At 69.4% G+C, this 105,107-nt stretch carries 104 protein-coding genes and 2 pseudogenes (1 of these 106 running past the window's edge); 46 read left to right on the forward strand and 60 right to left on the reverse strand.

What is annotated here, in order from left to right; genetic code table 11:
- Both uvrA and L107_RS08610 read left to right on the forward strand, forming a co-directional pair.
- A protein-coding gene (gene uvrA / locus L107_RS08605) for an excinuclease ABC subunit UvrA (RefSeq protein WP_236550588.1) crosses the window boundary here: on the forward strand, positions 1-67 show its end. 2,960 nt of this gene lie to the left of the window's left edge; 67 of the gene's 3,027 nt are visible here — the last part of the coding sequence; its start codon lies beyond the left edge, outside the window; it ends in the stop codon at positions 65-67.
- Between the two features lie 3 nt (positions 68-70).
- A complete protein-coding gene (locus L107_RS08610; RefSeq protein ID WP_159817895.1) occupies positions 71-541 on the forward strand; it encodes a TerB family tellurite resistance protein in 471 nt (156 codons plus the stop codon).
- A 4-nt stretch (positions 542-545) separates the two neighbouring features.
- On the opposite strand, the gene L107_RS08615 is transcribed toward L107_RS08610, so the two are convergent.
- Positions 546-1,475 carry an LCP family protein gene (locus tag L107_RS08615; RefSeq protein WP_236550589.1) on the reverse strand — a complete coding sequence of 310 codons (930 nt, stop codon included), beginning with the start codon at positions 1,473-1,475 and terminating at the stop codon, positions 546-548.
- Positions 1,476-1,610: 135 nt separating this feature from the next.
- A complete protein-coding gene (purT, locus tag L107_RS08620; protein WP_159817899.1) occupies positions 1,611-2,822 on the reverse strand; it encodes a formate-dependent phosphoribosylglycinamide formyltransferase in 1,212 nt (403 codons plus the stop codon).
- Positions 2,823-2,887: 65 nt separating this feature from the next.
- Here purT and L107_RS08625 point away from each other — a divergent pair, with 65 nt between their 5' ends.
- Positions 2,888-3,109 (forward strand): 5'-phosphoribosylglycinamide transformylase, encoded by a 222-nt coding sequence (locus L107_RS08625; RefSeq protein WP_370515449.1) that lies wholly within the window; start codon positions 2,888-2,890, stop codon positions 3,107-3,109.
- A gap of 12 nt (positions 3,110-3,121) precedes the next feature.
- Here the strand turns inward: L107_RS08625 and L107_RS08630 are convergent, their stop codons facing one another.
- The 3 genes from L107_RS08630 to L107_RS08640 are packed head-to-tail and all read right to left on the reverse strand — an operon-like array spanning position 3,122 to position 4,793.
- Positions 3,122-3,370: a hypothetical protein gene (locus L107_RS08630; protein ID WP_159817901.1), complete on the reverse strand. Its 249-nt coding sequence runs from the start codon at positions 3,368-3,370 to the stop codon at positions 3,122-3,124.
- Between the two features lie 60 nt (positions 3,371-3,430).
- Positions 3,431-4,507, reverse strand: coding sequence for a phospho-N-acetylmuramoyl-pentapeptide-transferase (mraY, locus tag L107_RS08635; protein WP_159817903.1), 1,077 nt, complete (start codon positions 4,505-4,507; stop codon positions 3,431-3,433).
- Between the two features lie 34 nt (positions 4,508-4,541).
- Entirely contained in the window at positions 4,542-4,793 is a 252-nt protein-coding gene (locus L107_RS08640) for a DUF3134 family protein (RefSeq protein WP_159817905.1), read from the reverse strand.
- Positions 4,794-4,846: 53 nt separating this feature from the next.
- On the opposite strand from L107_RS08640, the gene L107_RS08645 reads away from it, so the two are divergent.
- Positions 4,847-5,059: a hypothetical protein gene (locus L107_RS08645; RefSeq protein WP_159817907.1), complete on the forward strand. Its 213-nt coding sequence runs from the start codon at positions 4,847-4,849 to the stop codon at positions 5,057-5,059.
- A gap of 45 nt (positions 5,060-5,104) precedes the next feature.
- A complete protein-coding gene (locus L107_RS08650) occupies positions 5,105-6,361 on the forward strand; it encodes an argininosuccinate synthase (RefSeq protein WP_159817909.1) in 1,257 nt (418 codons plus the stop codon).
- On the opposite strand, the gene L107_RS08655 is transcribed toward L107_RS08650, so the two are convergent.
- The 4 genes from L107_RS08655 to L107_RS08670 form a co-directional block, all read right to left on the reverse strand.
- Positions 6,324-6,977 carry a hypothetical protein gene (locus tag L107_RS08655; RefSeq protein ID WP_159817911.1) on the reverse strand — a complete coding sequence of 218 codons (654 nt, stop codon included), beginning with the start codon at positions 6,975-6,977 and terminating at the stop codon, positions 6,324-6,326. The two genes, L107_RS08650 and L107_RS08655, sit on opposite strands and share 38 nt — an antisense overlap.
- 192 nt (positions 6,978-7,169) lie before the next feature.
- Positions 7,170-7,532 (reverse strand): 30S ribosomal protein S6, encoded by a 363-nt coding sequence (gene rpsF, locus L107_RS08660; protein WP_015109956.1) that lies wholly within the window; start codon positions 7,530-7,532, stop codon positions 7,170-7,172.
- Positions 7,533-7,625: 93 nt separating this feature from the next.
- Positions 7,626-8,093: a Tic20 family protein gene (locus L107_RS08665; protein ID WP_159817913.1), complete on the reverse strand. Its 468-nt coding sequence runs from the start codon at positions 8,091-8,093 to the stop codon at positions 7,626-7,628.
- Positions 8,094-8,128: 35 nt separating this feature from the next.
- Positions 8,129-9,043, reverse strand: a complete 915-nt coding sequence (locus L107_RS08670; RefSeq protein WP_159817915.1) for a shikimate dehydrogenase — start codon at positions 9,041-9,043, stop codon at positions 8,129-8,131.
- A gap of 176 nt (positions 9,044-9,219) precedes the next feature.
- Here L107_RS08670 and dnaK point away from each other — a divergent pair, with 176 nt between their 5' ends.
- On the forward strand, positions 9,220-11,124 hold the full coding sequence (dnaK, locus tag L107_RS08675) for a molecular chaperone DnaK (protein ID WP_159817917.1): 1,905 nt from the start codon (positions 9,220-9,222) through the stop codon (positions 11,122-11,124).
- Between the two features lie 75 nt (positions 11,125-11,199).
- Here dnaK and L107_RS08680 read toward each other — a convergent pair whose 3' ends face one another.
- Together L107_RS08680 and psbQ are read right to left on the reverse strand one after the other, a co-directional pair.
- On the reverse strand, positions 11,200-12,303 hold the full coding sequence (locus L107_RS08680; RefSeq protein WP_159817919.1) for an FAD-binding oxidoreductase: 1,104 nt from the start codon (positions 12,301-12,303) through the stop codon (positions 11,200-11,202).
- A gap of 184 nt (positions 12,304-12,487) precedes the next feature.
- Positions 12,488-12,943, reverse strand: a pseudogene (gene psbQ / locus L107_RS08685) (photosystem II protein PsbQ); the annotation flags it as partial.
- 124 nt (positions 12,944-13,067) lie between these two features.
- On the opposite strand from psbQ, the gene purU reads away from it, so the two are divergent.
- Entirely contained in the window at positions 13,068-13,922 is an 855-nt protein-coding gene (gene purU / locus L107_RS08690) for a formyltetrahydrofolate deformylase (protein WP_159817923.1), read from the forward strand.
- 49 nt (positions 13,923-13,971) lie between these two features.
- Positions 13,972-15,252, forward strand: coding sequence for an O-antigen ligase (locus L107_RS08695; RefSeq protein WP_159817925.1), 1,281 nt, complete (start codon positions 13,972-13,974; stop codon positions 15,250-15,252).
- Here the strand turns inward: L107_RS08695 and L107_RS08700 are convergent.
- Complete coding sequence (locus tag L107_RS08700) at positions 15,179-16,819, reverse strand: radical SAM protein (RefSeq protein WP_370515453.1); 1,641 nt, start codon at positions 16,817-16,819, stop codon at positions 15,179-15,181. The genes L107_RS08695 and L107_RS08700 overlap by 74 nt on opposite strands.
- A gap of 121 nt (positions 16,820-16,940) precedes the next feature.
- Between L107_RS08700 and L107_RS08705 the strand changes: the two genes are divergently transcribed.
- The 7 genes from L107_RS08705 to L107_RS08730 all read left to right on the forward strand — a co-directional run bounded on the left by L107_RS08705 (position 16,941) and on the right by L107_RS08730 (position 20,894).
- Positions 16,941-18,029, forward strand: coding sequence for a calcium/sodium antiporter (locus L107_RS08705; protein WP_159817927.1), 1,089 nt, complete (start codon positions 16,941-16,943; stop codon positions 18,027-18,029).
- Between the two features lie 157 nt (positions 18,030-18,186).
- Positions 18,187-18,351: a hypothetical protein gene (locus L107_RS16645; protein WP_236550590.1), complete on the forward strand. Its 165-nt coding sequence runs from the start codon at positions 18,187-18,189 to the stop codon at positions 18,349-18,351.
- A complete protein-coding gene (locus L107_RS16650; protein ID WP_236550591.1) occupies positions 18,344-18,538 on the forward strand; it encodes a hypothetical protein in 195 nt (64 codons plus the stop codon). The genes L107_RS16645 and L107_RS16650 overlap by 8 nt, the downstream gene beginning before the upstream one ends.
- A 143-nt stretch (positions 18,539-18,681) precedes the next feature.
- Complete coding sequence (locus L107_RS08715) at positions 18,682-19,005, forward strand: type II toxin-antitoxin system RelE/ParE family toxin (RefSeq protein ID WP_236550592.1); 324 nt, start codon at positions 18,682-18,684, stop codon at positions 19,003-19,005.
- Entirely contained in the window at positions 19,005-19,313 is a 309-nt protein-coding gene (locus tag L107_RS08720) for an addiction module antidote protein (RefSeq protein ID WP_159817929.1), read from the forward strand. The genes L107_RS08715 and L107_RS08720 overlap by 1 nt, the downstream gene beginning before the upstream one ends.
- 330 nt (positions 19,314-19,643) lie before the next feature.
- Complete coding sequence (locus tag L107_RS08725) at positions 19,644-20,321, forward strand: hypothetical protein (RefSeq protein WP_159817931.1); 678 nt, start codon at positions 19,644-19,646, stop codon at positions 20,319-20,321.
- 303 nt (positions 20,322-20,624) lie between these two features.
- Positions 20,625-20,894, forward strand: coding sequence for a hypothetical protein (locus L107_RS08730; RefSeq protein ID WP_159817933.1), 270 nt, complete (start codon positions 20,625-20,627; stop codon positions 20,892-20,894).
- Positions 20,895-20,900: 6 nt separating this feature from the next.
- On the opposite strand, the gene L107_RS08735 is transcribed toward L107_RS08730, so the two are convergent.
- Positions 20,901-21,842 carry a LysR family transcriptional regulator gene (locus L107_RS08735; protein ID WP_236550593.1) on the reverse strand — a complete coding sequence of 314 codons (942 nt, stop codon included), beginning with the start codon at positions 21,840-21,842 and terminating at the stop codon, positions 20,901-20,903.
- A 107-nt stretch (positions 21,843-21,949) separates the two neighbouring features.
- Here L107_RS08735 and L107_RS08740 point away from each other — a divergent pair, with 107 nt between their 5' ends.
- Positions 21,950-22,693, forward strand: a complete 744-nt coding sequence (locus L107_RS08740; protein ID WP_159817937.1) for an SDR family oxidoreductase — start codon at positions 21,950-21,952, stop codon at positions 22,691-22,693.
- Between the two features lie 122 nt (positions 22,694-22,815).
- Here L107_RS08740 and acnB read toward each other — a convergent pair whose 3' ends face one another.
- Complete coding sequence (gene acnB, locus L107_RS08745) at positions 22,816-25,458, reverse strand: bifunctional aconitate hydratase 2/2-methylisocitrate dehydratase (RefSeq protein ID WP_159817939.1); 2,643 nt, start codon at positions 25,456-25,458, stop codon at positions 22,816-22,818.
- Positions 25,459-25,622: 164 nt separating this feature from the next.
- On the opposite strand from acnB, the gene L107_RS08750 reads away from it, so the two are divergent.
- Both L107_RS08750 and L107_RS08755 read left to right on the forward strand, forming a co-directional pair.
- On the forward strand, positions 25,623-26,696 hold the full coding sequence (locus L107_RS08750; protein WP_159817941.1) for a 3-deoxy-7-phosphoheptulonate synthase: 1,074 nt from the start codon (positions 25,623-25,625) through the stop codon (positions 26,694-26,696).
- A 147-nt stretch (positions 26,697-26,843) separates the two neighbouring features.
- Positions 26,844-27,200, forward strand: a complete 357-nt coding sequence (locus L107_RS08755; protein WP_159817943.1) for a hypothetical protein — start codon at positions 26,844-26,846, stop codon at positions 27,198-27,200.
- A 16-nt stretch (positions 27,201-27,216) separates the two neighbouring features.
- On the opposite strand, the gene L107_RS08760 is transcribed toward L107_RS08755, so the two are convergent.
- The 7 genes from L107_RS08760 to L107_RS08790 all read right to left on the reverse strand — a co-directional run bounded on the left by L107_RS08760 (position 27,217) and on the right by L107_RS08790 (position 36,364).
- A complete protein-coding gene (locus L107_RS08760; protein WP_159817945.1) occupies positions 27,217-28,680 on the reverse strand; it encodes a mechanosensitive ion channel family protein in 1,464 nt (487 codons plus the stop codon).
- Positions 28,680-29,351, reverse strand: a complete 672-nt coding sequence (locus L107_RS08765) for a diacylglycerol/polyprenol kinase family protein (protein ID WP_159817947.1) — start codon at positions 29,349-29,351, stop codon at positions 28,680-28,682. The genes L107_RS08760 and L107_RS08765 overlap by 1 nt, the downstream gene beginning before the upstream one ends.
- A 20-nt stretch (positions 29,352-29,371) precedes the next feature.
- Positions 29,372-30,397, reverse strand: coding sequence for a sigma-70 family RNA polymerase sigma factor (locus L107_RS08770; protein ID WP_159817949.1), 1,026 nt, complete (start codon positions 30,395-30,397; stop codon positions 29,372-29,374).
- 118 nt (positions 30,398-30,515) lie between these two features.
- The gene (gene ppk1 / locus L107_RS08775) at positions 30,516-32,657 is read right to left on the reverse strand and encodes a polyphosphate kinase 1 (RefSeq protein WP_236550595.1); all 2,142 of its coding nucleotides are present in this window, start codon (positions 32,655-32,657) and stop codon (positions 30,516-30,518) included.
- Positions 32,658-32,712: 55 nt separating this feature from the next.
- On the reverse strand, positions 32,713-33,960 hold the full coding sequence (locus L107_RS08780) for an MFS transporter (RefSeq protein WP_159817953.1): 1,248 nt from the start codon (positions 33,958-33,960) through the stop codon (positions 32,713-32,715).
- Between the two features lie 41 nt (positions 33,961-34,001).
- The gene (locus tag L107_RS08785; protein WP_159817955.1) at positions 34,002-35,306 is read right to left on the reverse strand and encodes a glycosyltransferase family 4 protein; all 1,305 of its coding nucleotides are present in this window, start codon (positions 35,304-35,306) and stop codon (positions 34,002-34,004) included.
- A gap of 65 nt (positions 35,307-35,371) precedes the next feature.
- Complete coding sequence (locus tag L107_RS08790) at positions 35,372-36,364, reverse strand: glycosyltransferase family 2 protein (RefSeq protein ID WP_159817957.1); 993 nt, start codon at positions 36,362-36,364, stop codon at positions 35,372-35,374.
- A gap of 102 nt (positions 36,365-36,466) precedes the next feature.
- Here L107_RS08790 and L107_RS08795 point away from each other — a divergent pair, with 102 nt between their 5' ends.
- Together L107_RS08795 and L107_RS08800 are read left to right on the forward strand one after the other, a co-directional pair.
- Positions 36,467-37,114 carry a succinate dehydrogenase gene (locus tag L107_RS08795; RefSeq protein WP_159817959.1) on the forward strand — a complete coding sequence of 216 codons (648 nt, stop codon included), beginning with the start codon at positions 36,467-36,469 and terminating at the stop codon, positions 37,112-37,114.
- Positions 37,111-39,033 (forward strand): fumarate reductase/succinate dehydrogenase flavoprotein subunit, encoded by a 1,923-nt coding sequence (locus tag L107_RS08800; RefSeq protein ID WP_236550596.1) that lies wholly within the window; start codon positions 37,111-37,113, stop codon positions 39,031-39,033. The genes L107_RS08795 and L107_RS08800 overlap by 4 nt, the downstream gene beginning before the upstream one ends.
- On the opposite strand, the gene L107_RS08805 is transcribed toward L107_RS08800, so the two are convergent.
- Positions 38,990-40,765 (reverse strand): bifunctional diguanylate cyclase/phosphodiesterase, encoded by a 1,776-nt coding sequence (locus L107_RS08805; RefSeq protein WP_159817961.1) that lies wholly within the window; start codon positions 40,763-40,765, stop codon positions 38,990-38,992. The genes L107_RS08800 and L107_RS08805 overlap by 44 nt on opposite strands.
- Positions 40,766-41,012: 247 nt before the next feature.
- Here L107_RS08805 and L107_RS08810 point away from each other — a divergent pair, with 247 nt between their 5' ends.
- Positions 41,013-41,756, forward strand: coding sequence for a succinate dehydrogenase/fumarate reductase iron-sulfur subunit (locus tag L107_RS08810; protein ID WP_159817963.1), 744 nt, complete (start codon positions 41,013-41,015; stop codon positions 41,754-41,756).
- Positions 41,757-41,760: 4 nt separating this feature from the next.
- Here the strand turns inward: L107_RS08810 and L107_RS08815 are convergent, their stop codons facing one another.
- From L107_RS08815 to L107_RS08825, 3 genes are all read right to left on the reverse strand, one after another.
- Complete coding sequence (locus tag L107_RS08815; protein ID WP_159817965.1) at positions 41,761-42,852, reverse strand: acetate/propionate family kinase; 1,092 nt, start codon at positions 42,850-42,852, stop codon at positions 41,761-41,763.
- The gene (locus L107_RS08820; RefSeq protein ID WP_201295843.1) at positions 42,849-45,281 is read right to left on the reverse strand and encodes a phosphoketolase; all 2,433 of its coding nucleotides are present in this window, start codon (positions 45,279-45,281) and stop codon (positions 42,849-42,851) included. The genes L107_RS08815 and L107_RS08820 overlap by 4 nt, the downstream gene beginning before the upstream one ends.
- Before the next feature lie 110 nt (positions 45,282-45,391).
- On the reverse strand, positions 45,392-46,012 hold the full coding sequence (locus tag L107_RS08825) for a histidine phosphatase family protein (RefSeq protein ID WP_159817967.1): 621 nt from the start codon (positions 46,010-46,012) through the stop codon (positions 45,392-45,394).
- Between the two features lie 223 nt (positions 46,013-46,235).
- On the opposite strand from L107_RS08825, the gene L107_RS08830 reads away from it, so the two are divergent.
- Positions 46,236-48,317: a nitrate reductase gene (locus L107_RS08830; protein WP_236550608.1), complete on the forward strand. Its 2,082-nt coding sequence runs from the start codon at positions 46,236-46,238 to the stop codon at positions 48,315-48,317.
- 30 nt (positions 48,318-48,347) lie between these two features.
- Here L107_RS08830 and L107_RS08835 read toward each other — a convergent pair whose 3' ends face one another.
- From L107_RS08835 to L107_RS08855, 5 genes are all read right to left on the reverse strand, one after another.
- Positions 48,348-49,181, reverse strand: coding sequence for an ABC transporter ATP-binding protein (locus L107_RS08835; protein WP_159817971.1), 834 nt, complete (start codon positions 49,179-49,181; stop codon positions 48,348-48,350).
- Between the two features lie 39 nt (positions 49,182-49,220).
- Complete coding sequence (locus tag L107_RS08840; RefSeq protein WP_159817973.1) at positions 49,221-51,263, reverse strand: nitrate ABC transporter ATP-binding protein; 2,043 nt, start codon at positions 51,261-51,263, stop codon at positions 49,221-49,223.
- A 2-nt stretch (positions 51,264-51,265) separates the two neighbouring features.
- Positions 51,266-52,099 carry a nitrate ABC transporter permease gene (gene ntrB / locus L107_RS08845; RefSeq protein WP_159817975.1) on the reverse strand — a complete coding sequence of 278 codons (834 nt, stop codon included), beginning with the start codon at positions 52,097-52,099 and terminating at the stop codon, positions 51,266-51,268.
- 52 nt (positions 52,100-52,151) lie between these two features.
- Positions 52,152-53,465: a CmpA/NrtA family ABC transporter substrate-binding protein gene (locus L107_RS08850; protein ID WP_159817977.1), complete on the reverse strand. Its 1,314-nt coding sequence runs from the start codon at positions 53,463-53,465 to the stop codon at positions 52,152-52,154.
- Between the two features lie 208 nt (positions 53,466-53,673).
- Positions 53,674-54,828, reverse strand: coding sequence for an anthranilate phosphoribosyltransferase (locus L107_RS08855; RefSeq protein WP_201295844.1), 1,155 nt, complete (start codon positions 54,826-54,828; stop codon positions 53,674-53,676).
- Between the two features lie 242 nt (positions 54,829-55,070).
- Between L107_RS08855 and L107_RS08860 the strand changes: the two genes are divergently transcribed.
- Genes L107_RS08860 through L107_RS08870 form a run of 3 tightly spaced genes read left to right on the forward strand, consistent with a single transcriptional unit; the run spans position 55,071 to position 57,939 of the window.
- Positions 55,071-56,690 carry a ferredoxin--nitrite reductase gene (locus tag L107_RS08860; RefSeq protein ID WP_236550597.1) on the forward strand — a complete coding sequence of 540 codons (1,620 nt, stop codon included), beginning with the start codon at positions 55,071-55,073 and terminating at the stop codon, positions 56,688-56,690.
- A 7-nt stretch (positions 56,691-56,697) separates the two neighbouring features.
- Positions 56,698-57,390, forward strand: a complete 693-nt coding sequence (locus L107_RS08865; RefSeq protein WP_159817981.1) for a hypothetical protein — start codon at positions 56,698-56,700, stop codon at positions 57,388-57,390.
- Positions 57,391-57,420: 30 nt separating this feature from the next.
- On the forward strand, positions 57,421-57,939 hold the full coding sequence (locus L107_RS08870; protein WP_159817983.1) for a universal stress protein: 519 nt from the start codon (positions 57,421-57,423) through the stop codon (positions 57,937-57,939).
- On the opposite strand, the gene L107_RS08875 is transcribed toward L107_RS08870, so the two are convergent.
- The 6 genes from L107_RS08875 to L107_RS08900 all read right to left on the reverse strand — a co-directional run bounded on the left by L107_RS08875 (position 57,900) and on the right by L107_RS08900 (position 62,803).
- Complete coding sequence (locus L107_RS08875; protein ID WP_159817985.1) at positions 57,900-59,507, reverse strand: glycine betaine ABC transporter substrate-binding protein; 1,608 nt, start codon at positions 59,505-59,507, stop codon at positions 57,900-57,902. The genes L107_RS08870 and L107_RS08875 overlap by 40 nt on opposite strands.
- A complete protein-coding gene (locus L107_RS08880; protein ID WP_159817987.1) occupies positions 59,504-60,877 on the reverse strand; it encodes an APC family permease in 1,374 nt (457 codons plus the stop codon). Before L107_RS08880 ends, L107_RS08875 begins: the two co-directional genes overlap by 4 nt.
- A 23-nt stretch (positions 60,878-60,900) precedes the next feature.
- Positions 60,901-61,062, reverse strand: a complete 162-nt coding sequence (locus L107_RS08885) for a hypothetical protein (RefSeq protein WP_015109999.1) — start codon at positions 61,060-61,062, stop codon at positions 60,901-60,903.
- A gap of 68 nt (positions 61,063-61,130) precedes the next feature.
- Positions 61,131-62,024: an oxygenase MpaB family protein gene (locus L107_RS08890; RefSeq protein ID WP_236550598.1), complete on the reverse strand. Its 894-nt coding sequence runs from the start codon at positions 62,022-62,024 to the stop codon at positions 61,131-61,133.
- A gap of 8 nt (positions 62,025-62,032) precedes the next feature.
- A complete protein-coding gene (locus L107_RS08895) occupies positions 62,033-62,578 on the reverse strand; it encodes a DUF924 family protein (RefSeq protein ID WP_159817989.1) in 546 nt (181 codons plus the stop codon).
- A gap of 3 nt (positions 62,579-62,581) precedes the next feature.
- Entirely contained in the window at positions 62,582-62,803 is a 222-nt protein-coding gene (locus L107_RS08900; RefSeq protein WP_159817991.1) for an amino acid transport protein, read from the reverse strand.
- A 63-nt stretch (positions 62,804-62,866) separates the two neighbouring features.
- Between L107_RS08900 and L107_RS08905 the strand changes: the two genes are divergently transcribed.
- Positions 62,867-63,625, forward strand: coding sequence for a type 1 glutamine amidotransferase (locus tag L107_RS08905; protein ID WP_159817993.1), 759 nt, complete (start codon positions 62,867-62,869; stop codon positions 63,623-63,625).
- A gap of 15 nt (positions 63,626-63,640) precedes the next feature.
- Here L107_RS08905 and L107_RS08910 read toward each other — a convergent pair whose 3' ends face one another.
- Positions 63,641-64,756 carry an anthranilate phosphoribosyltransferase gene (locus L107_RS08910; RefSeq protein ID WP_159817995.1) on the reverse strand — a complete coding sequence of 372 codons (1,116 nt, stop codon included), beginning with the start codon at positions 64,754-64,756 and terminating at the stop codon, positions 63,641-63,643.
- A 40-nt stretch (positions 64,757-64,796) separates the two neighbouring features.
- Between L107_RS08910 and L107_RS08915 the strand changes: the two genes are divergently transcribed.
- The 4 genes from L107_RS08915 to L107_RS08930 are packed head-to-tail and all read left to right on the forward strand — an operon-like array spanning position 64,797 to position 68,100.
- Entirely contained in the window at positions 64,797-65,459 is a 663-nt protein-coding gene (locus tag L107_RS08915) for a CbiX/SirB N-terminal domain-containing protein (RefSeq protein WP_159817997.1), read from the forward strand.
- Between the two features lie 7 nt (positions 65,460-65,466).
- Positions 65,467-66,276 carry a uroporphyrinogen-III C-methyltransferase gene (cobA, locus tag L107_RS08920; protein WP_159817999.1) on the forward strand — a complete coding sequence of 270 codons (810 nt, stop codon included), beginning with the start codon at positions 65,467-65,469 and terminating at the stop codon, positions 66,274-66,276.
- A gap of 59 nt (positions 66,277-66,335) precedes the next feature.
- Positions 66,336-66,851 carry a cyclic pyranopterin monophosphate synthase MoaC gene (gene moaC, locus L107_RS08925; protein WP_159818001.1) on the forward strand — a complete coding sequence of 172 codons (516 nt, stop codon included), beginning with the start codon at positions 66,336-66,338 and terminating at the stop codon, positions 66,849-66,851.
- Positions 66,844-68,100, forward strand: a complete 1,257-nt coding sequence (locus L107_RS08930; protein WP_159818003.1) for a molybdopterin molybdotransferase MoeA — start codon at positions 66,844-66,846, stop codon at positions 68,098-68,100. Before moaC ends, L107_RS08930 begins: the two co-directional genes overlap by 8 nt.
- A gap of 1 nt (position 68,101) precedes the next feature.
- Here L107_RS08930 and L107_RS08935 read toward each other — a convergent pair whose 3' ends face one another.
- From L107_RS08935 to L107_RS08950, 4 genes are read right to left on the reverse strand one after another with little or no spacing between them, the layout of a single operon-like run.
- Positions 68,102-68,683 (reverse strand): pyridoxamine 5'-phosphate oxidase family protein, encoded by a 582-nt coding sequence (locus tag L107_RS08935; RefSeq protein ID WP_159818005.1) that lies wholly within the window; start codon positions 68,681-68,683, stop codon positions 68,102-68,104.
- 42 nt (positions 68,684-68,725) lie between these two features.
- Positions 68,726-69,211: a molybdenum cofactor biosynthesis protein MoaE gene (locus tag L107_RS08940; protein WP_159818007.1), complete on the reverse strand. Its 486-nt coding sequence runs from the start codon at positions 69,209-69,211 to the stop codon at positions 68,726-68,728.
- Positions 69,212-69,214: 3 nt separating this feature from the next.
- Positions 69,215-69,502 (reverse strand): MoaD/ThiS family protein, encoded by a 288-nt coding sequence (locus L107_RS08945; RefSeq protein WP_159818009.1) that lies wholly within the window; start codon positions 69,500-69,502, stop codon positions 69,215-69,217.
- A 49-nt stretch (positions 69,503-69,551) separates the two neighbouring features.
- Complete coding sequence (locus L107_RS08950; protein WP_159818011.1) at positions 69,552-72,761, reverse strand: GGDEF domain-containing protein; 3,210 nt, start codon at positions 72,759-72,761, stop codon at positions 69,552-69,554.
- 390 nt (positions 72,762-73,151) lie between these two features.
- On the opposite strand from L107_RS08950, the gene L107_RS08955 reads away from it, so the two are divergent.
- The gene (locus L107_RS08955) at positions 73,152-74,228 is read left to right on the forward strand and encodes an NAD(P)/FAD-dependent oxidoreductase (RefSeq protein WP_159818013.1); all 1,077 of its coding nucleotides are present in this window, start codon (positions 73,152-73,154) and stop codon (positions 74,226-74,228) included.
- Positions 74,225-75,415, forward strand: coding sequence for a pyridoxal phosphate-dependent aminotransferase (locus L107_RS08960; protein ID WP_159818015.1), 1,191 nt, complete (start codon positions 74,225-74,227; stop codon positions 75,413-75,415). Before L107_RS08955 ends, L107_RS08960 begins: the two co-directional genes overlap by 4 nt.
- A gap of 15 nt (positions 75,416-75,430) precedes the next feature.
- On the opposite strand, the gene L107_RS08965 is transcribed toward L107_RS08960, so the two are convergent.
- Entirely contained in the window at positions 75,431-76,285 is an 855-nt protein-coding gene (locus L107_RS08965; RefSeq protein ID WP_159818017.1) for an MOSC domain-containing protein, read from the reverse strand.
- An 80-nt stretch (positions 76,286-76,365) separates the two neighbouring features.
- On the opposite strand from L107_RS08965, the gene L107_RS08970 reads away from it, so the two are divergent.
- Positions 76,366-76,809, forward strand: a complete 444-nt coding sequence (locus tag L107_RS08970; RefSeq protein WP_159818019.1) for a hypothetical protein — start codon at positions 76,366-76,368, stop codon at positions 76,807-76,809.
- Positions 76,810-76,834: 25 nt separating this feature from the next.
- Here L107_RS08970 and L107_RS08975 read toward each other — a convergent pair whose 3' ends face one another.
- From L107_RS08975 to L107_RS08985, 3 genes are all read right to left on the reverse strand, one after another.
- The gene (locus L107_RS08975; RefSeq protein WP_159818021.1) at positions 76,835-77,020 is read right to left on the reverse strand and encodes a hypothetical protein; all 186 of its coding nucleotides are present in this window, start codon (positions 77,018-77,020) and stop codon (positions 76,835-76,837) included.
- A gap of 20 nt (positions 77,021-77,040) precedes the next feature.
- On the reverse strand, positions 77,041-78,063 hold the full coding sequence (locus tag L107_RS08980; protein WP_159818023.1) for a restriction endonuclease: 1,023 nt from the start codon (positions 78,061-78,063) through the stop codon (positions 77,041-77,043).
- A 184-nt stretch (positions 78,064-78,247) separates the two neighbouring features.
- Positions 78,248-78,679, reverse strand: coding sequence for an NUDIX hydrolase (locus L107_RS08985; RefSeq protein WP_159818025.1), 432 nt, complete (start codon positions 78,677-78,679; stop codon positions 78,248-78,250).
- A 123-nt stretch (positions 78,680-78,802) separates the two neighbouring features.
- Between L107_RS08985 and L107_RS08990 the strand changes: the two genes are divergently transcribed.
- Positions 78,803-79,627, forward strand: a complete 825-nt coding sequence (locus L107_RS08990) for a GGDEF domain-containing protein (protein ID WP_159818027.1) — start codon at positions 78,803-78,805, stop codon at positions 79,625-79,627.
- Here L107_RS08990 and L107_RS08995 read toward each other — a convergent pair.
- A complete protein-coding gene (locus L107_RS08995; RefSeq protein ID WP_236550599.1) occupies positions 79,579-81,003 on the reverse strand; it encodes a glutamine synthetase in 1,425 nt (474 codons plus the stop codon). The two genes, L107_RS08990 and L107_RS08995, sit on opposite strands and share 49 nt — an antisense overlap.
- 50 nt (positions 81,004-81,053) lie before the next feature.
- Between L107_RS08995 and L107_RS09000 the strand changes: the two genes are divergently transcribed.
- Genes L107_RS09000 through L107_RS09010 form a run of 3 tightly spaced genes read left to right on the forward strand, consistent with a single transcriptional unit; the run spans position 81,054 to position 82,346 of the window.
- On the forward strand, positions 81,054-81,680 hold the full coding sequence (locus L107_RS09000) for a cysteine hydrolase family protein (protein WP_159818029.1): 627 nt from the start codon (positions 81,054-81,056) through the stop codon (positions 81,678-81,680).
- Between the two features lie 20 nt (positions 81,681-81,700).
- Complete coding sequence (locus L107_RS09005) at positions 81,701-81,928, forward strand: type II toxin-antitoxin system Phd/YefM family antitoxin (RefSeq protein WP_159818031.1); 228 nt, start codon at positions 81,701-81,703, stop codon at positions 81,926-81,928.
- 10 nt (positions 81,929-81,938) lie between these two features.
- Positions 81,939-82,346: a type II toxin-antitoxin system VapC family toxin gene (locus L107_RS09010; RefSeq protein WP_236550600.1), complete on the forward strand. Its 408-nt coding sequence runs from the start codon at positions 81,939-81,941 to the stop codon at positions 82,344-82,346.
- Positions 82,347-82,353: 7 nt separating this feature from the next.
- On the opposite strand, the gene L107_RS09015 is transcribed toward L107_RS09010, so the two are convergent.
- The 6 genes from L107_RS09015 to L107_RS16805 all read right to left on the reverse strand — a co-directional run bounded on the left by L107_RS09015 (position 82,354) and on the right by L107_RS16805 (position 86,046).
- Complete coding sequence (locus L107_RS09015) at positions 82,354-82,713, reverse strand: hypothetical protein (RefSeq protein ID WP_159818033.1); 360 nt, start codon at positions 82,711-82,713, stop codon at positions 82,354-82,356.
- A gap of 167 nt (positions 82,714-82,880) precedes the next feature.
- Positions 82,881-83,591 (reverse strand): response regulator transcription factor, encoded by a 711-nt coding sequence (locus L107_RS09020; RefSeq protein ID WP_159818035.1) that lies wholly within the window; start codon positions 83,589-83,591, stop codon positions 82,881-82,883.
- Between the two features lie 51 nt (positions 83,592-83,642).
- Positions 83,643-84,803, reverse strand: a complete 1,161-nt coding sequence (locus tag L107_RS09025) for a Fic family protein (protein ID WP_159818037.1) — start codon at positions 84,801-84,803, stop codon at positions 83,643-83,645.
- 112 nt (positions 84,804-84,915) lie between these two features.
- Entirely contained in the window at positions 84,916-85,344 is a 429-nt protein-coding gene (locus L107_RS09030; protein WP_159818039.1) for a type II toxin-antitoxin system VapC family toxin, read from the reverse strand.
- Positions 85,344-85,592 (reverse strand): type II toxin-antitoxin system Phd/YefM family antitoxin, encoded by a 249-nt coding sequence (locus L107_RS09035; RefSeq protein ID WP_236550601.1) that lies wholly within the window; start codon positions 85,590-85,592, stop codon positions 85,344-85,346. The genes L107_RS09030 and L107_RS09035 overlap by 1 nt, the downstream gene beginning before the upstream one ends.
- A gap of 157 nt (positions 85,593-85,749) precedes the next feature.
- Positions 85,750-86,046: a Fic family protein gene (locus L107_RS16805; RefSeq protein WP_159818142.1), complete on the reverse strand. Its 297-nt coding sequence runs from the start codon at positions 86,044-86,046 to the stop codon at positions 85,750-85,752.
- A 1,192-nt stretch (positions 86,047-87,238) separates the two neighbouring features.
- Between L107_RS16805 and L107_RS09045 the strand changes: the two genes are divergently transcribed.
- Positions 87,239-88,219, forward strand: coding sequence for an IS5 family transposase (locus tag L107_RS09045; RefSeq protein WP_159818041.1), 981 nt, complete (start codon positions 87,239-87,241; stop codon positions 88,217-88,219).
- Between the two features lie 268 nt (positions 88,220-88,487).
- Here L107_RS09045 and L107_RS09050 read toward each other — a convergent pair whose 3' ends face one another.
- From L107_RS09050 to L107_RS09080, 7 genes are all read right to left on the reverse strand, one after another.
- The gene (locus L107_RS09050) at positions 88,488-89,321 is read right to left on the reverse strand and encodes a M28 family peptidase (protein WP_159818043.1); all 834 of its coding nucleotides are present in this window, start codon (positions 89,319-89,321) and stop codon (positions 88,488-88,490) included.
- A gap of 57 nt (positions 89,322-89,378) precedes the next feature.
- Positions 89,379-89,519: a hypothetical protein gene (locus tag L107_RS09055; protein WP_159818045.1), complete on the reverse strand. Its 141-nt coding sequence runs from the start codon at positions 89,517-89,519 to the stop codon at positions 89,379-89,381.
- Between the two features lie 70 nt (positions 89,520-89,589).
- Positions 89,590-90,459: a hypothetical protein gene (locus L107_RS09060; protein ID WP_159818047.1), complete on the reverse strand. Its 870-nt coding sequence runs from the start codon at positions 90,457-90,459 to the stop codon at positions 89,590-89,592.
- A 7-nt stretch (positions 90,460-90,466) separates the two neighbouring features.
- Entirely contained in the window at positions 90,467-90,877 is a 411-nt protein-coding gene (locus L107_RS09065) for a hypothetical protein (RefSeq protein WP_159818049.1), read from the reverse strand.
- 53 nt (positions 90,878-90,930) lie between these two features.
- On the reverse strand, positions 90,931-91,245 hold the full coding sequence (locus L107_RS09070; protein WP_159818051.1) for a hypothetical protein: 315 nt from the start codon (positions 91,243-91,245) through the stop codon (positions 90,931-90,933).
- A 72-nt stretch (positions 91,246-91,317) separates the two neighbouring features.
- Positions 91,318-91,668 carry a hypothetical protein gene (locus L107_RS09075; protein ID WP_159818053.1) on the reverse strand — a complete coding sequence of 117 codons (351 nt, stop codon included), beginning with the start codon at positions 91,666-91,668 and terminating at the stop codon, positions 91,318-91,320.
- 93 nt (positions 91,669-91,761) lie between these two features.
- Entirely contained in the window at positions 91,762-95,667 is a 3,906-nt protein-coding gene (locus L107_RS09080; protein ID WP_236550603.1) for a CHAT domain-containing protein, read from the reverse strand.
- A 186-nt stretch (positions 95,668-95,853) separates the two neighbouring features.
- Between L107_RS09080 and L107_RS09085 the strand changes: the two genes are divergently transcribed.
- The 8 genes from L107_RS09085 to L107_RS09120 all read left to right on the forward strand — a co-directional run bounded on the left by L107_RS09085 (position 95,854) and on the right by L107_RS09120 (position 103,696).
- On the forward strand, positions 95,854-97,134 hold the full coding sequence (locus L107_RS09085; RefSeq protein WP_159818056.1) for a hypothetical protein: 1,281 nt from the start codon (positions 95,854-95,856) through the stop codon (positions 97,132-97,134).
- Between the two features lie 32 nt (positions 97,135-97,166).
- Positions 97,167-98,174 (forward strand): hypothetical protein, encoded by a 1,008-nt coding sequence (locus tag L107_RS09090; RefSeq protein WP_159818058.1) that lies wholly within the window; start codon positions 97,167-97,169, stop codon positions 98,172-98,174.
- Complete coding sequence (locus L107_RS09095) at positions 98,171-100,309, forward strand: CHAT domain-containing protein (protein WP_159818060.1); 2,139 nt, start codon at positions 98,171-98,173, stop codon at positions 100,307-100,309. The genes L107_RS09090 and L107_RS09095 overlap by 4 nt, the downstream gene beginning before the upstream one ends.
- A 232-nt stretch (positions 100,310-100,541) precedes the next feature.
- Positions 100,542-101,024, forward strand: coding sequence for a hypothetical protein (locus tag L107_RS09100; RefSeq protein WP_159818062.1), 483 nt, complete (start codon positions 100,542-100,544; stop codon positions 101,022-101,024).
- A gap of 106 nt (positions 101,025-101,130) precedes the next feature.
- Positions 101,131-102,120 carry a hypothetical protein gene (locus tag L107_RS09105; protein ID WP_159818064.1) on the forward strand — a complete coding sequence of 330 codons (990 nt, stop codon included), beginning with the start codon at positions 101,131-101,133 and terminating at the stop codon, positions 102,118-102,120.
- A gap of 70 nt (positions 102,121-102,190) precedes the next feature.
- Positions 102,191-102,367 carry a hypothetical protein gene (locus L107_RS09110; protein ID WP_159818066.1) on the forward strand — a complete coding sequence of 59 codons (177 nt, stop codon included), beginning with the start codon at positions 102,191-102,193 and terminating at the stop codon, positions 102,365-102,367.
- 421 nt (positions 102,368-102,788) lie between these two features.
- Complete coding sequence (locus tag L107_RS09115; protein WP_159818067.1) at positions 102,789-103,463, forward strand: hypothetical protein; 675 nt, start codon at positions 102,789-102,791, stop codon at positions 103,461-103,463.
- On the forward strand, positions 103,436-103,696 hold the full coding sequence (locus L107_RS09120) for a hypothetical protein (RefSeq protein ID WP_159818069.1): 261 nt from the start codon (positions 103,436-103,438) through the stop codon (positions 103,694-103,696). The genes L107_RS09115 and L107_RS09120 overlap by 28 nt, the downstream gene beginning before the upstream one ends.
- 270 nt (positions 103,697-103,966) lie before the next feature.
- Here L107_RS09120 and L107_RS09125 read toward each other — a convergent pair.
- Positions 103,967-105,107, reverse strand: a pseudogene (locus tag L107_RS09125) (IS5 family transposase); the annotation flags it as partial.

A 105,107-nucleotide genomic window follows, 5' to 3' on the forward strand; every position in this document is an offset into this window, starting at 1 on the left:
CAGCCACACCGGCCGCTACCTGCGCCACGTGCTGGAGCAGCATCCCCCCATCCCCCTCGCGGCCTGACCCATGGCTGAACTCACCCCCACCCAGGCGGCCCTGCTGCGCATCGTCTGCACCGTCGCCTGGGCCGACGGCGAATGCTCCAAGCCGGAGCGGGAGCTGCTGGCCGAACAGGTGGCCAGCCAGCTGCACGGCGGCAGTCCCGACAGCCTCGGCGATGCGCAGCTGGAGGCCTTCCTGGCCGAGCGGCTGCCGGTCTCCGGCCTGGACGACCTGGTCGCCCAGCTCCCGGGCTCCGACGACCGCCAGCTGGCCCTGAAGCTCAGCTACATGATGGTGCGGGTGGGCCGGCGCTCACCGGCGGAACCCAGCATCAACGCCCAGGAGCGGGTGGCCTACCGCCACCTGGTGGAGCTGCTGGGTCTGGAAGACGCCAGGATCCAGGAGATCGAGTGGGCGGCGGAGGCCGCCCTGCCGAAACAGGAGGGGCTGGCCCAGCTGCTGGCCGAGCTCACCGCCGGCTGGCGCACCCCCTGAGGCCTCAGGGCAGCGGCTCCTCGCCGCTGCCGCTGGGGTAGGCCTGGTTGCTGTCGGGCATCCAGTAGCTGAGGTCGTTGTGCCAGTAGAGCCGGCCGGGCACCCGCTGGGTGCTCAGCTTCGTCTTGCCGAGGGCGGACATCAGCTGGGTCATCTCGATCGGCGAGAGGTCGGTGACCATGTCGGTGCCGGCGATCTCCAGCAGGGCCGGCAGCTTCGCGATCGTGGCCGGCTGGGCCAGCTTGCTGAACACCTGGGCCATCACCAGCCGCTGGCGTTCCATCCGGCCCAGGTCGCCCCGCTCGTCGTGACGGAAGCGCAGGAACCCCTCCAGTTCCTTGCCCTTCAGCAGCTGCCTGCCGGGGTAGAGGTCGATGTAGAGGCCCTGGGCGTTGTCGACGTAGTACATGCGCTTGGGCACATCCACCTCGACGCCTCCGAGGGCTTCGGCCAGCTTGTTGACGGCGTCCAGGTTCACCTTGAGGTAGCGCTCCACCGGGGTGCCCAGCAGGGTGCCCACTTCCGCCTTGGCGGTCTGGATGCCGCCGAGGGCGAACAGGGAGTTGGCCTTCACCACCCCCAGCTGGGGCGATTCGATGAAGGTGTCCCGCGGCACCTGGGTGATGTGGGTGATGTCGCCATCGAGCCGCACGGTGAACATCACGTCGGTGTTTTCACCGACGGCGTCGCGGCCGAGCACGAGGATCGGCCGGTTGTCGATCGTGAGGGGATTCAGCACCGCGCCGATGCCGCGGGAACTGGGAATCAGGCCCGCCAGGAAGGGGGCGATCCGGGCCGGCAGGGGGCCCGCCACCAAGGCTCCGACGGCGACACCGATGCCGAAGGTGACCAGGGGCCGGCGGCGGGACCGCTGCGGGGCCGGGGGCCGCTGCTTCGGATCGGGCCTGGCGCCGGTTTTCTCCGGCAGCGCCACCGCCCCGAGTTCCCGCTTCTGCCGCGTCTTCCGGGAGCGAGAGAGCCTCGAGGGGGAATGGGCCTGAGTCATTGTGCTACCCGCAGGGGCGCACCATAGGCGCCGAAGCGGCGAAAAACCAGTGGTGGCGACGGTTTATCGGCTGGTCTGCACCTGCACACGGGCCGCAGCCCCGTCGGCGCGCCGGCGGGCGTCCGCCTCATCGTCGCCGCGGGCCAGGGCCACCCCCAGGCGCCGCCAGGGCCGGGCCTCCGGTTTGCCGAAGATCAGCACCTGGGTGTCCGGCACCGCCAGGGCCTGCTCCAGCCCCCGGTAGGTGGGGCTGCCGGCACCCGGCGGGACATCCGCTCCGGCCAGGATCACCCGGGAGGCCGCCGCTCCGAGGCTGCGGATCTCCGGGATCGGCAGCCCCAGCACGGCCCGCAGGTGCAGCTCGAATTCGCTCAGGTTCTGGCCCACCAGCGTCACCAGGCCGGTGTCGTGGGGCCGCGGCGACAGCTCGGAGAACACCACCTCCTCCTCCTCGCTGCCGGGCTCGCCGCAGAGGAAGAACTCCACCCCGAACAGGCCGGCGCCGCCCAGGTCGTCGGTGACGGCCTTCGCCATCGCCTGGGCCGCCGCCAGCTGCTCCTCCCCCAGCCGGGCCGGTTGCCAGCTGCACTGGTAGTCACCCCGTTCCTGGATGTGGCCGATCGGCGGGCAGAACAGGGTGGGCCCCTGCCACTGGCGCACGGTCAGCAGGGTGATCTCGAGGCCGAAGCGCAGGAACTCCTCCACGATCACCCGCGCCCCCTCCCCGCGGGCCCCGGCCATCGCTGCTTCCCAGGCGGCTTCGATCCCCTCGGGGCCGTGCACCACGCTCTGCCCCTTGCCCGAGGAGCTCATCACCGGCTTCACCACCACCGGCCAGCCCAGCGGCGGCGCCGCCGCCGCCAGTTCATCGGCGCTTTCGGCGTAGGCGAAGCGGGCGGTGCGCAGCCCCAGCCCGCCGGCGGCCAGGTCCCGGATGCGGTCGCGATTCATCGTCACCGCCGTGGCCCGGGCGGTGGGAATCACGGTGAGACCCTCCGCCTCCAGTTCGGCCAGGGCATCCACCGCCAGGGCCTCGATCTCCGGAATCACCACGTCGGGCCGATGGCGCCGCACCACCGCCTTGAGGGCCTCGGGGTCGGCCATGGCCACCACCTCGCTCACCTGCGCCACCGCCATGGCGGGGGCACCGGCGTAGCGGTCGACGGCGATGACGCGGCAGCCGAGTCGCTGGGCGGCGATGGCCACCTCCTTGCCCAGTTCACCGCTGCCCAGCAGCATCACCGTCCGCGGGAAGGGGGAAGGGCCTGGTGCCATGGCTGGGGGGTGTGCGGATCAGGCGATCCTGACGCGGCACCTGCCCCTTCCCCTAACCTGCCGCGATGCCCGCGGCTCTCCCCTTGCTCCCCCAGAGCTTCGGCCCCCTGGCCTCCAGCAGCCTGGCCCCCCGAATCCTCGCCTTCAGCACCGCCGGTGACGCGGCCAACGGGCTGCTGCCCTTCGGCTGGAGCGTCACCGACTTCCAGACCTGGACGCTGGTCTACCTCGGGGTGTCGTCCCTGGCGTTCGTGCTGGTGTGGCTGGTGGGATACCTGCGCCGCTGAGGGGCCCCGCCCTCAGGCACCGGGCTCGTCCAGCAGGGTGAGCTGGCTTTCGGCCGATTCCTCGCTCACGAAGCCGTAGGCGCCGAACACCGCCGGATCGGGGTGGGTGATGCGCTGCCCCTCCGGATGGCGCTCCACCTTGAAGCCCTCATCGGCCATGCGGCGCATCAGGGCGGCCGCCTCCTCGAAGCGCGCCGCCATCGCCTCCAGGCTGGCGCAGTCGGCGGTGAGGCCCGTTTCCTTCCAGGTGAAAAACGCCATGGCCGGGGATGCGACGGAGGGGCGGGGAATCGCCGGGATCGGCGACAGGACAGCGGCTGCTCAGGGCAGCAGCACCAGCCCCACCAGCACCAGTATCAGGCTGGCGCCCCAGAGACCGAGCACCACCTGCTGCTCCGGCAGTCCCCCGAGTTCGAAGTGGTGGTGCAGCGGCGCCATGCGGAACAGGCGGCGCCCCTGGCCGTCGGGTCCCTTGGTGGCCTTGAACACCCCCACCTGCAGGATCACCGAGAGGGATTCGGCCAGGAACACCCCGCCCATCAGCAGCAGGGGCCAGAGGCTGTCGGTGAGCAGCGCCACCGAGGAGAGGGCCGCCCCCATGGCCAGGGAGCCGGTGTCGCCCATGAACACCCGCGCCGGATGGCGGTTCTGGCTGAGGAAGCCGAGCCAGCAGCCCGCCATGGCGGTGCAGAAGGCGGCCAGCACCGGATCGCCCCCGTGCCCCCGCAGCATCAGCTGCAGTCCCATGCCGGTGAACACCACGGCGCCGCAGCCGGCGGCCAGGCCGTCGAGCCCGTCGGTGAGGTTGGTGGCGTTGCTCTCGGCCAGGAACACGAACAGGGCCAGGGGCCAGATCAGCAGGCCGAGGGTCAGCACCCGGCCGAAGGGCAGCCCCAGATCCCCCGGCACCCCACCCCCCAGCCAGCCACCCTGGTGGGCCCAGACCAGGAAGCCGACGGCGGCCAGGGCCTGCAGCAGCAGCTTGCCCCGGGGGCTCAGGCCCGTGTTGGTGCGTCGGGTGAGGCTGCGCCAGTCGTCGACGGCGCCGATCGCCATGTAGGCCAGGGTGACCGCCGCCACCGCCAGCGGGCGGGGATCCTCCGGGCTGATCAGCCCCCCCACCAGCACCCCCACGGGCACCACCAGCAGGCCCCCCATGGTGGGGGTGCCCGCCTTGCTGTGGTGGGCCTGGGGCCCCTCATCGCGGATCACCTGGCCGAGCTTCAGGGCCCGCAGCCGCGGCACCCCGAGGGCCGCCACACCGGCGCTGACCAGGGCCGCCACCACCAGCGGCAGGGTCAGCATGGAATTGGCCACCAGGGCATCGCTGGCCAGGCAGGCGCCCAGCAGGATCAGGGCGAGCAGGGCCGCAGGCAGGCGGCCGTCGCGGGAGGCCATCGGAAACGCTGCAGGGTGGAGCCGGCGCGGGCCGTCAGTCCTCCCAGTCTTCCTCCGAGGGCTCGTCGGCCGGGTTGTAATCCTCCTTCTCGCCCATCAGCGCCGACAGCTCCTCCTCCTCCACCGTGCTCACATCGGTGCTGGCGGTCTCCTCGTCGGCGACCAGGCGGCCGCTGGCCTCCAGCAGGCTCAGCAGGTCGGGCTCATCCCGCAGCGGCAGCACCGGCGCCGGCTCGTTGCGCCCGTAGCGGGTCAGGGAGGGGTTGATGGTGTCGAGAATGCTCATGCCGTCAGGCTGGGTCGTCAAGGACCGACTCACCACTCTATCGCGCCGCCCCCATGACCCCGTCCAAGTTCCTGGAGGTGGGCCGGCTCTGGTCGGCGGCCCTCCTGCTCAGCACCCTGCTGGCCGCCGCCGGCCTGCGCTGGCCCCGGCCCCTGCCGGTCCAGCCGGCGCTGGTGGCCGCCCTGGTGCTGGGGCCGCCGCTGCTGCTGGCCCTGGTGGTGCTGCTGCGCTGGCGGCTGCCGCCGGCGGACCAGGGGGGAGAATGACCCCCAGGCGCCAGAATCGGGCGCCACAGCGCAGGAGCGGCACGGATGGCGACGTTGGGGCAGCAGGGGGCGGGCGCTGAATCGCCCGTGGGCACGCCGCGTGCCGAGCGGGTGGTGCTCGCCTATTCCGGTGGTGTCGACACCAGCGTCTGCATCCCCTACCTGATGCGCGAGTGGGGCGTGAAGGAGGTGATCACCTTCGCCGCCGACCTCGGCCAGGGGGATGAGCTCGAGCCGATCCGTCTCAAGGCCCTCGCCGCGGGCGCCAGCCAGTCGTTGGTGGACGATCTGATCGAGCCGTTCATCCGCGAGTTCGCCTTCCCGGCCATCCGCGCCAATGCCCTCTATGAGGGGCGCTACCCCCTCTCCACGGCCCTGGCCCGGCCCCTGATCGCCCGCCGCCTCGTCGAGGTGGCCCGCGAGGTGGGGGCCGACGCGGTGGCCCACGGCTGCACCGGCAAGGGCAACGACCAGGTGCGCTTCGACGTCGCCATCGGCGCCCTGGCCCCGGACCTCAAGGTGCTGGCCCCGGCCCGGGAGTGGGGCATGAGCCGGGAGGAGACGATCGCCTACGGCGAGCGCTGCGACATCCCGGCGCCGGTGAGCAAGAAGTCCCCCTACTCGATCGACCTCAACCTGCTGGGCCGCAGCATCGAGGCCGGCCCCCTGGAGGATCCGATGGTGGAGCCGCCGGAGGAGGTCTTCGCCATGACCCGGTCGGTGGCGGACGCCCCGGCCGAGGGGCAGGTGGTGGAGATCGCCTTCGAGCAGGGCAATCCGGTGGCCATCGACGGCGAGCGCCTCGATCCGGTCGCCCTCATCCGCCGGGCCAATGCCCTGGCGGGGGCCCATGGTTTCGGCCGCCTCGACATGATCGAGAACCGGGTGGTGGGCATCAAGAGCCGGGAGATCTACGAGACCCCGGGTCTGCTGCTGCTGATCCGGGCCCACCAGGAGCTGGAGAGCCTCACCCTGGCCGCCGACGTGCTGCGCTACAAGCGCCAGATCGAGATGAGCTGGGCGGATCTGGTGTACCAGGGCCTCTGGTTCGGGCCCCTGAAGGACGCCCTCGACGGCTTCCTCGACCGCACCCAGGCCACGGTCAACGGCCTGGTGCGGATCCGCCTGCAGAAGGGCAGCGCCACGGTGGTGGGACGCTCCAGCGCCAGCGACAGCCTCTACGTCCCCGACATGGCCACCTACGGCGCCGAGGACCTCTTCGACCACCGGGCCGCCGAGGGATTCATCTACGTCTGGGGGATGCCTACGCGGTTATGGGCCGCCCGTCGTCGTGGCGACTGATCTTCTGGGGCGCCCCTTCACCGCCGCGTCCCTCCCGATCCGAGCGGCTGGCGGCGTCCGGGCCCCCCAGCCGCAGGGCCCGCTTCAGGGCCTGGCCCCAGCCCTGCTTCCGGGCCACGGTGGGCACCAGCAGGGGCTGGGGGCGGCCTGATCCGGGGGGCGGCCCGTCGGCCGCGGCGGGGTTGAGGCTGTAGAGCCGATCCCGCAGGGCCTGGTTGTCGGCGAGCAGGTGCTTCTGGTGCTCCATCACCGTGGCCAGCCGCTGCTGGAACTTGCGCTCGAAGATCTCCGGCAGGTCCTCCAGCATTTCGTGCAGGGCCTTGAGCTCATCGCGGGCGGCGGCCAGCTCCATCTCCAGCTGCTGGGCGTCGGGGCCGGTGGTGGTGATGGCCAGGCTGGTGGGGCTGGCCGTGGTGGGGCCAGGGACGGCCGTCGCCGCTGCTCCCGGCGCAGCCGCGGCCCCAGGGGGGGCGGACGCCAGCGCATGGCCCAGGTCGTCAGCGACGGCCTCGTCGACGATGGGGGCCGGATCGTGGGAGGCGGGGACCTCCCCGAAACTGAAGCTGGTGGGCGGTGGCACCGAAACGGGGGCCACCGGCTGGCCGGGCGTCAGCACGGAGGCAGCCGGTGGCGGTGGACTGGAGGGCCAGGTGGAAGGGGGGAAGGCCGGCTGGGCCGGCAGCCCCCGTGACGCCGGTCTGCCTTCCGGGCCGGCCTCATCGCCGTCCGTGGACCTGTCCGTCGCCGTCATCGCCTAGCACCCATTGGGCGGACTGTAGGCCCAGTGATCCAGGGAGAACAAGCCGGTTCAGGCCGTCGCCGCTTCGGTGGGGGCCACCTCGACCGCCGCGCCGGGGACGCTGCGGGGCGGGGGCATGGGACCGTCCTGGATCACGGTGAGATAGCGGATCACGTCCTCGGAGAGACGCATGGCCCGCTCCAGCACGGCCACCTGCTGGCCGTCGCCGCTGTGGTTGAGCTGCACGTAGATACCTTCCCGATGCTTGGCGATCGGGTAGGCCAAGCGGCGCTTGCCGCGCATCTGGGTGTCGAGCACTTCGGCGCCGGCCTCGACGACGATGTCGCGGTACTTGGCGACGTGGGTCTCCACTTCCTCCTCCGGGATGTCCGGCCGGAGGATGTACATCGTTTCGTAATAGGGCTGCGTCATGGTCGCCTGGGGAGGGGCTGATGGGCACCGGGGCCCGTCAGCGACGGATTCCAGACCCTATCGCAGCGCCGTGGCCCCCGTCAGCGGAGCTGTTCAGTAGAGCTGCATCCGCACCGCCTCGGAGACGGTGGGAATGTCGGCCTCCTTGCCCCGCAGGCTCTGGACCACGGAGAACAGCACCAGCAGCACCGTGCCCAGGAAGATCGTGTTCGACAGGGTGCGGACGGCGAAGCCGGCGCCGAGGGGTGCCAGCACCGTGTCGAAGGCCAGGCTGAGCAGCACCAGCACGATGTCGATCAGGATCGCCTGCAGCACGTTGAAGCGGATCGGGTAGGGCACCCGGGGGTTGCGCACCACCAGCAGGAACAGCAGCAGGAACAGCACCAGGCCGCCGAAGGGAATGACCTGCTCCAGGAACACCAGGGGCAGGGCCGGCAGCGCCAGCCACTGCAGCAGCGGGAACATGTCGAACAGGGCCTGCCCGAAGCGCAGGGCATCGCTCAGGGGCAGCAGGTAGGCCAGGGCTCCCAGCAGCCGCTGCCAGATCGGGGGACCTTCCATGGGGCGCTGGCTCGGGGGCGGACGGTTCCCGCAGGCTAGGGGGGCCCCAGCCGGGCCAGGGCGGCCTCCCGCATGGCGATCACCGGCACGTCCGGCCGGCCGCTCCAGAGCCGCAGGGAGGCGGCCCCCTGCTGCACCAGCATCTCCAGGCCGTCGATGGTGCGGCAGCCCCGGGCCCCGGCCAGCCGCAGCAGGACCGTGGGCCGGGGTGTGTAGATCAGGTCGTAGACCGTGGCGGCCGGCCGCAGCAGGGCCACCTGCTCCGGGGTCAGGGGCGAGCGGCCCGCCGCCGCCGGATCCCCGCCGGAGGCCATGCCCACCGGGCTGGTGTTCACCACCAGGTCGGCGCCCGCCAGCGCCGCGGCCAGGGGATCCGGCTGACCTGCCGCCCCGGCTTCCCAGGCCAGGGGCTCCAGGCCGGGGGCCCAGTCGGCGCAGGAGGCGAGGAATCGCGCCAGGCGGCGGCCGTCGCGGCCCGCCACCCGGATGCGCTCCAGGCCCAGCTCCACCAGACCCGCCACCACCGCCCGGGCGCTGCCGCCGCAGCCCAGCACCAGGGCCTCGCGGGCGGCCAGGGACCGCAGCGGCGCCAGGAACCCCTCCACATCGGTGTTGGCACCCAGCCAGCCGCCGCCCTCCCGTCGCACCAGGGTGTTCACCGCCTCCAGCCGCCGCGCCAGGGGCGTCAGCTCCTGCGCCAGCGCGGCCGCGGCCTGCTTGTGGGGCAGGGTGACGTTGAGACCGCGGCAGTCGATCGCCTCCAGGCCCTGCAGCACCACGGTCAGGTCCGCCGCCGCCACCGGCAGGGCCAGGTAGGCCCAGTCGAGGCCCAGGGCGGCGAGGGCGGCGTTGTGCATCGCCGGCGAGAGGGAGTGGCGCACCGGATCCCCCAGCACCCCCGCCAGGGCGGTGCCACCACCGATCACCGGTGCTGCCTGTGGGGTCGCCATGGGCTCGGGGGAGCAGCTGCCGCCCGACCGTAGATCCCCCGGATCCCAGGCTCCGACAGGCCCAGACCCGCCCCCCGGTACGGCACCGGTTCGGGAACCACCCCTCGCCTGGGTGAACCCCGGATGCGGAAGATGGCTCCAGTCAGACATTCATCCACACCAGGAGGTGGTCATCCATGGGCAAGGTCGTCGGTATTGACCTCGGCACCACGAACAGCTGCGTCGCCGTGATGGAGGGCGGCAAGCCCACGGTGATCGCCAACGCCGAGGGCTTCCGCACGACGCCGTCGGTGGTGGCCTACACGAAGAACCAGGACAAGCTGGTCGGACAGATCGCCAAGCGCCAGGCGGTCATGAATCCGGAGAACACGTTCTATTCCGTCAAGCGCTTCATCGGCCGCCGGGTCGATGAGGTAAACGAGGAGTCGAAGGAAGTCAGCTACGGCGTCGAGAAGGCCGGCTCCAACGTCAAGATCAAGTGCCCAGTGCTCAGCAAGCAGTTCGCCCCCGAGGAGATCTCGGCCGAAGTGCTGCGCAAGCTGGCCGAGGACGCCGGCAAGTACCTGGGTGAAACCGTCACCCAGGCGGTGATCACCGTTCCGGCGTACTTCAACGACTCCCAGCGCCAGGCCACCAAGGACGCCGGCAAGATCGCCGGCCTCGAGGTGCTGCGCATCATCAACGAGCCCACCGCGGCCGCCCTGGCCTACGGCCTGGATCGCAAGAGCAACGAGCGCATCCTCGTCTTCGACCTCGGCGGCGGCACCTTCGACGTCTCCGTGCTGGAAGTGGGCGACGGTGTCTTCGAGGTGCTCTCCACCAGCGGTGACACCCACCTCGGCGGCGACGACTTCGACAAGGTGATCGTCGATCACCTGGCCGACAGCTTCAAGGCCAACGAGGGCATCGACCTGCGCCAGGACAAGCAGGCCCTGCAGCGCCTCACCGAGGCGGCCGAGAAGGCCAAGATCGAACTCTCCAGCGCCACCCAGGCCGAGATCAATCTGCCCTTCATCACCGCCACCCCCGAGGGCCCCAAGCACCTCGACCTCACCCTCACCCGGGCCAGGTTCGAGGAGCTGGCCTCCAAGCTGATCGACCGCTGCCGGGTGCCGGTGGAGCAGGCTCTCAAGGACGCCAAGCTCTCCACCAGCGAGCTCGACGAGATCGTCATGGTGGGCGGCTCCACCCGCATCCCCGCCGTGCTGGAGCTGGTCAAGCGGATCACCGGCAAGACCCCCAACCAGACCGTCAACCCCGATGAGGTGGTGGCCGTGGGTGCCGCCATCCAGGGCGGTGTGCTGGCCGGCGAGGTCAAGGACATCCTGCTGCTCGATGTCACCCCGCTTTCCCTGGGCGTGGAAACCCTCGGCGGCGTGATGACCAAGATGATCACCCGCAACACCACCATCCCCACCAAGAAGTCGGAGGTGTACTCCACCGCCGTCGACGGCCAGACGAACGTGGAGATCCACGTGCTGCAGGGCGAGCGGGAGATGGCCTCCGACAACAAGTCGCTGGGCACCTTCCGCCTCGACGGCATCCCCCCGGCCCCCCGTGGCGTGCCCCAGATCGAGGTCACCTTCGACATCGACGCCAACGGCATCCTCAGCGTCACCGCCAAGGACAAGGGCAGCGGCAAGGAGCAGAGCATCTCGATCACCGGCGCCTCCACCCTCAGCGACAACGAAGTCGACAAGATGGTGAAGGACGCGGAGGCCAACGCCGCCGCCGACAAGGAGAAGCGGGAGAAGATCGATCTGAGGAACCAGGCCGAGACCCTCATCTACCAGTCCGAGAAGCAGCTGGGCGAACTTGGCGACAAGGTGGCCGCCGAGGACAAGGCCAAGGTGGAGGGCTTCGCCAAGGACCTCAAGGAGGCCCTCGAGAAGGACGATTCCCCGGCCATCAAGGCCAGCCTCGAGGAACTCCAGAAAGCCCTCTATGCCGCCGGTGCCTCCGTGTACCAGCAGGCCGGCGCCGAGGGTGCCGCCGCCGGCGCCGCCCCCGGTGGCAATGGCAACGGCACCGCTTCGGCCGCCGATGACGTCATCGACGCCGAGTTCACCGAGAGCAAGTGATCCAACGGCCGAGTGCCGCCGATCCCACCACGGCCCCCCGCACCAGGGGGGCTTTTTTCATGGCTGCCGCCCCGTTCAGGCGCCGGAGGGGCGGGCCTCGATCTGGCCGGCCACCCAGGCGGCGCTGGCGGGGGCCAGCAGGATGCCGTTGCGGTAGTGGCCGCTCGCCATCAGCAGTCCCGGTGCCGGCTGCTCCAGCAGGGGGGCCGGCCGGCCGAGGGGGCGGGGGCGCAGGCCCTGCCAGCGGCGCACCACCCGCGCCTGCCGCAGCCACGCCGGTGCCGCCCCGCCCAGGTCCCGCAGCCCGCTGAGCTGGTCCGGGTCGGCCTCGCGGCCCGGCTCCAGGGTCGCCCCCAGCCACAGGCGCCGGCCCCCCTCCAGGTCGGGACGGGGCACCAGGTTGATGCCCCGCCACACCACCGCCCCGGGCCAGTGGGTCGGCAGAGGCCTGTCCAGCTCCAACTCCAGGGCCTGGCCCAGCACCGGCTCCAGCACCCAGGGGCCACCATCCCCGCCGGTCTCCACCCCCGCGGTCACCCCCGCCGCGGCCTCCAGCAGCCTGCCGCTGGCGTTGCCCGCCGCCAGCACCACCCACGCCGCCCGCTCCACGCCGCCACCGGCCAGCTCCACCCGCCAGCCGCCCCCTTCGGGCCGCAGGGCCACGGCCGTCTCCGTCCGCAGGGTCAGGCCCCGTTCGCGGCCGTCCGCCGCCAGGGCGGCCAGGGCCGATCCGGGATCGAGCTGGCCGTCGCGGCCGGAGTGGAGCCCGGCCAGCGTCGGCTGGGGCAGGCCGGGTTCGAGCTGATCCAGCCGCCGCCGGTCCCAGGGCTCCAGGGGCAGGCCCAGGGCCCGCTTGCGGGCCCCCAGTGCCGCGAGCCGTTCCTCCTCGGCCCCATCGGCCGCCAGCAGCAGCACCCCGGAGCGGTAGGGGATCGGATGGCCCCGCCGGGCCAGCTCGTGGCGCCACCGGCTCCAGAGCTCGAGGCTGCGCTGCCGCAGCTCCCAGGCCCGGCCCCGGTCGCGGTGGAAGCTGTCGGCCATCAGCACCCCGAGGGCGGCCAGGCTGCCGCTGCGCCCGGGGCCTTCGCCCCGGCCGGCGCCATCAAGCAGCAGCACCGTGTGGCCACGGCCCTGGAGCCACCAGGCGCAGGCCAGTCCCACGATCCCCCCTCCGACCACGATGACGGAGGTGCCGGAAGCGGCCGACGGGGACCCTGCCGCCTCAGGAGGGGTTGCGGGGCCCGTGGGGGGCGGATCAGGCGTCGTCGCCGCTGGCGACGGGCTGGGGCGCGGGGGTGGTGGGGGACGGGGCCGGCGGCACGGCGTTGGAGACCTTGGCTTCGGCGGCGAAGGTCTCGGCCAAGGCGATGGCCTCGGCGGGGATCACCTCGGCATAGGAGCTGAAGCCGGTGGCCACCTTGATGTAGTCCTTGCGCAGGTTCTCACCGTCCTGCAGACGGGCGGCCTCATCGAGCTTGGCCAGGGACGCCTTCAGCTTGGTGGCCCGCTTGGTCGCCTCGGCCCGGTCGGCCGGCAGCAGGCGCTGGTTGATGTAGAGCATCTGACGGCCCAGATCCTGCATCGGACCGTGGATCAGGTTGCGGGTGAACACCCAGTTGCGGTCGTTGACCAGGTCGGCCAGTTCCGGCAGGCGCTCCTTCGCGGCCAGGAACCCTTCGGCCTGGCGGGCGATCAGGGTCATGTCCTCCGGGCTGATCGTCGGCGGCTTGCGGGTCTGGTCGCCCGAGCAGGCCACCAGGGAAACGCTGAGCACCAGGGCCACGGCGAGCAGGCTGAGGCGGCGCAGGACACCCATCAGGGAGAGGGGCGCAGGGATCGACGCGACGGCCATGGGACGGTGCAGTGACGTGGCTGGCGCCGTGACTTTACCGGCCCGACTGCGCCACGATGCAGCTTCCGACCGATCCGTTCCGGATTCATTGATGCGTTGCCCCACGGCGATCCTGCAGCTGATCTGCCCCGATCGGCCAGGGCTGGTGAGCGAACTTTCGGGCTGGGTGGCCGCCAACGGCGGCAACATCCTCCATGCCGACCACCACACCGATGCGGGGGCGGGGCTGTTCCTGAGCCGGATCGAATGGGCCCTGGAGGGGTTCGGCCTGCCCCGTGAGGCGATCGTTCCCGCCGTCGCGGCCCTGGCGGGGCGCCTCAGTGGCGAGGGCCAGGTGCATTTCTCCGATGCCCTGCCCCGGGTGGCGATCTTCGTCAGCCGCCAGGACCACTGCCTGGTGGACCTGCTCTGGCGCACCCGCTCCGGGGAGCTGCCGATGCAGGTGCCCCTGGTGATCTCCAACCACCCCGACCTGGAGGCGCTGGCGGACGATTTCGGCGCCCGCTTCGTGCATCTGCCGGTCACGGCGGCCACCAGGGCGGAGGTGGAGCAGGCCCAGCTGGCCCTGCTGGAGGAGGAGCGGATCGAGCTGGTGGTGCTGGCCAAGTACATGCAGGTGCTCAGCCCCGCGTTCCTGGACCGCTTCTCCCAGGTGATCAACATCCACCACTCCTTCCTGCCGGCCTTCCAGGGGGCCCAGCCCTACCACCGGGCGTGGGAGCGGGGGGTCAAGCTGATCGGCGCCACCGCCCACTTCGTCACCGAGGAGCTGGACGGGGGGCCGATCATCGAGCAGGCCACCATGCACGTGGGCCATCGCGACGAGGTGGAGGACCTGATCCGCAAGGGGCGCGACACCGAACGGCTGGCCCTGGCCCGGGCGGTGCGCCTGTTTCTGCGCCGCCAGGTGATGGTCTACCGGGGCCGGACCGCCGTGTTTGATTGACCCTTGCCCCGGGACCCGCCGCCGGTCCTTTGCTGCCGCCGCCGCTCCGGTGATCCGTTTTTCCGCCCTCGACGAGCGCCTGATGGCGCCCAAGCCGGCCGCCGCCACGCCCCTGGGCTGGCGCTGCTTCCAGCTGGGGATGGTCCTGCTGGCCAGCAGCGCCTTCCTGGCCGGTCTGGCCCTGCTGCTGGCCCTGATCCTGGGCAGCCGCGGTCGCCGCCCGGTCCTGGCCGACCGGGCCAACGTGGTGCTGCTGGCGGCGGCGGTGCTGATGGTGCTGGGCTGCTTCCGGGCCGCCAGCAATGACCTGGCCTGGCTGGGGCTGGGCAACTGGCTGCCCTTCTTCTGGGGCTTCTGGGGCTTCCAGGTGTATCTCGGCACCCCCGCCGCCCGCCGCCGGGTGGCCCTGGCCCTGGTGGCCGGTACGGTGCCGGTGATCCTCACCGGCCTGGGCCAGATCTGGTGGGGCTGGAGCGGCCCGTTCCAGGCGCTGGGCGGCCTGATCATCTGGCACATCAAGGCCGGCGGCAACCCGCCGGAGCGGCTGGCCGGCCTGTTCGACTACGCCAACATCGCCGGGGCCTGGCTGGTGCTGGCCTGGCCCTTCACCCTGGCGGCGCTGATGGAGGGGGGCCTGAGCTGGCGGCGCCGGGGGGTGGTGCTGGCGATCGCCGCCGGCCTGGTGGCGGCCGTGTTCCTCACCGATTCCCGCAATGCCTGGGGGGCCCTGATGCTGGCGGTGCCCGTGGTGGCCGGGCCCGGCAGCTGGCTGTGGCTGCTGCCGGTGCTGCTGGTGGTGCTGGCGGTGATCGGCCTCTCCACCCTGCCCTGGGTGCCGGCGGCCCCGCAGGAGCTGGCCCGGCAGCTGGTGCCCGAGGCGATCTGGGGCCGGCTGATCGATCTTGACCACGGCGGCCAGCGGCCGCTGGCGATCACCCGCCTGGCCCAGTGGCAGGTGGCCCTGGGGCTCATCGCCGAACGGCCCTGGCTGGGCTGGGGGGCCGCCGCCTTCAGCATCATCTACCCGATGCGCACCGGCTTCTGGCACGGCCACCCCCACAACCTGCCGATCGATCTGGCGATGAGCCACGGGGTGCCGGTCGCCGTCCTGGTGGTGGGCCTGGTGCTGTGGCTGCTGGGTCGCGCCGGCTGGCTGGGCATGGCCGGCGGCACCCTGTTCGACCGGGCCTGGTGGGCCGCGGCCCTGGTGCTGGTGGCCCTGCACGCCACCGACATCCCCCTCTATGACAGCCGCGTCAATGTGGCGGGCTGGGTGCTGCTGGCGGGTCTGCGCTGCTACCGCCGGCCAGCGCCTCCTGCCGATGCCTGAGCAGGGTGGCGGGCGGCAGGGGACCCTCCAGGTGGTTCCAGGGCAGCACCCGCTGCTCGTCCCAGTTGGCATGGATCACCTCTTCCCAGGGGGGCGGCGCCGGCAGGGGCACGGGCAGATCGGCGGGGGCCGTCGCCTCCCCGGCCCGCACCGCCCGGTAGGCCCTCTTCCAGCCGCCCTGGCTGTCGTGGCGGCCGCGGGCCGCGGCGATCACGGGGGCCAGGCGCCGGTCGCTGCGGGAGAGCAGGGCCTGGATGATGCTCCAGCCGTAGCTCTCGGGTCGCAGTTCGATGCCCTTGGGCTGCAGGCGCCGGGCCAGCCGCTGCAGGCGCTTCTCCGCCTCCGGGCGGACTCCTTCCCACTGGAAGGGGGTGTGGGCCTTGGGCACGAAGGTGCTCACCCCGAGGCTGAGCCGCAGGCCCGGGGTGGCCTTCCTGAGGGCCAGCAGCAGGTCGGCGGTGGCGTCGATGTCGGCCTCCTCCTCGCTCGGCAGGCCCGCCATGCCGTAGAGCTTCAGGCCGCTGAGGCCCCCTTCCTTCGCGTAGCGGGCCGCCGCGAAGATCTCCTCGCCGCTCAGCTTCTTGTTCACCACACGCCGCATGCGCTCGCTGCCGCTCTCGATCGCGATCGTGAGTGACTTGCTGCCCCGCCGGGCCAGGATCCGCCCCAGCTGGGGGGTCACCGTGGCGGCCCGCACCGAGCTGACGCTGACCCGGGTGCCCTCGAATCGGTCCTGATCCAGCCAGCTCAGCAGGTCGGCGAACTGGGGGTGCTGGGTCACCGAGGCCCCCAGCAGGCCGAGGCGCTGGGTCACCGCCAGGCCCGTCTCCACCGCCGGGATCAGCCCATCATCGAGGGAGGCGGTGCGGAACGGCAGGGTCATGTAGCTGGCCAGGCAGAAGCGGCACAGCTCCGGGCAGCTGCGGGCCACCTCCACCATGTGGATCGAGGGCCAGGCCGCCTCCGGCGTGATCACCGTGGAATGGCTGAGGGTGTTGCCGCGCCAGGTCTGCTTGGTGATGGTGGCCGGCACCTCGGCGGCGGTGGGCTCCACACCGAGCAGGGCGCCATCGCTGTCGTAGCGGGGGGCATACAGGGATGGCACGTAGACCCCGGGAACCCGGGCCAGCCGCCGCAGGCGTTCGGGCCGGGGCAGGGCGCGGGCCGCCTGGAGGGCGTCGATGAAGGCGGGCAGCAGCAGCTCGCCGTCCCCCAGCAGCACCACGTCAAAGAAGGGGGCCAGGGGTTCGGGGTTGGCGGTGAGCACCGGGCCACCGCCGAACACGATCGGGTCGTCCTCCCCCCGCTGGTGACTCCACAGGGGGATACCCTGCCGCTCCAGCAGGTCGAGCAGCACCGGTCCGTCCAGCTCCCAGCTGAGCGAGAGGCCGAACAGGTCGCAATGGCGGTGCGGCGGGTCCCCCCGGTCGGTGAACAGCCGGCGCACGTCGAGGTCGCCGCGGCGCGCCAGGCTGGCCCACACCACCTGGTAGCCCAGGCTGGTGATCCCCACCGAATAGCTGCTCGGGAAGGCCAGCACCGTGCGCAGGGCATCGGCGGCCGGCACGGCGGGTTTGAACAGCAGCGTTTCCTGGTTCAGGGGGGCGGCGGGACGGGGAGGTCCAGCGTGTCACTTCCGGTGGCGCGGTGGGGTCTCCCTAAGATCGAGCGCCTGACGATGGACCTCCATGCCCACGCTGCCCAGTTTCGTCGAGATCATCCTCGGGATCCTGGTGCTGTTCGGCGGCGGGGAACTGTTCGTGGCCGGTGCGGTGGCCCTGTCCCTGCTGCTGGGCATCCCCCAGCTGGTGATCGGCCTGACGGTGGTGTCCCTCGGCACCAGCGCCCCGGAACTGTTCGTGAGTCTGATCTCCACTCTCCAGGGGGATGCGGACCTGGCGGTCAGCAACGTGGTGGGCAGCAACATCTTCAACATCCTGGTGGTGCTTGGCGCCAGCGCGGCCATCGTTCCCTTGCGCGTCAGGAGCCGTCTGGTGCGGCGGGACGTGCCCTTGCTGCTGGGCATCTCCATGGCCGTCTGGGGCATGGCCTCGGGGGGCCGACTCACCTGGCAGGCGGGGGTGGCGCTGCTGTTCGCGATGGTGGCCAATCTCGTCTGGGAGATCCGCACCGCCTCGGAGGATTCCGAGGACGACGACAACGAAGCGGAACGGGCCACCCCGCTGGTGGCCGCCCTGAAGCTTGCCGCTGGCCTGGCCCTGCTGGTGCTCGGCTCCCAGCTGCTGGTGCGGGGGGCCACCACGGCCGCCGTGGCCCTGGGGGTGAGCCAGACGGTGATCGGCCTGACGATCGTGGCGGCCGGCACCTCCATGCCCGAGCTGGTCACCTCCGTGGTGGCCGCCTATCGGGGCAAGGCCGACCTGGCTATCGGCAATGTGGTGGGCAGCAACCTGCTCAACCAGGTGGTGATCCTGGGCCTCTGTGCCGTGGTGTCCGGCGGTAAGGGGCTGGCGGTGGACCCGGTGATGATCAGCCGCGACCTGCCGATCATGGTGGCCAGCACCCTGGCCTGCCTGCCGATCTTCTGGTCCAACGGTGTGATCAGCCGCCTCGAGGGCTGGCTGCTGCTGGGCCTCTACGGGCTCTATCTGGTGGAGCAGGTCCTGGCCGCCGTCGCCGGCGGCGAGATCGTCGACAACACCTACCGGTTCGTGGTGCTGGTGGCGGTGCTGCCGCTGCTGATGGTGTTCCTGGTCTGGCAGGTGCTGCGCTGGAGGCAGCAGCGCAAGCTCCTGGCCGTTCAAGGCGGCGAATAGGAGGACGGCAGGCCTGGCTTGGTGTGAGTCGCGCCGATAGGCCCTTGGGTTCAGCGGCGGTCGCGTTTTGCCATGGTCTCCCCCTCCGCACCCCCGTTCGTGCCTCCTCCGATTCCCTGGCCAAGCCCTCGCACGCCTCTGTGCCGACGCCGAGCGATTGGGTGGCGCCCGCTGGCACGTGTTCGGCGATGTGGCCCGCGAGGGGAAGGTGCTGCCGGCTGAGGACTCGGCCCTGCTGCTGTCGATCGTGCGCCGCCATCTGCGTACGTTGCGGATCGGGCTGGATCGTGCTGAGCAATCGTCGACCGCCTCGGGTGCATGAACTGAGCGACCTGGCCTCTGTGGCGGGTCAGCCCCTGGAGCCCCCGCTTGAGGCGTTGCAGGAGTTCGCTGGGGTGGTCTGCTACGAGGAAGGGCCCTTCCCCCAGCCGACGGTGCGATCGGAGTTGCCGGCGCTGCTGGAGGCCGGACTGGAACGCTGCGAGCGGGCCGTGGCGGGGTTGGGTTGAACGGCCAAGTCCGCGGGCGCCGGGGATTTTGCGCATCGAGCGAGGGTGACGCTGGGTGAAGCTTCGTGCTGGGTTTTTCCGTAAGACCCGGCTCCCATGCGGTGGGATTGGGTCCAACCAGTCATTGGTTGGGGTGTCTGCGGATGGCCTGGTTGGGCCAGCGCGGGTTCAGGATGTTTCTCCGGGTCTGCCTAAGTCGATGGGTTGCGGGTCTCCGTGACCTGAGAGCCCGGGCGAAGGTTCTGGCCAGGATCGAGCGCCTCATCGGCGGCAATCCTGGCGACGTCAAGCCCATTGGGGCCGGTGTGTCGGAGTTTCGGATCAACTACGGCCCTGGATACAGGGTCTACTACCTGCAGAGGGGAACCGAGTTGATCATCCTTTTGGCTGGCGGAGACAAGAGCTCACAAGCCGAGGACATTGATGAGGCCCTTCTGTTGGCAGCCAACCTGCCGGATGAGACCTGATGAAACTCACCACCACCCCTTACGATGTTGCCGAGCATCTCCGAACACCTGAGGAGATGGCGGCCTACCTGGAAGCCTGCATCGAGGAGGCGGATGGAGATGCTGCTTTCATTGCCAAGGCCCTGGGCGCCATTGCTCGGGCCCAGGGGATGACCCAGGTGGCAAGAGACTCAGGATTATCCAGGGAGAGTCTCTATGAGGCCTTGTCTGGAGAGCGCAGTCCGAGCTTTGATACCATCCTGAAGGTGATCACCGCCCTGGGTCTGAAGTTGAGCGCGAGTGTGAGAAGCGAGGCTGAGGTGACTTGAACTTTGCAGATGAGGCGTAGGTTGGCCAATGGTGCCTGTGGTGATCCGACACCTTCGAACAAGCCCCTTGAGTGCACAGGCCACCACGAGTTCACTTCTGGCACCAGATGCTCTTGGCCTGCCACTCAGGGGCAGCATTGGCTCAAGAGCTCACTCCACTCTTCTCAACAACTCGGCACTGGCCGCCCAGTTCTTCCATCGGCGGTCAGAATTTTTCCCTAGATCAGGCGACGTAAGGTATGCATTGGCCCTGAGAAAAGACCGATGTGTGCTCCCCTCCCCTTAGCTGCCGCTGGCCTTCTGGCTATCAGCTTCCCGGCAGGGGTTGCCGTGGCTCAGAGCGCGATCGAGGGTCAGAGGGTCACGTTTCGAGCCGGAGCTGATGCCACCCTGCTGAAGGGCCAGCTCAAGGGCGACCAGACCATCGATTACGTTCTCCGGGCCGGCGCCGGTCAGACCCTGACCGTGGAACTCAAGGGTTCCAACCCGCAGAGCGACTTCAACGTGATGGCGGCCGGGACCGACACCGCCCTGTTCATCGGCAGCAGCTCCGGCCATCGCTTCCGGGGCCTCCTGCCCAGCGATGGCGATGTGAGGCTGAGGGTGTATCTCATGCGGCCGGCGGCGCGCCGCAATGAATCCAGTAGCTACAGCCTCAAGGTGGGGATCACTGGAGCTCCCCTCGCCCCGGTTGCCGCGTCCCGCGACGCCCTGATCCCAGGCACGCCGTACCACGCCTCTGCGGAGGTTCCCTGTGGCTCCGGGAGTAGCGTCAAGGCCACCAGGTGCAAGGCCTCCGTGATCCGCCGGGCCAACAACAGCGCCACGGTGGTGGTCACCAACCCCGAGGGCCAGAAGCGCCAGTTCCTGTTCGTGAAGGGCAAGGCTGTCGCTTCCGATCAGCCTGAGAGGCTCACGGTGCAGCGGCGCGGCGATGGGTCGGTGCTGCTGCTTGGCGAGAACGTCGAGCGCTACGAGATTGTCGACGCCCTGGTGGTGGGGGGATGAGGCTCCAGCTCCTGGTCAGGGATTGCGCGCCCTACACCTCCGCCAGCACCACCACCACGCTCACCACACGGCCAGAGTCCTCGTAGCCATCGATCTGTCGAAGTTGAGGCAGCGGTAGAGCCGGTGGGAGCGGGGATCGATCCAGGCCGTGGCGTTCTCCAGGTACTCGGCCGGCCCGGGATGCGGCCCAGCAGGGCGCACATCTTCGGCTGCAGTTCGCCGAAAGATCAACACTCCTGGGAGAGTTCAGTCGTGGAGGGTGCTGAAGGACCCAGGCGTACCGGAGGGTCCCAGCCCCACTCCATGAAACCCTCCGAGAACATCGGCCTGCTGGGGCAGGATTGGGCGATCTCCGCTGTCCAGCCCATGGCGGTGTTCTCCGTGGCCGGTGTTCGTGCCGTGATCCCTCTGGACGGGGAGGACACCGCTCACAAGGCCACCGTGATGGAGGCCGCCCTTCCGCTTGGGTCAATTGAACTGGCATGCCACAGAAGAGACCCGTTGAGTGGAAAAGTCGAAAAGATCCCCCCATCAAGAGTGGCAGTCAGGGAGTGCCACCCGACGGCAGTGTGATGCAGTTCAGTCCTTGGAGGGGGAATAACCTGTGTCCGTACATGTCCAGACCTGTTGAGCCATTGCTTTGATTGCGTCGCGCAACCAGCGATTGGCTTCATCTTGATCACTTAATGTGCTCCATAGCATGGAAACCATCCACGGCTTTGTTCTGACTGGCAGCTCAAAAACCGATAAATTGCAGATAGCTGCTAAACGAAGGGCAATACGGTGTGGAAGTGCTGCGACCAAATCGCTCGATGCGATCGCAAATGGCAGCACCATCATATGCGGAGTTGTGAAGGCAATCTTGCGTTCTAAATCTTTCTCATTCAATGCTATGTCGATGGCACCAGTTGAGTCTCTGCGTAAAGTTGTGAGCGCGTGGGAGAGCTGGGCAAAGACTTCTAAACTCATCATTCCTTGCTGAAGGGCAGGATGCCCTTGACGGGCGACTCCCACAAAACGTTCTTCAAAGATAGGTTCCCATTTTGTTTTTCGCGGCGGATCGGGGAAAACACCCACCGCCACATCAATCTTTCCTTGCTCCAGTAGATCTCCAACGCTGTCCTTCTCAAACCCAATCATCTGAAAGTTAATGGAGGGAGCCGCTTTCTGTCTCAACTCCAGTAGCTGTGGCACCAGGACAAAGCTGGTGTAGTCCGAACTGCCGATGGCAAAGGTGCGCTCGCTCGATGCTGGCTCGAAAGTCTGGCTGGCGCTGATGGTCTGGCGAATCTGCTGCAAAGCTGCCAGAAGGCCTGGTGCGATGGCTTGGGCTTTGAGCGTTGGCTGCATCTGCCGTCCCAGCCGCACAAACAACTCATCCTGAAACAATAGACGCAGACGACTGAGTGCTGCACTCATCGCAGGCTGGCCAATCTGAAGCTGCTCCGCAGCTTTCGTTACGCTGCGCTGCTCAAGTAGGGCTTCAAAGGCAACCAATAGATTCAAGTCAATCGCCGCCAAGCTTATCGATTTCATTGATAGTCTTTATCGAAAAGATTGACGTGGTAAAATGGAAGGCGCTTGTTAGGTTTGCTGGGCATCCATGCCACTCAAGGGATCTGACGGCCATGACGCAGAAAGTTGCTGTAATCACGGGGAGTCACAAGGGCTTGGGTTACGCGATCGCTCGCAAGCTAGCGCAAGTCGAGAACATTCAAGTTGTCGTCACGAGTCGACGGGAGCAGGATGGGATCTACGCTCGACAGAGGCTAGCGTCTGAACATAATCAGGTGGACTTTCACTCTCTGGATGTCACCAGTGATGCCAGTGTGCAACAGTTCGTCGCCTGGATACAGCAAACCTATGGCAGGGTCGATATTCTAGTTAACAATGCAGGCGTTAATCCCTCCATGCAGCCCGAGGAGGCCAGCCTGCTTACTGTGAAGATGGAAACGATGCTGGATACATTGACAACCAATGTCTTGGCAGTGGCGCGTGTCACCCAGGCATTACTGCCATTGATGAAAGCGCAAGCCTATGGGCGGATCGTCAATGTGTCTACGGAGATGGCATCCCTCGCGTCCATGGAGAGTGACTTCTATCCATTGGCTCCTTCCTATCGCCTTTCCAAAGCTGGGCTGAACGCTCTGACAGTGCTTTGGGCAAAGGAGCTCCACGGCACCAATATCCTGGTGAATGCTTACTCCCCTGGCTGGATGCAGACTGACATGGGTGGCCCCGGCGCTCCCTTCACGGCCGATGAGGGTGCGGAAGTCGCCGTCTATCTGGCCACCCTTCCGGAGGGCGGCCCTCAGGGCAAGTTCTTTGCGGAAATGCGTAAGTTCGGAGGCCCGATCGCGCTCACCTGGTAAGCGGTCGCCTCCACAAACAGTGTTCCAGCCCGATGGAAGCCATGGATTGATCGGATCTCTGCAAGCCCGCTTCGGCTCCAGCCGGCCCGCCAGCCATCGGCTGCAGGGCCGGCCTTACACCCTTACACCTCCGCCAGCACCTTCTGCTCCTCCTCCACGCTCACCACGCGGCCGGCATCCTCGAAGCCATCGATCTGGTCGAAGTTGAGGTAGCGGTAGAGCTGGTCGGAGAGGGGATCGATCTTGGCCGCGGCGATCTCCAGGTACTCGGCCGGGCTGGGGATGCGGCCCAGCAGGGCGCACACCGCCGCCAGTTCGGCGCTGCCCAGGTACACCTGGGCGCCGTTGCCGAGGCGGTTGTTGAAGTTGCGGGTGCTGGTGGAGAACACGGTCGTGTTGTCCTCCACCCGGGCCTGGTTGCCCATGCACAGGGAGCAGCCGGGCAGCTCCATGCGGGCGCCGGCGGTCTCGAACTTGGCGGTGTAGCCCTCGGCCCGCAGCATCTCGTCGTCCATGCGGGTGGGGGGACACACCCACAGCCGGGCGGCGCTGGTGCCGGCCCCGTCCAGCACCGTGGCGGCGGCGCGGTAGTGGCCGATGTTGGTCATGCAGGAGCCGATGAACACCTCGTCGATCCGGTCGCCGGCCACCTCGCTCAGCAGCTTGACGTTGTCGGGATCGTTGGGGCAGGCCAGGATCGGTTCGGTCAGCTCGTCCAGGTTGATGTCGATCACCGCCGCGTACTCGGCATCGGCGTCGGCCTCCATCAGCACCGGATCGGCCAGCCAGGCCTCCATCGCCCTGATCCGCCGCGCCAGGGTGCGGGCATCGCTGTAGCCCCGGGCGATCATGTTGCGCATCAGTGCCACATTGCTGCGCAGGTATTCGCTCACCGTCTCGACACTCAGCTTGATCGTGCTGCCGGCGCAGGAGCGCTCGGCGGTGGCGTCCGTCAGTTCAAACGCCTGCTCCAGCTTCAGGTCGGGGAGCCCCTCGATCTCCATGATCCGGCCGCTGAAGATGTTCTTCTTGCCGGCCTTCTCCACCGTCAGCAGGCCCTGCTGGATGGCCACGTAGGGAATGGCATTCACCACGTCCCGAAGGGTGACGCCCGGCTGCAGGGAGCCGCTGAAGCGCACCAGCACCGATTCCGGCATGTCGAGCGGCATGGCGCCGATGGCGGCCGCGAAGGCCACCAGGCCCGAGCCGGCCGGGAAGGAGATCCCCAGCGGGAAGCGGGTGTGGCTGTCACCGCCGGTGCCCACCGTGTCCGGCAGCAGCAGGCGGTTGAGCCAGCTGTGGATGATGCCGTCGCCGGGCCGCAGGGCGACGCCGCCCCGGGAGCTGATGAAGTCCGGCAGCTCGGCGTGGGTCTTGAGATCCACCGGCTTGGGGTAGGCGGCGGTGTGGCAGAAGCTCTGCATCACCAGATCGGCGGAGAAGCCCAGGCAGGCCAGCTCCTTCATCTCGTCGCGGGTCATCGGTCCGGTGGTGTCCTGGCTGCCGACGCTGGTCATCAGCGGCTCGCAGCTGGTGCCCGGGCGCACGCCCGCCAGGCCGCAGGCCTTGCCCACCATCTTCTGGGCCAGGGTGAAGCCCTTGCCCGTGTCGGCCGGGGCCACCGGCCGGATGAAGGCCTCCGAGGGGGGCAGGCCCAGCTGCAGCCGCACCTTGTCGGTGAGGGAGCGGCCGATCAGCAGGGGGATGCGGCCACCGGCGCGCACCTCGTCGGCGATGGTGCTGGGCTTGAGCTCGAAGCGGGCCAGCACCTCCCCGGCCCCCGGTTCGCCGGCGGCCCGCTCGATCGTGCCGGCGTGGGGCCGGATCGTGATCACATCACCGCTGTTGAGGGCGCTGACGTCGCACTCGATCGGCAGGGCGCCGGAATCCTCGGCGGTGTTGAAGAAGATCGGCGCGATCTTGCCCCCGAGCACCACCCCGCCGCTGCGCTTGTTGGGCACGTGGGGGATGTCGGTGCCGATGTGCCAGAGCACCGAGTTGATCGCCGATTTGCGGGAACTGCCCGTGCCCACCACATCGCCCACGTAGGCCAGCGGATGGCCCTTCGCCTTCAGCTCGGCGATCAGGCCGAGCCCTTCGGGCATCCGCGTCTCCAGCATCGCCATCGCGTGCAGGGGGATGTCGGGGCGGGTGGTGGCGTGGGTGGCCGGCGACAGGTCGTCGGTGTTGGTTTCCCCGGGCACCTTGAACACCGTGACGGTGATCGCCTCCGGCAGGGGCGGCCGGGCGTGGAACCACTCCGCCGCCGCCCAGCTGTCCACCACCCGGCGGGCCAGGGGGTTGGTCTCGGCCAGCTCCAGCACGTCGTGGAAGGCGTCGTACACCAGCAGGGTGCGGCTCAGCCCCCGGGCGGCCTCCTCGGCGACGTCCGCCTGCGGGCAGGAGAGCAGCTCGATCAGGGCGCCGACGTTGTAGCCGCCGATCATGGTGGCCAGCAGGCGCGTGGCCTCCAGGGGGCTCACCAGGGGGCTCGTGGCCGTTCCCTTGGCGATCCCGCTCAGCCAGCCGGCCTTCACGTAGGCGGCCTCATCCACCCCCGGCGGAATCCGTTCGCTCAGCAGGTGCAGCAGAAAGGCTTCCTCACCGGCGGGCGGCTGCTCCAGCAGCTCGGTGAGGGCCTGGGCCTGGGGGGCCGTGAGCGGCAGGGGCGGCACGCCCAGGGCTTCGCGGGCCGCGGCGGCCTCGCGGTAGCCGGGCAGCAGGTCGGCCGGGGTCAGGGGAGCGGGGCTGGGGGAGATGGACATATGGACGGATGACCGGGTCGGACCCCCGGTTGGCATGGGCATGGGTTCCATTGTTCTTCCCCGCGGGTCCGCCCTCTGGTGACGACGGCTGCAGAAGTCGGCGCTGGCTTCGGTGCCGCCAGTTCGTAGGCTGGGGGGTCTGACCATTCCCCGCCGTCGGCCGCATGATCCCCACCTCCGATCTCCATGTGGTGGAAACCCGGCCGCTGGTGCCGCCGGCGGTGCTGCACCGGGAGCTGCCCCTCTCCGAGCAGGCGGCCCGCACCGTGCAGCAGGCCCGGGAGCGGATCAAGGCCATCCTGCACGCCGGCGACCAGCGGCTGCTGGTGATCGTCGGCCCCTGCTCGGTCCACGACGTGGCCGCCGCCCGGGAGTACGCCGAGGCGATCGCCCAGGCCCAGCGTCGCCACCGGGACGAGCTGGAGATCGTGATGCGGGTCTACTTCGAGAAGCCCCGCACCACCGTGGGCTGGAAGGGGATGATCAATGATCCCCACCTCGACGGCAGCTACGACATCAACACCGGCCTGCGCCGGGCCCGTTCCCTGCTGCTGCACCTGGCGGAGCTGGGCCTGCCGGCGGCCACCGAGGTGCTCGATCCGGTGGTGCCCCAGTACCTCGCCGACCTGATCAGCTGGACCGCCATCGGCGCCCGCACCACCGAGAGCCAGACCCACCGGGAAATGGCCTCGGGCCTGTCGATGCCGATCGGCTTCAAGAACGGCACCGACGGCAGCGCCGCCACCGCCATCAATGCCATGGAGGCGGCCGCCCGGCCCCACCATTTCCTGGGCATCAACAAGGAGGGCCAGGCCGCCATCGTCTCCACCACCGGCAACCCGGACGGCCACCTGGTGCTGCGGGGGGGCAAGAGCGGCCCGAATTTCCACGCCGAGGCTGTGGAGGCCGCCGCCGCCCTGCTGGCCCGGGACGGCCTGCCGGCCCGGCTGATGGTGGACTGCAGCCATGGCAACTCCAACAAGGACTACCGCCGCCAGGGGGAGGTGCTGCGCAGCGTGGCTGAGCAGGTGCGGGGCGGTTCCGTCCACGTGATGGGGGTGATGCTGGAGAGCCATCTGGTGGAAGGAAATCAGAAGATTTCCGCCGACCTGGCCTCACTCACCTATGGCCAGAGCATCACCGATGCCTGCATCGATCTGGCCACCACCCTGGATCTGCTCGTCGAGCTGGCGGAGGCCGTGCGCCAGGCCCAGGCCCGGAGTCTGGCCCTCGCCTGAGGGGCTGCGGAGATCTCCAGAGCACCGCAATCAGCACTCCGAGGGTGAGAGTGCTGATCCCATCTTCTGCAACAGAGTGTTCCTGGTGAACAGCTGACTGGCGTGCCCTGGGTACGTTTGGCATCAGCAAGATCGTGGTGGTCGCCGATGACCTATCTCCTGCAGTTCTGCGGGTTGTCCGACCCCTTGCAGCTCTTCTATCTCGAACAGAAATCGGCCGCCGCCCCCGCCGGTGGCACCGCGGCCCCCGGCCCGATCTACGGCGGCTTCCGCCCCTTCCAGCTCGACGACCTGCTGGGCTGGGCCCTCGACACGGCCCGGGGCCGCTGCTGGGACGGTGAGGCCATCCAGCGCCTGGTGATCGATGTCTGGATGGAGCGGGCCGATGTGATCCGCCAGTGGCAGCTGCGGCTGCGGGAGGAGCCGGCCGAACGGGTGCTGGTGGCCGGCATCGGCACCCAGCGCGACTGGGAGCTCCGCTGCGAGCAGCTCCTGCGGGCCTGAGCTGCTGGGGCGCCCCTCAGTCGCCCTCGAGGCCGAACAGCTGCCGCATCCTCTCCAGGATCGAGGTCTGGCGGCGGGCCGCATCCGGCGAGGAGAGTTTCTCCAGTTCGGAGCGCCGCTGGCCCACGATCGCCGCCAGCGCCTCCAGCACCCCGGCATCGTCCTCCACCAGGGGCATGAAGTCGTCCCGCTCCACCTCCAGCAGCACGCATTCGCCCCGCGAGCGCACCGTGGCCGTGCGGGGTTCCCCGGTGCAGACGGTCATCTCCCCGAAGATCTGATCCCGGCCCAGCACGGCCACCGAACGCCCCAGGGCTGAGCCGTCGGCCTTGAACACCTCCACCTCACCCTCCACCACCTGGAACAGGGCCTCCCCCTCCTCCCCCTCGGCCACGATCGTCTCGCCGGAGCCGAAGCGCAGGCAGCGCACCGAGCCGGCCAGCCGATCCACCTGCTCGGGATCCAGCTGGGCGAACAGCCAGCTGCGTCGCAGCAACTGCGCCGTCAGGGAGGCATCCACGCCGGTGGGGTGGGCCGGATCCCGCCGGGGCTGGCGCCGCTTCAGCTCCCGCACCGGATAGGGCAGCTCCCAGCCCTGCCGCTCCAGGGCATACCAGATCTGCTCCAGCAGCTCGCTGCGCAGCCGCAGCCGGTCCCCCTCCGACGGCCCCCGCTGGGCGGCCTGCAGCTCGTAGCGGATGCGGGAGTCCTCGTAGGCGAGGACCAGCACCTCCGGCGGTGGATCGTTCAGCACCAGGGGGTTCTCCGCCATCACCCGCTCCAGCAGCTGGCGGGCCCGGGCCGGCGGGATCTCGTAGCCCAGGGCGATCTCGAAGCGGTTGCCCACCGGTTCGTGCTGGCTGAAGCGCCGCATCGGGTTGTCCGCCACCGTGTTGTTGGGCAGGTTCACGGTCGAGCCGTCCTTGCGGCGCAGGCGGGTGCTCATCAGGTGCAGGGACTCCACCGTGCCGCTCTCGTCGCCGACGCTGATCCAGTCCCCCTCCCGGAAGGGGGGATCCACCTGCAGCTCGATGCCGGCGAACAGATCCTTGAGGGTCTCCTGGGCCGCCAGGCCGATCACGGCGGTGAGCACCGCCGAGGTGGTCACCAGGCCCACCAGGTTGAGGTTGGCCAGGCGCTGCAGCACCAGCACCGTCGCCAGGGCCGAGAGGCCCAGCATCAGCAGGTCGCGCAGGATCTTGGCGGTGGGTCGCCACCAGCCCAGGGCCTCCGGGCATTCCAGGACCAGCCAGCTCCCCAGGGCGATCAGGGCGTAGGCGATGGCCAGCTCGTCCACGGCGCCGAGCCAGGGCACACCGGCCGGCCGGCTGGTGCCGCCGATCCCGCACCACAGCAGCACCGCCACCAGCGGCAGCAGCAGGGGCGGCGACGGCAGGTGGAGGCGGCGGCTGGCCAGCCGCAGGGCCAGCAGGACCGCCGCCAGGGCCAGGCCGACCAGGATCCGCTCGATCGGTCCCATCAGCTCAGCACCCGCCACAGCCCGGCCACCGCCAGGGGCACGCTGATGTTGTCGATGCCCAGCAGGGCCCACTGCTCCAGCCCCGTCGCCACCAGGGCGATCAGGGCGATCGCGGCCGGCGCCGGACCACCGCCCAGGAGGCCCAGGGTCAGCAGCACCGCCAGGCTGGCGATCCCCATGGCGGCCGTGCCGGCCAGGGAACGCCGCTCGCCGAACACCGTCCAGCTCGGTGACGGGATCAGCGGGCCCAGCAGGCCGGCCAGGCCGTCGCCGAACGCCATCACCAGCACGCCCGCCGCCACCGTGTCGGGGTGGGCGGGCCACCAGAGCCACAGCAGCAGGGTGATCGAGGCGCCGTAGGCGACCGTGCCGTAGCTGCGGCGCTCCACGTCCTCGATCGCCGGCAGCACCCGCACCCGGTGGTTGAGGGCGGCCAGCAGGGTGATGGCGGCGGCGGCGGGCACCGCGATCAGCCGCTCGACGCCGAAGGCCCAGGCGATCAGCACCACCGGCCCGGCCCCGATGTGCATCAGCTTGCGGCTCCATTCCCGCTGGTCGGGCCAGCGGCGGCGCACCAGCAGCGATCCGGCGCTGAGCAGGGCCAGCCAGGCGGCCACGGCCAGCACGCCGGTCAGTCGGCCCAGGTCGTCATGCTCCGGTGGAAGGGCCAACGCCAGCGGGGTTGCTCGGGTCAGGCGGCCTGGTGAAGGTTGCTCATCAGGCGCAGCTTCATGATCGCCTTGGCCTCCAGCTGCCGCACCCGTTCACGGGAGACGTTGATCTGACGGCCGATCTCGGCGAGGGTGAGCGGTTCGGCACCCTCGAGCCCGAAGCGCAGCCGCAGGATCTTCTGCTCCCGTTCGTTCAGCTGGGAGAGCCAGGCGCCCAGGTGCTCCTTCTGCAGATGGCGGTCCATCGAGTCGAAGTGCTCGTTGCTGGCCGGATCCGCGATCAGCTCGCCCAGGGTGCTGCGGTCCTCCTCCCCGCGGGCGTGGGCGTCGAGGGAGGCGCAGGGGGCGCTCTGGGTCATCAGTTCCTCGAGCTCCTCCGGCTGCATGCCCATGGCATGGGCCAGCTCGAGCCGGTTGGGCTGGCGCCCGAGCCGGTGGGAGAGCTCGCGGGTGATGCGCCGCATCTTCGAGAGCTTCTCGCTGATGTGAATCGGCAGGCGAATCGTGCGGGCGCTGTTATCGATGGCGCGCGTCATTCCCTGGCGGATCCACCAGTAGGCGTAGGTGGAGAACTTGTAGCCCATGGCGGGGTCGAATTTGTCGACGGCCCGCTCCAGGCCGATCGCCCCTTCCTGCACCAGATCGAGCAGTTCGAGGCCCTGGTTCTGATACTTCTTGGCGACGCTCACCACCAGCCGCAGATTGGCGGCCATCATGCGATCGCGGGCCCGCTGGGCCATGCGCAGCTGGCGCCTCTGGCGGGCCGTGAGTTCCCCCTCGACGAGGGACAGCAACGTCTTGCCGGCCTGGACGTGATGGGCGAGTTCGATCTCCTCAGCCGGTGTGAGAAGCGGCACACGGCCGATGGTGCTGAGATACCAACCAATGGAGTCGGCGCTGATGCGCCCCCCTTGGCGGGCCGTCGTCTTGGCTGTGGCTGTCGGCTTGGAACTGACTGAACCGCCGCTGGGTCTGGTCCTGCTGGACGAAGACCCATCCGCACTGCTTTTCAGCAGCGAGAGGGCGGAATGCAGAGGTGTCCCCATCACCCCAGGCTCCCGAATGAATTTGGGCGGAATGTAGCACCGCGGGAAGGTTGAAGCCCTGATCAGGGGGTCAGATTGTATGTACGTTGGCTGAAAAATGTTGCGTATGTCGTGATGGCTACGCTTTGGCCTCCGAAACAAGGCCGCCCCGCCAGCGTTCCATCAGCAGCTTCTGGGTCAGTTTCGGCTCGCCGGAGTGCTGACGCTGTGCAAAGTGTCCATCACTGTGCATGTGCCAGGCGCCCGTATCGGTCAGGTAAAGCTCAAGCAAGGCCTCGATCTGCTGCTGGAGACGCGGGTCCTCGATCGGCGCCACCGCCTCCACCCGTCGATCCAGGTTGCGGGGCATCCAGTCGGCGCTGCCGAAGAACATCTCCGGCTGGCCGCCGTTGGCGAACCAGAACAGCCGCGAATGCTCCAGGAAGCGACCGATGACACTCACCACCGTGATGCCCTCGCTGACCCCCTCCACCCCCGGCCGGAGGCAGCACATGCCGCGGATGATCAGTTCGATCCGCACCCCGGCGGCCGAGGCTTCGTAGAGCAGGGCGATGATCGCCGGATCGACCAGGGCATTCATCTTGGCCTTGATGTGGCCGCTGCGACCTGCCTTGGCGTGTTCGATCTCCCGCCGGATCAACCCCTCCATTCCCTTGCGCAGGGTGACGGGCGCCACCAGCAACTTGCGGAAGCTCTGCTGCTTGGAGAATCCGGTCAGGTAGTTGAACAGTTCCACCAGGTCCTGGCCGAAGTCCTCCCGGGCCGTCAGCAATCCGATGTCGGTGTAGAGCGAGGAGGTCTTGGAGTTGTAGTTGCCGGTGCCGATGTGCACGTAGCTCCGCAGCGCCCCCTTCTCCCGCCGTACCACCAGCAGCACCTTCGTGTGGGTCTTGAGTCCCAGCACCCCGTACACCACATGCACCCCGGAGCGCTCCAGCTGGCGGGCCCACTGAATGTTGTTGTCCTCGTCGAAACGGGCCTTGAGCTCCACCAGCGCCATCACCTGCTTGCCGTTCTCGGCGGCGCGGATCAGGGAGGCCACCACCGGCGAATCCTTCGACGTGCGGTAGAGGGTCATCTTGATGGCCAGCACCGAGGCATCGGCGGCGGCCTGGCTGAGGAATTCCTCCACGGAGGTGGAGAACAGGTCGAAGGGATGGTGCAGCAGCACATCGCCGCGCCGCAGCACCGAGAAGATGCTCTCGAACTCCTCCTGCTTGATCGAGCCGTCCTCCAGCTGGCTGCGCTGGGCCCGCACCAGGGCCGGCGCCGTGCGTCCCTTGTGGGGGGCGTCCCGCAGCTGGCTGAGGGGGATCGCCATCAGGCTCATCAGGTCGTCGAGGCCGAGGGGACCGTTGGTGCGGTACACGTCCTCCGGTTCCACGTCGGTGCCCTCCATCAGCAGGTGCACCACCTCCTCGGGCATCTCGTCGGCCACCTCCACCCGCACCACCTCGCCGCCCACCCGGCGCTTGCGCAGACCCTCCTGCAGGGCCTCCATCAGGTCGTCCGCCTCCAGATCCCGCAGCTCCAGGTCGGCGTCCCGGGTGATCCGGAAGAAGTAGTGCCCCTCGATGGTCATGCCCGGGAACAGCCAGCGCAGGTTGAAGGCCACCAGCTGCTCGAGCGGAACCGCCGTGTAGCCAGGGGTGGGCACGACGCCGCTCAGCTCGGTGGGGATCGGCACGAAGCGCGGCAGGATCTTCTGGGGCACCTTCACCCGGGCGAACTGCTGCCGGCCCGTGTCCGGGTCGCGGATCAGGGCCGCCACGTTGAGGCTCAGGTTGCTCAGGAACGGGAAGGGGTGGGCCGGGTCCACCGCCAGGGGGGTGAGCACCGGAAAGATCGCCCTGCGGAAGTAGTCATCGGCCCAGGTCTTCTGGGCCTCGTTGAGCCGCAGGTAGTCGAGCAGCTGGACCCCGTACTCGGCCAGATGGGTCTTGAGGGAGTGACGGTAATGCTGCTGCTGCATCTCCAGCAACGGCCGCAGCTTCTTCTGGATCGCCTCCAGCTGTTCCTGGGGCGTCAGGCCGTCGTCGCTGCGGCTGGTGACCCCCGCTTCCAGCTGGGACTTCAGGGATGCCACCCGCACCATGAAGAACTCGTCGAGGTTGTTGCTGAAGATGGCGCTGAACTTGGCCTGCTCCAGCAGCGGTGTGTGCTCATCCAGCGCCAGGGCCAGCACCCGGTGGTTGAAGTCGATCCAACTCAGCTCGCGGTTGATGTAGAGATCGGGAGCGACGACCGGCTGCGACGACATACGGCGGGGCTCCGCGGGCATGAGAAACGGCAACGTAGCAATGGCGCTCCCGCCCTCAGGGTGTCGCCTCTGCTTGACGGTGGGTGCCCGCCGCCACAAGCCACACCACCACGGCCATCAGGACGATCCCCAGCCAGAACGGACTGCGGCGGCCGATGGTCTCGTAGGCCAGGCCCGCCAGGGGCGGGCCGAGGAAGCTGGCCAGGCTCTGCAGGCCCTGCAGGCTGCCCAGGGCGGCGCCCTGGCCGCTGTCGGCGAGGCGCCGTGACACCAGGCTGCGCAGGCTGGGGGTCACCAGGCCGGTGCCCAGGGCCAGGATCGCCACCGCCGTGAACACCAGGGGCACGGCGTTGCCCCGATCCGCCAGGGGCACCAGCAGGAAGCCGGCCATGACGCAGCCCAGGCCGATCTGGGTGAGGCGCCACTCCCCCAGCCGCTGCACCAGCGGACCGATCAGGCCCCCCTGCACCACCGTGGCCACCACCCCGACCACCAGGAAGGCGCCGGCCGAGAGGCCCGGGCCCCAGCCGAAGGCCTGCTTGAAGTACAGCACCAGCAGGGCGGTGAAGCCGCTGAAGCCCAGGAAGAACAGGAAGAAGGCGGCGCAGAGGCGGCGCACCCGCGGATCGGCGAACACCCGCTGCAGCTGGCCGAAGGGCTGCAGCTCCCAGACCCTGGGCAGGGGCAGCCGCGCCTGGGGCGGATGGGTTTCCGGCAGCAGGGTCACCACCACCACCAGGTTCAGCGCGGCGAACCCCACGGCGAGCAGCAGCGGCAGGCTGACGTTGATGCGACCCAGCAGTCCGCCCAGGGCCGGCCCGAGGATGAACCCCAGCCCGAAGGCCACGCCGATCAGGCCGAAGGCCCGGGCCCGCCGTTCCGGCGTCGAGATGTCGGCCAGCACCGCCGCGGCGGTGGCGGCGGTGCCGCCGCTCACCCCGTCGATCAGGCGGGCGGCGAACAGCAGGGCCAGGGGCAGGCCGGCGGCGGCCGCCGCCGGCCAGACCCGGCCCCAGGGCAGGATCACGGTGAGGGCGAACAGGCCCAGGCCCAGCACCGAGCCGGCGACGCAGGCCGTGATCACCGGCTTGCGGCCGTAGCGGTCGCTGAGGGCCCCGATCAGGGGGGTGAAGGTGAACTGGGCGATGGCGTAGCTGCCCGCCAGCAGGCCGAGGGTGCGGCCGTCGGTGGTGAAGTCCGCCAGCAGGAACGGCAGCAACGGGAAGACGATGCTCTCCCCCAGCCGGTCGTTCAGCAGCGTCAGGAAGGCGCAGAGGAGGGTGGAGGGGCGCGACAGTCGCACGGCCGGGAGCCGGGGATCCCTGGCACCCTCCCATGGCGGGGTCACCCGCCCCGTCGGCGGCCCAGGACCCCCCGGATCCGATGCTTGGCCCTGGCCACGGCCGTGCGCAGAGCCTGCCGCAGGGCGGCGGAGCGGGATCGGGGGGCCCGGTACTCCCGATGGAAGGAGGACGGGATCCCCCGCAGGCCCTCGATCCGGCGGCAGGGGACCGGGTAGGGGCTCGACGGGGCGGCCCCGCCCTGCTGATCGAGGTCCTCCAGCAGCCGGCGCCACTGCCGGTAGCTGGCGTCGGCGTCGTAGCGGCTGCTGACGAGCTCCCTGGCCGCCGTCGAGCAGCGCCGCCAGAGGGCGGGATCGTCGGCCAGCCGCAGCAGGGCGGCGGCGGCCTCGTCGGGATCCTCCGACACCAGCAGGCCGGTGCGTCCGTCCTCGACCAGCTCGGGGATGCCGCTGGGGATGCGGCGCACCACGGGCACCACCCCGGCCGCCATCGCCTCCAGCAGGGCGATCGGCAGCCCCTCGAAGTCGGACATCAGCAGGATGGCCTGGGCGTCCAGGAGCCGGGCCTTCACCTCCCCGGGGGGGAGCGATCCGCTGAAGTCGATCGCACCGGCGAGGCCGGCCTCGGCCACCTGCCGTTCGCAGTCCGGGCGGGCATAGCCGTCGCCGATCAGGGTGGCGCGGAGGGCGCCGTGGGAACGGCAGGCTCGGATCAGGGCCTGGATCACCAGGGAGGCCCGTTTCTGGTGCTCCCAGATCCGGCCGCTGAACACCACCCGGAACGGATCGGCGCGGAACTCCGTCGCCGCCTCCGGCACTTGGACGCCGTAGGGAATCACCTGCGCCGGCCGATCGATGCCCCGGGCGGTGCACGCCTCGTGGATGTGGCGCGAGACGCAGACGAGGACACTTCCCTGGCGGGCGCCCCCGAAGGCCCCGACGGTCGCCCAGTAGTCGGGATCGTCCGAATGCAGGGTGAGGGCCCAGGGCAGCCCCCGCCGGCCGGCCTGGGCCGCCGCGGCGTAGTGGGCCGGCTTGCACTGGGGCAGGAACACCGTGGGCCGCCAGTGGTTGAGGAAGGCCAGGGTGTCCCGGGCGTCCGCCGCCAGGCTGGCCCGCCTAGGGGTGGCGAACACCGCGATCCCCTCACGCCGGAGGGACGCGAACAGCGGCGGTTCGTCCTCCCCCGCAGCGGGTCCTTCGCGGCCCCCCGCGCCGGGTGCGACCACGAAATGGATGGCGACGCTGACGCCATCGGCCGCCAGTCGTCGGGCCAGTCCCAGCACCCAGGTGGTGACGCCGCTGATGTCATCCGCCTGGCTGTAGTGGGCAAAGGCGACGCGCAATGACCACCCTGAACTGCCGGGCCAACGATAGTCGCGGCCACCGGGTCGGCCCTGGCCCGGGCGTTTCAGCCGCTGGGCCAGCCCAGGTAGCGGCGGCGCAGCTGCGGGGATTGCAGCAGCCGCGCGTACAGCCCCAGGCGCAGGGGGCCGTGCAGGATGCGGATCAGCAGCTTCTCGGCCAGCGATGGCCGGTAGCGCCAGAGGTATTCGTAGAGAATCCAGTCCCAGCCGCCGCTGGTGGCGACGGCATGCCAGCGCCAGGCCGGCTTCGGCCGGGTGATCCGCAGCACCGAGGCGATGGCGGAGGAGTATTCCGCGAAGCGGAGCCGTTCCCGGCGGCGGCTGACGGTGCTGCGGGTGGTCTGGTCGTGGCAGCGGAAGCCGGAGAGGGCGTCGGCGTCGAAGGCCACGGTGCCACCCATCCGCATCAGGTAGTGGCTCCAGAACAGCCAGTCGCCGGTGCAGCGCCGGCCGGCGGTCAGCGGCCCCAGGGCCTGGAGGGTCGCGGGATCGGGCCTGCGGAACACCACGCCGCTGGCATTGGCGATGACGTTGCCCCGGTCCATGTAGGTGCGACACAGCTGCGACCCTTCGAGGGTGAAGGAGTGCTGCCAGCGCTCGGGGTCGAAGTGATCCGGCCAGAAGCTCTGGTCGGCGATCGGATCGCCTGCGGCATCAATCGTGGTGGTGCGGCAGTAGGCCAGCACGCTGCCGTCCTCGAGGTGGCGCACCATCCGTTCCAGGAACAGCGGCGAGCAGGTGTCATCCGATTCGGCGATCCAGATGTAGCGGCCCGTGGCCATGGCCATGCCGTTCAGCCACTGCGCGCAGGGCTGGCCTGAGTTGACCGCATTGCAGACCAGCCGGTGGGGATGGGCCCGCAGCCGCTCCCGGATCACCGCGAGGGAATCGTCGCTGGAGGCGTCATCGAGAACGATCAGCTCGAAGTCCTGAAACGTCTGGTCGAGGATCGATCGCAGCCGCTCGCCGAGGAAGGCCCGGTGGTTGAAGTTGGGTACGATGACGCTGACGAGGGGCGACTGGTCGGACCGCTTCATGGGGGCGCCCCACCCGGTGAGTGGCGGCCGGGTCCCCCGTCCCGGCCGATCCCGCCGCTGCCTTCTGCCACCTTGCCTCCAGGGGCGCTGACCGCCAGCTGAATGATCACCGGATTCTGGATCGCCGTCACCGGCCTGGTGCTTGTCCTCTTCCTGGCCGTCCATCTCGGTGGCGTGCTCCTGGCCGTGGTGGATCCGCCGTCGTTCGAAACCTATGCCGCCTCCCTGCACCGGCAGGGCTGGCTCCCCTGGCTGGAGGTGGCGCTGCTGGCGGCCGGTCTGGGCCACCCCCTGCTCTCGCTGCACCGGGCCCACCTCAATCGCCGGGCCCGCGGGCCGGTGGCCGGCCCCCTGCGCAGCCGCCGCCAGGGCCCGTGGGAACCCGTGGCGGCCCTGGCGGGCCGGGCCATCCCCTGGAGCGGTTCGCTGCTGCTGCTGTTTCTCCTCCTGCACCTGGCCCAGCTGCGCTGGCCGCGGCCTGCGGCCGGGGCTGAGCTGGCCGCCCTGATGGAGGTGCTGGGAGCACCCTGGAGCCTGGCCCTGTACGCGGCCGCCGGAGTCGCGGCGGGTCTGCACCTGATCCACGGCACCGAGAGCGCCGTGCGCCGGCTGGGGCTGCTGGAGCCCGCCAATGCGGCCGCCCTGCGGCTGGGGGGCAGGGGCCTGGCCCTGCTGCTGGGGGCGGGGTTCACCCTGGTCCCCATCGCCCTGGTGCTGCGGCCCGCGGCCCCGCTGCTGGCCGGCGGATGAGCACGCCGATGCGGCTGGATCCGCGCCTGCCCGACGGCCCCGTCGCCACCGCCTGGCAGCGGTGCCGCGAGAGCCTGCCGCTGATCAGCCCCAACCGCAAGCAACGGCTGCGGATCCTGGTGGTGGGCAGCGGTCTGGCGGGGGCTTCGGCGGCCGCCAGCCTGGCCGAGCAGGGCTACCGGGTGCAGGTGCTCACCTACCACGACAGCCCCCGCCGGGCCCACTCGGTGGCGGCCCAGGGGGGCATCAACGCCGCCCGCAACTACGCCAACGACGGCGACAGCGTCGAGCGCCTGTTCCGCGACACGGTGAAGGGCGGTGATTTCCGTGCCCGGGAGGCCGGCTGCCACCGGCTGGCGGAGATCAGCGGCGCGATCATCGACCAGTGCGTGGCCCAGGGGGTGCCCTTCGCCCGGGAGTACGGCGGCACCCTCGCCAACCGCAGCTTCGGCGGCGCCCTGGTGAGCCGCACCTTCTACGCCCGCGGCCAGACGGGCCAGCAGCTGCTCTACGGCGCCTACCAGGCGATGCTGCGCCAGGTGGCCGCCGGAAGGGTGCAGCTGCTCTGCCGCCGCGACATGCTCGACCTGGTCGTCCATGACGGCAGGGCCAGGGGGGTGGTCTGCCGCCACCAGCGCACCGGTGCGCTGGAGGTGATCAGCGCCGATGCGGTGCTGCTGGCCACCGGTGGCTATTCGAACGTCTACTACCTCTCCACCAATGCCCTGAAGTCGAACGCCACGGCGATCTGGCAGGCCCACCGGCGCGGAGCCTGGTTCGCCAACCCCTGCTTCACCCAGATCCACCCCACCTGCATCCCCAGCGGCGACGTCCACCAGAGCAAGCTCACCCTGATGAGCGAGAGCCTGCGCAACGACGGCCGGATCTGGCTGCCGCTGCGTCCCGGCGACGACCGGCCGCCGGCGGCGATTCCGGAGGCGGAGCGGGACTACTTCCTCGAGCGCCAGTACCCCAGCTACGGCAACCTGGTGCCGCGGGATCTGGCCTCACGCCGCGCCCGCGAGCTCTGCCTGGAGGGCCGGGGCGTCGGGCCCGGCGGCCGGTCGGTGTACCTCGATCTGGCCGGGGCCATGGCCCGGGACGGCACCGCGGCGATCGACGCCCGCTACGGGAACCTGCTGGAGATGTACGAGCGGATCACCGGGGAGGACCCCAGGGTCACGCCGATGCGGATCTATCCCGCCCCCCACTACACGATGGGCGGTCTGTGGGTCGATTACCACCTGATGAGCACCGTGGGCGGCCTGTTCGTGCTCGGGGAGGCCAATTTCTCCGAGCACGGCGCCAACCGGCTCGGGGCCAGTGCCCTGATGCAGGCCCTGGCCGACGGGTACTTCATCGCCCCGGCGACGGTCACGGGCTGGCTGGCCGGCGCCGGTGCCGGTGTCCTGGCGGACGACCACCCGGCCTGCCGCGAGGCGGTGGCGGCCGTGGAGGCACGCATCGGCGCCCTGCGAAACACGGGGGGAAGCCAGCCGGTGGATGTCTTCCACCGCCGGCTGGGCCACCTGATGATCGACGCCTGCGGCATCAGCCGCCGCGCCGATCGGCTCACGGCGGCGCTCGCCGTGCTGGAGGCCCTGCGCCAGGACTTCCTCGGGGATCTGCGCCTCCCGGACCGGGACGGTGTCCTCGACGGCGAACTGGAGAAGGCGCTGCGGCTGGAGGACTTCTTCGGGCTGGCGGATCTGATGCTGCGGGACGCGCTGACGCGGGAGGAATCCTGCGGTGCCCACTTCCGCGAGGAGCATCAGACCCCGGACGGGGAAGCCCTGCGGGACGACGCGCGCTTCGCCCACATCGCGGCCTGGGAGCACCGGCCCGGCGCCACCCCCGTGCGCCACTGCGAGCCCCTCACCTACCGATCCGTTGTGCCGGGACCGCGAAACTACGGCTGAGCGGCTCGGGCCGGCCGAAGAAGAACCCCTGGCCCTGGTCGCAGCCCATGGCGAGCAGTCCCTCGTGCTGCTCGGCGGTCTCGATGCCTTCGGCGATCAGGCCCAGGCCCAGGTCGTGGGACAGGCGGATCATGGCATCGAGCACCACGGCCTTGCGGTGGTCGTTGAGAAAGTCGGCGATGAAACTGCGATCGACCTTGATCGAGTCGATCGGCAGCCGTGCCAGCCACGACATGCTCGAGTACCCGGTGCCGAAGTCATCGAGATGCACCTTGACGCCGGCCTCCCGCAGGCGGCTCAGCTCGCAGGTGGCCAGTTCGGGGTGTTCGATCAGGATGCTTTCGGTCACCTCGATCACGGTCCAGCTGGGATCCACCCCGACCCGCTCCGCCTGGGTGAGGAAGTAATCGCTGAGGCCGCTTTCCTTCAGCTGCAGGGGACTCACATTGATCGCCATCGTGATCTCCGAGCCCCTGGCGCGTAGCTCGGCGAGGTGCCGGAGGGCTTCGTTGATCACCCAGCGGCCGATGGGCAGGATCAGGGCCGTGCGCTCGGCAAGGGGGATGAATTCCGAGGGGGTGGCGATCGGCGCCGTGATCGCGCCAAGGCGCAGCAGGGCCTCCATTCCCACCACCGTCCGATCCTCCAGCCCGACGATCGGCTGGTAGGCGAGAAACATGGCCTCGTGCTGGATCGCCTCCTCCAGCTGATGGCGCAGATGGATGTTCTTCCTGACCTTCTTGTCGATGGAAGAATGGTAGAAAGCGATGTGCTGGTCGTTGCTCTTGGCTTCGTACATGGCGAGATCCGCCCGCCGGATCAATTCATCGATGGAGATGTCCGGATCGTCCGAGATGGTGATGCCGATGCTCATCGATGGGCGGATGGTGTGGCCTTCCACCGACCACGCCTGGCCGACGGCGTCGTTGAGGCGCATCGCCAGCTGCAGGGCATCGGCCTCATTGAAGATGCCCATGGTGAGGACAACGAATTCGTCACCACCGAGGCGCGACAGAATGTCGCCGAAACGCAGCGAGCGCTGCAGCCGGCGGCCGATCTCGATCAGCAGGTCATCGCCGATCTGATGGCCGTGCAGGTCGTTGATCTCCTTGAAATTGTTGAGATCGCAGAACAGGATGCTGATCCTGCCGCCACTCTGGCGCTGGGTCTTGAGGGCGGCGCCGATGCTGACGTGGAGCCCGCGGCGGTTGGGAAGGCCCGTGACCGGACACTCCATCACCTTGGTGGCCAGGGCGAGCCGTTCCAGTTCCAGGGCCCGGTTGAGGTTCTCGGTCTGCTGGCGGCGCCGCTCGATTCGCTCCACCTCGACCCGCAGCTGCTCGTAGGAGAGCATGGCGCTGACGTCCCGGAAGCAGAAGATCAGCGGCCGCAGCCGCTCGCTGCGGATCGGCTTCCACTCGATCTCGATGGCCCGCAGCTTGCTGCGGTCCAGCACCCGGGTGAAGTGCCCACCGAGGTCGCCGCCGGCAAGCACCAGTTCCGGGTTGAGCAGGGGGGCGCTGTCGCAGTCGCGGGGCAGCTGGTCGTAGATCGATTCGCCCAGGACCGCCGGGGGGGTGCGGTCCACCAGCCGGGCGTAGCTGGCGTTGCACCACAGCACCCGCCCCTCGCAACTGGTGATCACCAGGGCATCGCTGATCGTGCCGAGGGCCGCCTCGAGACGGCCCATCGAGCGGCGAAGTTCCACGACAAGTTTTCGGTTGTCGTTCACGGGGCGGTCGTTCTCGGGTCGTTCACACGGGACGCTCAGGGGACAGCTGGGACCCGATTCGGAGTGGGGGCCGGACCCCTATTTCTGAAAATTGACTGAGTCTTGCATCTTTCGCCCCGCCACCGGGGCCCTGGCCGCACGGATGAAGCGGAACGACAACATCCCCGCCGCCCGAGCAGCAGAATCGGGGTCGACCCCGGTGCCATCGGGGACTCGCCGACGGCAGCCCCATGCCACCGCCGTTCCCATGCCGACCGTTTCCCTCACCCTTAGGATCTGGCGCCAGGCCGGTCCCGACCAGCCCGGCGGCTTCGAGGTCCACGGGCTCGAGGCGGTGTCCACCGACCTCTCCCTGCTGGAAGCCCTCGACCTGCTCAACGAACGGCTGATCGCCGCCGGTGGCCGGCCGGTGGGCTTCGAGCACGACTGCCGTGAGGGCATCTGCGGGTCCTGCGGCTTTCTCGTCAACGGCCAGGCCCAGGGGCCCCAGCGGGCGACGAGCGTCTGCCAGCTCTACCTGCGCCAGTTCCGCGACGGCGCCGTGCTGACGCTGGAGCCGTTCCGCGCCCGGGCCTTCCCCGTGCTGCAGGACCTGGCGGTGGACCGTTCCGCCTTCGACCGGATCATCGCCAGCGGCGGCTACTGCTCGATCAACACCGGCAGTGCGCCGGAGGCCAACGCCCTGCTGATCGGCCGGGAGCAGGCGGCCCTGGCCTTCGACGCCGCCACCTGCATCGGCTGCGGCGCCTGCGTCGCCAGCTGCCGCAACGCCTCCGCCAGCCTGTTCGTGGCGGCCAAGCTGGCGCACCTGGGCCAGCTGCCCCAGGGCCAGCCGGAGCGCAGGGACCGCGCCCGGGCCATGCAGGACCGGATGGTCAGCGAGGGCTTCGGCAGCTGCAGCAGCCACCTGGAATGCGAGGCCGCCTGCCCCAAGCAGATCTCCGCCGACTGGATCAGCTGGATGCACCGCGAAGCCTGGCGGCGCCCCTGAGCGCTCACACCCCGGCCGCGCCGCAGTGCCGGGCGATCACCCCCTCCTCATCGGCCGGGATCCGCAGCAGCTCGAACGGCCCCAGCCAGGCCAGAGCCACCGCCAGCTCCTGCCTGAGCTCATCGTCGTGCTCACCGATGCCGCCGGTGAGGGCGATCACGTCGACCCCGCCGAGGCTGGCGGCCATGGCCCCGATGCCCTGCAGCAGCTGGTGGCGGAACACCGCGATCGCCAGCCCGGCACCGGCGTGGCCTGCGGCGGCGGCCTGGCGCAGGTCCTTCATGCTGGCGCTGAGCCCCGACAGGCCCAGCAGCCCGCTCTCCTGCTGCAGCGCGTGGTCGAGTTCCTCGGCCGTGACGCCCCGGCGCAGCTGGTGCAGCAGCAGGCCGGGGTCGATGGAGCCGCTGCGGGTGGCCATCACCAGGCCCTCCAAGGGCGTGTAGCCCATGGTGGTGGCGATGCTGCGGCCCCCCCGGATGGCGCAGAGGGAACAGCCGGCCCCGAGGTGGCAGCTGATCAGCCGCAGGTCTTCACCCCGGCGGGCCACGGTTTCGGCCACATGCTGGTGGTTGAGGCCGTGGAAGCCGAAGCGCCGCAGGCCCTCGGCGCGCCAGCGGGCCGGAATCGCGTAGGTGCGGGCGGCCGCCGGCAGGGTGCCGTGGAAGGCCGTGTCGAAGCAGGCCCACTGGGTGAGCCCGGGTTGCCAGCGGCTCAGCCAGCGCATCACCCGCAGGGCCGGACCGTTGTGCAGGGGCGCCAGCGGCACCAGCTCCGCCAGGACCGCGAGCACCGCGCCGTCGAGCTTGACCGGGGCCGTGAACCGCTCACCGCCGTGGACGACCCGGTGGCCGGCGACGGTGAGCCCGGCGACCCGGCCGGCCAGGGCGCCGGGCAGCCAGGCCTCCAGCACGGCCTCCAGGCGCTCCGCGGGGGCTGTCCCCTCCGCGGCGCCGACGCTCCAGCTGCGCTGGTCCCGCCAGAGGCAGTCCCCGGAGCGGCTGTGGACGGAGACCTTGAGGCAGGAGCTGCCGGCGTTGAGCACCAGCACCTCGCCGGTCGCCGCGTCAGCCACCGCCGCCGTCGCCGGCTCCGTCATCCCCGCGCGGCCGCCGGCGGCGCCCAGCGCCAGTCGGTCACCTCCGGGGCATCGGTGCCGTGGGTGTGGGCGTAGGCCCGGTGGGAGAGGATCGCGTCCTGCATCCGCTCCTTGACGTGGGCGGCACGGGAGCGCAGGAAGGGCACCCGGTTGACGACGTCGATGACCAGATTGAAACGATCGATCTGGTTGTTCATCGCCAGCTCGAGGGGCGTGTTGATGTTGCCCTTCTCCTTGTACCCGCGCACGTGGATGTTGGCGTGGTTGGTGCGCCGGTAGGTGAGCCGGTGGATCAGCCAGGGGTAGCCGTGGAAGTTGAAGATCACCGGACGGTCGGTGGTGAACAGGGTGTCGAAGTCCCGGTCGCTCAGACCATGGGGATGCTCGTTCGGCTCGGTGAGGGCGAACAGCTTGACCACGTTGATCACCCGGATGCGCAGCTTCGGGATCTCTCTGCGCAGGATCTCCACCGCCGCCAGCGTCTCCTTGGTGGGGATGTCGCCGGCGCAGGCCATCACCACGTCCGGTTCATCCAGCTCGGCGCCGCAGTCGTCGTTGCTGGCCCAGCCGACGATGCTCACCCCCTTGGCCACATGGCGCCGGGCCTGTTCCAGGGTGAAGTACTGCAGGTGCTTCTGCTTGTCGGAGACGATGATGTTGCAGACGTTCGTCTCCTGGAGGGCCTCCTCCGCCACCGCCAGCAGGCAGTTGGCGTCGGCCGGCAGGTACACCCGCACCACGTCACCGCTCTTGTTGCCGGCCAGGTCGATGAAGCCGGGATCCTGGTGCGTGAAGCCGTTGTGGTCCTGGCGCCACACCGTGGAGGAGATCAGGCAGTTCCAGGGGCCGATCGGGGCACGCCAGGGGGCATGCAGGAGGCACGATTCCAGCCACTTGGCGTGCTGGTTGAACATCGAGGCGATGACGTGGGCGAAGGCCTCGTAGGTGTGGAAGAAGCCGTAGCGCCCGGTGAGCAGATACCCCTCCATCATCCCCACCAGGGTGTGCTCGCTGAGCATCTCCACCACCCGCCCACTGCGGGCCAGTTCACTGCCGTTGAGGTCCTCCGGCAGGAACTCCTCCATCCACACCTTCTTGCTCACTTCGTAGATGGCCTGCAGCCGGTTGGAGGCCGTTTCGTCAGGGCCGAACACCCGCATCGAATCGGGATTGGAGCCGATGATGTCGCGCAGCAGCTCACCGAGGGGATGGGTGTTCTCCACCTGGGTGGTGCCGGGGGCCGCCACCTCCACGGCGTAGTCCTCCAGGGGGGGGAACTGCAGCTTGCGGCGCAGCAGGCCGCCGTTGGCGTGGGGGTTGGAGCCCATGCGCCGGTGCCCCTGGGGTGACAGCGCCTGCAGCTCCGGCCGCAGGGTGCCGTGTTCGTCGAACAGCTCCCAGGGCCGGTAGCTCTTCAGCCACTGCTCGAGCAGCTGCAGCTCCTCGGGATCGGTGTTCGGGCAGGCCAGGGGCACCTGGTGAGCCCGCCAGAAGCCCTCCAGCTTCTTGCCGTGCAGGGAGGCCGGCCCGGTCCAGCCCTTGGGCGAGCGCAGCACGATCATCGGCCAGGCCGGGCGCATCGCCTCGCCGCTGCTGCGGGCCTCGGCGCGGATCTCGAGGATGCGCCCGATCGCCCGGTCCATGGCGGCCGCCATGGCCTGGTGCATGGCCATCGGTTCGTGGCCCTCGACGAAGATCGGCTCCCAGCCGTAGCCGCGCATCAGGCTGGCCAGCTCCTCGCGCGGAATGCGGGCCAGCAGGGTGGGGTTGGCGATCTTGTAGCCGTTCAGGTGCAGCACCGGCAGCACCGCCCCGTCGCCGATCGGATTGAGGAACTTGTTGATGTGCCAGGAGGTGGCCAGGGGGCCGGTCTCCGCTTCGCCATCCCCCACACAGGCCAGGGCGATCAGGTCGGGGTTGTCGAACACCGCCCCGCAGGCGTGGGACAGCACATAGCCGAGTTCGCCGCCTTCGTGGATCGACCCGGGGGTCTCCGGGGTGCAGTGGCTGCCGATGTGGCCGGGGAAGGAGAACTGCTTGAAGAAGCGGCGCATGCCTTCGGTGTCCTGGCTCTTGTCCGGATACACCTCGCTGTAGCTGCCGTCGAGGTAGGTGGGCCCCAGCACGCCGGGGGCGCCATGGCCGGGCCCCGACAGGTAGATCATGTCGAGGTCGTGGCGGCGGATCACCCGGTTGGCATGGGCCCAGAGGAAGGCCTGGCCGGGGGAGGAGCCCCAGTGGCCCAGCAGTCGCGCCTTGACGTGCTCATGGCGCAGCGGCTGGGCCAGTAACGGGTTGTCCCGCAGATAGATCATCCCGACGGCCAGATAGTTGGCGGCGCGCCACCAGGCATCGATCAGGGACAGCTCCTGCTCCAGGTCCGGCGTCATGGCCTGGGCCTCGAAGGGCGCCATCGTCGAGATGGTCATGGCCGTCAGATGCGGGGGGCTGCGACCTCAACTTTCGCCTGCCTTCGTAAAAAAGCAGGTAAATCAACCGCTCTCCTTTGGGGGGGTCAGGAATCCGACATGGACCGCCTTCAGGGGGTCGGGGCCAGGGGGGCGTTCCAGCACTTCACGGCCGGCAGGCCGCGGTAATCGGAGAGCACCGACAGGGTGGCCGTGTCGAGCAGGAAATGGGCGCCGTGGCTGGGCGTCAGACCGATCCAGCGGGCCACGAACACCCGCAGCAGATGGCCGTGGGCGACCAGGGCCACCCGGCCGCCCTCCTGCCGCAGCCGGCCGATGACCCGGTCGACCCGATCCCCCACCTGTTCCGGGCTCTCCCCGTCCGGACAGCCGTCGCGGAACACCATCCAGCCGGGCCGATCCCGCTCGATCTCCGCGGACGTCAGACCTTCGTAGGCGCCGTAGTCCCACTCGACCAGATCGGGCTCGAGGCAGGCCTGGGCGGCCAGGCCCGCCAGTTCGCAGGTGCGCCGGGCCCGCTGCAGGGGGCTGCACAGCACCAGGGAGAACGGGCTGGCCGCCAGCAGCGGCGCCAGGCCGCGGGCCGCCGCCTCCCCCCGCGCGGTGAGGGGGATGTCGGTGCTGCCGGTGTGCTGGCCCGAGAGGCTCCATGCCGTTTCGCCATGGCGGATCAGGACCACCTCAACGGGGCCGGTGGGGGTGGCGGCCGGGCCGTTCTGAATCGTTGTCACGGAAGGGCTCTCGGGGGATGACGTCGTGACGCTCACTTAAGCTCGGTCTCCCGGCCAGGGTGGTGATGGGGGTGGCCGCAGCGGAGGCCCGAACGTCCGCCGGGAGGCCTCCCTTCGCTGTCGTCCCCCCGCCATCTTGAGCCTCCCCGCCACGCCTTCTGCCCCCTCCGACGGCCCGGCCCGGGCCCAGTGTCCCTACTGCGGTGTGGGCTGCGGCCTGGAGATGAAGCCCCCCGCGGCCAGCGATGCCGGCGCGGCGATCTGGACGACCCGCGGCGACCGCCACCACCCCTCCTCCCTGGGGCAGGTCTGCGTCAAGGGGGCCACCGTGGGGGAGACCCTGCACCGCAACCGCCTCACCACGCCGCTCTACCGGCCGCGCACCGACCAGCCCTTCGTGCCGATCGGCTGGGACCGGGCCTTCGACCTGATCGGGGCCCAGGTGCGCCGCACCCTGGCCGAGAAGGGCCCCGGAGGGATCGCCATGTACGGCTCCGGGCAGTTCCTCACCGAGGACTACTACGTCGCCAACAAGCTGATCAAGGGGGCGCTGGGCAGCAACAACTTCGATGCCAACTCGCGCCTGTGCATGAGTTCGGCCGTGTCCGGCTACGTGCGCAGCTTCGGCAGCGATGGTCCCCCCTGCTGCTACGACGATCTCGATCAGGCCGGCCTCGTGCTGCTGATCGGCACCAACACGGCCGCGTGCCATCCGGTGCTGTTCCAGCGGCTGCTGAAGCGCAGGCGCAAGCAGCAGCAGGACCTGCAGATCGTGGTGGTGGATCCGCGCGCCACCGCCACCAGCGATGCCGCCGACCTGCACCTGGCGATCCGCCCCGGCACCGACCTGGCCCTGCTGCATGGCCTCGGCCACCTGCTGCTGGAGCGGGGGGCGGTGGACCGGGCCTATGTGGCGGCGTCCACCGAGGGTTTCGAGGCGCTCGCGGAGCTCTGGGCGGGCTGGACGCCCGCGGCGGTGAGCCGGTTCTGCGGCATCGAGGAGCAGCTGCTGCACCAGCTGGCCGACCGCTGGGCCGCCAGCAGCGGCGTGATGAGCCTCTGGTCGATGGGGGTGAACCAGAGCGTGGAGGGCACCGCCACCGTGGCGGGGATCATCAACCTGCACCTGGTGAGCGGCCAGATCGGCCGGCCCGGGGCGGGGCCCTTCTCCCTCACCGGCCAGCCCAATGCCATGGGGGGCCGGGAGGCCGGCGGCCTGGCCCAGCTGCTGCCGGGCTACCGCTCCGTCACCGACGCCGGCCACCGCCGCGAGATCGAGCGGCACTGGGGCCTGGCGCCGGGGAGCATCGCGCCGGCCTCGGGCCTCACCGTGTGGGAGCAGATCGAGGCGATGGAGCGGGGGGACCTGGGGCTCTGGTGGGTGGCGGCCACCAATCCGCTGGTGAGCCTGCCCTGGCTCGATCGGGTGCGGGCCGCCGTGGCCCGCTGCCCGCTGGTGGTGCTCAGCGAGGCCTACGCCGGCACCGAAACCGCCGCCATCGCCCACCTGGTGCTGCCGGCGGCGCAGTGGAGCGAGAAGGCCGGGGTGATGACCAATTCCGAGCGCCGCGTCACCCTGTGCCAGGCCTTCCGTGAGCCGCCGGGGGAGGCCCGTCCCGACTGGGCGATCTTCGCCGAACTGGGCCGTCGCCTGGGCTTCGAGCAGCAGTTCCGCTACGGCTCCTCGGCCGAGGTTTTCGCCGAGTTCGCGGCCATCACCGCCGGCCGGGTGTGCGATCTGAGCGGCCTCAGCCATGGGCTGCTGCGGGAGCACGGTCCCCAGCAATGGCCCTTCCCCGCCGGCACGGCGCCCGGAGGCGGTGCCCCGCGCCTGCACACCTCCGGCCGTTTCCCCACCCCCTCCGGCCGGGCCCGGCTGATCTGCGAGCAGCCGATGGGCCTGGGCGAACCCACCGATGGGGCCTACCCCCTGGTGCTCACCGTGGGCCGCTACCTGGAGCAGTGGCACACCATGACCCGCACGGGCCAGGTCGAGCGGTTGCTGCGGCCCCACGCCGAGGCTTTGCTGGAGATCCATCCCGCCGACGCGCGAGCCCACGGACTGGTCGATGGCGGCCGGGCGGAGGTGCGCTCCCGAAGGGGTGCCGTGACGGCCCGGGTGTGCGTCACCGACCGCATCCGCCAGGGCACGGTGTTCCTGCCCATGCACTGGGGGGCGGCCCAGGAGCAGGCCTGTGAGGTCAACCGGCTGATGCATGCCCTCGGCTGCCCGATCTCCCAGCAGCCGGAGCTCAAGGCCGCCGCGGTGACCGTGCGTGCCTGCGAGCAGGCCCCGGGGGACTGAGCCCCAGCGGGGGGGCGGCTCAGCGGCGGATCACTGGTCGTCGTGGGCGAACCGGCGGTAGAGGAAGTCCAGGGCGTGGTTGCGGTAGTCGTAGTACTCCGGCATCTCCATCAGCTGGGCCCGCTGGCGGGGTCGGGGGAAGGGCAGCTCGAGGATCTCGCCGATGGTCGCCGCCGGGCCGTTGGTCATCATCACCACGCGGTCGGCCATGAACAGGGCCTCATCGATCGAGTGGGTGATCATCAGGACCGTCACCCTGTGCTCCCGCCAGATCCGCAGCAACTCCTCCTGCAGCTCCTCCTTGGTGATCGGATCGAGGGCTCCGAAGGGTTCATCGAGGATCAGCACCTTGGGCTGCAGGGCCAGGGCCCGGGCGATCGAGACCCGCTGCTTCATCCCCCCCGACAGGCTGGCGGGACGCTTGTCGGCGGCCTCGCTCAGCCCCACCATCGCCAGATGGCTCTCCACGATCCGGTCGGTGTCGCCGCTGCGCCGCAGATGGGGGAAGACGTTGTTCACCGCCAGGGCCACGTTCTCGGCGGCCGACATCCAGGGCAGCAGTGAGTAGTTCTGGAACACCACCATCCGGTCCGGCCCCGGTTCCCGGATCGGCACCGACTGCAGGCGCACCTCGCCGCTGGTGGGCTGGCCGAAGCCGGAGACCAGGTCGAGCAGGGTGGATTTGCCGCAGCCGGAGTGGCCGATCACGCAGACGAACTCCCCTTCGGCCACCTCCAGGCTGATGTTGTCGAGCACGGTGTAGGGCCCGTTGGGGGTGGGATACACCTTGCTGACCCCATCGATCACCAGGAACGGTTCAGTGACGCCGGCGGTGCTGGGCTGGGGCAACGTCTGGGTCTGCATGCGATCGGAACGTGGGGAGGGACAGGAGGGGAAGGGGCGTCAGCGGTGGGCCGGGGCGGGCAGCGGGGCGTCCGGGACCCGCGCCGGCGCTGGCGGCAGGGGCGCCGGGGCCACCGTCACCGGACCCTTGACGCGCAGGCGTTCGAGGTAGGCGAGGGGATTGAGCGGGTCGAGAGGATCACCATCGAACGCCGCCACCACCGCCACCGCTGACGGGGGGCGCTCCGCGGCCGGCAGCCCCAGGGCGGCGGCCGCGCTCCGGAACAGGGCCCGATCCTGCACACGCCCGGCCACCTCCTGCCAGTTGCTGGGGAAGCTGGCCAGGCCCCAGCGGCCGAGCTGGCAGAGAATCCAGACCGCCTCCGCCGGGTTGGGCTCGTTGACCTCGGGGCCGTAGAAGCGGTTGAAGGACGGCATGGCGGCGGGTGCGCCGGTGCCCCGGTCGTAGGGGTCGATGAGACCAGGCCGGAGCATCGCCCCATCCGTGCCCACGTACTGGCCCTGGGAGAGCAGCTCCACCAGTTCGCCGCGGTGGGCCGGGTCCTCGCAGTACCGGCAGGCCTCCAGCAGCGCCTGCACCAGGGCCCGGTGGGTGCGGGGGTAGGCGGCCGCCCAGGCCTCCTTCACCCCCAGCACCTTCTCACCGTGGCCGTCCCACAGCTCCACATCGGTGGCGATCACCGTGCCGAGGCCCTCCTGCACGGCGCGGGAGTTCCAGGGTTCGCCGACGCAGTAGCCATCGATGGTGCCCGCCTTGAGGGCGGCCACCATCTGGGGCGGCGGGATCACCAGCAGTTCCACGTCACGGTCGGGGTGGATCCCCGCCGAGGCCAGCCAGGCCCGCAGCATCAGGTTGTGCATCGAGGCCGGGTGCACCACGGCCAGCACCGGCCTGGACTCGGGGTGGGCGCCGATCCAGGCCTTGAAGTCGGCCAGGGTGTTCACCCCGGCGTCGTGGAAGCGGCGGTGCAGGGTGATGGCATTGCCGTTGCAGCTGAGGGTGAGGGCACTGACCATCGCCAGGGGCGGCTGGCCACCGCAGCCGAGGGTCATGGCGATCGGCATCCCCGCCACCATCAGGGCACCGTCCAGAACGCCCTGGCGCACGTGGGTCTCGAGGGTCTTCCAGTTGCTCTCCCGCCGCAGCCGCACCTGGGTCAGGCCGTGCCGGGCGAAGAACCCCTTCTCCTGGGCCACCACCAGGGGCAGGCAGTCGGTGAGGGGAATGAAGCCCAGCTCCAGGTTCACTTTCTCGAGTCCATCGGCGGCGATGGCCTCGGCGGGCTTGAGCCGCTGCTGCCGGGCCCGGCGCTGGTCGGAGAGGAAGCCGACGATCTCGGCCCGCAGCCCGTAGTAGCGCGGGTGCTCCACCGTGCCCAGCTGGGTGCGGGGCCGGGGCAGGGGCACTTCGAGGATCTGATCGATGTGGGCCTCGGGGCCGTTGGTCATCAGCACCACCCGGTCGGAGAGCAGCAGGGCCTCGTCGACGTCGTGGGTGACCATCAGGGCGGTGACCTTCGCCTCCTGGCAGATCCGCATCAGCTGCTCCTGCAGGTTGCCCCGGGTGAGCGCGTCGAGGGCCCCGAAGGGTTCATCGAGGAGGAGGAGTTTCGGGCGCAGGGCCAGGGCACGGGCGATGGCGACCCGCTGCTTCATCCCGCCGGAGATCTCCCGGGGGTATTTGTCGGCGGCGGCCTTCAGGCCCACCAGCTGGATGTGGTGCTCGATGAGGGCGTCCCGCTCCCGGCGGTCGCTGGTGGCGATCACGTTGTCCACGCCCAGGGCGATGTTCTGGCGCACCGTGAGCCAGGGCAGCAGTGAGTAGTTCTGGAACACCACCATCCGATCGGGCCCTGGATCGGTGACCTGCCGGCCGCTCATCAGGATGCCGCCCTGGGTGGCGGTGGTGAGGCCGGCCAGCAGGTTCAGCAGGGTGGACTTGCCGCAGCCGGAGTGGCCGATCAGGGAGATGAACTCGCCCTCGGCGATATCCAGGAAGATGTCCCGGAGGGCCACGTACTCCCCTCCGCCCGGCAGGGGGAAGGCCTGGGTGACGTGGTCGACGGTGAACAGGGCGGCCATGGTCAGGCGGCTCCCTTGCTGAGCTTGCGCCCGGCGAAGGCCACCAGGCGATCGAGCAGCAGGCCGACAAGACCCACGTAGATGATGGCCAGCACGATCTCACTGGAGCTGCCATCCCCCCCCGAGTTGTAGGCATCCCAGATGAAATAGCCGATGCCGCCGTCGGCCTTGAGCATCTCGGCGGCCACGATCGCCAGCCAGGCCAGACCGACGGCGATGCGCAGGCCGGCAAACACGAAAGGTACGGTGGCCGGGATGACGATGTCCCTGATGTAGGGGCCTTTCCGCAGCTTCAGCACCCGGGCGACGTTGATGTAGTCCTCGGGGATCTCACGGATGCCGATGGCCGTGTTGATGATGATGGGCCAGATCGCCGTGATGAAGATCACGAAGACGGCGGAGACGGTGGAATCCTGGAACACCATCAGGGCGATGGGGAACCAGGCCAGGGGCGGCACGGTGCGCAGCACCTGGATCACGGGATCAAAGCCCTTGCCGAGGAAGCGGCTCATCCCCAGAAGGCCGCCGATGGTGATTCCCACCACCGCGGCCAGGCCGTAGCCCATCGCCACCCGCTGCAGCGAGATCAGGATCTGCCAGGCCAGGCCTTTGCTGGTGCCCCCGTCATCGAAGAAGGGATGGATGATGTAGGGGTCCCACGTGTCGACGACGACATTGATGGGCCCCGGCAGGCGGGCCACTCCCAGGATCAGGGACAGCAGCTGCCACAGCACCAGAAAGGCGCCGATGCAGATCAGATAGGGAGACACCCGGGACACCCAGATCGGCGTGATCCTTCGGGAACGTTGGTGGGCTGCTGCTGCGCTGAGGGCCATGGGGAACGGGTGGGAAATGGCAACGGGGGCAAGGGAAGCGGGGGCTTCCGCGTCAGGACATGGCCTTGATCTTCAGGGCGTCCAGGTAGGCCTTCGGATTTTCCGGGTCGAAGACGACACCGTCGAAGAAGGTTTCCTTGCCACGAGAATCACCGGCGGGAATCGCCTTGTCCTGGCCGATCGCCTTGGCCGCCTCCTTCCAGAGATCGGCCCGGTTCACCTGGTTCACGAGGGCGTCGACGTCGGTGCTGGCGGGGAGGTAGCCCCAGCGCATGTCCTCGATCACGAACCACTGGTCGTGGCTCTTGAACGGGAAGGAGGCGTTCTCGCTCCAGAAACGCATCCGGTAGGGGCTGTCGGTCACCGTGCGACCGTCGCCGGCATCGAAGGTGCCGGCGAGGCGGGGTTTGATGTCGGCCACCGACGCCTTGAAGTACCTGTCCTTCGAGGTGATCTCACAGAGCTCGTCGAGGTTGGCGGGGTCCTCGCACCACATCTGCGCCTCCAGCACCGCCATCAGCAGGGCCTTGGTGGCCTTGGGATTCTTGGCGACCCAGTCGGCGCGCATCGAGAAGGACTTCTCCGGGTGGAACTTCCAGAGTTCACCCGTTTCGGCCGCCGTGTAGCCCAGCTTCTTGTTGACCAGCCTCTGGTTCCAGGGCTCGCCGACGCAGAAGGTGTCCATGGTGCCGGTCTGCATGTTGGCCACCATCTGGGGCGGGGGCACCACCACCAGGTCGGCGTCCTTGTTGGGGTCGATGCCGTTGGCGGCCAGCCAGTAACGCATCCACAGGTCGTGGGTGCCACCGGGGAAGGTGACGGCCGCCTTGAACTTCCGGCCGGTCTTGGCCGTGGCGGCCACGGCGTCGGCGAGGCCGGCCTTGTTGTCGATGGTGAGCTTGTTGGCCAGGAAGTCCTTGGAGACCGAGATCCCCTGGCCCTGCAGATTCAGCCGGGCCAGGGTGGCCATCGGCAGCGGCTGCTGGCTCTTGGTGATCTTGCCCGCCGCCAGCAGCAGGGGCATGGGCGTGAGGATGTGGGCGCCATCGATGCCGCCGCCGCCGCCGCCCAGTTCCAGGTTGTCGCGGGTGACGGCCCAGGAGGTCTGCTTCATCACCTTCACCTCCGGCATGCCGTGCTTGGCGAAGAAGCCCTTCTCCTTGGCGATGATCAGCGGGGCGGCATCGGTGAGGGCGATGAAGCCGAGGGACACACCGGTGACCTCGGGGGCATCGGCGCCACCGGCGGCCGGAGCGGCGGCGGGGGTGGCGACCTCCTTCTTGCCGCCACAGGCACTCAGCCAGATGGCGCCTGCCGTGGTGCCGGCAGCGGTGATCAGGAACTTGCGACGGGAAAGATTCGACATGGAGCCGGATGGCGTGTCAGGGAGGACCGGAGGAATGCACCGTCTGGTGCATGTGTTCTCTGGACGGGCCTCACAACAAAGCGCGCCGTACCGATGAAATCTTTGGAATGCTGGCGCACAGGCTGACCAGACCGATTAACGGAACCACGGTGACAGCCTCGTCAGGAGTCGCCTCTGTTACAGATTCGGATCTTGAGGCTGACGTCGCTCAGTCCCCGTGCTCCGGAGCCGCCAGCTGGCGGCGCAGCCGTTCGCCGCTGCGGGCCATCAGCAGCGCCGTGGCCTGCTCGAGGGCGTCCTCGAGGTGCTCGAAGCGTCCGGCGAACCAGAGGTAGGCCGCCACGTTCCAGCGCAGCGCCGGCAGCAGGGCCCCTTCGCCGCGGAGGGCCTCCAGGGCCTGGGACCGCCAGACCTCCAGTCCCTGCCAGGGCACCTCCGCGCTGGTGATGCCGTGGTCGCGGGGGTGGAGCAGGATCCGCTCGGTGGCTCCCCGGCGCACGCGGGCGGTGATGCCGGCGCGGGAGGTGGGCAGGTCGGTGGAGCCCTCCAGGCCCTTCACCGTCAGCAGGTCGGTCTCGCCGCAGTCCTGCAGGGCCTGCCAGGCGCGGGTCTCGGTGGGGGGATGGACGAAGCCGCTCACCAGCAGGTGCTCCCCGCGGTGCGGTGTCCAGAGCAGCTCCAGGCTGGCCACCGGCGGCCGTTTGCCGATGGCGTCCCGCACCGGCACCAGCCGCTCCGCCCAGACGAAATGGTCGGGCTGGTGGGTGAGGGCCAGCCCGTGCCGATCGAGGCGCCGCTGCACCGCCTCCAGCGGCAGGCCGGTCCAGGTGATGCCGATGGCGCTGAACAGCTCCGCCAGGGTGACGCCGAACTTCACCGGCATCGGATCGCCGCCGTGCAGCACCACCGGCACCGCGTCGCTGGCCAGCACCAGGGCCACCAGCGGCAGCAGGGGGGCGGTGCGGCTGCGGCCGTCGTAGGGCACCCCGAAGCACAGCGGCCGCCGGCCGGGGGTTTCCAGCACCGGCCCGCTGCGCCGGTAGCTGTCGAGCATGCCGGAGAGCTCGGTGGGGTGGGGGCGGCGGATCCGGTGGGCGATCAGGAAGGCCCCCATCTGGGCGTCATCGACCAGCCCCTGGAGCATCAGGTCCATGGCCTCCGCCGCCTCCTGGCGGTCCAGACCGGTGCTGGTGTGCTCGCCGCTGCCCACCTTGCCGATCAGCTCGCGGAACCGGGCCCGCCCGGGGCCGAGCGCCCGCAGGCGCACCTTACGGCGATCCTCCGCACCGTTCAGCGGCTGGGCCGCCCCCGGCGGGGAGGCGTCAGGTTCCGGACCTGCCGGTTCTGGTAACAGTGACGACATGGGTGGACGGTTCCATGCCGGAAACTAAAGCCTTCCTGATCGGTGGGTTCGCGCAGCTTTCCCCGGCGCTCCCCGACACAACGATCCTTCCGGCCGACGCAGCTCTCATCGGCGTCCCGGGTTCCCGTCTCGCCCGACCGGCTTGAGACGTGCTCCCCGAAGCACCCCCCGAGGCTCAGCTTCCGCCCACCTGCCTGGCAGGACTCCGCCGCATGGCCGGCCATGCGGACCGCCGCTTTTGCATGAACAGCACCGACACCAGCGTCGCCAACGACACCGCCAGCCCCACCCCCGACCCCTCGCCCAGCGACGGTTCCGCCCTGCCGCCGGCGGAGCTCAGCAAGGTCGAACGGGCCAAGGCGGAGCTCTGCGGCCTCGACCTGGCCCCCAGGCTGGCGGAGCTGGCCGCGGCGGGCTGGGAGTCCCTCGATGAGGCCACCCTGACGATCCGCCTCAAGTGGCTGGGGATCTTCTTCCGTCCCGTCACCCCCGGCCGCTTCATGGTGCGGCTGCGGCTGCCCAACGGCGTCCTCCGAGCCGACCAGCTGGAGCTGCTGGCCGACGCCGTCGACCGCTGCGGCGAGCACGGCAGCGCCGACATCACCACCCGCCAGAACCTGCAGCTGCGGGGCCTGCTGCTGGAGGACATGCCCCCCCTGCTGGAGGGGATGGAGCGGGTCGGCCTCACCAGCCGCCAGTCGGGCCACGACAACCCCCGCAACATCACCGGCAACCCCCTGGCGGGCCTCGACCCGGAGGAGCTGATCGACACCCGGCCGCTGGTGGCGGCCATCCAGGCCCGGCTGCTGGCCGACGACGGCCCCCGCAACCTGCCGCGCAAGTTCAACGTGGCGGTGGGCGGCGCCCCCGACAGCTTCCTGCTCCACAACGATCTCGCCTTCCTGCCGGCGCCCGATCCCCAGGATCCGGCCGGGCCGCTCGGCTTCACGGTGATGGTGGGCGGCTTCTTCTCGGCCCAGCGCAACGCACTGGCCGTGCCCCTCGGCCTGTGGCTGCGGCCCGACCAGCTGCCCGACTTCACCCTGGCCCTGCTGCGGCACTACGACGCCCACGGCAATCGGGTCCAGCGCAACAGGAGCCGGCTGATGTATCTGGTCGACGGGCTGGGGCTGGCGGCCTATCGCCAGGCCGTGGTGGCGGCCTACCGGGAGCTGGCCGGGGCGTCGGCGCAGGCGCCGCTGGCCCACGACGGCCGCCATCTGGTGGTGCGGCCCCCCCGCGACGGGCTGGGATTCCAGCTCCAGAAGCAGGCGGGCCTCCACTGGGCGGGGCTGCACGTGCCGATGGGGCGGCTCGATGCCGCTGCGATGCTGGAGCTGGCCCGCCTGGCCCGCACCTACGGCAGTGGTGAGCTGCGCCTCACCGAGGCCCAGAACGTGCTGATCGTGAATGTGCCCGCCGATCGCCTGGCGGCCCTGGGGGCCGAACCCCTGCTGGCACGCTTCCGGCTGGAGCCCGGTGCCCTCCAGGCTGAAGCGGTCAGCTGCACCGGCAGCCGGTACTGCAGCTTTGCCCTGATCCCCACCAAGCGCACCGCCCAGACGGTGATCGACGAACTGGAGCGCCGGCTGGAGCTGCCCGAGGCCGTGCGCAGCCACTGGACCGGCTGCCCCAACGCCTGCGGCCAGCCCTACATGGGCCAGATCGGCCTGATGGGGGCCAAGGCCCGCCAGGACGGCCAGATGGTGGAGGCGGCCAAGATCTTCCTGGGGGGTCGCCTGGACAGCGACCCGCAGCTGGCCGAGCTGCACGGGAAGGCCGTGCCCCTCTCCGAGCTCCCGGACGTGCTGGAGGGGTTGCTGGTGGAGCGCTTCGGGGCCCGGCGGCGGGCCGCGCCCTGAGGGCCCCATGACGGCCGCTCGCGCCCCGTGGGATCCCCGGCAGCTGCCGGCCGTCGGCAGCCCCGGGCGCTGGCCCTGGCTGCAGGGCCTGCGGCGGGCCCGGGACCTTGACCTGGAGCCCTGGCTCCAGGCGGTGGAGGCGGGATCGCTGCGGCCCGACGCCGACCTGCTGGCCGCCCTGGCGGCGCGGCTCGACGGCCCGGCGACGGCGCGGCTGCTGGCCTGGTGGCTGGCCGAGCCCGCCGCCGACCCGGCCCTGTTGGCCGTGATCGGCCTCCACCGCCACCCCCGCTGCCGGACCCTGCTGCGGCAGGCCCTGGCAGCGATCCCCGATGGCCTCGGCGACGGCTCCGCCGCAGGGGCACGGGCCGCGCTGCTGCTGCCCCTGCTGGGCCATCAGCGCCACCCGGACGATTTCCCGCTGCTGCGCGACCGGGTGCTGGCGCCGTTGCCGCTGCTGCAGCGGCGGGCCGCCCTGGAGGGCCTGGCCGTGGGGCTCGGGGCCTGGCCGCTGCTCCCCCTGCGGCAGGTGCTCCTCGCTCTGGTGGGGGATCTGGACCCGACCCTGGCCGCCACGGCCGTGGACCTGCTGGCCCGTCTGCCCGGGGGAGGCCAGGACCTGGCCGCCCTGGATCGCTGCCGCCTGGCCCCGGAGCTGGCGCGGCGGGTGGAGCGCCGGCTGGCGGCCGGGCGATCATGACCGCACTCCAGCGCGCTTGAGGCGAGGCCGATGTTCCGTCACCTGCTGGTGCCCACCGATGGCTCCGATCTCTCCGACGGCACGATCCGCCGGGCCGTGAGCTTCGCCCGCGAGGCCGGGGCCACCATCACCTTCCTGCACGTGCTCGCCGACCTGGCCCTGCCCCCCCAGGGCTCCCTCTACGGCGATCCGGTGCTGCTGGATCCGGCCGTGGTGGAGCAGTTCAGCCAGGCGGAGCGGACCTATGCCGATGAGCTGCTGGGGCGGGCCAGGGCCCTGGCCGAGGAGGCCGGGGTCCCCTGCGACACCGCCATCGGTGAGCACCCGGTGGTCTACGAGGCGATCATCGATGCCGCCAGCCGCCACGGCTGCGACCTGATCTTCATGGCCTCCCATGGCCGCCGCGGCCTCGCCGGGCTGCTGCTGGGCAGCGAGACCCAGCGGGTCCTGACCCACACCGAGCTGCCGGTGCTGGTGTTCCGCCGCCCCGGGCCAGCCGCCGGCGATGGTCAGGAGGCGGCCCCGGCCCCGGCCGCGCCCGCTTCCTGAAGCCGCCAGCGGCGCACCACCTCGGCCACGTCTAGGCCGTCGAGGTCGACCTGGGCATTGAGACGCTGCATGGTGGCGGCGGAGATCCGGCCGGCCAGCGCCTCGATCACGGGCGCCAGCTCCGGGCGCCGTTGCAGGGTCGCCGCGTTGAACACGGGCACCGCGTCGTAAGGGGGGAAGTAGTGGCGGTCGTCCCGCAGCTGCTGCAGGTCGAGGGCGGGGATCAGGCCGTTGGTGGTGTCACCGGCGATCAGGTCGACGCGGCCCTCGGCCAGGGCCCGGTAGGTGAGGCCCAGATCCATGGCCTCGGGCGGCTGGGCGAAGCGCAGCCCGTACAGCCGCGCCAGGCCGGCGAAGCCATCGGGGCGGTTCAGGAATTCGTAGCCGAAGCCCGCCCGCCAGCCGGGGGTGTGGGGGGCCGCCTCGCTGATGGTGGCGATCCCCAGCCGCCTGGCCTCGGCGCGGCGCACCAGGATCGCGAAGCTGTTCTCGAAGCCCAGGGAGGGGAACACGGTGAGCCCGAAGCGTTCGGCATAGAGCAGGCGCGTCTGCTCGAACACCCGCCGCGCCGGATCGGGCGTCTCCGGCGGAGGCGGGGACTGGTCGAGAAGCGTGGTCCAGGCGGTGCCGGTGTACTCCACGTAGCCGTCGATGCGGCCGCTGCGCACGGCGGCGTGGATCAGGCCGGTGCCCCCCAGGCCGAAGTCGCGCCGCACCGTCAACGGCGTGGAGGCCTCGATCTGCTGGGCCAGCAGTTCCCCCAGGATCAGCTGCTCGGTGAAGCTCTTGCTGCCGATCCGCACCGTGCCGGCGCCGGCGGGGGGCAGCAGCTTCAGGGCCAGCACGGCCCCGAGGGCCAGGCCCGCCAGGCCCCAGGCGAGCCGCAGGACCCGCCGCCGGCCGGGGGTGCCGGTCGTCCCGCTGGGGCGCCGGGCCAGCCGCCGCTCCAGCAGCCCCAGGCCGCCATCGGCGAGCAGGGCGATGGCGGCCGCCGGCACAGCCCCCGCCAGGATCAGGCCGTTGTTCACCGTGGCGATGCCCCGGAAGATGAACACCCCCAGGCCGCCGGCGCCGATGGCGGCGGCGATGGTGGCCACCCCCACGCCGATCACCGTGGCCACGCGGAGGCCCGCCATCAGGGTGGGCAGGGCCAGGGGCAGCTCCACCTGCAGCAGCACCTGCCGGCCGCTGAGCCCCAGGGCCCGGCCCGCCTGCTTCAGCCCCGGGGGCACCTGGGCCAGGCCGGTGACCAGCCCCCGCAGCAGGGGCAGCAGGGCGTAGAGGGTGAGGGCCACGATTGCCGGGGTGGTGCCGATGCCCCCCAGCAGCGGGACGGTGAGCAGCAGCCCGAAGATCGCCAGGCTCGGCACTGTCTGCACGGTGCTGGCGGCCGCCAGCACCGGCCCGGCCCAGCGGGGCCGGCGGCTGATCCAGAGCCCCAGGGGCACGCTGATCGCCAGGGCCAGGCCGATGGCGCTGCCCACCAGCAGCAGGTGCTCACCGCTGCGCTGCAGGATCTCCCCCGCCAGGGCGCCGTCCCACCAGGCCGGCGGCCACCGGGAGGTCATGGCGCCTCGGCCGGCGTCAGGGCCCGGGTGGCCAGGAACACCGGCACGCCCACGCCGATGAGCAGCAGGGCCCAGCCGCTGTTGGCGGTGTCGTTGCGCAGGGCGCCGACCAGGAACGCCACCGATCCGACCAGCACGATGGCGGTGCTCCAGGGGTGGCCCCAGGCCCGGTAGGGCCGCGGCCGCTCCGGCTCCCGCGCCCGCAGCACGAACAGGCAGACGATGCCCACCAGGTAGAGGCTCACGTAGAGGAAGGCCGCCAGCCCCAGCAGGATCGTGAAGTCACCGCCGAGCACCAGCAGGGCCGACGCCACGCTGGTGAGCACCAGGGCCACGGTGGGGGTGCCGCCCCGGTTCACCCGGTCGACCAGGGGGCTGAACAGCTTGTCCCGGCTGAGGCCGTAGAGGATGCGCGGGGCTCCCATGATCGAGGCGTTGATCAGCCCCGCCAGGGACAGCAGCGCCAGCACGGTGATCGCCTGGCCGCCGAAGGCGCCGAACAGCAGGGCGGCCGCATCGGCCACCGGCAGGCTGGAGACGGCGATCACCGGCAGTGGCAGCACCCGCAGCAGGGCCAGGTTGAACAGGGTGTAGAGGGCGATCACCGCCAGGACGCCGCCGATCAGGGAGCGGGGCAGGTCCTCCTGGGGTTCGCTGAACTCCTCGGAGAAGTAGATGGGGCTGTGCCAGCCGTCGTAGGTGGTGACGATCGCCTGCAGGGAGAACACCAGCGCCACGGCCAGGCCCGTCCAGCCCACCGGGGCCAGGCCCGCCGGATCCGTGGCGATCGCCGCGGCGGCGGCGGCCCGGGTGGCGGGGCCGCCCAGCAGGAAGCAGGCCGCCACCACCACCAGGAAGGCGCCCGCCTTGGCCAGGCTCAGCAGCTTCTGGCTGCCGCTGCCCGCCTCCACCCCCAGCAGCTGGATCAGGGTGAACAGCAGCAGCACCGCCAGCCCCACCAGCTTTCCGTGGGGCGCCAGCCCCGGCAGCAGGAAGGCCGCGTACTCGCCGATGGTGACCGCCACCCAGGCGATGCCGGTGCAGTGGCCGACCCAGTCCATCCAGCCGACGCTGAAGCCGGCGGCATCACCGAAGCAGCGGCGGGCGTAGACGTACCAGCCGCCGGCCAGGGGCAGGCTGGCCCCCAGCTCCGCCACGGCGTTGGCGCCCAGCAGGGCGTAGAGGCCGCCGGCCAGCCAGGCGGCCACCACCCAGGGGCCGCTGCCCAGCTGGGCCGCCACCAGGCCGGGCGTGCGCAGGATGCCGGCGCCGATGGTGCCCCCCACCGCTCCGGCGATGCCGAAGCTCAACCCCAGCACGCTGAGCAGGCGGCCGGGGGTCTGGGCGGTCGACTCCTGCTCCGGGACCACCGGATCGAGGGGAGGGGAGGGCGTCAGGAGGCGATCACCCGTTCCAGCAGCCCGTGCAGCTCCTCCAGCTCGTGGCGGCTCAGCAGCCAGTCGCCCTCCAGATCCTTGGTGACGCGGGCCTCGAGGATCCAGCCATCCTCCGTGCGCACGACGGCGAAGTGGGGGGACTGGAAGGGGGCGGCCATGGGCTGGCGGGAGGGGGGCGTTACCTCCTGCTTAGCCAGGGCCGGTGGGGCGGGCAGCGCCGGAGAGCTCAGGGACCCTCGGAGGGCGGCGGTGCCAGGTCGTCCAGCAGCGGCGGCGGCCCGAGCTGCTCGAGGCGGAAGCTGGCGCCGTAGCTCGGGGTGGGGCGCTGGGAATAGAAGCGGGCGGGGGTGGGCCTGCCGAGCCCGGCACGGACTCCGGCCACCAGGGCGGCGGCCCGGCTGCGGGCCCGCAGGGCCTGCAGCACCAGCGCCTGCAGCCCTTCGGGCGCCGTGCTCCAGCCCAGGGCCGCGCAGGTCTGGCGGTCGAGCAGCCCCATCACTGCCCAGCGCAGGGCGGGGCGCAGGGGGACGGGCCAGTCGGCCAGAAGCATGGCCAGGGTGGCGTCGGCGATGCGCCGGTTGGTGGCCGCCGGGGCGAAGGCCTCCCGCTCCACCCGTTCGTTCAGGGCCAGCAGGTCCGCCAGGGTGTCCGGCAGGTCCGCGATCCCCATGCGCGCGCCCACTCCCCGCCAGAACCGGAACAGGTGCTCCTGCTCCAGAGGAGTCAGGGGCCGCCAGCCGTAGCGCGCCAGCCAGCGGATCGGCTCGGCCACGAAGGTGGAGAGCACGTAAAGGAAATCGTCGTTGGCGATCGCGTAATGGCCGTGGATGCGGTTCATGCGCTCGATCACCGCCGCCCCGGCCGGGCTGTCCAGCCCATGGCGCAGCAGTTCGGCCACCATCAGGCCCGTGTCGTCATAGCGCTTGCGGGGCCGGCGCTCGAACTCCCCGGTGCGGGCCAGCAGGCCGGAGATGGAGGGCACACAGAAGGTCTTGAGCAGGGCCAGCTCCAGGGCCCGGGTGAGGTCCCAGGGAAACAGCTCGCCGGCCAGCCGGTGGGCGGTGGCTTCGGCGACTCGCAGGCTTGCGGCGACGTCGGCAGGGTCGGAGGGGGGGCGCATCGGGGGCCTCAGAAGCGGGAGCCGGGCTGCTGCAGGAACGCCTCCTCCTCAGGGAGGCTCGGCCGCCCGAGGATCCGGTTGCGGTGGGGGAAGCGGCCGAAGCGGGCGATCACCGCCTGGTGGCGGCGGGCGAACTCCGCTGTGCGGGCGTCGGTGTGGCGCTCGAACAGGGGCAGGCCCAGCTCCTGCACCGCCGGATCCTCGCTGTGCATCAGGGGCATCAGCCAGAACGGCCGCCGTTCCGGTGCCGGCTCCGCCTCCACCCAGCCGGCCTCGACGGCCCGCAGCGTCAGGGCCAGGGCCTGACCGTCACCGGCGAAGGCGCGGGCCTGGTCGCGCCAGATCTGCCGCGGGAACTGGTCGAGCACCAGCAGCAGGGCCAGGGCCTCGGCGGGGCGATCCCCCCAGGCGGCCAGGCGGCCGGCCAGGGCCTGGTCGGTGAGGGCCCCGAACCGTTCCCGCACGGTCCGGTCGCGGTCGGGACCGGGCCGGAACCAGGCGGAGGGGGGCGTCTCCTCGAACCAGAAGCGCAGCACCTCCTGCGGGGTCGGCATGGTTCAGACGAGGAATCGATGCAGGAGAAATGGAAGCACCATCAGCAGCAGGGCGATGGCCACCAGGGCCGGCAGGTGGCTGATGCCGTAGGGAACCACCATCAGCAGCACGCCGCAGCCCAGGGCCACCGCATGGGCCTGCTTGCGGCCATAGAGCAGGTAGCCCAGTCCGATCGACCCGATCACCAGCGTCAGCAGCTGGCGGAGGCTGGGATCGCTGTCCATGGAACCTGGCCCGGAGCGGCGGACGCCCCCATGCTGGGGCTCCCATCGCCGTCCTGCCCACCCATGACCCATCTGGTGGTGCTCCAGCACCTGGAGCGCGAAGGTCCGGGCCGCTTCGGCGAGGAGGCCCGACGCCGGGGCTGGGACGTGACGGTGTGCCGGCCCGACCGGGGGGAGCCGATGCCCCGGCTCGGGCCCGGCCAGGCCCTGCTGGTGCTGGGGGGACCGATGGGGGTGGGCGACATCGGATCGCCGTCGTTTCCCTGGCTGGAGGCGGAGGTGGCCCTGCTGCGGGAGTGCCTGGAGTGCGAGCGCCCGGTGGTGGGGCTGTGCCTGGGGGCCCAGCTGCTGGCCTACGCCGCCGGTGGGCAGGTGGTGCCGCTGACGGCGGGGGACCCGCCGGTGCGGGCCTACGAAGTGGGCTGGGAGCCCGTGGCCTGGACACGGCTTGAGGATCAGGAGCCTGTGCTGGCGGGGCTCGGCTCCGCCCTGCCGGCGCTGCACTGGCACGGGGACCGGATCCGGCTCCCCGCCGCCGCCGTCCTGCTGGGGTCGACGCCCCTCTGCACCGAACAGATGTTTCGCATCGGGCACCACGCCCACGGGCTCCAGTTCCACGTGGAGGTGACGGACGCCGCCCTCGAGACCTGGCTGGAGGAGGACGGCGACTACGTGCGCCTCGCCCTGGGTCCGGACGGGGTGGAGCAGGTGCGGGCCGGTCGGGAGCGCTGGGGGGAGGAGGGGGAGCGCCAGGGGCGCCGGCTGATCAACAACCTGCTGGATCGGATCGGCGCCCTGCTGGGGGGGTATCCCCTGCTCTGAGGGCCGGTGGCTCGGTCAGGGCGCCGTCAGCGCGCCGGCCAGCTGGCGGCGCTGCTGCTCCACCGCCCCGTCCTCCAGCAGCCGTTCCGCCCGGGTCAGCCCCGCCGGCAGACTGTCGCTGATCCCGGCGCGCCAGAGCAGGAAGCCGCCGTTCCAGACCAGTCCGGGCCGCAGCGGCCCGGAGCCGGCCAGGGCCCCCCGGGCCTGGTCCCGCCACTGGGCCAGGCTTTCCAGCGGCACCTCGGGCGCCCCCAGGCCGTGGTCGCGGGCCCGCAGGATCAGGCGTTCCGCCCCACCGGCCGCTCCCCCCTGCCGGTGGGAGGCGATCGCCACCCGGTTGGTGGGCAGCTCCACGCCCCCCTCCAGCCCCTTGATCAGCAGCAGGTCGTCCTGGCCGGTGGCAGCCAGGGCCTCGCCGGCCAGCCGCTCGGTGGGGGCGTGGACGAAGCCGCTGACCTGCAGGTGGGGCCCAGGGTGGCAGCTCCACAGCAGTTCCAGGGTGGCGACCGGCGGGCGCTTGCCGATCTGCTCCCGCAGCGGCACCAGCCGTTCGGCCGCCGGGAAGTGGGCCGGCTGGTGCAGCAGGGCCAGCCCCTCGGCGGCGAAATGGCGGTTCACCGCGTCCCAGGGCAGGCCGCGGCGGTCGAGGTCGAGGGCGGCCAGGGCTTCGGCCGTGGTGAGGCCGTACTTCACCGGCATCGGATCGCCGCCGTGCAGCACCACGCCGGCCCCCGCCGCCAGCAGCAGCAGGGCCACCAGGGGCAGCAGCGGCGCCGAGCGGCTGCGGCCATCGAAGGGCACCCCGAAACTCAGCACCCGCCGCGGGCTCGCCGCCAGCCGCGGTCCGCGGCGTGCGTAGCTGTCGAGCATGCCGGCCAGCTCCTGGGGCTCCGGGCGCCGCAGGCGATGGGCGATCAGGAAGGCGCCGGCCTGGGCATCCGTGCAGCGCCCGTCGAGCAGCAGATCGAGGGCTTCGCTGGCCTCGGCCCGGCTCAGGGCCCGGCCGCTGCGTTCGCCGCTGCCCACGGCGGCGATCAGTTCGCGGAAGCGGTGCCGGTCGGCCCCCAGCGCCTCCGCCCGCTCCAGCCGCCGCTGCGCCGTCCATTCCACCCCCGGGCTCGGCGTCGACATGCGCGGCGACCTCCTGACGGTGATCCCTAGGGTGAGGGGTATGCCCGGGATCATCGCAAGCCCCCTGCTGCTGGTGGTGCATGGCCGTGCCGGTGGCGCCATCCCCGCCGAACTGCAGGCCCTGGCGAGGGAGCTGGAGGCGGGGCGCGGCGCTGCGGTGGGACTGGAGGCCCTGACGGCGGGCGAGCCGCCGGATGCCCCGCGCGGCAGCGCCGCCGCCCCCCTGGCGCTGGTGCCCCTGTTCCTCCTGCCCGGCAGCCATGTGCGCCGGGACGTGCCGCGGATCGCCGAGCGCTGCCGCCGGCGCGGGCCCGTGCGGCGCCTGCCGTTCCTGGGGGCCTGGCCCGCCTGGCAGAGGGCCCTGGCCGCCGAGCTGGCGGCGCTGCCGGTTCCGGTCCAGGCGGCCGGATCCTCTGCCCCGGCGGCACCCTGGCTGCTGCACCACCCGCTGGAGGGTCCCCTGGGGGCGGCCTTCCTGGCCCACCTGGAGGCGGTCACCGGTGCCCGCTGCCACGCCACTCCATACAGTGCCCCCAATTCCGAGGACGCTCCGCTGCCCCTGCCCCTGCCCCGTCCTGCCCTGCCCCTGGCCCTGGCGGCCAACCGGCTCACCGACGCCCTGCCGCCGTCGCTGGGCCTGCCGCTGCTGCAGCGGCCCCGGTTCCGGGCCGTGGTGCTGGAGGCCCTGATGGCACTGCCATGACGGAGCCATGACCGACGAGACCCCGGCCCCCCCCGTCGAGGACGGCCCCGGGACCGTGTACCTGGTGGGGGCGGGCCCGGGGGATCCGGACCTGCTCACCCTGCGGGCCCACCGGCTGCTGCAGCAGTGCGATGCCCTCGTCTACGACTCCCTGGTGCCCACCGCGCTGCTGGACCTGGTGCCCCAGGGCTGCGAGCGGCACTTCGTGGGCAAGCGCCGCGGCCACCATTCGGTGCCCCAGCCCAGCACCAATGCGGTGCTGCGGGAGCTGGCCGGGCGCCGGCGGCTGATCGTGCGCCTCAAGGGCGGCGATCCCTTCCTGTTCGGCCGCGGCGGCGAGGAGGCCGCCCACCTGGCGGCCCACGGCATCCCGGTGCAGGTGGTGCCGGGGGTCACGGCCGGCATCGCCGCCCCCGCCTATGCCGGCATTCCCGTCACCCACCGCCGGGCCGGATCGAGCGTCACCTTCGTGACCGGCCACGAGGAGATCGACAAGCGTCGCCCCGGCGTCGACTGGCGCGGCCTGGCCCGCAGCAGCGACGGGCTGGTGATCTACATGGGCCTGCACAACCTGCGCCACATCGTCGCGGAGCTGGTGGCGGGCGGACTGGCCCCCGGCACCCCCGCCGCCGTGATCCAGCAGGGCACCGTGCGGGGCCAGCGCCAGCTGGTGGCCACCCTGGAGGTGCTGGCCGACCGGGTGGAGGCCGAGGCCTTCGCCTCCCCCTCGATCGTGGTGGTCGGGGCGGTGGTGCAGGAGAGGGTGCCGTCCTGCGCGCCGTCGCCCGCCGATGTGGCGATGCCGATCCCCTTCTGAGCCACCCCGGCCGTCAGGGGCGCCATGCTGGGCCCCTGTCCATTCCCGTCAGCTCCGGCATGAGCCAGCCCGGCCTTTCCCACCTCAACGCCGCCGGCCAGGTGCACATGGTGGAGGTGGGCGACCGCCCCGCCAGCGACCGCCGCGCCGTGGCCGAGGGCTGCATCACCATGGCGTCCGAGGTGCTGGCCCTGGTGCTGGAGGGCCGGGCGGCCAAGGGGGATGTGCTGGCGGTGGCCCGGGTGGCGGCGATCCAGGGCGCCAAACGCACCTGGGAGCTGATCCCCCTGTGCCATCCGATCGCCCTCACCGGGCTGGAGGTGCGGATCGAGCCGATGGCCGACGGCCGCGGCCTGCGGCTGGAGGCCAGCGCCCGCACCACCGGCGCCACGGGCGTGGAGATGGAGGCGCTGACGGCGGTGCAGGTGGGCCTGCTCACCCTCTACGACATGGTCAAGTCGGCCGATCCGGCCATGACCATCGGCCCGGTGCGGCTGCTGCGCAAGGAGGGGGGGCGCCGGGGCTCCTGGGAGCACCCCGCCGTGCGGGGCCTGGCGGAGGCGAGCGATGGCTGAGCCGTTCCCCCGCGAGGGCCTGCCCCTGGAGGAGGCCCGGCGCCGTGTGCTGGCGGCGATCACCCCGTTGCAGGGCACAGAGCGGCTGCCGCTGGCGCGCTGCCTGGGCCGGGTGAGCGCCGAGCCGGTGCAGGCCCCCGAGGCCGTGCCAGGGTTCCGGGCCTCGATCATGGATGGCTACGCCATCGCCGACGCCGAGGCCCCCAGCCCTGGCCGTCGCTGGCGCCTGGTGGGCCGATCCGCCCCCGGAGATCCCTACGGGGGGGTGCTGGCCGAGGGGGAAGCGATCCGGATCCTCACCGGCGCCCCCCTGCCGGAGGGGGCCCGGCGGGTGCTGCCCCAGGAGCTGGTGAGCCCCGAGAGCCCCGGCGCCGGCGGTGGGGCCGAGAGCCTGCGGATGACCGGAGAGGCGGGCCCCAATCCCTGGATCCGCGCCCCCGAGGAGGAGGCCGCCGCCGGCGACGAACTGCTGCCGGCCGGGGTGCGCCTGGGGGCCGCCGCCCTGGGGCGGCTGGCCAGCTGCGGCGTGGCGGCGCTGGCGGTGAGCGTCCAGCCGCGGGTGGGGCTGCTGATCAGCGGCGATGAGCTGGTGGCGGCCGGCGCGGCCCGGGGGCCGGGGCAGATCTGGGAGAGCAATGGCACCCTGCTGCGGGCCCTGCTGGAGCGGCTGGGCTACCCCGTCAGCGAGCAGCGGGTGGTGGCCGACGATCCGGCCGCCCTGCGCCGGGCGCTGGGGGAGCTGGCCGCCGGCTGCGATGTGGTGGTCAGCACCGGCGGGGTGTCGGCCGGCGACAGCGACTGGATCCGCCCCCTGCTCAGCGAGCTGGGGGAGGTGGGCTTCTGGAAGCTGTTCCTCAAGCCCGGCCGGCCCTTCGCCTTCGGCCGGCTAGGGCCGCGGCCCTTCTTCGGCCTGCCCGGCAACCCGGTGGCCGCGGCGATCACGGCCCTGCAGCTGCTGTGGCCGGCCCTGCAGCAGCTGGAGGGGGGCGAGGTGGTGCTGCTGCCGCGGCTGAAGGTGCGTCTGGCGGCGGGCCTGAAGCGGGGCTCCGGCCGGCCCGAACTGGCCCGGGCCCGGTTGGCGGTGGGTGGGGATGGCGCCCTGCTGGCGCTGGTGGAGGGCAGCCAGGCCTCCTCCCGCATCGGCTCGCTGCAGGGGGCCGACCTGCTGCTGGAGATCCCGGCGGAGGCGGGTGCCCTGGCGGCCGGCACGGAGCTGTGGGCCCAGCTGCTGCGGCTGCCGCTGCTCTGAGTCAGTCGCTGCTGGCTCCCCATGCTCCGGGGGCCGTGATCGGCGCCGGAATCGGGGCGGGCAGGCCGTCGATGCTGCGGCGGTTCTTGCGTTTCCAGTAGCGCTCCAGGCCGTCGTTGCCCTTGCGGCGCGCCCAGCTGTCGAGCTCGGTGCGGTCGCCCCCGTAGCTGTAGCGGGGCACCGCCATGCCGCAGGAGGTCTGGACCCGTTCGATGGCCAGGTCGAAGATCTGGCGGGCACCGGCCAGGGGCTCGAAGTGGCCGAACAGGGCCTCCCAGCCGGCCTCACCCCGCTGGGTGGTGCGGGCGGTGCCATAGAGCCGCAGGATCTGGGGCGGGCCCTCGAAGGCGCAGAACATCAGGGTCATGCGCGGGCAGGCCTGCACGTGGGCGGCGGTCTCGTTGCCGCTGCCGGTGAGGTTGAGCCAGATGACGCGGCGCTCGTCCAGCACCCGCAGGGCATCGCGCCCCTTGGGGGACACGTTCACCGTGCTGTCGGCGGTGGCGGTGCCGACGAAGAAGAGCTTCTGGGCGGCGATGAAGCTGATCTGGTCGGCGGTGAGGACGTCGCTGGACTGGCCCATGGAACGGGTGCGAAGGGAAGGGGGCGTGGGGAGGTGGGGACGTCACAGCGGCGTGTTGCCGGCCACCCAGGTGCCGCGGCCGCCGCTCCACTCCCGTTTCCAGAAGGGGGCGTGGTGCTTGAGATCCTCCAGCAGCTCCTGGACGCAGCGCAGGGCGGGACCGCGGCGGTCGGCCCGGACGGCCACCAGCACGATCGCCTCCCCCGGCCGCACCCGCCCCACCCGGTGCGCCACCAGCACCGCGCCCGCCCCGTGGCGCGCTGCACCGGTTTCGGCGAGGAGGGCCAGCTGGGCCTCGGTCATGCCGGGGTAGTGCTCGAGTTCCAGGGCCTCCAGGGGCTCGCCGGCGGCGGTGGTGGGGCGCACGCGGCCGATGAAGTGGCTTTCGGCGGCGGCGTCCCTGGCGCCGGGCCCATCGGCCGCCAGGCTCCGCTGCCAGGCGGCCAGCCGCTCCAGCGGCTGGAAGGGGGTCTCCAGGAGCTGCACCACGATCGGCGGGGCCGGGCGCAGGGGGCTGGTGGTGGCCATGGTTCAGCCTCCGGTGATCGGGGGCAGGAAGGCCACCTCGTCGCCCGGGGCGAGGGGGCTGCCCGGGGCGGCGAACGCCTGGTTGATGGCCACCCGCACCGTGGCCGGCAGCTCGGTGCTGTCCGCTCCCGGGCCGGTGCCCAGGGCCAGCTGCCGCCAGAGGTCCGCTGCGGTGGTGCACCGGGCGTCGGGGTGGGGGGGGAGGGGGATGAGCCGTTCGCCCCAGCCGGCCCGCTCGCGCAGGCCGGCGAACAGGCGCACGCGCACGCTGGGGACACTCGGCTGGGTCATGGGGTCTGCCTGGGCTGGGCCTTGGCCATGGTGGCGGCTCCGGTGCGCCTCAGGCGGAAAGACCGACCTGGCTGTGCAGGGACCGGCAGACCACCCGGTTGCGACCATGGCGCTTGGCTTCGTAGAGGCAGTCGTCGGCCAGCTGCAGCATCCGGTCGGCATCGCACTCGGCCGTCGACAGCGGATCCCAGGAGGCGATGCCGATGCTGACGGTGAGGACGTTGCCCGTGGCAACGCCGGGATGGTAGATGCCCTTGTCCTGGATCGACTCGCGCAGCTTCTCGCACAGGCGCAGGGAGGCCGCGGCATCGGTCTTGGGCAGGATGATGGCGAATTCCTCGCCCCCCAGCCGGGCCACGAAGTCGCTCTTGCGGCTCAGGCCGGTCCGGAGGGCATCGGCAATCTCCTTGAGGCATCGGTCGCCGTAGGCGTGGCCGAGCACATCATTGACCACCTTGAACTGATCGATGTCGATCAATGCCAGGGACAGGTTGACCTGGGCGGCTCTGGAGGCGGAGACATTCCCCTTGAGGAAGGAATCGAAGCTGCGGCGATTGGCGAGCTGGGTGAGGGGATCCAGCATCGCCAGCCGCTTCGAGCGCTCACTCTCGAAGGCATAGAACAGCAGGCTCAGCAGGCTGCTCATCGCTTCGATGCGCTGCACCTCCTGGTCGCTGAAGACACTGCCTTCATGCAGGGCAATCGTGAGAACCGGTATGGAAACACCACGCGAGTCCAGCCGGATGCCGAGGTAATCGCTGCAGCCCCCATCCTTGAGGGAGTCGAGAAAGGGGAAGCCGTTGTCCTTGGTGGTGAACAGCTGCTGCCGAAACAGCTTGCTTCTTGTGGCAATGAAATGCAGGGGGCTGCGCAGGTGCTCATCCTGCTCCAGGAAGTCCCGCTCCATGCGCAGGGTGCTGACAAGGCCCGGCCTGGAGCTGACCCAGACGTACTGGCTGCAGTCGATGTCATCCTGATCGGGCAGAAAGGCCAGGGAGAAGCGGTAGATCTCCAGGCCCCAGGATTTCAGTTCATTGACAAACAGAAGCACGAACTCCTCGAAGCTGCGCAGCCTCGACCAGTTGTCGATGATGTAGCGCTCCAGCGGAATCTTCCTGTCGGAGGTCTGGTAACCTTCGCCATGCCCGGAGTCCCGCAGCCGCGACGTGGCACGGATCTGCTCCAGCGTCTGCTGCAGGGAATCGCGGTCCGCCCAGTCGGAGGATTGAATGAACGACTCCACGTCCTCGAGGGAAAGGGGAGGAGAGACGAGGAACCCCTGCAGGGCATCGGCGCCCAATCGGATGACGGCGGTGAGTTCGTTGTGGGTTTCGACGCCTTCGCAGACGACCGTTTTTCCCAGCGCATGGACCGTTTCGATGAAGGAGCCGACATAGCGCTGCAGCCGGAAGGATCGATCGATCCCCTTGATCAGATCAATGTCGAGCTTGATGGCGTCGTACCAGGCTTCACTGATGCGTCGATAGTTCGACAGTCCGGATCCGAAATCATCGATGAAGATTCTGAAGTTCAGCTCCCGCATCAGTCGCTCCGATGCCGTCGTCACGCCTTCCGAGCCCGCCAGGATGTCCGTTGCGGCCATCTCGGTGATCTCGATGCAGAAGATCGAGCTGTCGATGCTGTGCTGCTTGAACAGGCTGATCAGCTGATTGAGGCGCTGATCGGTGGACACGGAATCGGAACTGACATTGACGGAGATATACTCAATACGATGGCGAAGAAACTCCGATGCCTTGAGCTGCTGTTGCACGTCAGCGAGCCGGCTGACAACCAGCGCATCGATCTTGTGGGTGATGCCGATGTCATGGGCCAGCTGAATCACATGTCCCGTGCCGAGCTTGCTCAGGGCCGGGGGCAGGAACCGGATCAGCAGCTCGAGGCCGAAGTGGCCAGGATTGCTGAGCTGTAGAATCGGTTGGAAGCGCAGCTCAAGATCACTCGCTTTCAGGGAGGTGAGTTGACTTCTGATTTCTCCTTTATCCTTGACCAGCAGATCATCACCGCTCTTCACCAGGCGGTACGAACGTCGGTCTTCGGCGGCCAGAATCTCCCCGAAGGCCTGCATCGTCAGCAGGGAGTCGGGCGGCTCAACCAGCGGGAACCGCTGCCCGGTGATGATCACATCATCCCAGGCCAGCACCGAATCGCTGGAAATCTGAATGGACCCGGAGACAATGCCGAGCAGACGGGCCAGGAGTGCCTCGCAGGCACCATTATCATCGATGGGGATGTTGCCGGAGGACCGGACGATCAGGGCAATCTTGTTCTTCGACACATGGTAGAAATTGAAGCCGGGATGTACGGCCCATCCCTTGTCGATGGCACGACAGGCCTTCGTGAGGATCTTGTTGATCTCCACCTCACTGAGATAGCCGCGTTGCCGTTCCAGATAGCGAAAGTCGATGGTCACGAGGAAGCCCTCCTCGCCGCGCTCGGCGTGCTTCCGGAGTGCCGCAGGCTCCAGATCCTTCACCAGGGCATAGTGCGTCAGGAAGGACGTGTGGCCTTCCCTGCGGAAGCTTCCGGTGGCCGGTTGATCCTTCCGGCGGTTATGGCTGGAACGCCAGCCGATCACCATGCTCAGCCCGATCCCCAGCAGCCCCAGGGCCAGGGCGAGGCTGCGGACGCGATCCGCCTGAGTCGGCAGGGCCGGCGCCAGGGTCAGCCCCACCGCCAGATCTCCGAAGCCGACCCGGTAGAGCGCACCGGCCGGCGCCCCCTTCGCCATCCCCTTCGCCTCCTGGGCGGTCCATGGGGCCAGCCGGATCCGCCTGTCGCCATCCTGATCGCGCTGGATCAGGCTGCTGCCGCTGATCCGGATCCATTCGGGGGCCCGGCGGCGACCGGGGGCCGTGCTCAGCAGCAGGCCATTCCCCTGCCCCGGTTCGCCTGCCATCACCAGATCCAGCCGGGAAAAGCGGCGGGGGCAGACCAGCAGCCTGCCCTTCAGGGAGGTGGATCCGGTCGCCATCACCGCCGCCACCGGGGGGGGCACCAGCTCCGCCGCGCTCACGGACTGCAGCCCGGGGGGAGGCATGGCCGCCCCGTTGGCCTCCGCGCCGGCGGACCCCGGCGCCGAGGGTGTGGCGAGAGAACGCTCGACGTCCTGCAGGGTGGCGCACAGCCGCCCGGCGATCTGATCATTCTGGCGGCGTAAGTCGTGGGAACTGCGCTGATCCAGCAGATGGGTGAAGATCAGAAGAGAGGTGCCCGAAAGAAGCGCTCCACTGATGATCATCAATGTGGTGCGTCGGCGCATGTTCCTCCCTCACCAGCCTCACCTTAGCCACCGCTGACGTGTGGAGCCCCTGGGCGACGCCGCTTCCCTGCCCGGCGCAGCGGTTTGATGATGTGACCCTGCGCCCGATTTCCTCGGCTCCTTCACCCTTGCTCAGGGAAAACTCAGGCTTCTTTTCTGAGCCCTCGAAGGTGACGACGGCGACGTCGATCGGTTTGCCCACGCCCCTAACATTCACGGGCAAGCATCCTTTCAGGCCGTGGGCGCCGCACGGATCACGAGTTCAGTGGTTTTGCGGGCAGTGGCGCCAGCCGTTCTGTCGGTGGTTGTGTCAGGCCATCCTTGCCTGATCTGCGGGTCTGTTTTTCCCTCAGCGTCGGATCTTCAGCGGTGATCCATACAGCTGTCGTCGGTGGAGGCGCCTGCGGGCTGGCCCTGGCCAGGGGGCTGTGGCAGCAGGGACGACCCGTGCGCGTCTACGAGCGGGCCGCGGCCTCCCATCTCCACGGCCATGGGTTTCTCCTGCTGGCCAATGGGCTCGCCGCCCTGCGGAGACTCGGCTGCGACCCGGACGGCACCCTGGGCCATCCGATCACCTCGGTGAGGATTCTCTGCGCTTCCGGGCAGGTGCTGGTGGAGCATCCGCTCGAGGGGGCGGTGGCGATGCTGCGCCACGATCTGCTCCATGTGCTGCTGCACGGCGCCCCCGATGCGCTGGTCCAGTACAACCACCCGTTCGAGCGCTTCGACTGGGACCGGGAGCGGGCCCGGGCGGTGTGTTTTCAGAACGGCCGCTCCCACCCCGCCGATGCCTTCGTCGCGGCCGATGGGGTGCGCTCCAGCTGCCGCCTGTCCCTGGGATACGGGGCGATGACCAATCCCGGCCGGGTCAAGGAGATCGTGGCCCACCTGCGACAGCCCCTGGTGGCCGCCGAACTGGGCCATCGCTTCCTCAAGGTGCTCGATCCCTCCGGGGGGCTGGCGGTGGGCCTGGTGCCCCTGGGGGATGACCGCTTGGTCTGGTTCGTTCAGTTCGACAGCCAGCGTTTCACCGCCCCCCAGCCCTCCGAGGTGGGGGCCTTCCTCCAGGACCACTTCCGGGAGTTCCCCGTTGTGGTGCGGCACGTGCTGGGCGCCACCGATCCGGCCCGCGCCCATGTGTGGCACACCGTGGACGAGGACCCGGCCACCCGCTGGAGCAAGGGCAACGTCGCCCTGGCGGGGGACGCGGCCCACCCGCTGCTGCCGTTCACCAGCCAGGGGGTCAACACGGCCCTGGAGGATGCGGTGCTCCTCAGCGACCTGCTGGCCGGCTGTCGCGACCCCGACGAGGTTCCTGAGCTGTTCTGCACCTACGAACGCCAGCGGCGGCCGGCGCTGCTGGGCTGTGTGGAGGCCGGTCGTCAGATGGCGCGGGCGTTCGTCCAGCCGTCGCCCACCCGGCTCCAGCTGCCGCTGATGGCATGAGCGACTGCTTCGCCGACAGCTTCCGTGACGGCGCGGTGCCGCTGGACCTGCTGCGCCAGCGGGCCCACAACCTGCGCTGGGCCGAGCAGCCCCCCGGGGTGATCCCGCTCACCGCCGCCGATCCCGATTTCCCGGCGGCGCCGGTCATCCGCGAGGCCATCGCCGACTACGCCCGCTCCGGCGTGTTCAGCTATGGCCCGGCCGGCGGGCTGCCCACCTTCCGCCAGGCGGTGGCGGGCTACCTGCGGCAGCGGGGGGCCTCCGTGCCCCCCGAAGCGGTGGTGGCGGTGAACAGTGCCGCCGCCGGCCTGGCCCTGCTGACCCGCCACTGGCTCTCGCCCGGCGATGAGGCGATCGTCTGGGATCCGGTCGACTTCCTCTTCGCCCATACGGTGCGCAGTGCCGGCGGGGTCCCGGTGCTGTGGCGCATCGATCCCCGGGCCCCCCTGGATCTGGCCGCCCTGGAGGCCCTGGTGACCCCCCGCACCCGGCTGCTGTGCCTCTGCAACCCCCACAACCCCCTGGGCCGCTGCTTCCGCCGCGACGAACTGGAGGCCTTGGGTCGCTTCTGCCTGGAGCGGGGGCTGCGGGTGCTGAGCGACGAGGTGTGGAGCGATGTGGTCTACCCGCCGGCCACCTTCACCAGCTGGCTGGCTTTGGAGCCGGAGCTGGCCGGCCTCGGGGCGGTGGTGCACGGCTTCTCCAAGTCCTTTGGCCTGGCTGGCCTGCGGGTGGGCTACGTGGCGATGGCGGATCCGGAGGCGGCCGCCCGGCTGCTGGCCGCCAGTGAGCTGCCCTCCACCGTCGATGGCGTGGCCACCCTCAGCCAGGTGGCCGCCACGGCGGCCTACAGCCCCGAGGGCCTGGCCTGGCTGGAGGCCTTCCTGGGCCATCTGCGGGCCCGCCGTGACCAGGCCGTCACCCGGCTGGCGGCGATCCCCGGCCTGCGGGTGCGGCCCCCCGCGGCCACCTTCGTGCTGTTTGTCGGCCTGCCGCCGCTCCAGGAGAGCGTCGAGGCGCTGGTGGAGCGGCTGCGGCGGGACCACGGGGTGGCGGTGGTGCCGGGCAGTCCCCGCTGGTTCGGCCCCGGGGCGGCGGGCCACCTGCGGCTGAGCTTCGCCACCTCCGAGGCCCTGCTGGCCGAGGCCCTCGAGCGCCTGGCGGCCGGGCTGGTCTCGGGGCCCTAGCCACCTGGGAGCCGCTCAGGGCAGCAGCCGCACCGGGTCCCCCACCGCCATCGGGCCGGGGGTGACCACGCTGAGGCGGATGCCGGCCACCACGCCGTTGTGGCGGGCGGTGGCCCGCAGGATCTCCAGGTTCTCCTCCAGGGCGCCCTGGGCCAGGGTGGTGACCACGCAGCGGGGGCAGCCACCGTCGACCCGCAGCACCAGCTGCTCGCCGATCTGCAGGCAGGATCCGCTCCAGCCCTCCTCCACGAAGCCGGTGGACTCCGGCGGCGTGGCGATCAGCAGGTTGGGGCGGAAGCGTTCGACGGCGAAATCCAGCTGGGGTTCAAGCTGCCGCAGTCGCTCCAGGGTGGCGGTGGTGATGGCGTGGATGGGGCAGGCATCGAAGAAGGTGCCTTCGGGCAGCTCCAGGGCGTTGGTCACGTCCTGGAAGGCGCGCTCCTCCACCGGCGGCCAGTACTGGTCGAGGCTGGCGCCCTGCGGGGGGGTGTCCAGCAGGCTCACCCGACGCCCGAACAGCTCGCTGAAGAAGGCGTCCACATCGTCCTCGCCGCTGCAGAGCCCGGCGCTGCCGTCGTCCTCGCGGGGGGCGATCAGCACTGGCGGCAGGGGCGCCACCGGCGTCGGCTCCTCCCGGAAACGGGCCCGGTAGCCGAGCAGGCCCTGCCAGAGCCGCGGGTTCTTGGCGCTGGCCACCCGGCCGCTGGCGTGGTCCCAGAGGGCATAGGCCCGGTCGCCCCGGATGCCGCGGGGATCCACCGCCAGCTGGCTGGGGGAGTCCCCGAGCATCGACTTCACCGGGTAGCGCCAGAGCGTCTGCACCGTTCCCACCAGATCCTGCACGCCTGTCGCCTGTCGTTGCCGGCGCACTCTGGGGGCGGAGGCGCGACAACGCCGGTAGCAGCACCTACCGTCCGTGGAGCGCACGCCGGGATCCGCTCGCCAGGGCCATGAAGGCGTTCATCCACCTGCGATCCGCCCGGTTCGCCGAGCTGCCCGGCGAGGCCGGGGAGATGGTGAATCCGGGCACGGTCGGCAAGGCCCTGGCGCTGCATCTGCAGGAGAGGCTCCAGCGCAACGGCCGTCAGGTGCCTTTCCTCTGTTGCGAGGACTGGGGCTGGTGGGTGGAGCTGGCCGATGCCCCGTTTCGCTTCGGCGTCTGCATCTACAGCCTGCCGGCGGACGCGGATGCGGCGAAGGAGGGGGTGGGGATGGCGTTCTGCTGCACCGACGGGGCCGTCGCCGCGCGGATCTGGGACTGGCGCCGCTTCCGCTTCATCGACACGGCCCCCTGGGCCGAGGCCCTGCACCGCGAACTGCTGGCGATCCTCGGCGACGATCCGGAGGTGGAGCTGCTGGGCTGCGGACCCAGCTTCCCGGGAACAGGCCCCTGAGGGGCCCCTGGGTTGGCGGGCTCCGTCAGGGGCTCCAGAAGCCGCGCGCGTTGAGCCACAGCCCCAGCACCAGCAGCGGCAGCAGGAACCCCGCCAGGATCTGCAGCCGGGGCCGCAGGCCGGTGGCTTCCGGGGCGGCCCCGGCGACCTCCTGCCGGGGGGGCGTGCCCCTGCCGTGGCTGGGCGTGCGTCGGCGCGATCGCGAAGCCATGGAGGCGAGGGGAAGGGCCCTCAATTCTTCACCAGCACCTGCTCCAGCGACAGATGATCCCGGATGTCGCGGGGCAGGTGGGTCCAGTGGCGGGCGATCAGCTCGGCCAGCTGCTGGCCGTTGACGAGGCTGATCCTGGCGAAGCCCTCCTCACTGGCCGCCGTGGTCGCCGCCGGCTGGAAATCCGCGGTGGTGATGAAGATCCCATGGCCGCCGAAGGGAATGAACTGGCGCAGCTCCCGCACCGCATCGGCGCCGATCCTGGCGCCGAGGTTGCCGCGGTGGAAACGGACATGGATGCGGATGCGGGCCGGCAGCGACAGGGTGATGTCGCCGCAGGCATCGAACACGTCGCGCAGTACCCCGTGGTGCTCGGTCCGCTCCCAGTCCTGGAAGCCGAGGGCATCCAGCAGATGGACCACCAGCCGCTCGAATTCGCCGGGATCCAGCTGCAGGAGCTGCTCGAGCACGCTGCGGTGGGACTCCTCCTTCCTGGTCGTCGGCCGGGCCGGGGTCGATGTCTCCTGGCGGCCGATGGCGCGGATGAATTCGGCCTGGTGCTCCACCAGGAACACCGTCAGCAGGGAACGCATCCGGGTGTGGGACGGGACGGTGAGCAGGGTGCGGATGGAATTGCGGAACGGCGCCGAGAAGTGGTCGAGCCGGAGCGGTTCGGGCGACCAGGTGACGGGACGCCGATGGCGCAGGGGACAGCCGTCGTCGCCGGTGGGGTCGTAATAGGCGCGGCCCTCATCGACGACACCGAAGCGCAGCAGGTCGGCTTCCGCCGCCGGAATGATCACGTGGTCGCCGGGACGGATCTCGAACAGGAAGCGGTGGATCTCGTTGACGTAGTTGGAGAGCAGGATCGCGCTCTGGATGTCCGGGAAGTAGCGCCGCACCACCGAGAAGAGCTGCTCCCGGTTCCGGACCGGGCCGAGGTCCTCGGTGATCTCCCGCCAGCCGATGCCGACGAAGCCGCCGCTGAGGAAGTTGTCCGCGTAGATGCCGCCGCCCGCCCGAACGCACCAGACGTTGGTCATCGAAGGGACGCGGGTCGGGGGGGCAGGCCTGCGGGCGCCATGGAGGGGGTGACGGCGCTTACAGCTTCCGAATGGAAGATCCCTGAGATTGTCGCGAATCTTGCCGGGAAGCGCATCCTCATCAACCCTGAGACGCAGGAGAACGGTCTGATACCTCCAAGCTTAAGCCATCATTCACCATTCTTTAGTTCTTCCGGTCCAGTCCTGGGTCGAGGCGGCGCACGGCCCGCTCCAGGGACGGGGCCAGGCCGCGCCGCTGCTGCAGCCTGGGGCTCCAGATCCGGCCGCTGCGCAGCTCCTCCAGGCCGGCCAGCGCCAGGTCCTGGCCTTCGTTCAGCCGCAGCGCCGTCAGCGACACGGTGAGGGGTCCGCGGAAGTAGTAGGCACTGAGCTGGTCGTCGTGGTGCTCGAACCAGAGCGGCAGCGGGGGCGCGCCCCAGCCGATCTCCTCCCGCAGCTCCCGCAGGATCGCCTGCTCCGGCCGCTCGCCGGGGTCGAGGTGGCCGCCGAACAGGCCCCAGCAGCCCGGATGGACGATCCCCTCGATGTCGTCCCGCAGCTGCAGCAGCCAGCGCCCCTCGCGCTCCAGCATCGCCAGCGCCACCGCGAAGGTCATGGGTGGGGGCGGTCCATGGGGCGATGCGGCCTGTCGTGGGGATTCTGGCCGGGGCGGGGTGGCGGGATGGACACCTGGTGTCCTCCGTTCCCGCCTACTTTTCCCCGGACATTCCTCCAGCCCGTGAACACCGCCGATCTGATCTTCCTCCTGCTGCGGGCCGCCACGGCGGTGCTGTGCGGGGTGGCGGCGCGGGAGGCGTGGGAGCGCGCCCGCCTGCCGGGGCAGCCGCGGCAGCGGCGCTGGCGGGCCCGATGCGGGGCAGCCGTCCTGCTGGCCCTGGGGGTGTTCGCCCTCGAGGACGGGGTGGGGGAGGCCCTGGGCCGGCCGGGGGAGCCGTTGCGCTGGCGCAGCTGGGTGTGGGTGATCCTCGATCTCTCCATCCCCGCCCAGGTGCTGGCGGTGCTGAGCACCCTGCGTGAGCGCGACCGCCTGGAGGCCGAGCTGGCTGCTGCGGTGCGGCGTGATCCGCTGACCCTTCTGCCCAACCGGACGGGCTTCGCCGAGGCGGCCACGGTGGCCCTGGCCGCCGCCGCCCGCGACGGCCGGCCGGTGGCGGGGGCCATGCTCGACATCGACTTCTTCAAGGCCATCAACGACGGCTGGGGCCATGGCGCCGGCGATGCCGTCCTGCGCGACGTCGCCGGCGCCATGCGGGCCGTGCTGCGCCCGGGCGATGTGCTGGCCCGCGTCGGCGGCGAGGAATTCGCGCTGCTGCTGCCCGGCGTCGATGCGAGGGGGGCGGGGCCCCTGCTGGAGCGGTTGCGGGCAGCCGCTGCGGCCGTGCCCCATCCAGGGGCACCGGGGCAGCGCATCACCCTTTCGGCCGGCGTGGCGGTGGTCGAGGGCACGGGCCTGGAGGCGCTGGAGACCGGCCTGCGCAACGCCGACGGCGCCCTCTACGCCGCCAAGGCCGCCGGGCGCAACCGGGTGATGGTGGCCGGCTGAGGAGCCCCTGCCTGGCCGCCCTTCAGCCGATCCCCCCCCACCACCGGCCACCACGCCGAGGCGGCCACCAGCTCCGCCTCGCTGCAGTCCGCCGCCCGCCGCACCTCCGCCGCCTGGCTGTCGCCCAGGGCGCCGTGCAGCGCCTCCCCCAGGGCCTCGCGCAGCAGGTCGCTGGCGGCGAAGGCGGCCGAGGCCTGCGCCAGGCTGGCGGGCAGGCGCGCCGCCGCCCCGGCGGGCAGGCCGGACGGATCGCCGCTCACTGGGGGGGGCAGCGGCCGGGGGCGCTCCAGGCCATCGGCCACCACGGCCTGAACGGCCCCCAGCAGCAGGTAGGGGTTGGCGGCCAGGTCGGCCACCTTCAGCTCCAGGTGGGCCGGGGCGCCATCGGCCGCGGTGGGGACCAGCCGCAGGGCCGCCTCCCGGTTCTCCACGCCCCACACCTGGAACGGCGCCGACCACGACCCCGTGGCCAGCCGCCGGTAGGACACCGCCAGGGGGCAGGCCAGGGCCAGCAGGGCCGGCAGTTCCGCCAGCAGGGCCGCCAGCACCCCGGCGCCGGTGCCGGTGAGGCCGGCTTCCTGCTCACCCCCCTGCAGCAGCGGCACCCCGTCGCGCACCAGGCTCAGGTGCAGGTGGCCGCCGTTGCCCACCCGCTCCAGGCTGGGCTTGGGGCTGAAGCAGCAGCGCCAGCCGAAGCGGCGCGTCACGCGCTGGATCACCAATCTCGCGTGCACCAGCCGGTCGGCGGCCTCCAGGGGTGTGCCCGGCGCCAGCGACAGCTCGAACTGGCCGGCGCCGTACTCCGGGTGGAACTGCAGCCAGGGCAGGCCGGCCGCCTCCAGGGCCTCCAGCAGGGCCGTGGCGTAGTCGAGGCCCTCCACCAGCCGATCGGCCCCGTAGGGCCCCCCGGGAATCGCCGGTGCCGGCGTGCCGTCGGCAGCGGGGCTGGCCACCAGCCACTCCAGCTCGAAGCCGGCCCGCAGCTCTACCCTGGCCCGCTCCAGCTGCTCCATCTGGCGGCGGCAGAGGTGGCGCTGGTCGCCGGCGTAGGGCGCGCCGCTGCGCTCGTAGCGCTCACCCGGCGCCCAGGCCCAGCCGTTGGCCGGCTCCAGCGGCGCCAGGGCCGCCGCATCCGCCCGCAGGCGCAGGTCGCCGTCGGGCCGGGCCAGGCGATGGCCGGGAGCGATGGCGCCGTCGGCGCTGAAGGCATCGGCCACCGGTGAGAAGCCCACCCCCACCGCCACCGCCGCCTCGAAACCGGCCAGGGGCACCACCTTCACCAGCGGCGCCCCGGCGTGGTTCACCCAGGTGATCGCCACCCAGCGGAGACCCTGTTCGGCCAGCGCCAAAGCCATGGAGGCGGGGGGAAGGGCCACGGGAGCGGCAGGCGGCTGCCGCCATGATTGGACGGATCGCCGCCGTCCGCATGCCGTCGAGCTCACCCGCGGAGTGGCTCCATCCCGGGGCCACCGCCCTGCTGCTGGTGGATCTGCAGCAGGGCACCTGCGGCGACGCCCAGCCCCGGCCCGACCCGGACTTCGATGCCCGCTTCCGCGCCACCACCCTGCCGAATGCCGAGCGGGTGCTGGCGGCGGCGCGGGAGGGCGGGCTGGAGGTGATCCACACCGTGATCGCCAACCTCACCGCCGACGGCCGCGACCGCAGCCTCGACTACAAGCGCTGCGGCATGGGCTTCCCGCCCGGCAGCCGCGCCGCCGAGGTGATCGCCGAGCTGGCTCCCCTGGCCGATGAGCCGGTGCTCCCCAAGAGCTCCTCCTCGCCCTTCAGCTCCACCGTCCTCGACTACCTGCTGCGCAACCTGGGCGTCCGCTCGCTGGTGGTGATCGGCCTGCTCACCGACCAGTGCATCGACCACACCGTGAAGGACGCCGCCGACCGCGGCTACCGGGTGGTGTGCGTCCACGACGCCTGCCAGGCGGTGACCCCCGAGCGCCATGCCGCCGCCTTGGAATGCTTCGCCGGTTATGGGGAGCAGATCGGCAGCGGGGACTTCGTGGCGGCTTTGAACTTAGCCGCAGACGGACTAAGCTGAGTCCTTTCGGCGCCGCCGCCATGCAGGTCAACCTCCACGACGCCAAGACCCACCTCTCCCGCTACGTGGCCCAGGCCCTGGAAGGGGAGGAGGTGGTGATCGCCAAGGCGGGGCGGCCGTTGGTGCGGCTGGTGCCGGTGGCGTCAGCGCCCGAAGCCCGCCGGGGCGGCTTCCTGGGGGGCTCCGCGGTGCTGGGCGCCGATCTCAAGGCCGATTTTGCCGCCGAGATCGACAGCCTGTTCAGCTGATCCGCTCGCTGTGACCCGCACTGAAGCCACACCCCTGCTGCTCGATACCCAGCTGCTGCTCTGGTGGGCCATCGAGCCGCGCCGGTTGCCGGGCGGGACGGTGAGCCTGCTGGCGGATCCGGCCCAGCCCCTGGTGCTCAGCGTCGTGAGCCTGTGGGAGGTGGCGATCAAATCCTCCCTGGGCCGGGCCGATTTCCAGGTGGAGGCCGCCGCCCTGCGTCTGGGCCTGCTGGGGCAGGGATTCCGCGAACTGCCTGTCCGCGCCGAGCACGTGCTGGCGGTCCAGCACCTTCCCTGGATTCACCGCGACCCTTTCGACCGCCTGCTGGTGGTGCAGGCCCGGCTGGAGGGCCTGCGTCTGCTCAGCGCCGATCGCACCCTGCTGGCCTACGGAGAGCACGTGCAGGCCCCAGGCTGAACTGCCCTCAGGCCGGCGGTTCCGGGTCGTAGTACACGCCGGCGTTGTTGAACGGGGGCAGGGTGGTGACGTACTCCGTGGTCAGGCTGGCGGGGTCGAAGGCGATGATCGTCCGGGTGCGGTCGAGCCACGGCACCCGGTGGGCGCCGGTGACCGTGAGGGTGGCCACCCAGGGGCCGACGACGCTGTCGTTGAGATCGAAGTCGCCGCCCTCGGGGTGGCGCTCGTAGAGCTTGACGACGCCATGGGCCAGGACCCGCTCCGGGTCGCACAGCCAGTAACCGGTGCGGCCGGCCAGGATGACCTCGGACACGCGGGAGTGCCCGGCCGCGGCGAAGCTGAGGTGGACGGCCATGGTGCGCTGCATTCGAACGGACGGCGTGCGGCGTGCCCGGTGGGCACGGCCGGCTCTGTCAGGCGGGCCCGGCCTTGCATCGGCAAGCCGCTCGGGTCATCCCCGGACCTGACCACCTTCCCCTGGGACAGCCTCGGCCCGCATCCCCGGAATGGGGGATTGGCCCGGTGCAGGCCGCCTCAGCCCGTGACCGGCCTGCGACCCTCCAGTGCCGATTCCAGGTTGATCAGCCCGGCGGCGATCGACTTGACCACGGCCTTGGTGCGGTTGTCGACCTGGAGCTTCTGGAAGATGTGCTTCACGTGGGTCCGCACGGTCTCGGGGCTGACCACCAGCTCCTGGCTGATCCGCTGGTCGGTCAGGCCCAGCATCAGATGGTTCAGCACCACCCGCTCACGCTCGGTCAGCGGTTCGATCGGGGCGGCGGGCGGCCGCTGCCGCAGCACCGCCGCCACCGGCTGGGGGTAGTAGACGCCACCGCCGGCCACCACCCGCAGCGCCGGCATGAACAGGCCCGATTCGAAGCAGATGCCGTCGCAGCCGCGGGCCAGGGCCTCCCGCACCAGGTCCTCGTTGGCGTCGTCGGCGATCAGCAGCGTGCGGATGGCGGGGTCGAGCGTCTCGGTGCGCTCCACCAGCGATAGCCCGGTGCCCTCCTGCAGCCGTTGGCTCACCACCAGCAGCGACGGCCGTTGCCGCTCCACCAGCCGGAAGCCCTCCTCCTCCGTCGTGGCGGCCCCCACCAGGCTCCGCTGGACCGCCGTGATGCACATGAAGGCCCCCAGCCATTTCATGTGCTCGAGGCAGGCCACCGTGGTCAGGCCGGCCAGGATCTCCTCCAGCTCCTCCAGCAGGGCGGGAATGCCCGGAATGAGCTCCGTGAGGTCCACGGCTGGGGGAACGTCCGGCGCCCATGATGGCCTGGTCCGGGTGCGTCTGGGTCAGAGGGGCTCGGCCCCTTCGCTCAGGATCGCCAGGTAGGCGGTGTAAGCGAACAACCGGTTGCGCCGGCCCCCGGTGATTTCCCGGGCGATGCCCAGAGCCACCAGGCTCTCCAGCGCCTTGGCTGCCGTAGGGAAGCTCAGCTGAGCCCGGGCCGCGAGCTGGGGAATCCCGATCAGGGGGCGTTGCTTCAGTGCCGCATACACCTGCCGCACGCTGGTGCCCGATCGCCCCAGCCCCGTGAGCCTGGCCTCGTCGCCCCGGAACAGCGCCAGCAGCCGCTGGGCCGCATTCACCGCGGCGGCAGCGGTGCTTTCGACGCCTTCCAGGAAGAACGCGACCCACGCCTCCCAGTCCCCATCGCGGCGCACGGCATCGAGGAGTTCGTAATAGCGGTTGCGGTGCTGCTTGAAGAACAGGCTGAGGTAGAGCAGTTGCTGGCGCAGGAGACCGCCGTCCACCAGCATCAGCACGATCAGCAACCGCCCCAGGGGGCCGTTGCCATCCAGAAACGGGTGGATCGTCTCGAACTGGACATGGGCAAGGGCCGCCTTCACCAGCAGGGGCAGGTCGTCCTCGGCATGGAGGAACCGTTCCAGCTCGGCCATGCAACTGTCCACCCGCCCCGGTGGCGGCGGCACGAAGACGGCGTTGCCCGGCCGGGTGCCGCCGATGCAGTTCTGACTGCGCCGGAACTCTCCCGGCAGCCGATCGGCGCCCCGCCCGCGGGCCAGCAATACCGCGTGGATCTCCTTCAGCAGACGGGAGGAGAGGGGAAAGCCGCTGGCCAGCCTTGCCAGGCCGTGTTCCAGGGCGGCCACGTAGCTCGACACCTCCTCCACATCATCGAAGGGAACCCCGGGAGCCTCCGCCAGCTCGAACAGCAGCAGATCTGACAGGGAGGACTGGGTGCCCTCGATCTGGCTGGAGAGCAGGGCTTCGCGGCGGACGTAGGCGTAGAGGAAAAGGTCGGGATCGGGGAGCAGGCTGGAAACGCCATCGAGGCGCCCACAGGCCAGGAGGGCGCGATCGTGGAGGGCCTGGCCCAGTCCGCCCAGGTCGAGCGGGGGCTGGGGTGGCAGCGGATCCGGCACGAAGGCCCTGACCGGCTCCCCGGCGGTGCTGGTGATTTCGTCGTGGCCCGTGGCCTCCCGATTCATCTCCTGCGGTGGCGCCCCAACCTTGAATAAGCCACAGGCCAATTTAAGCGGACCAGGCTTTGCTTTAACAAGCCCGCCGATCCCCTGGTCCTGGCCATCCGCCAGCCGTGCCTCAGTCAGCCCCGATGAGCTGGGCCGCCAGTCCCAGCTGCTGGGCGGCCCTCACGAACGGCGCATCCAGGCTGCAGAGGGTGGCGCCCCGTCCGGCGGCGATGGCCAGGTGCAGCGCATCGGCCGCCCGCAGGGCCGTGGTCCAGCCGCGCAGACAGGCGTTGGCATTGCGGAAGTCCTGGGCTTCCACCGCCAGCATCAGAAAAGCCGGCGCCAGGCTGCGTTCGAAGCCCTCCAGCACCGCCTCGGCCTGCGAGGGACTCAGGGCACCGGTGCGCACCTTCAGCCCGAGGGCGGAATGGAGCTCGGTGGCACTCCAGGGGCTGATCGCCAGTGGGCCTGGGGCCTGCTCGAGAAAGGCCGCGGCGGCGTTGGAGTGGGCCTCCGGTGTGAGCGCCGCCAGCAGCACGCAGGTGTCCACGTACAGCATCAGGAGCCGCCGTCATCCCGCAGGGCGCGCATCGTCTCCACGCCGCCGGTGGCCTGATGGGGCAGGGAGTCCCGCAGGGCCTGGAGCTGGGGCAGGAGGTCGCGCACGGCTCGCCGGGGAACCAGCTCAGCGATGGGCTTGCCGCGACGGGTGATCACCACCGGCTGGCCTTGCTCCACCGCGTCGAGCAGGCTCGACAGCTGGGCCTTGGCCTCCGCCACCGTGACCCGTCGCATGGTGTTGGTCATCGAGATGACCAACTTTAAGATGGTCTGCGGGACGGCGCCACGGCAGCAGGGGCCAACGCGCGCCGTCTGTTTAGGCTCCCTCAGGCCACCAGCCGCGCCGGCGGCAGGGTCGGGGGGAGATGGTGCCCTTGCAACTGCCAGCGCAAAAAGGGCGAGATCAGCCAGACAGCGGCGTGCAGCTTTGCCGTATCCAGATCGAGAGTTCTTCCAGCATCTGATCACGCTGTGCAGGGGAGGTTTCTGCAAGCCGCCACAGGCGCTGCTCCGCCTCTTCATGGCGGGGCTTCCACTCGAAGCCATACGCCCGCAGCACCATCTTCAAAGAGAAGAACGCCACCCGCTTGTTGCCATCGGGTAAGGGGTGGCCCTTGGCGAAGGCGTAGGCAACAACGGCAGCCAGAAGAGCGATATCCGCCTCAGGCCTGAAGGTGTGGAATGTCAGGACCTCCGCCAGAGCGTTTTGATCTTGCGCAGATCAGGCGTTACCTGGAGACCACCATGCCTGTTGATCGTCGCAGCATGGACCCGTGCAATCTCAACAGGGCCTGGGAGGATCAGGCTCCCAGGCTCAATCCTCACTGAGCCAGCGAACGGAAGACGTCGTCGTACTCCTCCATGAACGCCAGAGCGTCATCGATGAGTTCTGGGCGCATGTCAAAGCGGTCAGTGAGGGGCGGGAGAGCACCTGGCCGGGGCGGCTCAGCAGAGGGCACGCTGCTTTGCGCGGCAACCTTGCTCTTCCAGATGGGGGAGGCATCGGTAGCCACGGCCGCTCGTTCAGGCTCAAGTGGGATTGCCACCAGCCCTGATCGTCAACCTTTCGGGTGGCTGGAGTGACATGGATCCCCGCCATGGCTGGGATCTGAGCGATGCCCGATGCCGGTTTCGAACCAGCGACATCCTGCTTGTAAGGCAGGCGCTCTACCTTGAGAACGACTGTGTCGCTTTGGTTCTCAAATCAGGATTTGTCAATCCGGGGGAAATCCGGGGGGGGATTCCTCGGTACCCTGTCGGATATGTTTGGATGCTGCTCGACCATGTCTGGTGTCGTAATCGACTCGGCCAATGCCCTCATTGGCTATGCCGAGGGCAATGACGGGGTCAGTGTCACCCGCCTGGCGACATGTTCCCAGAGTTCGGTTCTCCCCGAAAGAATCTTCACGGTTACGGAATTGTGTAAACCAGGACCGTTCTCCCCTGGCCTCTGCGAAAAAGCTGTTTACGACGCAGCTCGATGGACCCTAGACAACGTTCAAGTTCCGAAACCTGATTCTGGCCAACCGATCCGTCACCGACTGCTTTGTTCACCAGGAAATGGTGAGCCGATAACGGCTGGCAAGGAACGTTGGGTGGCAATCCTTACGATCCCAGCCAGCCGAAAGCGTGGTCGCCCTCGCAAGGGTCAAGGCTGGTCGTTTGGTTTGGCGCGGTCGCGTGATGTAGAAGTCAAAATAGACCTTTTTGATTTCCCTGAATGGGTTGACAGCTTCGAATTTCAGCCACGTTCCTGGGAAGCCAAGCTGAAGATAAACAATAAGTCGCTACGCGAGCTTCGCTGGGAGCCCACAATGCTCCCAGGGAGACTCTGGGAAACCAGGCCGATCCACGCGAGAATGCCCGTGTGAACGCTGGCCAGGACTGAACTGATGGGCGGTAAGCAGCTCGGCTTCTCTGATTACGAGCAGACGACCGCCAAGAAGCAGACCAAGCGCGAGAAGTTCCTGGCTGAGATGGAGGCGGTTGTCCCCTGGGATGCGCTGATCGCCCTGATCGAGCCCACCTACCCAAAGACCAACAAGAAGGGAGGGCGTCCTCCCTACCCGCTGGCGACCATGCTGCGGATCCACCTGCTGCAGCAGTGGTACTCCCTCAGTGATCCAGCCATGGAAGAGGCCCTGATTGAGGTGCCCACCATGTGCCGTTTTGCTGGCATCGATCTGATCAGCGACAGGATCTCTGATGAGACCACGATCCTGACCTTTCGCCATCTGCTTGAGAAGCACAGGTTGGGCGAACAGATCCTTGAGACCGTCAAGGCTCACCTCAGCAACAGGGGCATGACGATGCGGCAGGGAACGATCGTCGATGCCACCTTGATTGCCGCGCCCAGCTCCACTAAGAACAAAGCGGGCAAGCGGGATAAGGAGATGCACCAGACCAAGAAGGGCAATCAGTGGTATTTCGGGATGAAGGTCCATATCGGCGTCGATAAGGATTCAGGGCTGATTCACTCCGTCGTCACCACGGCCGCTAACGTGCATGACCTTACCCCGGTTGCCGAGCTACTGCATGGCGACGAGGAGGTTGTCTACGGTGACGTCGGGTACCAGGGCATCGCCAAGCGACCTGAGATGGCGGCCCATTCAGCAACATTCCGAGTGGCGATGCGGCCGGGGAAACGCCAGGCACTCCCCAACACCGCAGATGGAAAGCTGCAGGATCTGATCGAGGCGGCGAAAGCACACCTCCGCGCCAAGGTCGAGCACCCTTTCAGGGTGATCAAGCAACAGTTCGGATACCAGAAGACGCGGCTGCGTGGCTTGGCCAAAAGCCGCTGCAAGGTCAACGTGCTGGCGGCACTTTCGAACCTCTTCCAAGCCCGGCATCAGTTACTCGCAGCAGCCTGAGCATGGGAATGATGTACTGAGATGCCCTCATTCAGCCTCTATGAGCAACCCAAAGAGGCTGGCAAGGAGCCTGCCAGGGCATCACAAAGCAAGCTTAGAGTCAGTTCACGGTCAGAAGTGTCGTTTCCGCTCTATGCGGTCACTGAAACTTCTATCTCCCAGAGGTTCCTTGACCAACCAAAAGGGCAGGGAGTTGCGCAGGCTTTGGGATTTCGCACCAATCGCGTTTCATGCGCTCCTGAGCATTGAATAGCCAGCAGACTTGGCGTCAGACAACGCTTAGCCCCTTGTGCAGTGCCTCCGTGACGGCCGCAAGGAATGGCAGATCAAGGGTTTCGATCGTGTCGGACATCCGGTGGTAGTGCGGATTGCGCATGAAGGAGGTGTCGGTCACCATCACGGCGTCATAGGCCTGATCCCAGAAAGGGCTGTGGTCTGAGAGGCGCACGTCGGGAATGTCTCGCCCGGCATTGGGTACCGGCAGCACCTTGGTTTTCACATGCTGACCCATCTGACTGGCCAGGCCAGACAGGATGGTCTCAGTGCCGGCGTTGCCGACAACGGCAATGAAATCTCCCTTGTCGCCATAGATGGCCCGCATCGCCGGATGGGGATAGTTCTGCTTCTCAGCGGTGAAGGCGAGCATCTCCAGGCTCACCATCAGCCGGATCTCCTGGTCAGCCTGACGCAGCTCACGGGCCAGAGCCGTGCTGCCGAGCATGCCCCACTCTTCCTGATCGAAGGCCACGATCCAGACAGGGCGTTGGACAGGAGCGGCACTCCATCGCTGAGCCAGTTCCAGGAGGGTGGCGATGCCGGAGGCGTTGTCGTCGGCGCCGATCGAATTCAGAGGTCCGTCGTAGTGAGCGGCCACGATCAACGGCGCCAGCCCTGGCTCAAGGCCGGGGATCCGCAGGATGAGATTGGTGCCAGCCTCGCTGCCCTCACAGAAGTGGTGCTCCTCGCAAGAGCCAAGGGCACTGAGCTGCTCCGTGAGGTAGCTGCGCACGGCCATCAGGCCGAGGCGGTCCCAGACACCATGACGAGGCTTCGCCACTTCGTGGAGATGGCCGAGGAGGCGGTTCTGCAGGTCTTGTGACATAAAGGAATCCGAAGGTGGCTGGAAGCTGGGAGGTGTCGCGATGGGAACGCCACGAAATCAGAACACAGCTTCGTCGAAGTCGCAGTCCTCTGTGTCATTGCCGAGATCTCGCCATTCGTAAGCCTCCTGCACATCATCAACGGCATCTTCGAAGGCACCCTCCTGGTTCCAGTAGTTGTCGAAGTCGAGGTCGTCCATGGTCTTGGGATGGTTGTCGAGCGGATGAAAGGAAGAGGAAAGGAGTGGCCAGGCCGACCACCCCTCTCGATCAGCAGTAGGCGAGCGACGGACGCCAGCCCCTGGGCGCGCGGGTGTCGTGGACATTGGAGGCCTGGAAGCGGGCCTGGCGTGGTACGGCGCGGTAATCCAGACGCCGGTAGACGATCTCCGGGAAGTCGATCGGGGTGAACAGATCCAGCAGTCGCAGCGCCAGTCCCAGACAGGCCGGGGTGTGGCGCCAGACCTGGGCCTCGCTGAGGCGCAGCACCGGGATACCGAGGCGTGCGACATCGGCATCCTTGGCGTCGTCCTTGCGCTTCTGCGCCGGGCTGGAGTGATAGCTCTCTGTGTTGTAGATGTTGCAGGGCTCGTCGATCTCGATCGCCAGGATCTGCCGGGCGGACCCGGCCACCACGACGATGTCGAAGCCCGAGGCGTAGTTCGGATGACTGCCGCGGCTTACCCAGTCGCTGTGGGCGCGGGTGCCGTGGAACATCACCTCCCGGTAGACGCGGGTGGTGGGCCCGAGCAGCTGGGTGATGGTCTCGGCCAGGGCCTGGCTGAAGTTGGGCACGGTGCGGCCCTGGGCCGTGATCGGGTTCTCGGGAGTGAACAGGCGGCTGGAGGAAGCGAAGGTGCGTGAAGGATCCCAGCCGTTGGCGATGTTGAGGGCCTCGGCGAGCTGGCCGCCGGAGGCACCCACCAGGCTGCTGAGATCGAAGCTCATCAAGCCACCCTGCTCGAACAGTTCGGCGATGCCGCCCAGCAGGGCGCTGGTGCAGAAGGCGCCGAGGAACTGGGCACCCAGATCGGGCTCCAGGTTCACGGCCGTGGCGATGGTGGGGTTCTCCATCACCCAGTCGATGGAGGCGTGGTTGCCTTTGGGTGGGGTGATCAGCGGATAGGAGGAACGGGACATGGAGGGATCAGTTGTAGAGGGCATCGAGTTCGTCGCGGCCGGCAACATTGCTTCGCACCGATGCGCGGGTCTGGGCGTTGACGCGCTGGTCGACGTCGTCCCGGTCCTGCTGGCGGTTGAGTTCACCGCCAAGGACCTGACCGCCGGCGACGGCGGCCGCATCGACGGCGACCCCGAGCAAGCCGGCGCCGGGGATCACCACCGAGGTGGCGATGCCGGCGGTCTTGGCCAGGGTGCCGCCGGGATGGCGCTCGAACTCATCGACATAGGCGGCACAGGCTGTGGAGGCCGCCCCGAAGGGGGTCCAGAGCAACTTGACGATGAACTCACCGGGATCCTTGGATTCGGTGAGCCACTGGCCGTGATCACGGGTCCAGTTCTCCCAGATGGAACCGGAAGCGTTTCCGAAGATGGACATGGTTGGAGGGAAGGAAAGAAGAGAAGGCACGAAAGCGAGCGAGCCGGGCTGATTCAGCGGGCCGCTGCTTCGCTCTGGCAGCGGCTCAGCACCGCGCCACCGGGGCAGGGGCCCTCGGGCCCGAAGAAGCGGCTCACGTACGCGATCAGACGCTCGGGATCCGTGAGGGTGGACCGCAGCTGCTCCCGCTCGGCGTGGGCTGCCATGAGCTCCTGGTGGAGAGCCTTCTGGCGTTCCAGGGATTCGAGCAGCGCATCCTCCATGGCGCAGGCATAGGTGTTGAGTTTCACCGGGGCTTCCGGGCCGAAGTGCTGGATCACTTCCAGGGATTCAGGGCTGATGCTGCTGAGATAGGAGTCGCTGGACATTGCTGGGGACATGGGAGAAGCGAGGCTGTTGCCTCCGCTGCTCTCCTGTCGTTCCGGGTACGCCGAGGTGATTCAGCCGCGACGCAGGGCCCAGTTCCACTTGCAGGTCTTGAGGCACACGGTCCCGTCGAGGGTGTCGGGTGAGCCGACCAGTTGAAGACCGGTGAGTTCCCGCTCGTAGCGGGCATAGGGAGACCTGCGTACCTGCCGGCTCAGCAGCGTCCAGCGCTGCAACCCATGGGAGGCTTCTTGGCGGCCATAGGCAAGAGCGATGCGGATCTTGGTGGCCGAGATGGCCCGCTGCTGGCACCTGCGCTGGGCGTGGCCCGCGTCCCGATCGGTGCCCACCAGATGGATGGCGGGAAGCACGATCAGGTTGGGATCGGCAGCAGCAAGGACATCAAGCTGGCGGTGATGGTTCATGGTCAGGGCATTCATCGAACACCCTCTCGTCGTTCCAACAAAGACGAACCGATTCAGCTCTGTTGCGGCGCCGCGCCTCGGCTCCAGGGGCCTTCAGAGCCCCTTGATGGGCCTCCAGTCACCCACGAGCTGCCAGGCCGCCCAGTAGTAGGGCTGTCGCCAGGCGGTGTTCGGATGGTTGCGGAATTCCGCTTGGGTGGCAGCCAGCGCCTCAGCACGGCCTGCTCCGCCCTTGAGGCGGTTGTAGAAGGCCTCCATGAAGGCAGCAGTGGCCTTGTCGTCCACCTTCCACAAAGACAGCAAGGTGGTGCGGGCTCCGGCGACGGTCAGCGCACGCTGCAGACCGTAGACACCTTCACCTGTGCGGACATCGCCCTGACCGGTGGAGCAGGCCGAGAGAACCACCAGCTCGGTTCCCTCCAGCTGCAGGGCTGTCGCCTCGGCGGCAGTGAGGTAGCCGTCATCGCTGGGATCGGCACCGGGCTGGTTGGCACCGGCTAGCACCAGACCACTTCTGAGCATCGGATCTTCACCGGCGAATCCTGCGAGCTGCTGGCTGCGCTCCATCACGGCGACCAGTGGATCGGTGGGCTTAGTCTTCTGATCCGGTGCGAAAAAGCCGTGGGTGGCGATGTGAACTACCCGTGGGCCTGTACTGCGCTGGAGGCGCAGCACCGTGGCATCCGAACCGGTGAGGGGCTGGGAGCGCAGAAGCGCTCCGATCTGCTGACCCTCCACGGCCGTGGCGGGGAGAGCGGTCCAGCCCTTTGAGCCAACGACCGCGGAACGCTGTTGATTTCCCAGCAGCTGGCTCATCTGAACCGGACCGGAAGCGACCTGAGCGCCCTTGCGATCGAACGCTGGATTGGCCATCACCAGAGGCGATTGGCCACGCGCCGCAGGCTCCTGGAAACGCAGCAGATCCCGGCCGGTGGTAACCAGCCGCAGGTTCACGCTGCTGCCCACCGTCTTGCCTGGGGCCACTGGAGACGGAAGGGCGGCAAAGGGAACGCGGTTCAGTTCTCCGTCTGGGGAGAGGAACCATTGGCGGCTGGAGGCTAGTTGGGGCTGCAACGGAGTGAGCACCAGCTTGCTGACCCCGGCCAGGAGTTGATCGGCATCACTCTGAGACTGAGCAGAGGCCGAGATCGCGGCCGCCACCGCGCTGTCAATCGCTGCAGCCTCACCGAGATCAACCGCGGCAGCCGATCCATTGGGTTGGAGGATCAGCGCCAGGTAGCGAGCAGGGCCCCAGCGCTGCTTGGGGGGTTTCTGCCCGTCAAAGGGTTGATACCGCTGAAACTCCACCAGCACGCCATCGGCAGGAAGAGCTTTGGCCACCTGACTCACTTCCACCACCCGGGGCTGGAGAGCAGGCAGGAGGCGATAGAGCTGCTGCTCCAGCTCAGCTTTCTGTTGCTGCAGTGCAAGCCTTTGAGTATGCGACAGGTTAATAGCGGCCAAGCTGGTGGTGAGACTGGTGATCTGCTCCTTGAACTGGCGTTGCAGGCCAGGGTACCGAGACAGTAACGTCTGTCGCTGCTCAATCTCCTGCAATAGACCATGTTGATTTAGCCGAGAGAAAAGAGCTAGGGACGGACCGTTGCTGTAACGAGTGGCAACTCCGTAGAGCATCTCAGAAGACCGTCCAAGAACTTTTTGCTGATCACGGCGACGCGATTCTGGCAACAATGGTAGTTCGGTCTGGAGAAACAAGGAAGTGCTACGGACGCCTCTAAGCCAAAAGCTCTCGGCCCTGAAATAGTCACCTTGACTGTTGTATATCACTGCAAGGCTGTCAAGGCTGTTAGCGGTGGTGGGATGATTGACACTGAGCGACTTTTCGTTAATCTGTAGCGCGCGCAGAAAGAGAAGCTCAGCCTTGGCGTAGCTGCCTTGATTAAAGTAGAGCAGCGCGAGATTGTTGATGCTGCTTGCGGTGTCGGGATGGTCAGGGCCCAGCACTCTCTCCGTAATTGAAAGGGCGCGAAGATAAAGGGGCTCCGACTTGGCGTAGTCACCCTGCTTGTCGTACATAAAAGCGAGGTTGTTGAGACTGGTGGCGGTCATAGGATGATCAGATCCTAGCGCTTTTTCGTTGATTGCCAGACTTCGGAGGATCAGAGGCTCGGCCTTGGCAAAATCGTCCTGCTCTAAATAGATTAGTGCGAGGTTATTGATGCTTCGTGCGGTTTCGGGGTGTCCAGGCCCCAGCGCCTTCTCGGTGATCGCAAGGGCGCGAATGAAGCGAGGCTCGGCCTTGGTATAGGAGCCCTGACGTAAATAGAGCAGCGCGAGGTTGTTGAGACTGGTGGCGGTCGTAGGATGATCTGCCCCCAGCGCCTTTTCGTTGATCGCAAGGCCTCTAAGGAAGAGAGGCTCAGCCTTGGCATAAGCGCCTTGACCGAAATAGAGCAGCGCGAGGTTGTTGATGCCACGTGCGGTTTCTATGTGCTCAGAACCCAGCGACCTCTCCGCTATCGCAAGAGCACGCAAAAAGAGGGGCTCCGCTTTGGCATAGGCGCCTAGTCTCTGGTACAAGAGGGCGAGGCTATTGAGAAATGAGGCGATCGAAGGGTGATCAGGCCCCAGCGCCTTCTCTGTTATTGCCAATCCGCGAAGGTAAAGAGGCTCGGCCTTGACATAGGCACCCTGATTGAAATGGAGCCATGCAAGCTTGCTGATAACACCTGCGGTTTCGGGATGATCAGGCCCCAGCGCCGTCTCGGCAATCGCAAGGGCACGCAGGTAGAAGGGCTCGGCCTTGGCGTAGGCACCCTGGTTCTGGTACAAGAACGCGAGGTTCATGAGGCTTGCGGCGGTCGAAGGGTGATCAGGCCCCAGCGTCTTCTCGGTGATCGCTAGGGCCCTTAGGACTAGAGGTTCCGCTCTCGAATAGGCACCCTGGCTCTGGTACAAGAACGCGAGGTTATTGAGGCTGATAGCTGTCGAAGGGTGATCAGGCCCCAGCGTCTTCTCGGTGATCGCAAGGCCTCGCAGAAAGAGAGGCTCAGCCTTGGCATAGGCGCCTTGAGTAAAATAGAGCTGCGCGAGATTATTTATACCTCGTGCGTAATCGGGGTGACCAGGCCCCAGCGCCTTCTCGGTGATCGCAAGGCCTCTCAGGAAGAGAGGCTCGGCCTTGGCATAGGCGCCTTGAGTAAAATAGAGCTGCGCGAGGTTGTTGAGACTGGTTGCAGTATCAGGGTGACTAGGACCCAGAACCTTCTCCCTGATCGCCAGGGCGCGCAGAAGCAGAGGTTCAGCCTTCGCATAGGCGCCTTGGTTGAAATAGAGCTCCGCGAGGTTGTTGAGACTAGTGGCACTATCGGGGTGGTTAGGCCCCAGCACCTTCTCCCTGATCGCCAAGGCGCGGAGGTAGAGGGGCTCAGCCTTAGCGTAGTCGCCTTGGTTGTCGTATAGATATGCGAGGTTATTGAGGCTGGTAGCGGTCGAAGGGTGATTAGGTCCCAGCACTTTCTCCTTGATCGCCAAGGCGCTGATGTAGAAGGGCTCAGCCTTGGCGTAGGCACCTTGGCTATCGTATAGTGCCGCCAGGTTATTGAGACTTGTAGCAGTATCGGTGTGATTGGGCCCCAGCACCTTCTCCCTGATCGCCAAGGCGCGGAGGTAGAGGGGCTCAGCCTTGGCGTAGTTGCCTTGGTTGTCGTACAGATATGCGAGGTTATTGAGACTAGTGGCAGTATCGGGGTGATTAGGACCTAGCACCTTCTCCCTGATCGCCAAGGCGCGGAGGTAGAGGGGCTCAGCCTTGGCGTAGTTGCCTTGGTTGTCGTACAGATATGCGAGGTTATTGAGGCTGGTGGCGGTCTCTATATGATAAGGGCCATATCTACTCTCCACCATCACAAGAATTTTTTCCCATAACGGGATCGCCGATTTGTAATCACCCCGTCCAACCATTACATTGGCCTGATCAACTAGAATTCTCTTCGCATTCACCGATGAACTTGGTTTTTCCTTGCCGACTTCTTGCAAAAGACCGGGGCCGGCCTGCGGCTGGGCGTACCCGGCCACTCCCCAGCTGATGGCACCTACTGCAAGCAAAGGGCCAACACTCTTGAACAGACGCCTTGTACCCATGGACTACGACTCGAACAGATGACTGAACGGCTGGAGGGCACCCCCCCTGCGCTCCATACTGGGCCAGCGGAGTTGTCTGTGATGCCCAGGGATTACCAGGAGCTGCGCTGTCTGATCCGCACCTCAGTTGCCGGCCAGGCCCTCGCCATCGGCGGCATCTCCCCGGAAGCTTGCGGAGAGGCCCTCCGCCGGCTGGAAATCGATCCAGAACCGCCTTCTGCATCGGCTGACCAGCTTCTCCTGGATGCCACCCGACAGCAGGACGATCGGGGTGTCTTGCTCTGTCTGCGTTGCCGAGTCAGCTGGCCGCTGGAGGCCAAGCTGCACGCCCTGCACCGCCAGTTCGGCCGGGCCTACCAGCTCGATCTGATCGCCCTGGCCAGCTACGCCCTCGATGATGACGGGCGCCTTCTCCCCTACGCCAGGCCCGACCAACCCTCCCGCCGGCCGGATCCCTTCACACTGGACGTGGTACGTAGCTACCAGCCAGGGCATTGCGGGCTGCCGCACTGGGCGCGGCAGAAGTTCCAGGCCCACAACGGCCTCAAGGCCTACCTCAAAGAGCAGGGTCTGCTGCTGATCGGCGACTGGGCCCTGCTGGCTGACACCAGCGCCAGGCGGATCCGTGAGAGCTGGGAATCGCTCGGCAAGGGCTCTCTGACCGGCGATTCGGCGGTGGCGCTGCATCAGGCCTACCTGCCTGAGTACCGGCTGGCCAAGGAGCTCCATGAGGCCCGCACGGGCCGCCAGAGCGGCTGGAACCCTGATCAGGCCTTCTTCGAGCGGGTCGATCCCACCCAACCGGCTCAGATCACCTGCGCCTCGCTCAAGGCCATGGCCGACGCCGTGCGGCTGCTCCGAAGCGGCCGCTGGCAGCGCTCCCTGGAGGTGCTTCAGGCCGAGGTGCCGGACATTGCCGATCCCAGCAGCCTGGACGGCGATCTACCCAGCGACTTGGACGATGCCAAGGCCCTGCGCTCTGCAATCGAGACGGCCCTGGATCGGGCCATGCAGTCCTACCTGCCCGCCGTTCTGAACGTTCCAGAGCAGGACCGGGAGCTGCTCCACTGCCTCTGGAGCGGCTACGCCGAAGGCCTTGGGCAACGCCCCCTCGCCGAGCGTTGCCGTTGCTCCCAGACTCAGGTGAGCCGCAAGCTCAAGCTGAAGGTTCACGCCATGGCGATCGCCACCAGAGCTGCTATGGAGCTCAGGCGCCTGCCCGCCTTCGCTGCGGTCACCACCAGCGTGGAGGGAGCCGAGAAGCTCGTCACGGCATTGCGGAATCACCTCAGCGAGCCCGAACGAGAGGGGGATGTTGCCCCTCTTCGCCGCTGGGTTCAGCAGCACATGAACCTCCCATGACCTCCCCCGCTTCGCAGGAATCCCTTGAGGCCATGCCACTGCCTGAAGGTGCGCTCATCCTCAGCAGCCAGCAGCTGGAGCAGACTTGCAGCGGCGGATGGCAGCGCCAGCTGCGGGGGATGGCGTTGCTGGGCCTGCAACAGGCCATGGCCGAGCGCCAGGTGGATCTTCCTCTCGGGCCGGAGCTCGATCCGGAGGATCCCTCGAGGTTGCTGAGCCTGAATGGCTTTGCCGTTCAACTGGCGATCACTGGCCTCAGCAGTGACCACGTGTCCGTGGAACTGGCCCCCTGGCGCCTGGCTGGTTCCGCGCCCCAGCTGCTGCTGGTTGCTGCGGTGGATGGGGAGAACAGCGTCGTTCACTTTCCCGGGGTGCTCACCGGTGCCGAGTTTCTTCAGGCCATGGGCAGCAGCTGGGAAACGGACGGCGCCTTCGATCTGGATCTGGCCGTCGTTCAGGGGGGAGTGGATCGCCTCCTGGTGCTCGTACAGGTGATGGAGCCGCAGGCCTTGCCCCGCCTTGCCCTGCGGGCCTCCCCCCCCGGCCAGGTGGGGGTGAAGATGATCGATTGGCTGAGCGGCAGGATCGATTCGGCTCTCGCCGGCCTAGGCGCTGAACTCGTACCCGTCACCGCCGGTGTCTTCCGCAGCGGTGGCTTGGCTGGTTCCACGACGGCTGAGGAGCGAGCGCTTGCCATCCTCGCCATCCCGCTCGGGCTGGCAGGCGATCAGTTGGTGTACGGCGATCAGGTGGCTCGATGCATCGAGCGGTTTCGGCTGTTGCTGATTGCCAGCGGTGGCACCCGCCCGGAGGCTCTGCTGCTGCGCCTGGTTCCTGATCTTGCCGGTGATCTGCTCCCCGATGGCCTCGAGATCACCGCCCAGCAGGGGAGCCTCAGGCAGAGCGTCAGCTCCGCCGACAGCCTTGACCTGCAACTCAGCTTCCCCGCGAGCACAGACCTGATCGATGTGGCCCTGCGCTCCGGCCAGAACGAAGCGCTGATCCTGCCGACCCTCCAGTTCCCGGACTCCGCAGCATGAGATCGATCGATCTGCACTTGCAGGCCGATGACCTCGCCGATCCGATCACCGCGTTCGTGGTGAGCTCAGGTGGCAACCACGTCTTTCACGTCAAAGCACCTTCGGATCTGCTGGCCCACTACCAGGCCTGGCGGCGCCGCTTCCTGGCCCATCACGATCCAGGTGGCCCGCCGATCGGTGCCGATGTGGTGGGGATCTATGGCCAGCAGCTCTGCCAAGCCCTGGCCGAATGGTTCGATCAACCCGCCTGGTTGCCGCTCCGCCAGGTGCTTGCCGCCCAGCCGACTATCCCGCTGCGGCTGCGCTGCGAGGAACGCCGTGGTGTTCTCGAGCGGCTTCCCTGGGAAACCCTTCCCCTGGGAAGACCCATCTGGCGTCTTGCTCCAACCGGTACGGCTGCAACAAAAAGGCCAGCGGCGGTTCGCCAGCCCCGTCTGCTGTTGTTGCTCGGAGATGAAACCACCCTGTCCCTCGGGGAAGAGATCGCCAGACTTGAGGCCCTCCACAGCAAAGGCCGCATTCAGCTGGTCACCCTGCGCGGGACAGGTTGCCGAGAGGCCGCGATCCGCTCGGCTCTGATCGATCCCCAGGGTTGGGATGGCCTGATCTTCCTGGGCCATTCGGACGCTGATTCCGCCGGCGGCGGACGGTTGCATCTTGGCGATGGCAGCTGGCTGGCGGCCCATGCTCTGCAGGCCGAGCTCATCGTGGCTGCTGGTCGCGGCCTGAATCTGGCGCTGCTCAACAGCTGCAGCGGCATCGACCTGGCCCGGGGTTTCACAGCCGCTGGAATCGGCTGGGTGCTGTGTTTCCGCGATCCGGTGCCTTCACAGGGGGCCTCTCAGGCCTTCGCCACCCTGCTCAGTGCCCTGGAGAACGGGCGGGCCTTGCCCGATGCCGTTCTGGAAACCAGGCATCAGCTGGAGATGAACGGCCCGGCTGGCACCCCTCTGCTGCTCAGCCTTTACACCGCCCCCGGGGCCTGCAGCTTCGTTCTGCCGCTTCGCCGCCGCCGGCTGTTTCTGCTGCGTCTGGCGAGCAGCCGACCAGGGCAGCTCGCGGCCGCCACCTTGGCCGTGAGCCTTGGAGTCGTCTCCGATCTGGTGCCGTCCAATCCCATCGACACCGCCCTGCTCAATGGCCGCCTCCAGCTCCAGCGCCACTGGCGTGAGCGCACCGGCCAGGGCGGCCCGCGAGGGGAAGCGCTGCCCGTGTTCCTGCTGGACGAACGCAGCAGCGAGGCGACCCTCAACGATCGCCCCGGTGATTCCCTGGTCTCCCGTGCCGCCCTGGCGGAGATCCTGCGGGGCACGTCTCCCTCAAGGGTGCCGCGGGTGGGCCTTGATGTGGTGCTTGATCAGGTGGGACCCGATCCGGCCGGCATGGCTGCCCTGGTTCGCGTCATTGCCGAGCAGCGCAGGCCCCAGGTCTTCGCTGGCTATTTCGGCGCTGAAACGGAGGCTCCCCAGGCCGGCGACGACTCCAGACCCATCGCCCCATTGCGAGCAGCCGGGTTACAGGCCTACAACCTCTCCGTGGGCACACCGCCGGGTGGTGACAGCTCCCTGAAGCCTCCACCGCTACGCCTTCTGCATGCGATCGGCTACAGCCACTTCGCCCACGCGATCGCAGGCCCATCCGCAAGAACGATGCCGGCCGATGCGGTGATCGATTGGTCGATCGACTGGGTGCCCCTGATCAAGAAGATCCGCCCCGATGACCTCCCCTCTCTGCACGCCCCCGTCCTGCTGGTCGGCGACGATGGCTACCGGGGCGAGCAGCGCAGCGACCGCTTCATGGCTCCGCTGGCCGTGCAGACCACCTTGCCCCGATGGGGGGGCTCCAGTGCGGACATGCCCGGTGCCTTAGTGCAGGCCGTTCTCGCCCAGAGCCTACGCCTGGGCTGGTGGCTGACGCCTGCTTCGGTCGCCTGCACCACGGCCTTGGCTTCCGGCCTCGGGGTGGTGGTGGCGGCGGCCAGCACACGGCCGCTTCGGCAGGCCGGAGCGATCGGCGCGATCCTGCTGATCACCATTCCGTTGAGCTTCCAGATGGCAGTGAGCGTTGGTGTCCTGATTCCGATCCTTCTTCCTCTGGTGGGCCTTTCCGCCACCGCCCTGCTACGCCGTTTGTGAGATGACGCACCCTGCCCGATTCCTGCCGATCCCTGCGCTCATCAGCCTCCTGGCCCTCCCAGGCCCGCTGCCGGTGGTGGGGGCTCCTCAGCCTCAACAGACCCCCTCTCCGGCCAGCAGAAAAGCTCCTGAGATCTCCCCATCGGCCCTGCAGCGTCTGCGGCAGCTTCTTGGTCTGGGTCGCCCTACGGCGGTCGGGGGTAGCCGCGCAGCCGCCGGGGAGTCCGTCTGTGTGCTGACCCCCTGGGTAACAACGGGCCTTGAGCAAGGGGACGTAGCGAGAACTCCCCTGGCAAAGCCCACGATCCTGGCCATCGATCCGCTCAATGAGGTGCGGATCGAGGCAGGAGGCCAGATGCTCTGGCAACGGCTCGCCTCCTCAAAGGCCCCGATCGAGGGACCGATCCCCTGGCCCCTCGCCGCAATTCAGCCCGGGCAGACCGTCCTGATCCGGCTGCGCCCACGCGGTGCCAACGGAGGTGACTTCGCCACCCTGCAACTTCGTGGCGCGCCAGCGGCCGAGATGGCCAGCGCCACAGCGCTTCTGCAGAGCCTCGGCCCGGAGGAATCCCAATGGATGGCCGCGATCGAACAGCAGCTCAGGCAAGGGAATCGCGCCTTGGCCTGGGAACTGCTGTTCTCCGCTCAGGCTCCCGCCCGTGGAGCGATAGGCAAGCTGAGGGATCAGATCGTCCGCCAGGGCTGCGGCAGGTAGGCCGTCAGCTTCGGATTCCACCGGATGAATCAGGCGCCGATGGCTGGAACGAACGGGAGGGGTCCAGGAGGCACAGCCCTCCCCAGCCTCAATGGTTCCTCTAACCATGCCGTCTTCCTCCAACCGTGCCAGGTCAAGCTCCGGCTCCAGTACCCCGCGCCGGCCTGCCGATCTCGTCGACACCATCGACTATCCAGCCTCCGTTACGTTCCCGGCTGTCGCCGCCGCGAACGCCTTTGCCGGCGTTGAGGCCTACCGATCCATCCGCTTCGAAGATCTGCCCTCCGACCTGGTGCAACAGCTGCGCAGCGATGGCACCCACGGCGACATGCGAACCATGGCCGAGGCCCGAGCCGTCTTCGACCACAACGTGCCCGCAGAAGCCAAGGGCTCGATCGATGGCATCCGCGCCGTGGTGGACGATCCCTCGATCCATTGGGCCCATCGGCAGCCCCACGCCAATGGCGGTGGCAGCACGGCCGAAAATGGCGTCTACGCACCAGCTGAACTCAACTGGCAGGTCGGCGACCGACGGATGAGTGATGCCGAAATCGCGGAGGCCGAGGCCTACACCTTCGAGGTGGCGGAGCAAGCCACACCTGGGGTCACGGGTGACCTGGCCGACGTGGCCGGCGACACCCTGGAGACAGGGGCCTTCGGCGGAGTGATGGGTGGCGGCCTCGCCGCCGTTCACCGGCTTGCCCAGGCCCAGGGCTTCCGTGATGCCGGCCGACACGATCTCGCTGCAGCCTGCGAGGAAAAGATCGGTGACGACGTTGCAAAAGGTGCCATGAACGGCGTCCTGCGCGGCACTGCTGTTGCTGCCACGCAGGCGGTGCTCGGTGCCAATCCCTTCACCGCCGGCATCGGCCTTGTGGCTCCCGATGCCATCGCCCTGCTTACCCAGAAGGACCAACTCAGTCAGGAGGAGTACGAACGCAAGTCGGTTGAGGTGGTCGGCAAAGGCGTGCTTGCCACTGTCCTGGTCTGCGCTGGTCCGATCGGCTGGCTGGGTCTGGCTGGGCTCTCGGTGGCAATGGCCTACAGCAAGGCCAATGAACAGGCCTCATCGAGTCAGCAGATGAAGGGGGCCTGAGCAGCGAACTCCATTTTCCTCTTGACCTTCCATCCGGGCCCTTCGAGGGCCCTTCCATTGCACCAACACCATGACTGAAAACACCACGCCAAAACGCAAGGTCATCACCTGGGCCGTCATCGGCGGCATCGCAGCACCCTTCGTGCTTCCTGCTGGTCTGATCATCGGCCTGCCGGCTGTCTGGGCTGGGGCCGTCGTCGGAGCGGCTCTTGCTCACCGTCCTTCAGGTGAAGGCGAATCTCGATAGTTCCTGATTGATCCTCGGTCCGGCTCGTCGGCCAGCCACATCCTCGCCACCAGCACCAATCTGGAACTCCCCAGCGACTTCAGCCACTGGATCCCAGACACACGGTCACGTGCTGCGGCGCACATAGAAGCTCCTTTGCAGGGAAAAGGCGGATGCCCCTGACGCCTTGCTGGATTCCCGTGCCATGCCCGGTGCTCCTTTGAGCTCGGGCAGTTGAGGCTGATGCGTTGAATTCCTTGCAGGGGAGTTGTTCGGATGATCAGCACAGCCGAGTGACATGAATCAGCAGGCTCTGCCGAGAACGACAAGGAGACGTACCACCAACATGGACTTCAAGACCATGGTTTCAGCTCCATCCAGACTCGCTCCCCGACCAATCCGACGCTCCGGGCCTCTGCCTCTTCCCACCCTGCGCGGTGAAGTGCATCGGTTCAGCGGTGTGGTGGATCGCTTCGGCAGCTTCAGCCGCAACGGCGAGACCGAGCACACGATCTGCATTCGAAATCTCCAGCTGGCCGACCGTGACCAGGCCCTCGATCTGGACCATTGGTGGTTCCGCCTCCGGGAGGTGTGGACCGAGGCCGGGGTTCGCGTTGGCGACACGGTGCTGTTCACCGCCAAGGTGCAACGCTGCACCAAGGGCTACGGCGATCCAGCCGGGGCCTGTCTCAACTCCAGGAACGCCGCCAGTCGGCTGCGGGAACAGGTGGTTGGATTTGGCACCTGCCCCCGCTCGGTGGTGGTGCTGCGGCGCCGGCAGACCACCAGCCGCCTCGTTGAAGAGATGGCCAGCGAGAAGGCCTGCTCCGTGGCCCAGCTCGCCGAAGCGGAAGCCGACCTCCAGCGGCTGCAGCAGCATCGGCAGGCCCTGCTGGACGACACCGAACGCCTTCAGGGGGCGTTGAACGAAACAGTCGGCCGCCTCGAACGGGAAACGCAGCTGCGGACACGGCTTCACGCTTCCCTGATCCAGCTGCAACGCAAGGCGGTGGTAGCCGCCCTTCTCGCCCTCACCCTGGGCGGCGCGGCCGGTGTGGTGCTGGCTCAGCGCTTGGCACCATCGCAACCGTGCCCATCTGTGGCGGCGAGGCGCTGAACGCGATCGCTGTCTTCATCCGGGCCAGCAGGACTGCCCTGAGTGCAGAGCGGACTGCACCTCTGGTCACGGCTGAAGCCAAAGCCCAGCTGTCCGGCCTGCGCGACACGGCCTTTCTGGAGCATGTCGAGGTAGTGCTGGCGGGGGAACCCCAGGGCTTCCGCAACGCCGATGCCTTTGGGATGGCCGCCCGGCCACCGGGACGCGCGGCCCTGCTGATCGGGGCTGATTGACGCGCTGCAGGCGGATTGAGACGCAACAGGGTGAGTGACAGTCGCTAGCGCCATCCGCTGCTGGGCACCGCTCAGGCCTTTCCCAGCGGGTCATCGCTGACCGCCTAGGAGGCCGCTGAAATAGTGGCCCAACCGAGTGCAGCCGCGCTGGTACCGTGAGCGCGCGCGATGGCCGGCACCATCTGGGAAGTTCGCTCGGCCGATCCCTGCTGGCCTCCGCTCGTCTCGCGGAGCACTGCATCGAACCCCTTGCGCCCCTCACTGCTCGTTTCATGCCAGCGCCTCCCGCGCTCTGAGCAGGTTCGCCAGGCGGATCAGGTTATAGGCCACCACATGCAATCGGAACACTGCTCCCACCCTGGATCGGCCTCTGGCCTTGAGTTGTCTTAATCCTGCAGCCTGCTTGATCTAGCCGAACACCTGCTCGATCCGCTTCCTGGCGTTGATCGACCGTGCGTAGCCCCCATGGCGGGTGGTGCGGCCGTCGATGGCGGAGCGGCGGCGAGCCTGGATGTTCTGCGCCACTTGCGGCGTGATGCCGGCAAAGCGGATGTCGGCCACAAAATCTCTGGTGTCGTGGCCCTTGTCGGCTCCCAGCGTCTTCCGGTGCGTCCCAACGAGCGAACGGGCCATCCGTCATGCTGCCGCACGCTCGCCGTAGCCATCGGCTGGGGTCACCTCACTGGCCACCACCAGACCGTGGCGGTTCTCCAACCGCTGCGCGGAAGCCTGTGGCTACAGGCAATGGCCCAGGTAGCTGAGGAACGCGCCGGTCCCACCGGACTTGCGGAACAGTCGGGCTACTCCTTCGGAGAAGACTGCGCCTACGCCGTCGCTGCTGGAGCGGTGGGTCTGGTTGGAGAGCAGCAGACCACGGAAATCACCCTTGGCTCTCTTCTCGCTCTTGGCAGAAGCAGGGCCAAAGCCGTTGCCGCCACTGGGTGGTGGTGGGTCGTCGTCGGGCCCGTCGATCCGCTCCAGGGAGCTGTGGGAGGCCTAGGCCCTCAGCAAGGTGCCATCGACCGAGAAGTGCTCAGAGCTCAGCAGCGGCTTGACCTCCGGTGAGGCCAGCAGCAGCTCCAGTAACCTGGCCATCAGCTCCTCGTTGAGCAGCCGATCGCGATTCTTGGTGAACGTGGTGGGGTGCCAGACGGGGTCGTCCGGGTTCAGGCCGACAAACCAGCGGAACAGCAGGTTGTAATCCAGCTGCTCGATCAACGTCCGCTCCGAGCGGATCCCGTAGATCGCCTGCAGCAACAGGGCCAGCAGCAACTGCTCGGGCGGGATCGAGGGCCGACCGCCCTGCGGGTAGAGCCGGCAGAAGGTGGGATTGAGCCGGTCGAGGGCCTGATCCGCCAGCCGCCGCACCTGCCGGAGCGGATGGGCCCTGGGGATCCGCTCCTCGGTGGAG

The organism is Cyanobium sp. Copco_Reservoir_LC18, from assembly GCF_009834675.1.
GTDB classification, from domain to species: domain Bacteria; phylum Cyanobacteriota; class Cyanobacteriia; order PCC-6307; family Cyanobiaceae; genus Cyanobium; species Cyanobium minutissimum.

Bases quoted from the DNA above. Each gene is read 5' to 3' on its own strand.
- L107_RS08945 (WP_159818009.1), bottom strand. From the start codon at position 69,502: ATGACCCAGCCGAGTGTCCCCAGCGTGCGCGTGCGCCTGTTCGCCGGC.
- ntrB (WP_159817975.1), bottom strand. From the start codon at position 52,099: ATGGCCCTCAGCGCAGCAGCAGCCCACCAACGTTCCCGAAGGATCACG.
- L107_RS08610 (WP_159817895.1), top strand. From the start codon at position 71: ATGGCTGAACTCACCCCCACCCAGGCGGCCCTGCTGCGCATCGTCTGC.
- L107_RS09105 (WP_159818064.1), top strand. From the start codon at position 101,131: ATGCCGTCTTCCTCCAACCGTGCCAGGTCAAGCTCCGGCTCCAGTACC.
- L107_RS08750 (WP_159817941.1), top strand. From the start codon at position 25,623: ATGATCCCCACCTCCGATCTCCATGTGGTGGAAACCCGGCCGCTGGTG.
- L107_RS08645 (WP_159817907.1), top strand. From the start codon at position 4,847: ATGACCCCGTCCAAGTTCCTGGAGGTGGGCCGGCTCTGGTCGGCGGCC.
- L107_RS08705 (WP_159817927.1), top strand. From the start codon at position 16,941: ATGCCCACGCTGCCCAGTTTCGTCGAGATCATCCTCGGGATCCTGGTG.
- L107_RS08670 (WP_159817915.1), bottom strand. From the start codon at position 9,043: ATGGCGACCCCACAGGCAGCACCGGTGATCGGTGGTGGCACCGCCCTG.
- L107_RS08730 (WP_159817933.1), top strand. From the start codon at position 20,625: ATGAAACCCTCCGAGAACATCGGCCTGCTGGGGCAGGATTGGGCGATC.
- L107_RS08970 (WP_159818019.1), top strand. From the start codon at position 76,366: ATGAAGGCGTTCATCCACCTGCGATCCGCCCGGTTCGCCGAGCTGCCC.
- L107_RS08835 (WP_159817971.1), bottom strand. From the start codon at position 49,181: ATGCAGACCCAGACGTTGCCCCAGCCCAGCACCGCCGGCGTCACTGAA.
- L107_RS08830 (WP_236550608.1), top strand. From the start codon at position 46,236: ATGAAGCCCCCCGCGGCCAGCGATGCCGGCGCGGCGATCTGGACGACC.
- L107_RS09075 (WP_159818053.1), bottom strand. From the start codon at position 91,668: ATGAACCATCACCGCCAGCTTGATGTCCTTGCTGCTGCCGATCCCAAC.
- L107_RS08895 (WP_159817989.1), bottom strand. From the start codon at position 62,578: ATGCCGACCCCGCAGGAGGTGCTGCGCTTCTGGTTCGAGGAGACGCCC.
- rpsF (WP_015109956.1), bottom strand. From the start codon at position 7,532: ATGACGCAGCCCTATTACGAAACGATGTACATCCTCCGGCCGGACATC.
- L107_RS08810 (WP_159817963.1), top strand. From the start codon at position 41,013: ATGCCGACCGTTTCCCTCACCCTTAGGATCTGGCGCCAGGCCGGTCCC.
- L107_RS08790 (WP_159817957.1), bottom strand. From the start codon at position 36,364: ATGAAGCGGTCCGACCAGTCGCCCCTCGTCAGCGTCATCGTACCCAAC.
- ppk1 (WP_236550595.1), bottom strand. From the start codon at position 32,657: ATGTCGTCGCAGCCGGTCGTCGCTCCCGATCTCTACATCAACCGCGAG.
- L107_RS09000 (WP_159818029.1), top strand. From the start codon at position 81,054: ATGCCGTCGAGCTCACCCGCGGAGTGGCTCCATCCCGGGGCCACCGCC.
- L107_RS08650 (WP_159817909.1), top strand. From the start codon at position 5,105: ATGGCGACGTTGGGGCAGCAGGGGGCGGGCGCTGAATCGCCCGTGGGC.
- L107_RS08960 (WP_159818015.1), top strand. From the start codon at position 74,225: ATGAGCGACTGCTTCGCCGACAGCTTCCGTGACGGCGCGGTGCCGCTG.
- L107_RS08930 (WP_159818003.1), top strand. From the start codon at position 66,844: ATGGCTGAGCCGTTCCCCCGCGAGGGCCTGCCCCTGGAGGAGGCCCGG.
- dnaK (WP_159817917.1), top strand. From the start codon at position 9,220: ATGGGCAAGGTCGTCGGTATTGACCTCGGCACCACGAACAGCTGCGTC.
- acnB (WP_159817939.1), bottom strand. From the start codon at position 25,458: ATGTCCATCTCCCCCAGCCCCGCTCCCCTGACCCCGGCCGACCTGCTG.
- L107_RS08935 (WP_159818005.1), bottom strand. From the start codon at position 68,683: ATGGGCCAGTCCAGCGACGTCCTCACCGCCGACCAGATCAGCTTCATC.
- mraY (WP_159817903.1), bottom strand. From the start codon at position 4,507: ATGGCCTCCCGCGACGGCCGCCTGCCTGCGGCCCTGCTCGCCCTGATC.
- L107_RS09050 (WP_159818043.1), bottom strand. From the start codon at position 89,321: ATGTCACAAGACCTGCAGAACCGCCTCCTCGGCCATCTCCACGAAGTG.
- purU (WP_159817923.1), top strand. From the start codon at position 13,068: ATGCGTTGCCCCACGGCGATCCTGCAGCTGATCTGCCCCGATCGGCCA.
- L107_RS08740 (WP_159817937.1), top strand. From the start codon at position 21,950: ATGACGCAGAAAGTTGCTGTAATCACGGGGAGTCACAAGGGCTTGGGT.
- L107_RS08940 (WP_159818007.1), bottom strand. From the start codon at position 69,211: ATGGCCACCACCAGCCCCCTGCGCCCGGCCCCGCCGATCGTGGTGCAG.
- L107_RS09090 (WP_159818058.1), top strand. From the start codon at position 97,167: ATGCCACTGCCTGAAGGTGCGCTCATCCTCAGCAGCCAGCAGCTGGAG.
- L107_RS08875 (WP_159817985.1), bottom strand. From the start codon at position 59,507: ATGACCTCCCGGTGGCCGCCGGCCTGGTGGGACGGCGCCCTGGCGGGG.
- L107_RS08720 (WP_159817929.1), top strand. From the start codon at position 19,005: ATGAAACTCACCACCACCCCTTACGATGTTGCCGAGCATCTCCGAACA.
- L107_RS09065 (WP_159818049.1), bottom strand. From the start codon at position 90,877: ATGTCCATCTTCGGAAACGCTTCCGGTTCCATCTGGGAGAACTGGACC.
- L107_RS08865 (WP_159817981.1), top strand. From the start codon at position 56,698: ATGACGGCCGCTCGCGCCCCGTGGGATCCCCGGCAGCTGCCGGCCGTC.
- L107_RS09030 (WP_159818039.1), bottom strand. From the start codon at position 85,344: ATGCTGTACGTGGACACCTGCGTGCTGCTGGCGGCGCTCACACCGGAG.
- L107_RS08900 (WP_159817991.1), bottom strand. From the start codon at position 62,803: ATGGACAGCGATCCCAGCCTCCGCCAGCTGCTGACGCTGGTGATCGGG.
- L107_RS08760 (WP_159817945.1), bottom strand. From the start codon at position 28,680: ATGGGACCGATCGAGCGGATCCTGGTCGGCCTGGCCCTGGCGGCGGTC.
- L107_RS08980 (WP_159818023.1), bottom strand. From the start codon at position 78,063: ATGACCAACGTCTGGTGCGTTCGGGCGGGCGGCGGCATCTACGCGGAC.
- L107_RS08715 (WP_236550592.1), top strand. From the start codon at position 18,682: ATGGCCTGGTTGGGCCAGCGCGGGTTCAGGATGTTTCTCCGGGTCTGC.
- L107_RS09035 (WP_236550601.1), bottom strand. From the start codon at position 85,592: ATGACCAACACCATGCGACGGGTCACGGTGGCGGAGGCCAAGGCCCAG.
- L107_RS09005 (WP_159818031.1), top strand. From the start codon at position 81,701: ATGCAGGTCAACCTCCACGACGCCAAGACCCACCTCTCCCGCTACGTG.
- L107_RS08910 (WP_159817995.1), bottom strand. From the start codon at position 64,756: ATGTCGACGCCGAGCCCGGGGGTGGAATGGACGGCGCAGCGGCGGCTG.
- L107_RS08950 (WP_159818011.1), bottom strand. From the start codon at position 72,761: ATGATCATCAGTGGAGCGCTTCTTTCGGGCACCTCTCTTCTGATCTTC.
- L107_RS08630 (WP_159817901.1), bottom strand. From the start codon at position 3,370: ATGGCGTTTTTCACCTGGAAGGAAACGGGCCTCACCGCCGACTGCGCC.
- L107_RS08640 (WP_159817905.1), bottom strand. From the start codon at position 4,793: ATGAGCATTCTCGACACCATCAACCCCTCCCTGACCCGCTACGGGCGC.
- L107_RS09110 (WP_159818066.1), top strand. From the start codon at position 102,191: ATGACTGAAAACACCACGCCAAAACGCAAGGTCATCACCTGGGCCGTC.
- cobA (WP_159817999.1), top strand. From the start codon at position 65,467: ATGACCGACGAGACCCCGGCCCCCCCCGTCGAGGACGGCCCCGGGACC.
- L107_RS09085 (WP_159818056.1), top strand. From the start codon at position 95,854: ATGCCCAGGGATTACCAGGAGCTGCGCTGTCTGATCCGCACCTCAGTT.
- L107_RS09045 (WP_159818041.1), top strand. From the start codon at position 87,239: ATGGGCGGTAAGCAGCTCGGCTTCTCTGATTACGAGCAGACGACCGCC.
- L107_RS08770 (WP_159817949.1), bottom strand. From the start codon at position 30,397: ATGGGGACACCTCTGCATTCCGCCCTCTCGCTGCTGAAAAGCAGTGCG.
- L107_RS09095 (WP_159818060.1), top strand. From the start codon at position 98,171: ATGAGATCGATCGATCTGCACTTGCAGGCCGATGACCTCGCCGATCCG.
- L107_RS09025 (WP_159818037.1), bottom strand. From the start codon at position 84,803: ATGAATCGGGAGGCCACGGGCCACGACGAAATCACCAGCACCGCCGGG.
- L107_RS08665 (WP_159817913.1), bottom strand. From the start codon at position 8,093: ATGGAAGGTCCCCCGATCTGGCAGCGGCTGCTGGGAGCCCTGGCCTAC.
- L107_RS08985 (WP_159818025.1), bottom strand. From the start codon at position 78,679: ATGACCTTCGCGGTGGCGCTGGCGATGCTGGAGCGCGAGGGGCGCTGG.
- L107_RS08625 (WP_370515449.1), top strand. From the start codon at position 2,888: ATGCCCGCGGCTCTCCCCTTGCTCCCCCAGAGCTTCGGCCCCCTGGCC.
- L107_RS08755 (WP_159817943.1), top strand. From the start codon at position 26,844: ATGACCTATCTCCTGCAGTTCTGCGGGTTGTCCGACCCCTTGCAGCTC.
- L107_RS08815 (WP_159817965.1), bottom strand. From the start codon at position 42,852: ATGACGGAGCCGGCGACGGCGGCGGTGGCTGACGCGGCGACCGGCGAG.
- L107_RS09060 (WP_159818047.1), bottom strand. From the start codon at position 90,459: ATGTCCCGTTCCTCCTATCCGCTGATCACCCCACCCAAAGGCAACCAC.
- L107_RS08905 (WP_159817993.1), top strand. From the start codon at position 62,867: ATGACCCATCTGGTGGTGCTCCAGCACCTGGAGCGCGAAGGTCCGGGC.
- L107_RS09015 (WP_159818033.1), bottom strand. From the start codon at position 82,713: ATGCAGCGCACCATGGCCGTCCACCTCAGCTTCGCCGCGGCCGGGCAC.
- L107_RS08890 (WP_236550598.1), bottom strand. From the start codon at position 62,024: ATGCGCCCCCCCTCCGACCCTGCCGACGTCGCCGCAAGCCTGCGAGTC.
- L107_RS08860 (WP_236550597.1), top strand. From the start codon at position 55,071: ATGAACAGCACCGACACCAGCGTCGCCAACGACACCGCCAGCCCCACC.
- L107_RS08795 (WP_159817959.1), top strand. From the start codon at position 36,467: ATGATCACCGGATTCTGGATCGCCGTCACCGGCCTGGTGCTTGTCCTC.
- L107_RS09055 (WP_159818045.1), bottom strand. From the start codon at position 89,519: ATGGACGACCTCGACTTCGACAACTACTGGAACCAGGAGGGTGCCTTC.
- L107_RS08820 (WP_201295843.1), bottom strand. From the start codon at position 45,281: ATGACCATCTCGACGATGGCGCCCTTCGAGGCCCAGGCCATGACGCCG.
- purT (WP_159817899.1), bottom strand. From the start codon at position 2,822: ATGGCACCAGGCCCTTCCCCCTTCCCGCGGACGGTGATGCTGCTGGGC.
- L107_RS08855 (WP_201295844.1), bottom strand. From the start codon at position 54,828: ATGTCGTCACTGTTACCAGAACCGGCAGGTCCGGAACCTGACGCCTCC.
- L107_RS08850 (WP_159817977.1), bottom strand. From the start codon at position 53,465: ATGTCGAATCTTTCCCGTCGCAAGTTCCTGATCACCGCTGCCGGCACC.
- L107_RS08975 (WP_159818021.1), bottom strand. From the start codon at position 77,020: ATGGCTTCGCGATCGCGCCGACGCACGCCCAGCCACGGCAGGGGCACG.
- L107_RS08915 (WP_159817997.1), top strand. From the start codon at position 64,797: ATGCCCGGGATCATCGCAAGCCCCCTGCTGCTGGTGGTGCATGGCCGT.
- L107_RS09070 (WP_159818051.1), bottom strand. From the start codon at position 91,245: ATGTCCAGCGACTCCTATCTCAGCAGCATCAGCCCTGAATCCCTGGAA.
- L107_RS08870 (WP_159817983.1), top strand. From the start codon at position 57,421: ATGTTCCGTCACCTGCTGGTGCCCACCGATGGCTCCGATCTCTCCGAC.
- L107_RS08800 (WP_236550596.1), top strand. From the start codon at position 37,111: ATGAGCACGCCGATGCGGCTGGATCCGCGCCTGCCCGACGGCCCCGTC.
- moaC (WP_159818001.1), top strand. From the start codon at position 66,336: ATGAGCCAGCCCGGCCTTTCCCACCTCAACGCCGCCGGCCAGGTGCAC.
- L107_RS08840 (WP_159817973.1), bottom strand. From the start codon at position 51,263: ATGGCCGCCCTGTTCACCGTCGACCACGTCACCCAGGCCTTCCCCCTG.
- L107_RS08885 (WP_015109999.1), bottom strand. From the start codon at position 61,062: ATGGCCGCCCCCTTCCAGTCCCCCCACTTCGCCGTCGTGCGCACGGAG.